This is a genomic window from Endozoicomonas sp., assembly GCF_965196975.1.
Classification (GTDB): domain Bacteria; phylum Pseudomonadota; class Gammaproteobacteria; order Pseudomonadales; family Endozoicomonadaceae; genus Endozoicomonas.
Genome location: NZ_OZ239981.1, coordinates 4,972,501 through 5,087,843, shown reverse-complemented (window position 1 = coordinate 5,087,843; position 115,343 = coordinate 4,972,501). Strand labels below are relative to the sequence as shown.

The following is a 115,343-nucleotide window of genomic DNA, read 5'->3' as shown; positions in this document are numbered from 1 at the left end:
GAACCGTATCGGTATTACCACCTTTGGCGACAGTTCCATTTGAAGCGCCATTCAATGTAACCGTAATGCCACTGCCATTAGAGCTGTAATTCAGGGTGTCACTGCCGCTGCCACCATCGATGGTGTCAGAACCACTGCTCGAGTTAATCGTATCGTTCAAGGCACCGCTAGTTATTTCGTTATCCTGATCATCACCAGTAATCGTGTCAGCGCCATCGGTCGCGATAATATTTTCGATATTGCGGATCGTATCGGTGAACGTCCCGTCATTAACGGTACCAGCACCACTGCCATTCAGAACAACTGTGATTCCAAGGTTTGCATGGCCACTATAGTCTGCGGTATCATCATCAGCACCGCCATCCAGAGTATCAGTACCCAGCCCACCGGTCAGCGTGTCATTCCCCGCCAGCCCCGTCAGATTGTTATTGGAGTTATCACCAGAAATGGTATCGCCATTGCTGGTACCAATGACGTTTTCAATATTTTTTACCGTATCAGTATCCGTACCGTGAGTAACTGAACCATTAGAGGATCCATTCAACGTGACCGTAATACCGTTACCTGAACCATTAAAGTGAGAGGCGTTGTAATCAAGAGTATCTGTATCACCGCCACCATCAATGGTATCGCTGCCATCGGTTGCATAAATGGTGTCATTACCGGTGCCCGCATTAATGGTATTATTTACGGTACTTCCGGTCAGCGTATCCGCTTGGTTACTGCCAGTAATGTTCTCAATGTTGCGAAGAGTATCGCTGCCCTGGTCAGTACTGCTACCGGTCTGGCCTGCAAGGTTAACCGTTACATTTCCGGTGGCATCACTGTAATCAACAGTATCCCCAAGACTGCTGTGGTCACCGCCTTCAAGAATATCGTCACCAGCGCCCCCTTTCAGGGTGTCATCACCATTACTGCCATCCAGGGTATTAGCGCCGCTGTCACCAATCAACGTATCGTTGGAGAAACTCCCAATAACATTTTCAAACTCATAAATAGAATCGTTACCCTCTCCGGTAGCGCTGTTGGTCGCTAGATTTACTGTAACCGCACTGGCATCCGCAAAGGTAATGGTATCGTTACCATCACCACCGTAGATGGTGTCATCACCACCATTACCTTCAATAGTATCTGCGCCACCATCACCGTAGAGGGTGTCATTACCATTACCACCAGCAATTCGGTCTCCGGAGCCACCACCTCTGATAATATTGGCAGCAGCATTACCGGTAATATTGTCAGCCAGACCACCACCGGTCACATTTTCAATGCGAGTTATTGTACTGTCTGAAGAACCGTAACCATCCTGAATGGCTTCACCATCGCCAAGGTCAAGGTTAATCGTGTGAGTGGCAGTGCTTAAATCCAGCAGGTCATTATCACCACTGCCACCATCTATGCTGTCATTGCCAGCACCACCATTGAGGATATCGTCGTTATCGCCACCATTAATGGTATCGTTCCCTGCGCCACCGTTAATGGTGTCATTACCAGCATTACCCGTCAGGGTATTGGCATCACCATTACCCGTCAGCTGGTCATCGCCACTTCCTGTGACCACACTTTCGATACCTGTGAGGCTGTCTGTCACAGCACCTACGGTCGCAGTCTGGGATACAGGAGCAAGATTTACCGTAACAGTGGCGGTTTCACTGGCGTAGTCAACGGTGTCATTGTCGTTAGCATTCTCACCACCATCAATGACATCAACACCCGCTCCACCAGTCAGATAGTCATTACCGGCACCACCTTCAAGATGGTCAGCGCCATCACCGCCTGAAAGCGTGTCATCCCCACCATTTCCTACCAGATGGTTTGCGTTATTATCACCGGTAAGAATGTCTACCTGTGCTCCCCCGCGGATATTCTCAATGTTGGTCAGTGTGTCATTGAAGCCTTCCCCATCTACAGCATTGGTGCCAACCGTATCACTAAGGTCTGCAATAACATTACTGGCAACACCACTGTAATCAGCCCAGTCTTGGGTACCGGTTCCACCATCAAGGGTATCATCACCCGCACCACCGACCAGAGTGTCATCCCCGGCACCACCATTGAGGGCATCATCTTCAGTACCCCCGGTCAGGGTATCGTTATTGTCACCGCCGTTGAGGGTGTCAGCGCCAGAACCACCTTCCAGCGTATCGTCACCAGCATCACCATTGAGTTCATCGTTGCCAGCATCGCCTCTCAGGGTATCAACACCAGCACCACCATGGAGGAAGTCTCCATCATCGCCACCTTCCAGGGTATCGTTATCATCACCACCTTCCAGAGTGTCAACACCAGCGCCCCCAAATAGCTGATCCTGACCGGCATCACCACGTAATGTGTCATTATTATCTTCGCCGTAAAGCAGGTCGTTCTCAGTTCCACCTTCGATGGTATCGTTACCGGTTCCGCCATAAATGGTATCCTGTCCGGCATCACCAAAGAGCTGATCATTATTATCATTACCCAGCAGGGTATCGTTCCCACCCCCACCATGGAACTCATCAGTACCGGTACTGCCTGTTAAGACGTTAACACCACTGGTACCAGTAACAACACCTCCGTTGCCACCCAGGGTCACGTTCTCAATAAAAGTGATGCTGCTGTCGCTGGTACCATAACCATCATTGGTTGCGGTACCCGCCTGAAGGTCAATATTGACGGCTTCTGTTGCACCAGTAAGAAGCAGGGTATCAATACCACCACCACCGTTAATGGAGTCATTACCGGCACCACCATCAATATTATCGTTATCACCCTCACCCCAGAGGGTGTCATCTTCTGTGCCACCCAGGAGGGTATCCTCACCAGAACCACCTTTGAGGAAGTCTTCCCCCTGACCACCGGTGAGGTTGTCGTTATCCGCATTCCCTTCAATGGTGTCATTGTCTGCACCACCGTCGATGGTATCTGCACCGCTGCCACCAAGCAGGGTATCAGCCCCCGCATTACCGTTCAGGGTATCCGAACCAGCACCACCCTCCAGACGGTTATCGCTGGTATTACCGGAAATGCTGTCGTTACCATTGGTTCCAATAACGTTTTCAACGTTTATCAGAGTATCCTGACCACCTTCACCATCATTACTGACCTGATTACTGCCCAGAGTCATATCGACAGTAATAGCTCCCTTACCGGAGTAATCCACGGTGTCACCATTGGCGTCATGAGAACCGCCATCAATGGTGTCATTCCCGGTACCACCATAGAGCGTGTCATCACCGGCATCACCATTCAGGGTATCAGCACCGGCATCACCATAGAGCGTATCGTTATTGTCTCCCCCGTTGATGGTGTCTCCATCTTCATTACCGTGAATGGTGTCATTGCCTGAACCACCACTGATATTGTCAGCGCCTGTACCACCATTGACAGTATCAGCCCCACCTCCAGCATTAATGGTATCAACACCACCATTACCATTAAGAACGTTGGCTGAATCATTCCCTGTCAGGCTGTCACCACCGGAAGTACCGTTAATGTTTTCTATCCCCTGCAGAGTATCAGTATCCGTGCCATCAGAAGCCGTGCCATTACCACCTGCCCCGAGAGTTGCAGTAATATTGCTACCATGGGTACTGTAATCCACAGTATCTCCGACACTGCCATGGGATCCGCCAATCAGGGTATCGGAACCAGCCTTTCCGTACAGGGTGTCGTCGCCTCCCTGACCATCAAGAATATTGACTTCAGCAGTACCAATCAGGGTGTCATTTCCAGAGCCGCCATTCGCCGATTCGAAGTTAGCGATGGTATCCGTCCCCCGCCCAGTATCGACAACGGTAGATGAACCAAGATCAATGGTAAGGCCTGCCGTAGTGTCAGAGTAATCAAGCGTGTCATTATCTCCAGGGCTTTCACCGCCATCGAGAATATCGCTACCGTCCCCACCCTGAATCGTATCATTACCCTCATCCCCATTAAGGGTGTCATTACCACCACGACCTTCCAGACGGTCATTACCAAGACCACCATCGTAGCGGTTATCATCAGCATCACCGATGATGACATCATCACCTTCACCCAGGACAAGGTCTTCAATACTGATAAGGGTATCCAGATTACCGTTCCCCAAATCCACCTGGAACGTATCACCGCCGGCAGAACGGTCAATCGTCAAAGAGCCGCTGAATGCACTGTAATCAACGCGGTCGTTACCGAGACCGCCATTGAGGGTATCTGCACCCAGGCCACCTTCAAGGAAGTCATCACCATCTTGGCCGAGCAGTTCATCGTCACCGTCGCCACCGATCAAGGTGTCATTTTCGTCACCACCTTCGATACGGTTTGCTTCATCATCTCCAGTGATGGTATCTGCGTTGGTAGAGCCAATCACATTTTCAATACCAATCAGATTGTCGTTAGCACCATCACCATCATCGCTGGCAGCATTACTGCTCAGGTCGACAGTTACCGCCCCAGCCGCATCGCTGTAGTCAACCGTATCGATACCAGTACCATCGGAGCCATCGGTACCACCAATAATGGTATCGACGCCTCCCGCACCGTAGAATGTGTCACTGCCATCACCACCGGTAAACCGGTTATTGGCGGAATCCCCTCGGATTGAGTCATTATGACTGGTACCAATGACTCGTTCGATATCGATGACCACATCACGGTTGCCATAACCATCATTGGTGGCTTCTTCATTGGCAAGATCGATAGTTACTGCATTATCAGCTCCGCTGAAGTCAACGATGTCATTCTGGCTGTTATCGTTGGTACTTGTGCCACCGTATAAAGTATCCGCACCATCGCCGCCTTTGATCGTATCTGCACCATTTCCGCCATAGACAACGTTAGCCAGGTCATTACCATTCAACGTATCGTTATTGCTGCTGCCGGTAAGGTTCTCAATGCCAACTAATGTATCAACATCACTGGTTCCTGCATCCGTCGCCGAACCACTGCCAGCGCCACCGTTGGTCAGCGTTACAGTAACTGCGCTGCCATGCCCGGTATAATCTGCGGTATCACCGGTACCACCGCCACCATCCAGAGTATCACTGCCAGCGCCACCGAGCAGGATATCATCATCCGCATCACCAAAGAGCTGATCAGCACCGCCGCTGCCACTGAGGGTATCGTTGCCTGCATTACCACGAATCACATTATCAACATTGTTACCAGACAGGGTGTCGGCGTTACTGCCACCAGACAGATTTTCAATATCGGAAAGCGTATCTCTACCACCCTGACCATCGTTGTTAACGGACTGGTTAAGAAGGTCAATGGTGACCGACTGGGTCTGATCACTGTAATCAGCAGTATCAGTACCGGCATCACCAAACAGGTTATCGTTACCTGACCCGCCTCGAAGGATGTCATCATCATTACCACCACGAAGGGTATCAATGAGATCACCACCGCTCAGTGTGTCATTACCATCCTGCCCCTCAAGAATATCAGTGCCTCCAAGCCCGCTGAGAACATCATTCTCCAAGCCTCCCTGGAGCGTATTACTGACGTTGTCGCCGGTTAGCGTATCGGCAAAGTCACCACCAATGACGTTTTCGATTGACTGAAGGGTATCCTGACCAAAGAGCGTATCATCGACCAGGGCACCACTGGAAAGGTCGACCGTCAGGCCGGAATCAGCACTACTGTAATCAACAGTATCAGAGCCATCATTACCATTCAGAGTATCGTCACCCCGACCACCGACAAGGATGTCATTCCCGTCACCACCATCAATATTATTGTCCTGGACAAAACCGGTCAGCGTATCGTTACCTGAACCACCAATAATATTTTCAACATCAACAAAGTTGTCCCTGCCTCCATGACCATCATTATTATTAGTGCTGTCGGCCATATTGATAATGAGATCGTTGGTCTGATACCCAAAATCGGCGGTATCCACACCATCACCACCGCGGAACCAGTCATTACCAGCCTCACCCACTAACCGATCATTACCGCTACCGCCGGAGAGGTCGTTATCCTCACTGTTACCGGTTATGTCATCATTACCAGCTGATCCAACAATATTTTCAATATCAATGAGCGTATCGGTGTCAGCTGCCCCGGTTGCTGCAGAACCAGTATCAACACCAGAGCCATTATCAAGATCAATGGTCATGTTGACGCCCAGAACACCGCGATAGTCCACAGTATCAACACCAATGCCACCGTTTATGGTGTCACTGCCAGACCCTTCTATGAAGGTGTCAGAACCATCATCACCAAACAGCTGGTCATCACCAGAACCACCGGTAATCGTGTCATTACCCTGACCACCTTCAATTCGGTTAACGCCTCCACTACCAACCAGGGTATCGTTATGGTTACCTGAAAGAATGTTTTCCACTTCATTGAATGAATCTGTCAGAACACCACCCTCACGGGCACGATTGGTCGTCAGGTTAACTTCAACATCACCAGTTGCATCCGTGTAATCAGCGGTATCGGTGCCAGAACCACCATCCAACAAGTCAGTACCTTCACCCCCTCTCAGAGTGTCGTTCTGATCACCACCATAAAGATTGTCATCACCAGCGGCCCCAACCAGCGTATCGGTACCCGAGTTACCGTAGAAATCGTTATTCTCACCGTCACCGGTGATCTGGTCATTACCCGCACCACCCCGGATAATTTCAATACCTGTCAAGGTATCTACACCATTCTGACCGTCATTATTGCTGGCCTGATTACCGAGATCGATGAGGATACTCTGAGAGCTGGTATTGGATGAGTAGTCTGCAGTATCCCGGTCGGTGTTATCACCACCGTTAAGAATGTCGTTACCAGCTCCACCGGTCAGGGTATCGTCGCCAAGCCCCCCAGTAAGCTCATTGACAGCCGCATTACCCGTCAAGGTATCGCCGAGGTTAGTTCCTATGATGTTCTCGATATTGCGAAGAATGTCAGTATCAACGCCTGATACAGCTGTGCCATCACCGCCAAGCACCAGAGTTGCCTGAACAGACTGAGTCAGGTTAATGTAATCAACAGTATCTATATCCGCACCACCATCAATGGTGTCACTTCCAAGCCACTCTATGAATGTGTCATTACCAGCACCACCATCCAGAGTATCATTACCTGCGGATCCAGTGATTCTATCGGCACCAGCATTACCAATCAGCGTATTGTTTCCAGAATCACCAATCAGAGTATCATCACCACTACCCGTGGTGACGGCTTCAAAGGCACTGATAGTATCCACATCACCAGTACCGGCATTCACTTGCGTAAGTTGAATATCTATCGTGAGATTATTGTTGTAATCGCTATAATCCAGTGTATCGAAGCCTGCACCACCATCCAGATTATCATTTCCTGCTCCACCACTGATGGTGTCATCATTATTCTGTCCGCTGATACTATCAGCGCCATCACCACCATAAATGATATCGTTCTGGTCTCCACCAAAGAGGGTATCATTACCACCTTCACCACGGATGGTATCAATACCATCCAGCCCCTCAATAGTATTTGCATTACCATCTCCGGTCAGCGTGTCATCGTGATTACTGCCGCGGATACTCTCAATTCCAGTCAGGGTATCATTCCCACTGGCACCGGAGGCACTACCTGTGGTCAGGTTAACAATCACATCGCCCAGAGCATCGTCGTAATCAGCCCGGTCAGTGGTTCCGGCATCATCCCCACCAATAAGAACATCATCACCGAGACCACCTTTCAGAACATCATTACCTTCACGACCTTCCAGTCGGTTCCCAAGATTATCCCCAATCAGAGTGTCTCCCTGGGTACCACCAATCAGGTTTTCAATATTCTCAAAGGTATCCTGGCCACCATTACCATCACTGGTCGCCTGATTGGCCAGCAGACTTGCAGTTACCGCGCCGGTAACCCCGCCGTAGTCAACCGTATCGTTACCGGCATCACCTTTCAGCGTGTCATTACCGCTGTTACCACGAAGAGTGTCATCATTATCGCCACCTTCAAGGGTGTCAGCACCATCACCACCGGTCAGATCATCATTCCCGGCTTCACCCAGCAACGTATCACCACCAGTCCCTCCATCCAGAATGTCATCACCGGTTCCCCCTTCGATGGTATCAATACCACCGCCACCGGAAATGGTATCAACACCACCTTGACCTTTCAGGGTATTGTTCTGGGTATCCCCTGTCAGCGTATCGTTGTTCTGGCTACCTGTAACATTCTCAATATCAATCAAGGTATCGGTACTGTTGTAGCCATCATTGGAGGCTTGGGGGGCAGCAGAGGACAGGTCAACGGTGATACCGAACAGGGCATCCGTGTAATCAGCAGTATCGGCACCACCACCACCATTGAGCGTATCGGTTCCAGCACCACCAATCAGGGTGTCATCGTTGTCCCCCCCCTCCAGGGTATCGTTACCGTTCATGCCATTCAGAGTGTCATTACCCACACCACCCTGCAGAACATTGACCTCACCATCACCCGTCAGGTTGTCGTTACTGGTACTACCAATAATGTTTTCAATATCGATCAACTGGTCTGAGCTGCCATCACCATCAATGGTGGCCTCAGAGTCGGTCAAATTGGCAACAACACCTCCGGCAGCATCACTATAATCCGCCGTATCAATATCGGAGCCACCGCCACCCACAAGTCGATCCTGACCACCTCTTCCGGCCAGTACGTCATTACCGTCGTTACCCGTAAGGACATTGGCTCCAGAGTCACCGGTCAATGTGTCTGCAGCACTACCACCAGTTATATTCTCAACATTAACCAGCGTATCCTGACCACCGCTGCCATCGTTGTTCAGGGCCTGATTCTGAAGGTTAATGATGACTGAGGTTGTGCGGGCACTGTAGTCTGCTGTATCACCACCAGTCTCACCACCACTGCCACCGTTCAACGTGTCGTTACCGTCACCTCCAATCAGGGTATCATCGCCACTTTCACCAAAGAGAAGGTCTACACCGCCATTGCCTCGCAGGGTATCTCCGGAAAGCCCACCGTAAAGATCATTATCGTTATTATCACCGGTCAGGGTATCGACATGATAACTACCACGGATATTTTCGATACTAATGAGAGTATCTGTAGCATCACCACTGACTACGGCCTGCGGAGTTCCGAGGGAAAGGTCAGCATTTACTGAGTCACCAGCAGAGCTGTAGTCTGCTGTATCACCATCGGCTTCGCCGGTTGTACCACCATTAAGGATGTCACTGCCAAGGCCACCAATCAGCGTGTCATCACCGCTACCACCCTGCAAATTATCAGCACCCGCATTACCATTGATGGTATCGTTGCCGTTCTGCCCTTCAATGACGTTATTGTTCAGATCACCCGTGAGCGTATCGCCAAGAGCACTGCCTTTGATATTCTCGATATCAATCAACGTATCGGTATCAGAAGTCCCATCAGTAGTCGTACCATTAATCAGGTCTACACTGACTACCCGGCCATGGGCTGAATAATCAACAGTATCCCCGTTAGTTTCAGCACCTTCGCCACCATTGATAACGTCACTGCCCGCACCGCCGATCAGGGTATCGTCGCCATCTTCACCCTGAAGCTCGTCATTGCCGGCATTACCAAAAAGTGTATCGTTCTGCGAATTACCACGAAGAATATTGATCCCATCATCACCGGTAATCACATCGGCATGAATACTGCCGGTAATGTTCTCAATGCTGATCAAAGTATCCGTGTCAGAGCCGATGGTTACCGTGTCTGTCACACCCGAAATATCCGCATTCAACCCACCGGACGCCAGACTGTAGTCAGCGGTATCATTGCCTCCAGCACCATCAAGGGTATCACTACCGATACCTCCATCGAGGGTATCATCACCACCGCCACCATCAAGTGAGTCGTTACCGGCATCCCCGAACAGAGTATCCTGGTTGCTTCCACCTTGCAGGATATCCCCAGCACCACCGCCTCTCAGCGTATCGTTACCATCACCACCCTGAAGCAGATTGACTTGATCATCACCGGTAATGTCATCAGCACCGGCACTACCCACGATATTTTCTATACTTTCCAGCGTATCCGTTGCACCTGAACCATCAATGGCATTGGGCGTACCTGCAGCCAGATCGACCGTAATGCTGTTGGCATCGTTGCTGTATACTGCCGTATCGGTGCCATCACCTCCTTTCAGCTGGTCCGCTCCGGAACCACCTTCAAGTCTGTCAGCATCATCTCCCCCCTCAAGAATGTCATCACCACTACCACCCATCAGGGTATCGTCACCTATATCTCCCCTTAGCGTGTCAGCCCCAAGCCCACCATCCAACGTATCCAGCCCTAGACCGCCTTCCAGAGTGTCATCTCCCCCCAAACCATTGAGGATATCATCGCTGTCATTTCCCATCAGAATGTTGGTGCCACCATCCCCAGTCAGTCTGTCGGCAAAGGCACTACCCCTGAGGTTTTCAATATCGATGAGAGTGTCAATGGCATCACCATCAACACTGGCGGTGTCCGTGGAGCCAGAGAGATTTGCAGTCACAAAGCCCAGAGCGTTGGTGTAGTCAGCGGTATCCCCTCCACTGCCTTCTGCTCCGCCATCCAGAGTATCTGCACCTGCACCACCGGCCAGAGTGTCATCTTCCAGACCACCTTCCAGTACATTTACTCCGGCATCGCCGGTCAGCGTATCCTTGAAGTTACTGCCAATGACATTTTCAACATTCGTGATAGTATCAATGGAACCACTGCCATCGGTGGCATGGTTGGAGGCAGCTGAAAGGTCAAGTACAACACCAATGCCATCATTATTGGCATCCAGGTCGGTTGAATAGTCAACGGTATCCGTACCAGATCCGGAACCACCATCGATAGTATCCGCTCCTTCACCACCAACCAGAGTGTCAGAACCATCACCACCTTCAAGGGTATCGGAGCCCTGGGCACCGTTCAGGCTGTCATTGCCGTTCATACCCTTCAAAGTATTGCTATTGTTATCACCGACCAGTGAATCATTAGAGCTACTACCAGTAATATTCTCTATCTCAATCAGGTCATCCTGACCCGAATCACCATCGTCAGTTGCCTTATTAATAGCCAGGTTGGCATTAACCCCGTTCGCGGCCAAAGTGTAATCGGCGGTATCCCCAACAGCGGTGTTGGTACCACCTTCAAGGCGGTCATTACCAGCGCGGCCTCTGAGGTTATCATCCCCTGCACCACCAAAGAGATCATTGGCGTTTCCGTCACCGGTAATCGCATCGTCATTACCACTACCGCGAATGTTATCAATATCAAAGAAGGTGTCCTGACCACCATCACCATCATCCGTGGCCATACCATCGGTCAGGTTTGCAGTTACTGATGCAGCAGCATTGGTATAGTCAACGGTGTTTTCTGAGCTGCCGTCGGAGCCTCCGCGGAAAATATCATTCCCCCCTCCGCCAGATAGCGTATCGCTACCCAGTCCACCAGACAGCTCATTATTCTGGTCATCTCCGGCCAGAGTATCGTCACCGTTACTACCAATAACGTTCTCAATGCCACTCAACGTATCTGAGAAACCAAAACCATCAGCCGAGGCCACTCCAGTATCCAGATTCACATTAACGAAGAGATTACTGGAGCTGTAATCCGCAGTATCAATATCATCACCACCGATCAGTTCGTCAGCGCCCTGACCGCCGACCAGTGTGTCATTGCCTGCACCACCATCCAGACGGTTTTCATTACCATCTCCCGTCAGCTGATCCGCACCCGAACCACCAGTAACGTTCTCAATACCGGTAAGGGTATCCGAGCCACCGGTACCATCCGTTGCCTGAGGCGCAGAGGCAGAAAGATCAACAGTGACATTACCCGTTTCATCACTGTAATCTGCGGTGTCTTCAAGGCCGGCACCACCATCCAGTGTGTCATTACCAGCACCACCCCGGAGGATATCATCACCAGCTTCCCCTTTAAGGACGTCATCCTGACCACCACCAATAAGGGTATCTCCTAGATCACCCCCCTGAAGCTGGTTGGCCAGATCATTACCGGTAATGGTGTCTGCGCCCTGACTACCAATAACATTCTCAATACTGATCAGAGAATCTGTTGTACCGAACCCGTCAGTTGCTGTGGCAGGTGTTGTTCCTACAACTTCTACGGAGAGGTCGACAGTAACGCCCGAAATACCGTCCTGGCTATAATCCGCCGTATCAATGCCGGTACCACCATCAAGCGTATCGGCACCACGACCTCCACGAAGGGTGTCGTTTTCACCACCCCCTTCCAGGGTATCTGCACCATCCTCACCAGAAAGGAAGTCATCTCCGAGGCCACCCTGTAACAAGTTAACGCTGCCATTACCGGTGATGGAGTCTCCCTGATTACTGCCAAGCACATTTTCAATATTGGTCAGGGTATCCTGATCACCACTGCCATCGGTGGAGATTCCATCCAGATCAATGTTCACCGAACCTGTATCAAGGCTATAGTCTGCGGTATCAACATCGTCGCCACCATCCAGAGTGTCAGCACCCGCACCACCCCGCAGGGTATCGTCACCAGCACCACCGGTCAGACTATTGGCAGAGTTGCTGCCTGTCAGTGTGTCATTCTGGGAACCACCAATAGCGTTCTCAATACTGCTCAGGGTTTCGGTAATCGCACCTTCCGTTGCCTGGTTGGTAGACAGGTTAACGGTAACAACTTCTGTCGTCTGATAGCTGTAATCAACCGTATCATTACCGCCACCTCCAGATATGGTGTCTTGACCAGCACCACCGGAAAGCGTGTCATCATTGGCTCCACCATTGAGGGTATCATCACCATCACGACCACTCAGTGTGTCCGAACCACTACCACCATTAAGGGTCTGCGCATTACTGTCGCCAAGGATGGAGTCATTACCGGAACCACCAATAATTTCCTCAATACCCGTTAGTGTGTCCCTACCGCCACGACCATCTTCATTAAGATTCTGGTTTTGGAGATCAATCGTGACGGTGGTTGTTTCAGCAGAATAATCAGCAATATCAACGCTGGCATCATCACCACCAATAATGATGTCATTACCAGCACCACCGGTAATTCTGTCACCACCATCACCACCTTCAAGACGGTTATCAGATGCATCACCGGTCAGTGTATCGCCGCGGGTTGAACCAATGACGTTCTCAATATCAACCAATGTATCAACATCGGCGGTTGCGTCGGTTGCCTGCCCACTGCTGAGATCAACAGTAATAGCCCGGAGATGGGTACTGTAGTCGACAGTATCTCCGTTGGTTTCAACTCCTTCACCACCACGAAGCGTATCGCTACCCTCTCCACCATTGAGGGTATCATCACCATCACCACCCTCAATCACATCATTACCATCATTACCTGATAATGTGTCAGAGCCAGAGCCACCCTGCAGAGTGTTAGCAGCACTACTGCCCGATAGAGCATCATTACCCGTACCACCAATCAGGTTTTCGATACTTTCCAGAGTATCGGTTGCGTCACCGACAACTGTGGCCTGAGGATTTGCAGCAGAAAGATCAGCGGTTACATCTCCAATAGCATCACTGTAATCAGCAGTATCAATATCCAGACCACCACGGAGAGTATCTGCGCCAAGACCACCTTTCAGGGTGTCATTGCCATCACCACCATCCAGAATGTCATCGCCCGCACCACCATCGAGATTGTCACTGCCTGCCAGGCCTTCAAGAGTATCCGTACCACCATTACCACTCAGATCATCGCTTAACTGACCACCACGCAGCAGGTTATCAAGGTTATTACCGGTGAGATCGTTACCTAAATTTCCACCCCAGATGTTTTCAATACCACTTAACGAATCTGGCGCAGCGCCACTGACCAGCGCAGTTGGAGAACCAACGGAAAGATCAATGGTGACCGCCCCCCCGGCACTGCTGTAATCAGCTGTATCGCCTCCGGAATCATTGTTGCCACCATTAAGCGTGTCCCCACCCGATCCCCCGCCAGCAAGAACATCATCACCATCTCCACCATTCAACACATTGGCGTTACTATCACCGGTCAGAGTGTCTCCAGCATCACCACCTGTTACATTTTCGATACTGTCGAGAACGTCAGTAATAACACCGCCTTCAGTTACTTTATTGCTGGCCAGCGAGAGGTTAACCGTGACAACATCGGTATTATTGCTGTAATCTGCGGTATCCGTTCCAGCTCCACCATTGAGCGTGTCAGAGCCTGCACCACCATCAAGAATGTCGTTATCATTGCCACCATTCAAGGTGTCATTCCCGTCATTCCCGCGAAGTGTATCAACACCGGCATTACCGGTAAGCACATTGGCCTGGTTATCACCAATCAGAGTGTCATCACTGTTGGTACCTGTTACGTTCTCAATGTCGATCAGCGTATCGGTAATCACACCGCCTTCCGAAACCTGATTGGAAGTAGCTGAGAGATCAACCTGAACAAAAGCAGTATTCAGGCTGTAGTCAGCTGTATCACCATTTGCACCATGGGCTCCGCCATTGAGGGTGTCACTTCCAGTTGATGATCCAACACCACCCGACAGGACATCATCACCGTCATTGCCGGTTAGAACGTTATTGCCATTATCACCGGTCAGGATGTCATTACCCGCACCTGCAGTGACATTCTCTATATTCTGAAGAGTATCTGTTGCACCAAACTGGTCTGTAGCCGTACTGCTGCTCAGATTAATGGTCAGATTCTGGCCAACCGTTGCAGCGCTGTAATCCGCTGTATCCCCGTTGGTTTCCGCACCACTCCCACCATTAAGCGTATCGTTACCATCACCGCCGATCAGGGTGTCATCACCTTCCATCCCCTGAAGAATATTGGCATTGGCATCACCGGTCAGTGAGTCACCATCGTTCGTTCCGGTCAGGTTTTCGATATTAAGAAGGGTATCTGTTCCGCCAAGGCTATCCGTAGCCGTTCCATCAGCCAGGTTCGCTGTGACACCGCTACTGCCTGTATCACTGAAGTCAACGGTGTCACCAAGGGTTTCGTTGGTTTCACCACCGTCCAGGATGTCATTTCCCCCCCCACCGGTCAGAGTGTCATCTCCATCTCCACCCGTCAGGGTATTGGCAGCACCATCAGCACCGATCAATTCATCATCGCCAGCACCACCAATCAGATTTTCGATATCAACAAAGGTATCAAGCCCACCCAGACCATCCTGGCCAGAGCCGGTACTTAAGTTAGCGGAAATATCTACGAGGCTATTGGAATAACTGGCCGTATCGGTATCAGCACCACCTTCAAAGCGGTCATTACCACTGCCACCGGTCAGCGTGTCATCACCGGCTCCACCTTGCAGGGTATCATCTCCACCTTCACCCCGAAGCGTATCGCCATCATCACCACCACTGAGAGTATTCGCGTTGTTATCACCAGTAATATCATCGCTGCGATTGGAGCCAATAACATTCTCAATATCAATCAGGGTATCAGTGGCACCCGTACTGTCAGTTGCTGAGTTTGTCCCAAGATTGACGGTAATAGAGCGCAGATGAGTGCTGTAGTCGGCAGTATCCCCATCGGCCTCCGCAAGATTACCACCATCCAGCGTATCACTGCCCTCTCCGCCGCGAAGGATGTCATCGCCATCTCCACCCTCGAGGGTGTCATCATCATCCAATCCAGAAAGCGTGTCATCACCAGCACCACCAACCAGAGTATTGGCCACACTGCTCCCGGTCAGGGCATCGTCAAACCCACTGCCAGTCAGATTTTCAATACTGTCCAGCATATCCGTGGCATCACCCGCAACACTGGCCTGGGGTGAGGCGGCTGACAGGTCCGCGGTCACAATGCCTGTAGCACTGCTGTAATCGGCGGTATCATTACCGGATCCACCAATCAGGCTATCAGCACCAAGCCCACCAATCAGGGTATCCTGACCGGCCCCCCCATCCAGAGTATCTTCACCCTCTCCACCATTGAGGGTGTCCCGACCACCGTCACCTTCTAGCGTATCATTACCCGCGTTTCCAGATAGATTATCGTCTGCGGTACCCCCTCTTAGCGTATTGGCAAAAGTATTTCCTGTCAGGGTATTGGCATGGCTGGTAGCACCGTCAATGTTTTCTATGTTGGCCAGAGTATCCGATGACTCACCCACAATCAGAGCCTGAGGAGATGCTACAGACAGGTCTACAGTAACGGCACCACTGGCATCGGTGTAATCAACGGTATCTCCTGCAGTATCATGGGAACCCCCATCCAGATTATCTGCGCCCAGGCCACCCTTCAGAATATCGTCACCGGCACCACCATCCAGTTGGTTGGCTGCGCTATCACCGGTCAGAGTATCGTTACCACTACCACCGGTAACGTTTTCAATGCTGGTCAGGGTGTCAGTTAAGGTACCGCCTTCATTGGCACGTACTGTTGCTGCAGACAGGTCGACGATAACGTCATCGGTATTGCTGCTGTAATTTGCAGTATCATTGCCGGCACCACCATTCAAAGTATCGGCTCCGGCACCACCATTCAGGGTATCGTTGTCATCGCCACCATTCAGGATATCAATACCGTCATTACCACTGAGCGTATCGTCACCTTCACCTCCCGTCAGAGTATTCGCGTCAGCATTACCAGTCAGAGTGTCATTACTTGTGGACCCAATGACATTCTCAATATTGATCAGAGTATCAGTCAGTACACCACCTTCCCGAACCTGATTGGTTGAGACTGACATATCCACGACCACACCACTGCTGTTCTGTTCGTAGCTTACAGTGTCTCCATTTGCTCCGTGGTCACCACCATCCAGAGTATCCGCACCGGTACTGGCTCCCACCCCGCCAATCAGGGTGTCATCACCATCGTTGCCAGTAAGCGTATTATCGTTGCCATCACCCGTCAGGATGTCATTACCCGCACCAGCAGTAACACTTTCAATATTGGTTAAGGTATCTGTATCACCAAACTGATCTGTCGCCGTACTGTTAGCAAGGTTTATTATCAGATTCTGCCCAGCTGTAGCAGCGCTGTAGTTAGCTGTATCACTGCCAGCACCACCATTCAGGGTGTCGTCTCCAGCACCACCAACCAACGTGTCATTGCCGCCATCACCATTAAGAACATTATCCGCACTGTTACCGGTTAATCTGTCACCAAATCCAGAGGTTCCTGTCAGGTTTTCAATATTTCGCAGGGTGTCGACATCCGTTCCGCCAGAGTAAGAAGCATCACTTGCGGTGCCATCACCACTATCAGCCAGCGTTGCAATAATGGCGCGCCCATAATCAACATAAGTGGCAGTATCGGTATTAGCACCACCATCGAGGATATCGTTACCCAGCCCTCCATACAGAAGATCATCTCCACCACCGCCGGAGAGTTCATTAACATCATCATTACCTGTCAGGTTATCGTTACCACTTCCCCCCAGCAGGTTCTCAATATTGGTAAAAGTATCCAGCCCACCAGTACCATCATTACCCTGGCCGTTCTGCAGATTCGCCACTACATCAAAACTGCTGCCATCGTAGCTGACCGTATCAACATCTGCGCCACCGTCGAAACTGTCGGTACCCGCACCACCGATCAGGGTGTCATCACCGGCATCACCGTTCAGCGTGTCGTTACCGCCTTCCCCTCTCAGGATGTCATTATCCGCGCCACCACTGAGCACGTTGGCATTCACATCACCCGTGATGTCATCGTTCTGGTTGGAGCCAATCACGTTTTCGATGCTGGTCAGGGTGTCGGTATCACTGGTGGTGTCCGTCGCTGTTCCGGCATCCAGGTCAACCGTGATGGAGCGCAGGTGGGTGCTGTAATCCACCGTATCGCCGTTGGTCTCATCGGCTGTACCACCATTCAGGGTGTCACTGCCCTCACCCCCCAGCAGTACGTCATCACCCGCACCGCCATCCAGGGTGTCGTCATCGCCAAGGCCAGACAGGGTGTCGTCACCGGCACCACCGGTCAGCACGTTGGCCACGCTGCTGCCCGTCAGGCTGTCTCCAGCACTGCCGCCGGTCAGGTTCTCGATGCTGTCCAGGGTGTCTGTGGCATCACCGGCCACGCTGGCCTGGGGTGAGGCGGCCGACAGGTCGGCGGTCACGACGGTGGTCGCGTCGCTGTAATCCGCGGTGTCGATCTCGGTACCACCACGCAGGGTGTCCGCTCCGGAGCCCCCCTTGAGGATGTCGTTACCAGCGCCACCGTCCAGCACATCCGCCTCGGTGCCACCGTCCAGCGTATCCGCCCCGGCACCCCCTTCCAGGGTATCGATGCCACCGTTACCGGTCAGGGTATCGTTCTGGTCACCACCGCGCAGGGTGTTGGCTGATGAGTTACCGGTCAGGGTATTGGCGTTCAGCGTGGAACCGTTGATGTTCTCTATGTCTTCCAGCGTGTCGGACGCTTCGGTGGAAATCACCGCCTGGGGTGAGGCTACCGACAGGTCGACGGTGACTGTACCGGAGGCAAAGGTATAGTCGGCGGTATCACCCACGGCAGTATTGCTGCCGCCGCGCAGGGTATCCGCACCCCGGCCACCGGTCAGCACGTCATCACCAGCACCACCGTTCAGTTCATTGGCGCCATTATCTCCGGTAAAGGTGTCATCACCATCACCACCCGTGACATTCTCGATCCCGGTCAGGGTATCCGTCAGAACACCGCCCTCTGTAGCCCGGATGGTACCTGCACCAAGGTCAACCACCACATCATTGGTGTTGTCGCTGTAGTCCGCGGTATCCACACCCGCACCACCATTCAGGGCATCTGCACCGGCACCACCATTCAGGATATCGTTATCATTACCGCCATTCAGGGTATCCGCCCCGTCACCGCCCCTCAGGGTGTCATCCCGGTCACCTCCAGTCAGAACATTGGCATCCGCGTTACCGGTCAGCGTGTCATCACTGCCGGTACCCACCACATTCTCGATATTGATCAGGGTGTCGGTCAGTACACCGCCTTCACGCACCTGGTTGCTGGCTGCGGACAGGTCCACCTCAACACCGCTGGTGTTCTGGCTGTAATCGACGGTATCGCCATTGGCCCCGTGTGCACCGCCATCCAGTACATCATTACCGGTGCTGATACCAACCCCGCCTCTTAACGTGTCATCACCGGCATTACCCGTCAGGGTGTTGTCATTAGCATCACCAATCAACGTGTCATTACCGGCTCCACCGGTCACACTCTCGATATTGCTCAGGGTATCGGTATTACCAAACTGGTCCGTGGCCGTGCTGTTGGCCAGGTTGATGTTCAGGCTCTGGCTCGACAGTGCAGCGCTGTAATCCGCAGTATCACTGCCCGCACCACCATCCAGGTCATCATTACCGGCGCCTCCTACCAGGATGTCATCACCACCATCGCCCTTCAGGGCATTCGCGTTGGCGTCTCCCGTCAGGCTGTCATTGCCGGTGGTTCCGGTCAGGTTCTCAATGTTCTGCAGGGTATCGCTGCCACCTTCACTGTCCGTGGCCGTACCATCCGCCAGGCTGGCAGTCACACCATTGGTGCCGTTGATGAAATCAACCGTATCGCCACCGGCGTTATTTGCCCCACCATCCAGCGTATCATCACCCGCACCACCGGCCAGGATGTCATCACCAGCCCCTCCCGTCAGCACGTTACCCACCGTCGTGCTGTTGCTGCCGGTCAGGGTGTCATCACCACCACCGCCAACGAGGTTTTCGATATTCGCGAACGTGTCCGAGCCACCGGTGCCATCACTGCCGATACCCGTCTGAAGGTTGGCCACCACATTGAAGTTGCTGCCATCGTAGCTGACCGTATCAACATCCGCACCACCGTCGAAACTGTCGGTACCCGCACCACCGATCAGGGTGTCATCACCGGCATCACCGTTCAGCGTGTCGTTACCGCCTTCCCCTCTCAGGATGTCATTATCCGCGCCACCACTGAGCACGTTGGCATTCACATCACCCGTGATGTCATCGTTCTGGTTGGAGCCAATCACGTTTTCGATGCTGGTCAGGGTGTCGGTATCACTGGTGGTGTCCGTCGCTGTTCCGGCATCCAGGTCAACCGTGATGGAGCGCAGGTGGGTGCTGTAATCCACCGTATCGCCGTTGGTCTCATCGGCTGTACCACCATTCAGGGTGTCACTGCCCTCACCCCCCAGCAGTACGTCATCACCCGCACCGCCATCCAGGGTGTCGTCATCGCCAAGGCCAGACAGGGTGTCGTCACCGGCACCACCGGTCAGCACGTTGGCCACGCTGCTGCCCGTCAGGCTGTCTCCAGCACTGCCGCCGGTCAGGTTCTCGATGCTGTCCAGGGTGTCTGTGGCATCACCGGCCACGCTGGCCTGGGGTGAGGCGGCCGACAGGTCGGCGGTCACGACGGTGGTCGCGTCGCTGTAATCCGCGGTGTCGATCTCGGTACCACCACGCAGGGTGTCCGCTCCGGAGCCCCCCTTGAGGATGTCGTTACCAGCGCCACCGTCCAGCACATCCGCCTCGGTGCCACCGTCCAGCGTATCCGCCCCGGCACCCCCTTCCAGGGTATCGATGCCACCGTTACCGGTCAGGGTATCGTTCTGGTCACCACCGCGCAGGGTGTTGGCTGATGAGTTACCGGTCAGGGTATTGGCGTTCAGCGTGGAACCGTTGATGTTCTCTATGTCTTCCAGCGTGTCGGACGCTTCGGTGGAAATCACCGCCTGGGGTGAGGCTACCGACAGGTCGACGGTGACTGTACCGGAGGCAAAGGTATAGTCGGCGGTATCACCCACGGCAGTATTGCTGCCGCCGCGCAGGGTATCCGCACCCCGGCCACCGGTCAGCACGTCATCACCAGCACCACCGTTCAGTTCATTGGCGCCATTATCTCCGGTAAAGGTGTCATCACCATCACCACCCGTGACATTCTCGATCCCGGTCAGGGTATCCGTCAGAACACCGCCCTCTGTAGCCCGGATGGTACCTGCACCAAGGTCAACCACCACATCATTGGTGTTGTCGCTGTAGTCCGCGGTATCCACACCCGCACCACCATTCAGGGCATCTGCACCGGCACCACCATTCAGGATATCGTTATCATTACCGCCATTCAGGGTATCCGCCCCGTCACCGCCCCTCAGGGTGTCATCCCGGTCACCTCCAGTCAGAACATTGGCATCCGCGTTACCGGTCAGCGTGTCATCACTGCCGGTACCCACCACATTCTCGATATTGATCAGGGTGTCGGTCAGTACACCGCCTTCACGCACCTGGTTGCTGGCTGCGGACAGGTCCACCTCAACACCGCTGGTGTTCTGGCTGTAATCGACGGTATCGCCATTGGCCCCGTGTGCACCGCCATCCAGTACATCATTACCGGTGCTGATACCAACCCCGCCTCTTAACGTGTCATCACCGGCATTACCCGTCAGGGTGTTGTCATTAGCATCACCAATCAACGTGTCATTACCGGCTCCACCGGTCACACTCTCGATATTGCTCAGGGTATCGGTATTACCAAACTGGTCCGTGGCCGTGCTGTTGGCCAGGTTGATGTTCAGGCTCTGGCTCGACAGTGCAGCGCTGTAATCCGCAGTATCACTGCCCGCACCACCATCCAGGTCATCATTACCGGCGCCTCCTACCAGGATGTCATCACCACCATCGCCCTTAAGGGCATTCGCGTTGGCGTCTCCCGTCAGGCTGTCATTGCCGGTGGTTCCGGTCAGGTTCTCAATGTTCTGCAGAGTATCGCTGCCACCTTCACTGTCCGTGGCCGTACCATCCGCCAGGCTGGCAGTCACACCATTGGTGCCGTTGATGAAATCAACCGTATCACCACCGGCGTTATTTGCCCCACCATCCAGCGTATCATCACCCGCACCACCGGCCAGGATGTCATCACCAGCCCCTCCCGTCAGCACGTTACCCACCGTCGTGCTGTTGCTGCCGGTCAGGGTGTCATCACCACCACCGCCAACGAGGTTTTCGATATTCGCGAACGTGTCTGAGCCACCGGTGCCATCACTGCCGATACCCGTCTGAAGGTTGGCCACCACATTGAAGTTGCTGCCATCGTAGCTGACCGTATCAACATCCGCACCACCGTCGAAACTGTCGGTACCCGCACCACCGATCAGGGTGTCATCACCGGCATCACCGTTCAGCGTGTCGTTACCGCCTTCCCCTCTCAGGATGTCATTATCCGCGCCACCACTGAGCACGTTGGCATTCACATCACCCGTGATGTCATCGTTCTGGTTGGAGCCAATCACGTTTTCGATGCTGGTCAGGGTGTCGGTATCACTGGTGGTGTCCGTCGCTGTTCCGGCATCCAGGTCAACCGTGATGGAGCGCAGGTGGGTGCTGTAATCCACCGTATCGCCGTTGGTCTCATCGGCTGTACCACCATTCAGGGTGTCACTGCCCTCACCCCCCAGCAGTACGTCATCACCCGCACCGCCATCCAGGGTGTCGTCATCGCCAAGGCCAGACAGGGTGTCGTCACCGGCACCACCGGTCAGCACGTTGGCCACGCTGCTGCCCGTCAGGCTGTCTCCAGCACTGCCGCCGGTCAGGTTCTCGATGCTGTCCAGGGTGTCTGTGGCATCACCGGCCACGCTGGCCTGGGGTGAGGCGGCCGACAGGTCGGCGGTCACGACGGTGGTCGCGTCGCTGTAATCCGCGGTGTCGATCTCGGTACCACCACGCAGGGTGTCCGCTCCGGAGCCCCCCTTGAGGATGTCGTTACCAGCGCCACCGTCCAGCACATCCGCCTCGGTGCCACCGTCCAGCGTATCCGCCCCGGCACCCCCTTCCAGGGTATCGATGCCACCGTTACCGGTCAGGGTATCGTTCTGGTCACCACCGCGCAGGGTGTTGGCTGATGAGTTACCGGTCAGGGTATTGGCGTTCAGCGTGGAACCGTTGATGTTCTCTATGTCTTCCAGCGTGTCGGACGCTTCGGTGGAAATCACCGCCTGGGGTGAGGCTACCGACAGGTCGACGGTGACTGTACCGGAGGCAAAGGTATAGTCGGCGGTATCACCCACGGCAGTATTGCTGCCGCCGCGCAGGGTATCCGCACCCCGGCCACCGGTCAGCACGTCATCACCAGCACCACCGTTCAGTTCATTGGCGCCATTATCTCCGGTAAAGGTGTCATCACCATCACCACCCGTGACATTCTCGATCCCGGTCAGGGTATCCGTCAGAACACCGCCCTCTGTAGCCCGGATGGTACCTGCACCAAGGTCAACCACCACATCATTGGTGTTGTCGCTGTAGTCCGCGGTATCCACACCCGCACCACCATTCAGGGCATCTGCACCGGCACCACCATTCAGGATATCGTTATCATTACCGCCATTCAGGGTATCCGCCCCGTCACCGCCCCTCAGGGTGTCATCCCGGTCACCTCCAGTCAGAACATTGGCATCCGCGTTACCGGTCAGCGTGTCATCACTGCCGGTACCCACCACATTCTCGATATTGATCAGGGTGTCGGTCAGTACACCGCCTTCACGCACCTGGTTGCTGGCTGCGGACAGGTCCACCTCAACACCGCTGGTGTTCTGGCTGTAATCGACGGTATCGCCATTGGCCCCGTGTGCACCGCCATCCAGTACATCATTACCGGTGCTGATACCAACCCCGCCTCTTAACGTGTCATCACCGGCATTACCCGTCAGGGTGTTGTCATTAGCATCACCAATCAACGTGTCATTACCGGCTCCACCGGTCACACTCTCGATATTGCTCAGGGTATCGGTATTACCAAACTGGTCCGTGGCCGTGCTGTTGGCCAGGTTGATGTTCAGGCTCTGGCTCGACAGTGCAGCGCTGTAATCCGCAGTATCACTGCCCGCACCACCATCCAGGTCATCATTACCGGCGCCTCCTACCAGGATGTCATCACCACCATCGCCCTTCAGGGCATTCGCGTTGGCGTCTCCCGTCAGGCTGTCATTGCCGGTGGTTCCGGTCAGGTTCTCAATGTTCTGCAGGGTATCGCTGCCACCTTCACTGTCCGTGGCCGTACCATCCGCCAGGCTGGCAGTCACACCATTGGTGCCGTTGATGAAATCAACCGTATCGCCACCGGCGTTATTTGCCCCACCATCCAGCGTATCATCACCCGCACCACCGGCCAGGATGTCATCACCAGCCCCTCCCGTCAGCACGTTACCCACCGTCGTGCTGTTGCTGCCGGTCAGGGTGTCATCACCACCACCGCCAACGAGGTTTTCGATATTCGCGAACGTGTCCGAGCCACCGGTGCCATCACTGCCGATACCCGTCTGAAGGTTGGCCACCACATTGAAGTTGCTGCCATCGTAGCTGACCGTATCAACATCCGCACCACCGTCGAAACTGTCGGTACCCGCACCACCGATCAGGGTGTCATCACCGGCATCACCGTTCAGCGTGTCGTTACCGCCTTCCCCTCTCAGGATGTCATTATCCGCGCCACCACTGAGCACGTTGGCATTCACATCACCCGTGATGTCATCGTTCTGGTTGGAGCCAATCACGTTTTCGATGCTGGTCAGGGTGTCGGTATCACTGGTGGTGTCCGTCGCTGTTCCGGCATCCAGGTCAACCGTGATGGAGCGCAGGTGGGTGCTGTAATCCACCGTATCGCCGTTGGTCTCATCGGCTGTACCACCATTCAGGGTGTCACTGCCCTCACCCCCCAGCAGTACGTCATCACCCGCACCGCCATCCAGGGTGTCGTCATCGCCAAGGCCAGACAGGGTGTCGTCACCGGCACCACCGGTCAGCACGTTGGCCACGCTGCTGCCCGTCAGGCTGTCTCCAGCACTGCCGCCGGTCAGGTTCTCGATGCTGTCCAGGGTGTCTGTGGCATCACCGGCCACGCTGGCCTGGGGTGAGGCGGCCGACAGGTCGGCGGTCACGACGGTGGTCGCGTCGCTGTAATCCGCGGTGTCGATCTCGGTACCACCACGCAGGGTGTCCGCTCCGGAGCCCCCCTTGAGGATGTCGTTACCAGCGCCACCGTCCAGCACATCCGCCTCGGTGCCACCGTCCAGCGTATCCGCCCCGGCACCCCCTTCCAGGGTATCGATGCCACCGTTACCGGTCAGGGTATCGTTCTGGTCACCACCGCGCAGGGTGTTGGCTGATGAGTTACCGGTCAGGGTATTGGCGTTCAGCGTGGAACCGTTGATGTTCTCTATGTCTTCCAGCGTGTCGGACGCTTCGGTGGAAATCACCGCCTGGGGTGAGGCTACCGACAGGTCGACGGTGACTGTACCGGAGGCAAAGGTATAGTCGGCGGTATCACCCACGGCAGTATTGCTGCCGCCGCGCAGGGTATCCGCACCCCGGCCACCGGTCAGCACGTCATCACCAGCACCACCGTTCAGTTCATTGGCGCCATTATCTCCGGTAAAGGTGTCATCACCATCACCACCCGTGACATTCTCGATCCCGGTCAGGGTATCCGTCAGAACACCGCCCTCTGTAGCCCGGATGGTACCTGCACCAAGGTCAACCACCACATCATTGGTGTTGTCGCTGTAGTCCGCGGTATCCACACCCGCACCACCATTCAGGGCATCTGCACCGGCACCACCATTCAGGATATCGTTATCATTACCGCCATTCAGGGTATCCGCCCCGTCACCGCCCCTCAGGGTGTCATCCCGGTCACCTCCAGTCAGAACATTGGCATCCGCGTTACCGGTCAGCGTGTCATCACTGCCGGTACCCACCACATTCTCGATATTGATCAGGGTGTCGGTCAGTACACCGCCTTCACGCACCTGGTTGCTGGCTGCGGACAGGTCCACCTCAACACCGCTGGTGTTCTGGCTGTAATCGACGGTATCGCCATTGGCCCCGTGTGCACCGCCATCCAGTACATCATTACCGGTGCTGATACCAACCCCGCCTCTTAACGTGTCATCACCGGCATTACCCGTCAGGGTGTTGTCATTAGCATCACCAATCAACGTGTCATTACCGGCTCCACCGGTCACACTCTCGATATTGCTCAGGGTATCGGTATTACCAAACTGGTCCGTGGCCGTGCTGTTGGCCAGGTTGATGTTCAGGCTCTGGCTCGACAGTGCAGCGCTGTAATCCGCAGTATCACTGCCCGCACCACCATCCAGGTCATCATTACCGGCGCCTCCTACCAGGATGTCATCACCACCATCGCCCTTCAGGGCATTCGCGTTGGCGTCTCCCGTCAGGCTGTCATTGCCGGTGGTTCCGGTCAGGTTCTCAATGTTCTGCAGGGTATCGCTGCCACCTTCACTGTCCGTGGCCGTACCATCCGCCAGGCTGGCAGTCACACCATTGGTGCCGTTGATGAAATCAACTGTATCGCCACCGGCGTTATTTGCCCCACCATCCAGCGTATCATCACCCGCACCACCGGCCAGGATGTCATCACCAGCCCCTCCCGTCAGCACGTTACCCACCGTCGTGCTGTTGCTGCCGGTCAGGGTGTCATCACCACCACCGCCAACGAGGTTTTCGATATTCGCGAACGTGTCCGAGCCACCGGTGCCATCACTGCCGATACCCGTCTGAAGGTTGGCCACCACATTGAAGTTGCTGCCATCGTAGCTGACCGTATCAACATCCGCGCCACCGTCGAAACTGTCGGTACCCGCACCACCGATCAGGGTGTCATCACCGGCATCACCGTTCAGCGTGTCGTTACCGCCTTCCCCTCTCAGGATGTCATTATCCGCGCCACCACTGAGCACGTTGGCATTCACATCACCCGTGATGTCATCGTTCTGGTTGGAGCCAACCACGTTTTCGATGCTGGTCAGGGTGTCGGTATCACTGGTGGTGTCCGTCGCTGTTCCGGCATCCAGGTCCACCGTGATGGAGCGCAGGTGGGTGCTGTAATCCACCGTGTCGCCGTTGGTCTCATCGGCTGTACCGCCGTTGAGGGTGTCACTGCCCTCTCCCCCCAGCAGCACGTCATCACCCGCACCGCCATCCAGGGTGTCGTCATCACCCAGTCCGGTCAGGGTGTCGTCACCGGCACCACCGGTCAGCACGTTGGCCACGCTGCTGCCCGTCAGGCTGTCTCCGGCGCTGCCGCCGGTCAGGTTCTCGATACTGTCCAAGGTATCCGTGGCATCACCGGCCACGCTGGCCTGGGGAGAGGCGGCCGACAGGTCGGCGGTCACGACGGTGGTCGCGTCGCTGTAATCCGCGGTGTCAATCTCGGTACCACCACGCAGGGTATCCGCTCCGGAGCCCCCCTTGAGGATGTCGTTACCGGCGCCACCGTCCAGCACATCCGCCTCGGTGCCACCGTCCAGCGTATCGGCCCCAGCCCCCCCTTCCAGGGTATCGATGCCACCGTTACCGGTCAGGGTATCGTTCTGGTCACCACCGCGCAGGGTGTTGGCCTGGTTGTTACCATTCAGGGTATTGGCATGGCTGGTAGCCCCATCGATATTCTCGATTTCGATCAGGGTGTCTGTGGCTTCTGTCGAGATGACGGCCTGGGGTGAGGCTGCGGACAGGTCGATAGTGACTGTTCCTGTCGCGCCGGTATAATCTGCCATATCACCAACCGCAGTATTGCCGCCACCGCGCAGGGTATCCGCTCCCAGCCCACCGGCCAGCACATCATCACCAGCACCGCCACTCAGTTCATTGGCAAGGTCATCCCCCGTCAGGGTGTCATTACCGCTACCGCCGGTCACATTCTCGATCCCGGTCAGGGTATCCGTGAGAACGCCACCTTCCGTAGCCCGATCCGTCGCACCGGACAAATCAACAATCACATCGCCAGTATTATCACTGTAATCCGCGGTATCCGTTCCAGCGCCACCGTTCAGGGTATCCGCACCGGCACCGCCATTGAGCACATCATCGTCATTGCCACCGTTCAGGGTATCCGCACCGGCATTACCGGTCAGCGTGTCATTCCGGTCACCACCGCTCAGGACATTGGCATCCGCGTTACCGGTCAGGGTGTCATCACTGCCAGTACCTACCACGTTCTCAATATCAATCAGGGTGTCGGTCAGTACACCTCCTTCACGCACCTGGTTGCTGGCTGCGGACAGGTCGACTTCTACACCGCTGCTGTTCTGGCTGTAATCGACGGTATCCCCCCCGGCACCATGGGTTCCCCCGTCCAGGGTATCCGCACCGGTATTACTGCCAATCCCCCCCATCAGGATGTCATCACCGGCATTACCGATCAGGGTGTTGTCGTTAGCATCCCCAGTCAGGGTGTCATCACCGGCACCCGCTGTAACGCTCTCAATGTTATTCAACGTGTCAGTATCACCAAACTGGTCTGTCGCTGTACTTCCAGCCAGATTGATGTTCAGGTTTTGACCTGCCAAGGCAGCGCTGTAATCCGCGGTATCGCTGTCAGCACCACCATCCAGAGTGTCATTACCTTCCCCCCCCACCAGGATGTCATCCCCTTGCATCCCGTTGAGAATGTTATTCTGGTTATCACCTGTCAGACGGTCGTCATCATCTGTACCTGTCAGGTTTTCAATGTTCTGCAATGTGTCGGTATTACCATTGGCATCTGTTGCTGAGCCACTGGCCAGACTTGCGATAACACCGTTTACACCACCATCACTGAAGTCAACGGTATCACCACCGGAGCTGTTAGTGCCCCCATCTAATATGTCGTCACCAGCACCACCCGTCAGTATGTCATCACCGGCTCCACCGGTCAGGGTATTCCCCACGGTGGTACTGTCAGTACCAACCAGGGTGTCATTGCCACTGCCACCCACCAGGTTTTCAACGTTAACGAAAGTATCTGAGCCACCGGTGCCATCACTGCCGATACCCGTCTGCAGGTTGGCTGTGACATTTTGAGAAACACCATCGTAGCTGACCGTATCAACATCCGCGCCACCGTCGAAACTGTCGGTGCCCGCACCGCCGATCAGGGTGTCATCACCGGCATCACCGTTCAGCGTGTCGTTACCGCCTTCCCCTCTCAGGATGTCATTATCCGCGCCACCACTGAGCACGTTGGCATTCACATCACCCGTGATGTCATCGTTCTGGTTGGAGCCAACCACGTTTTCGATGCTGGTCAGGGTGTCGGTATCACTGGTGGTGTCCGTCGCTGTTCCGGCATCCAGGTCCACCGTGATGGAGCGCAGGTGGGTGCTGTAATCCACCGTGTCGCCGTTGGTCTCATCGGCTGTACCGCCGTTGAGGGTGTCACTGCCCTCTCCCCCCAGCAGCACGTCATCACCCGCACCGCCATCCAGGGTGTCGTCATCATCCAGTCCGGTCAGGGTGTCGTCTCCGGCACCACCGGTCAGCACGTTGGCCACGCTGCTGCCCGTCAGGCTGTCTCCGGCGCTGCCGCCGGTCAGGTTCTCGATGCTGTCCAGGGTGTCTGTGGCATCACCGGCCACGCTGGCTTGGGGTGAGGCAGCCGACAGGTCGGCGGTCACGACGGTGGTCGCGTCGCTGTAATCCGCGGTGTCGATCTCGGTACCACCGCGCAGGGTATCCGCTCCAGAGCCCCCCTTGAGGATGTCGTTACCGGCGCCACCGTCCAGCACATCCGCCTCGGTGCCACCGTCCAGCGTATCGGCCCCGGCACCCCCTTCCAGGGTATCGATGCCACCGTTACCGGTCAGGGTATCGTTCTGGTCACCACCGCGCAGGGTGTTGGCCTGGTTGTTACCATTCAGGGTATTGGCATGGCTGGTAGCCCCATCGATATTCTCGATTTCGATCAGGGTGTCTGTGGCTTCTGTCGAGATGACGGCCTGGGGTGAGGCTGCGGACAGGTCGATAGTGACTGTTCCTGTCGCGCCGGTATAATCTGCCGTATCACCAACCGCAGTATTGCCGCCACCGCGCAGGGTATCCGCTCCCAGCCCACCGGCCAGCACATCATCACCAGCACCGCCACTCAGTTCATTGGCAAGGTCATCCCCCGTCAGGGTGTCATTACCGCTACCGCCGGTCACATTCTCGATCCCGGTCAGGGTATCCGTGAGAACGCCACCTTCCGTAGCCCGATCCGTCGCACCGGACAAATCAACAATCACATCGCCAGTATTATCACTGTAATCCGCGGTATCCGTTCCAGCGCCACCGTTCAGGGTATCCGCACCGGCACCGCCATTGAGCACATCATCGTCATTGCCACCGTTCAGGGTATCCGCACCGTCATTACCCTTCAGGGTGTCATCCTGATCACCACCGGTCAGAACGTTGGCATCCGCGTTACCGGTCAAAGTATCGCGGCTGGCAGTACCCACCACGTTCTCAATATCAATCAGGGTGTCGGTGTAGGTCGTTCCTTCCTTAACCTGGTTGGTGGTTGCCGACAGGTCGACTTCCACCCCAAAGCTGTTCTGGCTGTAATCGACGGTGTCCCCCCCGGCACCATGGGTTCCCCCGTCCAGGGTATCCGCACCGGTATTACTGCCAATCCCCCCCATCAGGATGTCATCACCGGCATTACCGGTCAGCACGTTATCGTCATCATCACCGGTCAGGGTGTCATCACCGGCACCGGCCGTCACATTTTCAATGTTCTGCAGGGTATCGATTGCACCAAACTGATCCGTAGCACTGCCCGTGGACAGGTTGATGATCAGGTCCTCTCCTGCCACCGCGGCACTGTAATCAACGGTATCGCCGCTGGTTTCACCGCCTTCTCCACCGTTCAGGGTATCGGCACCATCGCCACCCACCAGGGTGTCATCACCGGCTTCACCCAGCAGCTCATTGACACTGGCATCCCCGGTCAGGCTGTCATTACCGCTGGTACCGGTCAGGTTCTCGATGTTCTGAAGGATGTCACTGCCGCCTTCACTGTCCGTCGCGGTTCCAGCGGACAGGTCCGCGGTTACCCCATTGGAGCCATCAATGAAGTCAACCGTGTCACCACCGACCCCGTGGGTTCCCCCGTCCAGGGTGTCATTACCGAGACCACCGGTCAGGGTGTCGTCACCGGCACCACCAGTGAGTACGTTACCCACCGTGGTGCTGTTGCTGCCAACCAGGGTGTCATTACCACTGCCACCGGTCACATTCTCAATACTGGTGTATGTATCCAGGCCGCCCGCACCATCGTTGCCCTGACCCGTCTGCAGGTTGGCAGTCACATGATCCGTGACTCCGTCATAACTGACCGTATCCAGATCCGCGCCACCATCGAAGCTGTCGGTGCCCGCACCACCAAACAGGGTGTCATCACCGGCATCACCGTTCAGCGTGTCGTTACCACCTTCCCCTCTCAGGATGTCATTATCCGCGCCACCACTGAGTACGTTGGCATTCACATCACCCGTAATGTCATCGTTCTGGTTGGAGCCAATCACGTTCTCGATACCGGTCAAGGTATCAACATCACTGGTGCTATCGGTGGCAGTACCACTGCCAGACCCGGTATCCAGGTCCACCGTGATGGAGCGCAGGTGGGTGCTGTAGTCGGCAGTATCTCCAGCCGTGTCGTTGATACCCCCGTTCAGGGTGTCACTGCCCTCACCGCCCAGCAGCACGTCATCACCCGCACCACCTTCCAACGAGTCGTCATCGCCAAGGCCAGACAGGGTGTCATTTCCAGCGTTACCGGTCAGCACGTTGGCCACGCTGCTGCCCGTCAGGCTGTCTCCGGCGCTGCCGCCGGTCAGGTTCTCGATGCTGTCCAGGGTGTCTGTGGCATCACCGGCCACGCTGGCCTGGGGTGAGGCAGCAGACAGGTCGGCGGTCACGACGGTGGTCGCGTCACTGTAGTCGGCGGTATCGATCTCGGTACCACCGCGCAGGGTGTCCGCCCCGGTGCCCCCCTTGAGGATGTCGTTACCGGCGCCACCATCCAGCACATCCGCCTCGGTGCCACCGTCCAGTGTATCGGCCCCGGCGCCCCCTTCCAGGGTGTCGGTACCCGCATTACCGGTCAGGGTATCGTTCTGGTCACCACCGCGCAGGGTGTTGGCAAAGGTATTACCGGTGAGGGTATTGGCATGACTGGTAGCCCCATCAATGTTCTCGATGTCCACCAGTGAATCAGAAGCTTCACCGGAAATCAGGGCCTGTGGTGACCCCAGGGAAAGATCAACGGTCACCGCTCCGGTAGCACCGGTATAACTGGCCGTGTCTCCGACAGCGGTATTCGTACCACCACGCAGGGTATCGGCACCCAGGCCACCGGTCAGTACATCATCCCCGGCACCACCATCCAGGATATTACCCACCACGGTATCATCACTGCCGGTGAGGGTGTCGTCACCGCTACCACCGGTCACATTCTCGATCCCGGTCAGGGTGTCGGTCAGTACACCACCTTCACTGGCCCGGATCGGTGCCGTCGCAGAGAGGTCAACCACCACATCATTGGTGTTGTCACTGTAATCCGCGGTGTCATTACCGGCACCACCATTCAGGGTATCCGCACCGGCACCGCCGTTGAGCACGTCATCGGCATTGCCACCGTTCAGGGTATCCGCACCGTCATTACCCTTCAGGGTGTCATCCTGATCACCACCGGTCAGAACGTTGGCATCCGCGTTACCGGTCAAAGTATCGCGGCTGGCAGTACCCACCACGTTCTCAATATCAATCAGGGTGTCGGTGTAGGTCGTTCCTTCCTTAACCTGGTTGGTGGTTGCCGACAGGTCGACTTCCACCCCAAAGCTGTTCTGGCTGTAATCGACGGTGTCCCCCCCGGCACCATGGGTTCCCCCGTCCAGGGTATCCGCACCGGTATTACTGCCAATCCCCCCCATCAGGATGTCATCACCGGCATTACCGGTCAGCACGTTATCGTCATCATCACCGGTCAGGGTGTCATCACCGGCACCGGCCGTCACATTTTCAATGTTCTGCAGGGTATCGATTGCACCAAACTGATCCGTAGCACTGCCCGTGGACAGGTTGATGGTCAGGTCCTCTCCTGCCACCGCGGCACTGTAATCAACGGTATCACCGCTGGTTTCACCGCCTTCTCCACCGTTCAGGGTATCCGCACCATCGCCACCCACCAGGGTGTCATCACCGGCTTCACCCAGCAGCTCATTGACACTGGCATCACCGGTCAGGCTGTCATTACCGCTGGTACCGGTCAGGTTCTCGATGTTCTGAAGGATGTCACTGCCGCCTTCACTGTCCGTCGCGGTTCCAGCGGACAGGTCCGCGGTTACGCCATTGGTGCCATCAATGAAGTCAACCGTGTCACCACCGACCCCGTGGGTTCCCCCGTCCAGGGTGTCATTACCGAGACCACCGGTCAGGGTGTCGTCACCGGCACCACCAGTGAGGACGTTACCCACCGTGGTGCTGTTGCTGCCAACCAGGGTGTCATTACCACTGCCACCGGTCACATTCTCAATACTGGTGTATGTATCCAGGCCGCCCGCACCATCGTTGCCCTGACCCGTCTGCAGGTTGGCAGTCACATGATCCGTGACTCCGTCATAACTGACCGTATCCAGATCCGCGCCACCATCGAAGCTGTCGGTGCCCGCACCACCAAACAGGGTGTCATCACCGGCATCACCGTTCAGCGTGTCGTTACCACCTTCCCCTCTCAGGATGTCATTATCCGCGCCACCACTGAGTACGTTGGCATTCACATCACCCGTAATGTCATCGTTCTGGTTGGAGCCAATCACGTTCTCGATACCGGTCAAGGTATCAACATCACTGGTGCTATCGGTGGCAGTACCACTGCCAGACCCGGTATCCAGGTCCACCGTGATGGAGCGCAGGTGGGTGCTGTAGTCGGCAGTATCTCCAGCCGTGTCGTTGATACCCCCGTTCAGGGTGTCACTGCCCTCACCGCCCAGCAGCACGTCATCACCCGCACCACCTTCCAACGAGTCGTCATCGCCAAGGCCAGACAGGGTGTCATTTCCAGCGTTACCGGTCAGCACGTTGGCCACGCTGCTGCCCGTCAGGCTGTCTCCGGCGCTGCCGCCGGTCAGGTTCTCGATGCTGTCCAGGGTGTCTGTGGCATCACCGGCCACGCTGGCCTGGGGTGAGGCAGCAGACAGGTCGGCGGTCACGACGGTGGTCGCGTCACTGTAGTCGGCGGTATCGATCTCGGTACCACCGCGCAGGGTGTCCGCCCCGGTGCCCCCCTTGAGGATGTCGTTACCGGCGCCACCATCCAGCACATCCGCCTCGGTGCCACCGTCCAGTGTATCGGCCCCGGCGCCCCCTTCCAGGGTGTCGGTACCCGCATTACCGGTCAGGGTATCGTTCTGGTCACCACCACGCAGGGTGTTGGCAAAGGTATTACCGGTGAGGGTATTGGCATGACTGGTAGCCCCATCGATGTTCTCGATGTCCACCAGTGAATCAGAAGCTTCACCGGAAATCAGGGCCTGTGGTGACCCCAGGGAAAGATCAACGGTCACCGCTCCGGTAGCACCGGTATAACTGGCCGTGTCTCCGACAGCGGTATTCGTACCACCACGCAGGGTATCGGCACCCAGGCCACCGGTCAGTACATCATCCCCGGCACCACCATCCAGGATATTACCCACCACGGTATCATCACTGCCGGTGAGGGTGTCGTCACCGCTACCACCGGTCACATTCTCGATCCCGGTCAGGGTGTCGGTCAGTACACCACCTTCACTGGCCCGGATCGGTGCTGTCGCAGAGAGGTCAACCACTACATCATTGGTGTTGTCGCTGTAATCTGCAGTGTCATTACCGGCACCACCATTCAGGGTATCCGCACCGGCACCGCCGTTGAGCACGTCATCGTCATTGCCACCGTTCAGGGTATCCGCACCGTCATTACCCTTCAGGGTGTCATCCTGATCACCACCGGTCAGAACGTTGCCATCCGCGTTACCGGTCAAAGTATCGCGGCTGGCAGTACCCACCACGTTCTCAATATCAATCAGGGTGTCGGTGTAGGTCGTTCCTTCCTTAACCTGGTTGGTGGTTGCCGACAGGTCGACTTCCACCCCAAAGCTGTTCTGGCTGTAATCGACGGTATCCCCCCCGGCACCATGGGTTCCCCCGTCCAGGGTATCCGCACCGGTATTACTGCCAATCCCCCCCATCAGGATGTCATCGCCGGCATTACCGGTCAGCACGTTATCGTCATCATCACCGGTCAGGGTGTCATCACCGGCACCGGCCGTCACATTTTCAATGTTCTGCAGGGTATCGATTGCACCAAACTGATCCGTAGCACTGCCCGTGGACAGGTTGATGGTCAGGTCCTCTCCTGCCACCGCGGCACTGTAATCAACGGTATCACCGCTGGTCTCACCGCCTTCTCCACCGTTCAGGGTATCGGCACCATCGCCACCCACCAGGGTGTCATCACCGGCTTCACCCAGCAGCTCATTGACACTGGCATCCCCGGTCAGGCTGTCATTACCGCTGGTACCGGTCAGGTTCTCGATGTTCTGAAGGATGTCACTGCCGCCTTCACTGTCCGTCGCGGTTCCAGCGGACAGGTCCGCGGTTACCCCATTGGAGCCATCAATGAAGTCAACCGTGTCACCACCGACCCCGTGGGTTCCCCCGTCCAGGGTGTCATTACCGAGACCACCGGTCAGGGTGTCGTCACCGGCACCACCAGTGAGTACGTTACCCACCGTGGTGCTGTTGCTGCCAACCAGGGTGTCATTACCACTGCCACCGGTCACATTCTCAATACTGGTGTATGTATCCAGGCCGCCCGCACCATCGTTGCCCTGACCCGTCTGCAGGTTGGCAGTCACATGATCCGTGACTCCGTCATAACTGACCGTATCCAGATCCGCGCCACCATCGAAGCTGTCGGTGCCCGCACCACCAAACAGGGTGTCATCACCGGCATCACCGTTCAGCGTGTCGTTACCACCTTCCCCTCTCAGGATGTCATTATCCGCGCCACCACTGAGTACGTTGGCATTCACATCACCCGTAATGTCATCGTTCTGGTTGGAGCCAATCACGTTCTCGATACCGGTCAAGGTATCAACATCACTGGTGCTATCGGTGGCAGTACCACTGCCAGACCCGGTATCCAGGTCCACCGTGATGGAGCGCAGGTGGGTGCTGTAGTCGGCAGTATCTCCAGCCGTGTCGTTGATACCCCCGTTCAGGGTGTCACTGCCCTCACCGCCCAGCAGCACGTCATCACCCGCACCACCTTCCAACGAGTCGTCATCGCCAAGGCCAGACAGGGTGTCATTTCCAGCGTTACCGGTCAGCACGTTGGCCACGCTGCTGCCCGTCAGGCTGTCTCCGGCGCTGCCGCCGGTCAGGTTCTCGATGCTGTCCAGGGTGTCTGTGGCATCACCGGCCACGCTGGCCTGGGGTGAGGCAGCAGACAGGTCGGCGGTCACGACGGTGGTCGCGTCACTGTAGTCGGCGGTATCGATCTCGGTACCACCGCGCAGGGTGTCCGCCCCGGTGCCCCCCTTGAGGATGTCGTTACCGGCGCCACCATCCAGCACATCCGCCTCGGTGCCACCGTCCAGTGTATCGGCCCCGGCGCCCCCTTCCAGGGTGTCGGTACCCGCATTACCGGTCAGGGTATCGTTCTGGTCACCACCACGCAGGGTGTTGGCAAAGGTATTACCGGTGAGGGTATTGGCATGACTGGTAGCCCCATCGATGTTCTCGATGTCCACCAGTGAATCAGAAGCTTCACCGGAAATCAGGGCCTGTGGTGACCCCAGGGAAAGATCAACGGTCACCGCTCCGGTAGCACCGGTATAACTGGCCGTGTCTCCGACAGCGGTATTCGTACCACCACGCAGGGTATCGGCACCCAGGCCACCGGTCAGTACATCATCCCCGGCACCACCATCCAGGATATTACCCACCACGGTATCATCACTGCCGGTGAGGGTGTCGTCACCGCTACCGCCGGTCACATTCTCGATCCCGGTCAGGGTGTCGGTCAGTACACCACCTTCACTGGCCCGGATCGGTGCTGTCGCAGAGAGGTCAACCACCACATCATTGGTGTTGTCGCTATAATCTGCAGTGTCATTACCGGCACCACCATTCAGGGTATCCGCACCGGCACCGCCATTGAGCACGTCATCGTCATTGCCACCGTTCAGGGTATCCGCACCGTCATTACCCTTCAGGGTGTCATCCTGATCACCACCGGTCAGAACGTTGCCATCCGCGTTACCGGTCAAAGTATCCCGGCTGGCAGTACCCACCACGTTCTCAATATCAATCAGGGTGTCGGTGTAGGTCGTTCCTTCCTTAACCTGGTTGGTGGTTGCCGACAGGTCGACTTCCACCCCAAAGCTGTTCTGGCTGTAATCGACGGTATCCCCCCCGGCACCATGGGTTCCCCCGTCCAGGGTATCCGCACCGGTATTACTGCCAATCCCCCCCATCAGGATGTCATCACCGGCATTACCGGTCAGCACGTTATCGTCATCATCACCGGTCAGGGTGTCATCACCGGCACCGGCCGTCACATTTTCAATGTTCTGCAGGGTATCGATTGCACCAAACTGATCCGTAGCACTGCCCGTGGACAGGTTGATGATCAGGTCCTCTCCTGCCACCGCGGCACTGTAATCAACGGTATCGCCGCTGGTTTCACCGCCTTCTCCACCGTTCAGGGTATCGGCACCATCGCCACCCACCAGGGTGTCATCACCGGCTTCACCCAGCAGCTCATTGACACTGGCATCACCGGTCAGGCTGTCATTACCGCTGGTACCGGTCAGGTTCTCGATGTTCTGAAGGATGTCACTGCCGCCTTCACTGTCCGTCGCGGTTCCAGCGGACAGGTCCGCGGTTACCCCATTGGTGCCATCAATGAAGTCAACCGTGTCACCACCGACCCCGTGGGTTCCCCCGTCCAGGGTATCATTACCGAGACCACCGGTCAGGGTGTCGTCACCGGCACCACCAGTGAGGACGTTACCCTCCGTGGTGCTATCGGTTCCCGTTAACGTGTCATTCCCGCTGCCACCAATTGCATTCTCGATACTAATGAGCGAGTCATTACCACCACTGCCGTCACTCCCAGTGCCATTTTTCAGATTAACAATAACGTCAAGGGCGACTCCGTCATAAGTGACAGTGTCAACGTCAGCACCGCCGTTGATGGTATCGCTACCCGTTCCGCCAGCAAGGACATCATTGCCCGCATCCCCCTGGAGGTTGTCCGCTCCAGCACCACCACTCAGGGTGTCATTGCCTCCATCTCCAATGAGCACATTATCTGCGCTGTTCCCAGTTAGCGTGTCACCATACCCGGAAGTACCAGTCAGATTTTCAATATTGCGAAGAGTATCGGTTTCAGTCCCACCGGCATCCGTTGCGGTTCCATCTCCACCATCCACTAATGTGGCAATAACACCTCGGCCATAGCCTGCATAAGTTGCCGTATCGGTATTCGCTCCACCATCAAGAATGTCATCACCACCATCACCATAAAGCAGGTCATTTCCATCCCCACCTTCCAGTGTATTGGCATCTGCTGAACCACGAATATCATCACTACCCCGGCTACCAGTGACATTTTCAATGCCGGTCAGAGTATCTTCACCACCATCACCATCATCGGAAGCACGACCGGCAGCCAGATCCACCGTAATCGCGTTACTGGCATCACTGTAATCAGCATAATCACCAGTCCCAGCACCACCATCAAGGGAGTCATCTCCAGCCCTGCCGGCAAGAATGTCATTCCCCCCTTCGCCTCTGAGTACGTTGTCAAAAACATTACCGGTAATGTCATCATCACCACTACCACCAGTAATATTCTCAATGCCATAGAGGAAGTCACGATCACCAAAACCATCATCACTGGCCAACTGGCTCCCCAGGTCAACGGTTACATTGCCTGTGGCTTGAGAATATGTGACGGTATCACTGCCCTGGCTGGGAGGATTGGTGCCAGCAGACTCGGTTTCTCCATAGAACGTATCATCACCAGCACCACCACTGATCGTGTCATCACCGGTATTACCACTGAGAATATTGTTGTCTGCATTACCAACGAGAATATCGTTGTTACTACCGCCAGTAGCGTTTTCGATATCAATGAGGGTATCAATACCTGAATCAATACCATTTGTATTTGTCAGTGAGCCATCCAGTGCAACCGTAACAACACCTGTACTGCCGGAGTAGTCGACCGTGTCTCCCCGGGTTTCATTGCCTTCTCCACCATTGAGCGTGTTGCTTCCCCCAAGCCCACGAAGCGTATCGTCACCAGACCCACCCAGCAGCTGATTATCGGCACTGTTGCCATAGAGGGTGTCATTACCACTGCCTGCAGTGACATTCTCAATACTGGTTAATGTGTCACTGCCACTGAGCAGGCTGCTTGCTGTCCCTGCAGCAAGATCTGCTGTCAGATCTGTAGAGTCGGAACTATAAATGGCCGTGTCACCGTTGGTTTCGCCGGTAGTTCCGCCATTTAGAATATCGTTACCACTTCCCCCGGTCAGCTGGTCATCTCCTGATCCACCCAACAGTGAATCAGCGCCATCTGCACCAACGAGGACATCATTACCATCATTACCGGTCAGTGTATTGTTGTCAGCATTGCCCGTCAGCTGGTCGCCTGCAGAACCACCAACAACATTCTCGATTCCAGAAATCGTGTCCTGCGTACCAAAACCATCATTGGCGACATTACCGCTGGTCAGATCGACCTGCAGTGAAATGGATGCAGAGCTGTAATCTGCGGTATCACCATTGGTTTCATCACCTTCACCACCAAAAAGCTGGTCTGCTCCAGCACCACCAATGAGCGTGTCATCACCATCATCACCATACAGAGCATCAACACCGCCACCACCGGATAGCTGATCATCTCCAGCATTACCACGTAAAATATTGCCTTCTGAACCGGTATCCGCCGCAGTGATAACATCATCACCAGAGCCACCGGTTACATTCTCAATACTGGTCAACGTATCGGTGTTGTTAAAGCCATCATTTGTCGCTGTATCATTTTCCAAATCAACAGCTACAGCGCCGGAGGCTCCTGAATAATCGACCGTATCACTTTCAGACCCAGTGCCCCCGTTGATGGTGTCACTGCCATCACCACCAATGAATGTGTCGGTTCCATCTCCACCCTCGAGGGTATTATTTGAGGCGTTTCCGATAAGAATGTCATTTCCCGTCGAACCTGTTGCATGTTCCAGGTTCTGGAGACTATCTGTACCACCCTCACCATCTAACGCAGTATTGGCTCCAATACCATAGGAAGCCGTATAGTCTGTACTGGACAGGTTGACCCTGACATCAGAGGTAGCGTTGCTGTAATCAACCGTATCCCCAAATGCTCCATTGTTACCGCCATCCAGAGTGTCATTACCTGCACGGCCCTCCAGAATGTCATCACCATCCCCTCCACTGATGGCGTTATCTGCGGAAGTTCCCCGAAGTTCATCATCACCGAAACCGCCGGACACATTTTCAATGGAAATCAGTGTGTCCTGGCCAGTTGCTGTGATTACAGGGTTAGAGGTGTCATTGAGATCAACCGTGATATCTCCGGTTTCACCGGCATAGCTGACAGTATCACTGCCCGCACCACCATCCAGAGTATTTGTACCGCCTCCACCACCGAGGACATCATCACCATCAAGGCCGAAAATCTCGTTATCGGAAGCATCCCCAAGCAGCATATCCCCCTGGGCTGACAGATTTGTACCTTCCAGATTCTCGATCGAATCAATGGTGTCTGTGCCACCCTGACCGTCATTGGAAATACGGCCATCACTAAGGTCAACACTTACCGCATTACTTAATGCTGCAAAACTGACGGTATCGGTTCCGGCTCCCCCCTGAAGAACGTCATTACCAGCCCCACCATTCAGGGTGTCATCGCCCTCTCCGCCTTCAAGGGTATCGTTTCCGGCTCCACCAGCAAGCGTATCATTATCAGCACCACCTCGGAGGGTATCCTGACCTTCTCCTCCACTCAGGCTGTCATTACCACGACCACTGGTCAGTACATTATCGAAATCATTGCCGATCAGAGTGTCATTACCATGATCAGTGGTAACGTTCTCAAAACCTTTAACGTTGTCGGTGCCTGTTTCAATTCCACCGCCAAAGCTTTTGGAAACCGTGATATAGCCTTGAGCATCCGGTGTTTGAGATAAATCTACGGTGATATCATCAGGTGTATCATTAGGACTGGTAACTACCCCCACCATATCCAAAGTGTCAATGCCATCACCGCCATCGAGGGTGTCATTACCAAAGCCACCATGAATGGTGTCGTTATCTGCCCCTCCGTTAATAACATCATCACCCTGATTGCCATTAATGGTATCGTTACCAGCACCGCCATTGATGGTGTCAGCTCCATCTCCACCAAAGACGTCGTCATCCCCCCCCAAGCCGTTTAAGACATTAGCGCCGAGATCTCCAAAAATCTGGTCATCGCCCTCAGTTCCCGTGGCATTTTCGATGTTACTTAGAGTATCGACGTCGCCAGTACTTGTGGTGGCACTACCCGTGGTAAGGTTGAGAATGACAAAGCCGCTTTCGTCACTGTAATCAACGGTATCCGTATCCGCTCCACCATCAATGGTGTCTGAGCCAGCGCCGCCTTTCAGCGTATCTGTGCCTGCTCCACCTGATAATGTGTCCGCTTCATCACCACCATCCAGCAGATCATTCCCATCTCCGCCATTAAGTGTATCAAGGCCAATCCCACCAAAAAGTTGATCGTCACCACTTAAGCCACTGAGCGTGTCATCACCTGTTAAGCCGGTCAGCGTATTCGCACCATTATTACCGACATCGACATATTCACTGCCTGTGATGGTATCGTCATGGGAGGTACCAACCACATTCTCAAAATTGCTGATCGTGTCCGCTGTACCATAGCCATCATCGGCAACCTTACCCGCCCTGAGATCAACCGTAACCCCACTGTCAGGGCTGTAAGTGGTTCCTTGATATTCAAAGCTGTACTGGATTGTGTCTGAACCCGCTCCACCATCAAGCTGATCATTACCCGCCCCGCCAGATACGAAGTCATCTCCACCAGCGGCATCAACAATATCATCACCGACACCAGCATGAATGGTATCCCCCTGATCCCCGGTAATAATCTGATCATCGGTAGGGCTGGTATCAAGAACCAGTGGATTAAGTCCTGTTGAGGTCAGTACGAGTTCATCAGGAGTATCAGCATCCCTGCGAACAACGGGCATACCATAGTCATTTGAGGTTCCATCGTTGAAGACAACTTTAAAAGAAAGATCAACAATCTGGCTGTCAGATTGAGATGGAAAAGTGAGAACAAAATTAGTAAGGCTCGGTAGTAACCAGCTCCCTTCTCCCTGGTCAGCGCCACCAGCAACACTCCAGCCATTAGGGACATTTTCTACATAAATAGCTGCAATATCGGTAATATTTGCATCATTTTGCAGAACAAGTTCTTTGCTGTTTAAAGCGCTGCTAAAGAGAGTTGGGTCATCCCCATATATCTCTAGACCATTGTTTTTGTTAAGAGAGTTATCAGGATCTTCACCATTTTCACCCTCACCAGCTCCCCCAAAATACTCGGAGCCAAGGTGAACTTCCGGATCAGCCTGTGTCACCGAGGGACTATTACCACCACCGCCAACAACTAGCTGTCCTGCTACCTTTGAGCCTACATTAGTAACCGATACAGAAAATGAGATATCAATGTTAGAGTCAGCCAGAGAAGGTCCTACGTCGGTTTCATTTGAGGAGGCTGACGATGTACTGGTTGACACCTGAACTTGTTCCGCATCCCCCTCCCTGGGCTCTACCTCTTCTACAGGCTTTTGTTTGAACTCTTCCTCATTTTTCTTGATTTCTTTTGTCGACTTGGATTGCTTTTTAGCATCACCTTCACTGTATGATTGCTTTTGCTGCTGCGTTGAATCCTCCTCAGCTTCCTCTGATTCCCCTTCCTCACCTTTGAGCGTATTTACCGGAACCCCTTCTGACTCAGCAAAATTAGCCTTGGCAATGAAGTCATCACCAGTCACGATAGTCCCATCAGCAAATTTAAACTCAATAGCCTGCTCTGTTGCAGTCATCACACCAGCAAGCAAAAGAGTTACTTCAATTCCACCAGGAAAAACAAGAACAAAATCAGGACCCCTGACTTCCATTTGTATTTCATCAGGGTCCACATCAAGCAGGTACTGGGTATCACCCGAAGCAGTTTTAACTACCGATTTTGATAAGGCTTCATAACTAACTTTTTCAATTTTTTTGTTATTATTTTCAGTACTTTCCTCTGAACTTCCAGCGGCTTGCGACTGCTGATCACCACTGGCGCCATTATCTTCGGCCATGGCAACTTCCCTGTGTATTCTTTTTCATTAATTGCAAAGAAAAGGAACAACCAATTAATCTTGATTAACTATTAATTGTTTTTAAATTATCGATAATTCCCGCCGGCACTATTGAATAGATAATACTCCCTTAAACAACAGGCATCTTAATAAGGTATAGTTATTGAAAACCATTAATTCAATGAAAAAAACAAGTACACCTTGCAAAAATTGTTTCATAATTAAAATATATTTTTAATTATAAATAATTTTAAGAAATGACTAATAGAACTCCTTCCTGGGGAGAACCTGTTCCCTGGTTTCATGCCCACACCACCTATAACCCGCGATTTGCGTTTTCCAGTGTCGCCGGTCGTTTTGTTGGATTAATTCTTCTAGGTAATTGTGCGGCTCCACCTGCAAAAAAATTCATAAATGAAATTAAAAATTCAAATTTAATAACTAATGATGATAAATGTGTTCGATTTGCCTTGACTCTGAATAAGCAAGATCTGGAGAGCCCACTGGCACTCTCTGCATTTCCCAAACAACGTATCTTTTACGATGAAGATGGCAGTATAGCCAGAGAGTATGGGGCACTGGGTTACGACACAGAATCTCAGCAAGAGTCTTTCTATCCGTACTGGCTAATACTTGATCCAACTCTGCGAGTCTACGCTAAAGGCAGCATTGATCAACCAGCAGCCTTTATTAAAGCCATGCAAACCCTTCCTAACCCAGAGCACCATGTATCTCAGAATATTGAGCTCTGGGCCCCAGTACTATTGGTACCAAGAGTTCTTGAAACGGGACTGTGTGAAACTCTCATGCACTATTACCAGGAAGGACAACCTGAACCATCTGGCTTTATGCGCACAGTAGATGGAAAAACCCTGGAGCTTAGAGACAACAGTGTGAAACGCCGCACCGACGTCAATATTGATGATGAAACGCTACAGACGGCATTACGACAGAGAATAAAGTCTCGGCTGGTTCCGGAAATAGCCAGGGCATTCCAATTTCAGGCCACACGTATCGAGCGCTATATTGTTGCCTGCTATGACGAAAACGATGCCGGCTTCTTCAAAGAGCACAGGGATAACACCACGAAAGGTACTGCCCACCGCAGGTTTGCAATTAGCATCAACTTGAACAGTGACGATTACGATGGTGGGGAGCTCTGGTTTCCAGAATACGGAAACCGTAAATATAAGCCACCCACAGGAGGAGCCATTGTATTTTCCTGTTCATTAATGCATGCAGCAACCCCTGTCACCAGAGGAACCCGTTATGTCACCCTACCATTCCTCTATGATGATGCAGCAGCAAAGGTGCGGGAAGCCAACAACCGGTTTCTTGGGGATGGAGTAGAGCCTTACCAGTGTGATGATTAGGCACTCATTCTTAAGCGATGAATTAAACGACGGAAAAATATAACTAGAAATCTGTGAATACAAAAAAGCCCCAGGCTATGCTGAGGCTTTAATGTGCCTGATTTCTCAGGGCTTCGTATGGTGCCGGCACCAAGAGTCGAACTCGGGACCCACTGATTACAAGTTGAAAGCACTATAGTTCCACAAAATTCCATAAACCCCCAAAAAGCCTCTACAGACCTTGAATAAAAAGGGATTCAGGGTTATACCTTATTCTTTGCAATTCCGTAAAACACCTCTTAAGCCCGACCGAAAGTGGGCACAATAGTGGGCACAAATTTCTATAGCATACAGACTAATAAAAACAGGTAAGGCCAATGGCACAACTGTCCGCCCAGGGACTAATCAGTATCAAGAAAAAACTCAGTGAACGAGTGGGTGGACGTGGTGATGGGTCATTACTTTTCATCAAGCGTGAAAGCGGAACTGTAGAGGTATACTACCGCTATAAGCATCAGTGCAAAGAAGTCAAAATCAAGATAGGGCATTACAGAGCTACCAGAGATGGGCATGGATACACTCTGGCAGAATGTCGTGATAAAGCTCAAGATCTGGCACGTCTGCGCCGTGAGTGCCACGGGGACCTGAAAGCACACCTTGATAACCGGAATAAGCTGCAAGAACAAAAGAGGCTGGAAGAGCTGCAGCTACAAGAGATTGAAGCACGTAAAGGCTCATTTGCAGACCTGATGGAGTCCTATGTCAAAGATCAGGAAGCACAGGGCAAAGAAAGCGCTCACCAGTCTCGCCAGGCTTTCAGACTGAATGTGCTTGATGCCTATCCCATGATCTCAGCGAAAAAGGCCAAAGATGTAACACCTGACGACATCGTCACTATCCTGGCAGCAATCCACCAGCGCGGCTCTGAAGTAGAATCCGTTCGGGTTCGGGCGTTACTTCACGCCTGTTTCAACTTCGGCATCAAGGGCGACTACGATCCGACGCGGATTACCGAAAAGCGATTTTTTATCCAACATAACCCGGTGACAGCCACCAAGAAAAACACCAAGGCCTCCAAGCCCGGTAACAGGGTATTGAGCCATGAAGAGGTCCGGCTGCTCTGGCACAACATTGGCAACACCCATCGCGTTGGCTTTGTCCTGGCCTGTGCCATCCGCTTTATGCTTGCCACCGCAGGGCAGAGGCCCAAACAGTTACTCCGGGCAACCTGGCAGGACTACGACTTTCAACGAAACTGCGTTACCCTGATAGATCGAAAGGGACGGCAGGGAACGGAAAAGATACATGTGGTACCACTGACCAGAAGGGCAATGGCGATCCTGCGAGCTGTAAGGGAATTCTCTGGTTCATACCCGTGGCCGTTTTGCTCGGGAGTGAAAGGCCGTAGCGGAGCCAGTAAGGGCGAGCTGATGCCGCTTACTCTGGAGTCACTGAAAAACGGTTTTATCCGCTATAACAAAGCACTGGCTGAACAGGCCACCAGCGAGGACAAGCCAGTACCAGAGTCTTTCACGGCCAGAGACATTCGCCGCACGGTTAAGAACCTGATGATTGATGCCGGAGTTAATCGGGAGCAGAGAAACCTGCTTCAGTCTCACGCCCAGAACGGTGTGGATGTGAAGCATTACGATCGGCATGAGCATCTGCCAGAGAAGCGGGAAAGCATCCGCCGATACGATGCCCTGCTGGATAAAATCCTGAAAGGGGAAGAGACCACCCTGGTGGATATGGATACCTATCGCCAGCAAAAAGAACTCAGCTTTTCATAATCAACTAAAGGGAACACTGCCATGAAACCAGACAGCAGCCCCCAGTACATCACCGACGATCAGGGCAACCGGGTATCCGTCGTTTTACCAGTGGATGACTACCAGGAACTACTGGACGACCTTGAAGACCTGGCCGCCGTTGCCGAGCGCCGGGATGAAGAGTCCGTTTCACACGACGACGTAATCAAGAGCCTGAAGGCCAGCGGCAAGCTATGAGCCGTTATACGCTGTGCTGGAAACGTTCTGCCCTGAAGGAGCTGGAGAAGATGCCTAAGACCACAATCGCCAAGCTAGTGGCTCTGGCGGAGTCTCTGGTGGATGAGCCTCATCCGGATGGTTGTCGCAAGCTGGCAGGTACCGATCACACCTGGCGGGTCAGGACAGGCAACTACCGTCTGGTGTATCAGATAGACAACGGGCAGTTAATTATCGAAGTGATCAAAGTAGGTCACCGTAAGGCGGTTTACCGCTAATTCTTGCTTTGGCCAGTATAGGGTTGTACCCGAAAAGACAGGTTTCCCTGCTGTTTTGACTGGTTAATTAAATCGGGAATCAATCAGGATCAAATAAGAATGAGTGAATGTCTAAAACACTGGTTGCTCACTGATAACTACACCGTAGATGAAGCCGCATTACTATTGGCTGGCATTGAACCTTATGAAGTAGGCAGAGATGTAAAATTAGCACTTAAAGAAAAAAAGCCCAGAGCTGGCAAAGCTGCTATTTACCGTATGGTGCTTAATAAAGAAACTGCTGATGGCGGAACCATTCCCCGAATACATTTTACGGAAAGGCCTGATCCTGCCACCGCTGAATCATTCACAATTACACAATATTGGCGTTATTGGTTCTTGTCGAGAGAATCCATTTTAGATTTCGCTTCCAGAAGAGGCTTGGACTTTCCTTACGGCTGCCCAATTGACTCCTGTAATAGCAATTATAAAGATCAAAATCAGAGCCTTGTAATTGAGCCATCTGAAAATAGTAAGAATACTTACCTTTCAATCATCGGTGCATTAGTTACTGTGCTTGCTGAATTTGACGAATCCAACGAGCGACCTTTAAAAAACAGGAAGATGGTTCGCTCTGACGGCATTTCCGCTAAGGCTGTAGCGGACATCATTAGTGAACGCTTTGAAGGCACAGAGCTGCCACTAAAACGCTCCAATACCATAGTAAAAGAGGCTTTGAGGCTAATCGAAAAAGCTGAAATACCTTGCGCGGTAACTATTCAGCACCCAGCAAAGGCGTATTGTTGTAATTTCGAACCGCTTTAAGAAGCGCCTGAAATATGTTCAACCCCTGCTTTTTAGCAGATGATAAATAGCTTCGGATTCGGGTAAACATGGTACCTCCGTCTTCGCTTCTGAAGCAGCCTGAGATCTTCTGCTTAAGTTTGGCCATCCTGGCATCACGTTCACTGCCATTGTTATCGAAGGGAATTGAAAAGTCCGACATGAAGCGCAACGTTTCAACCTTAAACTCAATAAGCCTTTTGAACAGGTTGTAGGCCTTGGTATTCCTGACCTTCTTACGTCCAAGCACCTGTCGTTGTTTTTCCATATAAGCGGTTTCCTTCGTGAGAGCCCTTTGAAGGATTTGGTCGTATATCGTCTCAATGCGAAGCTGTATTGCACCAGGCATTTGAGTCAGACCGGCTGCTTTGTATTTCTTGCAGAAGTGCCAGGAGAGCGTAAGCAATTTCATCAGCCGCAGAGCCAGCTTATTCGCATCCCTATCGACAACTCCCTGAAGCTCTCTCAGATGATGGGCATTACAAAGCACATGCACTGCCGCATAGGCAAAGTAGGACTTCCAATGATCGTGAACCAGAATGCCTGCAAAAGTCAGCAGGATGCCCATTGCATCCATTGCTTCACAACCTCGCCTTTCTGAGAGGTAGTAAAGCGTCCATTGGTCATCTCGCATAATGTGTAACCACCACAGTGAACCGTCAACCCGCATGCCAGTTTCATCCGCTCCTGCAACCGGACTTTCTTGTAAAGCATCGCGGATACTCTGCTCAGTAGAGGCCAGGTTCTCATGGGTATAGGCAACAAAATTGGCAACAGAGCCTGCGCTGACACTCATGCAATAAATAGTATTGAAATACTCAGACACCCGGTGATATGGGATGAAGTGATACTGGTTTAAATGAACAGCCATTGCCTGAGTCACTTCTCCGTATTGAGCAGCGGCTTTCACTCCTTGGGGAAACTCAGCGGTGTTCCGTTTACCACAAGGACATACTTTAACGTCTGCCCAGTACGCGGTAACTTCAAATTCTCCGGGTCTACCTGGATCAAAAACCTGTCGCTCAATGTATTTGGTGGGTTTAATATCGATAAGCGAAGACTGGCAACAGCAACATTTTTCAACCTTCAGATGCCTGACATAATCGGGTAAGGCGACACGTCTCAAACAAGAGCCTTGATGACCTTTCTGGCCACCTGGTTTATTGCCTGAAGATGGTCTAAGGCTTTTGGGGTTCGGTGTTTCCTGTGAGGAGCAGGGGGCTTCTTTGGAAGATGTATCACCTTTATCACTCCCTTTTTTACTGGGCTTTTGATAACCATCTGACGATGGTGGCTTACTACTGTTTTGACTGTTTTTATTAACCCTTTCTTCCAGTTCGCTGCAACGTTCCCGTAAAAGCGCATTCTCGGTCCGAAGCTCTTCATTCTCTTTAAGGAGAGCTTCGGTAAACGGAGTAGCTGGGAAGTCTGGTTCCATACTGGAGATTTGTTAGAAAAATTGAGTATAAGATGATGGTCGAAAAATCAGAAAATTCCAGATTTATATGAAGGGTGCTGAATAGTTACCTGAAATTAAGAAAGGCTATACACAATTTGCAGATGGCGATATTGCTATTGCCAAAATCACACCTTGCTTTGAAAACAGTAAAGCTGCTGTTTTTTCTGGTTTAACGAATGGTGTAGGGGCGGGTACTACAGAGCTTCATGTTGCACGATCTTTCGGAAATACCGTCAATCGGTTGTATATCCTTCTATACCTGAAAGCACCGCAGTTTCTAAAAGTTGGTGAAACAAAAATGACAGGCTCTGCCGGTCAGAAACGGGTACCAAAAGACTTTTTTGCTGGAAACCCACTTCCGTTACCACCTTTGGAAGAACAACACCGCATCGTCGCCAAAGTCGATGAACTGATGGCTCTGTGCGACCAGATTGAGCAGCAGACCGAAGCCAGCCTGTCCGCCCATACGACACTGGTAGAAAACCTGCTGGCAACCCTCACCACCAGCGCCAATGCCGAAGAGCTGAAGCAGAACTGGCAGCGCATCGCCAGCCACTTCACCACCCTGTTCACCACCGAAGCCTGCATCGACATCCTTGAAAGGAATATTCTTGAGCTGGCGGGCTCTGGTAAATTTTCAAGTACTGCTCCTCACTCAATAAATAATAAGGTAAGCCTTTTAAGAGAAGCCTCTGAAGACAAGGTGTCTTTACTTGAAAAAGGACATGTTAGAGTTGAAAGCATCAAGCCAATAGATATTCCTGTCCCCTACAGTTCAATCCCTGAAGGCTGGGTTCTATGCCAATTGAATGATGTTACCTGCTGCCTAGACCATAGAAGAAAACCTATCAAAAAGTCAGATCGTTCGGAGGGTCAAGTTCCATATTATGGAGCCAACGGGCCTGTAGGCTTTATTGGGGAGCATCTTTTTGATGAGGAGCTAGTTCTTGTGGTTGAGGATGAGACTTTTATAGGTCGAACTAAGCCGTTTTCGTATCGAATTAGCGGCCCTTCCTGGGTTAATAATCATGCTCATGTACTGAAGTGCACTTCGGTTATACTGCCTGACTTTTTGAATATTTTGCTCTCTTACTATCCATTTATACCACTTACATCAGGGACGACAGGCCGCAAGAAGTTAACAAAGAATACTCTTCTACAAATTCCTATCATCGTACCTTCGGTTGATGAACAACGCTTCATTATAGAGAAGGTGCAGTCTCTAATGGCTATATGCAACCAAATCAAAGCCCACCTGCAACACAAGCAGCAAACCCACCTGCATCTGGCCGATGCCTTGGTAGAGAATGCACTCGCTTAACTAAATACATTTGTCCCTGATCGTTACTGACTGGAGCAATTTTCGACGTATGGAGAAAGACATAATGAAAACAGGGTGGATGATACGAGCCGGTGAAGGTGGTCGCTTTGCTGATGAGTTCAAGGAACATAACGCTGTAGCTATTGGCTGGAATGAACTCGGCGATCTGCGTACTTACCAGACAACTGAAGCCATTAGAGACGCTTACATCAATTTGTGGGGCAATGCCAAGCCAGCCAGAACCAGTAATGCTGTAGCAATGATTCGTAAATTCCGAGACAGCATTAAAAAAGGCCAGATGGTGATTACCTATAACCCGGAGCTACGGGTTTACCATGTTGGTGAAGATGTTGGCAGCTACCAGTTTCAAACATCAGACAGCAATATCGTGGGAGAGTACGTCCACACTCGCCCGGTAAAGTGGCTGGGGGATGTATCAAGAGATACCCTAAGCCAAGCCTCCCGAAATAGTCTTGGATCAACACTGACTCTGTTTTCACTACCGGAACCGGTGATAACTGAACTGAATGCCAGGCTGCATGGTGAAGTTCCAGACTCTACCTCTGAACCATCAGATAGTGAAGACGAAGCTTTCGTTCAACTAAAAGACCAAACCATTGAGCAAAGCCACGAGCTGATCAAAGACAAAATACAGGCTCTGCTCCCAGATGAAATGGAGCAACTTGTTGCTGCACTGCTTCGTGGTATGGGTTATAGAACACGAGTATCGCCAAAAGGCCCTGATAGAGGCGTAGACGTATTTGCTTCTCCCGATGGGCTGGGGCTGACGCAACCACGCATCAAGGCCGAGGTAAAGCATCGCTCTGGCAGCATGGGTTCTCAGGCCATACGAAGCTTTCTGGGCGCTCTGCGGGATGGAGACAGTGGACTATTCATCAGCACAGGGGGCTTCAGCAAAGAAGCCAGATATGAAGCAGAACGTGCCACCGTACCACTAACGCTGATCGACATTGATGACCTGGCCAACCTGATTGTCACTCACTACGAACAGTTTGATGTTGAGGGCAGAACCCTGCTACCACTGGTAAAAATCTACTGGCCTGCGGACTAAGCTGCAGGCATCCCGCTTACTACCTGCTGTTTTCCAAAAGCCAAATGCTGAATTTTCACCAACTATGGGCACTGGCAGAACAGGATTATCAATAGGCTATTTGCTTGGAAGAATTCATCGCTGCATAGGTTGAAACTGAACCACTAAAAAAAGGGGAGATCAGGTTCAGCATTCCCTCTCAAAATCAAAGAGCAGTTAAAAAACGTACTGATCAGAAATAAACGAGTGTGGATATGAGCTTGAAATAGATTCAGATGATGATTTAGAAAGTGGGCACAATAGTGGGCTCAAATCTGCAGATACGAAAAAGCCCGTAGTGCTTACTATCACTACGGGCTTCTCGTTATATGGTGCCGGCACCAAGAGTCGAACTCGGGACCCACTGATTACAAGTCAGTTGCTCTACCAACTGAGCTATACCGGCAAGGAACGAGGTGAATAATATTTATGCCGGGTGTATTTGTCAACTTCCATCTGCACCCTGATGCTTATTTTATGCTTGATCGCTTCCAAACCGACTGGACTCATTTATTGAGCATAGTTCCCTGCTGCTGCACTCACCCCAAAAGGGTATCATGCATATTGTTATTGCTCTTGCTCTAGGGTCAGGGCTGCAGCTGCCTCCGCTCAATGCCGAGCATCCCAAGCAACTGATTTGCGGCCTTCTCCAGACTGGCAACAAATACCTGGCCTTTTTCATTATCTTTCTGCCAGCTTACGGTCACTCTCAGGTCATGTTCTGTGGGATAGTAGGCAATTCCCAGCCCGTCATTTTCGACAGGCCCAAAGACAAAACGGCTGATACTTTCGTTTGCAACACATGACGTGGACAAAGTACTCTTTTTAACTAAATCCTGATAAACGGGGTCAGTAAATAGCGCTGGTTTATCAGCAACTTCGTTTGGGTGAAGCTCCTCCCATTTTTTTTCAAGGGCAAACAGGTGGCGACAGATACCCTCCCCCGCCTTACAGTCTTTAATTTTTTGCTTGTGCGCATCGAGGGCATTTCTTAACAACTCAGCTTTTGCATCATCCGATACATCGCCACGATCAAGAGCAGCCAGGAATTTCATCACTTCAGGAGAGTAACTGCGCAAATCATCTGTTCGACCATGCTTAAATTGCCTCATTGAAACTGACTCATAAGTTGGAGGATGGTCATAGCCGGCATGATAGGCTGCCAGCTGAAACACTAGCTGATAAAAAGCATCAGGGCTGATTTTCATGCCTTTCAATACGGCTTGACTGATGTTGTGGACATTAACCTCTTTCAACTCAACCTGAGAGAGATCACTTTTAAAGTGATCTGAGGCACTTGCCAGTCTGGACCTCATTTTGTCATCTATTTCTGGAGCAAGTCGCTCTTCATTAGACGCAAGCTCTCCATCCCAATGCTCAGCACTATTCAATAACTTAATTGCTCGGTTGGCCATAGGAAGCCAAGCACCGGCATCTGCCGCACTATGTTCAATAGTGACACCCACTTCGCCTTTATCCATACAAATAAATTGAAGCGACTTGTCAAAGCACCGGTTACTGCCGATACCTGCCAGCAGCTGTTTTCCACTATAGTCTCCACCACCAGAGTCATCCATACAAACACAGCAGAATGCATCTTCAACCTGTTGCCACACGTTGCGGTTGGCTTCACTGAATTCGACAAAGTCCTTTTGAAGCTCAGCGCATTCGTTTCGATTACCTGATGTCATTGGTGTTAAATCAACGGCATCGTCCTGCTTTGGCTTACGGCTAATCTCGGTGAGGGTATTAGCAAGGTTATGCACACTGATTTTCTTTCCAGATTCATCAGATACTTGTACTCGATAAAGCTGTCCCTTTGAAAGCACAATGATGTGTTGCGCTTTTCCCTGAGGACAAGGAATAAGCTCATCCTTATCTTCGCAGGCTTTACGGTGACCGAACAGTTTCTCAGGTTGACTCATACAAAGGGCCTTACCCCTTTCCTGGTCAACGGCCAACCTTTTTTCCTGAATCATTTTCAGGTGCTCATGAGCACCAAGAATCGCACCGGACACAGTATAAAAAGAATGGGTCTCCTCCGAAGAGGTTCCAGTATCAACTTCTGGCAGATTTAATTTCAAAGCAAAACTGACATTAATGGGGGTGGCCAATCTCAGCTTGAAGTACATATCATCCCAATAACGACCAAACCATCCAGCCTTAGTTAAAGCATCATTTTCAAGGGCTTTTTGCAGGTCAGTCGCATCACTCGAATTAAAGTCACCAAGCTTTTTCATAAAATTTGCAACGTCGCTCTCAACCCACCTTCCATCCATCTTCGCAGGTAGAGATCTTAGTTTGTTAAAGGTGGATTGCCACTGAGGCAAAGGTATGGGATCAACTTTCCCTGCAGGAGTAGTAGTAAATGCAGCCAGAGGCTGAGTAAGAAATGGACATGCTGAGTCACTCGTTGCTGTTTTAGTTTTAGCTTTTACTTCCTGTACCAGGACTCCAGAAGGCATCTTACCTGGCACAGAGTGAATGCCCGAATGAGTCAAGCTTGTGCCTTGCGCCACACAACCTGCAACATCTTTACCAGAAACAGAATCCACATTTATACCTTTATCACCTTAATAAACTCGTGTTTAGACCCTTATCAAATAGACAAGTTCGGAAGGCGGTAAAGCTGTATCAAGAGAGTAGATTTAGTGAGCAACGGTCATCAGAACGATGGAGCTTCCCCACTTATTTATGCCTGGAAATAGTACTCCAAGGTGGCAAGCAGGCTATGCATCCCGAAAGTTACGAGAGTTCAGCCCATAAAACAATGCATCACCTGCGACACTACTGGTGAAGATATTAATAGGACTTTCGCATTGACAGGCAGCTGTAAAAATTGCTAGATCAGCAAAAAATAGCGGATGTCGTCGTGCGTAGAAAGATAACAAGACCTACAACAGCTGGGTGTGATTTGCCGAAATATACAGGGTTTCTATTGTGTGAGCCGAAATCAGCAACCTGTACTCGCCTTAGTGAGATCGGAGATATGTCACACCACAGCGTTAACCGTTTTCTACAACGTGAAGACTTTGCTCCCAATGACCTTTTCATGGAAGTAGCCGCAAGGCTGATTCTTGATGGGGGCACGCTATCGGTTGATGATACGGTGCTGGATAAGCCGTACAGTAACTACACGGCATTCATCGGCTATCATTACTCGGGCAAGCATCATAAAGCCGTCAAGGGCATTAATCTCATAACGCTCTATTACACCGATATCAAAGGCTATAGCCTTCCTGTCAATTTCCGTATCTATGACTCTGCGGACGGAAAGTCCAAAAATGATTATTTTCTCGAGATGCTGAAAGAAGTACTTGTATGGGGCTTACGACCTGCATTTGTTACGGGGGATTCCTGGTATAGCAGTGCCGCAAACCTGAAGACTGTGAAAAACAACGGTCTGGGTTTTATGTTTGCCGTTAAAAGCAACCGTACTGTTTCTATCCAAAAGGGTGACTACCAACAAGTGCAGAGCCTGGAGATTCCTGAAGAGGGAATAACCGTTTGGCTACGTAATTTTGGTTCTGTGCGTTTGTACCGGACGCGGCTAAAAAACGAGCTGCGCCATTACGTCGTCTACACACCCCATGCTGGATCAGAGGTATCACCACAGGTAGGCTTTAATGAACTTCACCTGCACCATTGGGCGATCGAAGAGTATCACCGGGCGCTGAAACAACTCTGCAGTATTGAGCGCTTTCAGGTGAGAGGAAAGCAGCAGGTCAGGAACCATATTTTTGCCTCTATCTTTGGGTATGCCTGCCTTCAGGCCAAGAAAGTATCTGAATCTCTCAGTAGCATCTATCGCGTTAAGAATGATGCGCTCAAGGATGCTATTTGGGACTTCATTAAGAGCTTCTCTGATGGTAAAGACTGGCTGAGACCATCTTTTATCAGAGCTGTCAATGCGTAAGTTCTAATTAAGAAGAATCACAAGAATATTGACATAATTATCAACCATTCCAGTGTCAGCAAGCACTTGCTGTAATGCTTCGATTTCCAAGGCAACAAGATCTGCAATAATCGCTTCTTTTGAAATCACAATATCCAGCGATACAACCGCTCCAAAGAGAATAAGCGTTCCACTGGTTATGATGTAATGCCACCTTCGACTGGCTTTAGAAAGTGTCGTCAGTAGCAGCAGTAAAAGTACGGAGTAGCCTATAAAGCCAAAAGCGGGAAACCATCGATAGATTTCGAAGTACAAGGAAAACATTCCAAGGGCAAAAAACAGGAAGACAGAGCCCAACCAAAAGCACAAAAAGCGACGATTCAGAACCGATGACATATCCAAGCTCTCTAATCTGAGAAATTTTTGTGATATATCGGCAGCTTCCTGAGGAAGGTTAAAAGCAGTATGGAGTGCACTGGAGTTATTTGGGGAAGAATGAAAAAATTATTAACTCAACCGATTACGGTCCGCCCGTATTAAAAAGTTCCTGAATGAAGTGTGCTTCAGTGAGGGCTCCCACAAACAAAAACAGATCCTTCCTGGATCTGTTTTTCTCCCTATGGACTCCTGTCCAATTGGTTAGGCATCCTGCCTGATAAAATCCCTGCTTACTCTGACCGTCATCCTGAAGATCTGGACATCCTGTCCACTGGCTCCCTGCCAAAGTACTTCCCTGATTTGTCAGCCGTTTACCTTCCTGGCTAAGTAGACTTCCTGTCACAGCTGACGGTTACTATAGTGCGGTTTTTACGTATGCTTTACAGTCAGGAAATCACCATAACCTGTGTGAGACATTTGCTATAGATGACAATAGTCTTTTACCTGACCTGCGCTTTACCTGCCAAAGTAGCAAAAAAGATCTGAGATAAAGAGAGAAGAAAAAGCAATACATACAAAAAAGCCAGACTGAAAGTCTGGCTTTTTTGAGAGAATTGGTGCCCAGGAGAAGACTCGAACTTCCACGCCCTTTCGGACACTAGCACCTGAAGCTAGCGCGTCTACCAATTCCGCCACCTGGGCATAGCTGAAAGCGTTGTTGATTGTGATGACAAGGCAGAAATCATTTGATTTGGTGCCCAGGAGAAGACTCGAACTTCCACGCCCTTTCGGACACTAGCACCTGAAGCTAGCGCGTCTACCAATTCCGCCACCTGGGCCTTGTCACCGCCGTTCAACATCTCAGCGATGCGGCGCATATTAGAGATCGCTGGTTAGACTGTCAACCACTTAAAATAAGATTGATAAAAGATTATGGAAGGTACGGATACTGACTTCGGTGATTGGCATGTCATCGGGGAGGGAGAAATTCTGTACTCCTGTCCATCGTCGTCAGAAACAGGAGTGAAAGATTGGATTTCAGAGGCTCTCAGAGATCGACTCTCAATGCTCGGGAGATAATTATTACCCTTTCATGGCACTGGTCATGGTTTGAAACCACATCATTTTACTGAGATCTCCAGTAGCAACGATATTCTGCTCCTGAACACCACGCATAAACGCTTCCTGGGCATTTTTTGCTGTCAGAATCTCAAACCCTTTTGCGGCACTGGAGAAAGAGAGTTCAAATGTTGGCTCAGTCGTTGCTCCAGAGACAGGGTAAACCTGCTGGTCTTTCACAATATAATGGCGGGCTACCCCATCCTTACTGCTGAGCTGAAATGTCAGATCCTGACCTTCCAGTGTTTTTTGAAATGAGGGGTTTTTACGACTGGCACGTTTCATCATGAAACCGAGTGCCCACAACAACAATTTGAATTTCACTATTTCAGTCCCGAACTCTGCAGATAAGAATGACTGCCTGCCAGCACCCGGCACATAAAAAGAAAACACTTTCCCATGGAGCAACTTGAAAAAGCTGGCAATGGAAAAATGCTTTCTGAGTGGTTATGCAAACAGTATTCATGAAGATGGCAAAACCAATATCAGGCTTACCATGCTATGGTCACCTGCAAAACGCCATCAAAGTCGTCGACTGCAACTGACCAGATAGAAATCTATCAGTTTACGGCGTCTTTCAGCGCTTTACCTGGCTTGAAAGCAACCGTCTTGCTTGCCTTAATCTGGATGGTTTCACCGGTTTGAGGATTTTTACCGGTACGGGCTGCACGGCTGCGCTGTTCGAAAGTACCAAAACCAACCAGGTTTACAGAATCTGCTGATTTCATGGCACTCGTGATGGCTTCAAGAACGGCATTAAGGGCCAGAGAAGCCTTGTCCTTGCTGATATCGGCTTCGTCAGCGATGACATTTACCAGATCTGGTTTACGCATAGGGAATACACTCCGTTTTGTTTTTCTTGTTTCTTCCCTTGAATCAAGGGTTTCTCGCTTCCTGAGCAAGGACAGCACGAGCTCTTGACTACAGGTGTATGGCTCAAAGACAAAAACAGACTAAAACACCGCCGCCCTCAGGGCAATAGTCTGGACCAACTGTTTGCAGGATTTTTGTCAGAAATCCACGTTTTTCTGTCTATCAACTGACTTCCATCATCTCAAAGTCAGCTTTGCCTGTTCCACAGTCCGGACAGAGCCAATCCTCTGGGACATCTTCCCAGGCTGTTCCGGCGGGTATGCCATCTTCAGGCCATCCGGCAGACTCATCATAAACAAAACCACAGATAATACACTGCCATTTTTTCATCATTCTCTCCGGCTCATACCTTCTGAAAACTGTTTATTTCTGGTATGTCTTGTGCTCAAAAAGATGTCTCAGGAGTTCAACAGGTAAGCATACAAACAAAGATTCACACCAAAGACTGCCAGCATAAGTCTTTTTTGGGTAGTAAAAAACCGTGATCTTCTGGCAAAATGCCCACCCTGAGTTTTGCATCATTGGCTTTCCAGTAGCATTTCAGCTCTTAACGAGAAAAGAGCGCTGCATACGGGGGATTAGACTATGCAAGCAGTAAGATCCAGCAGCATTATGTTTAGCAAAAATAACAAAAAAAGCGCTGTATTGAGCAGACTCCAGTGATGAATGGAATCATCAAGAAGAATAAAGATAAGTCATCAGAGATTATAATGCCCGCAAGTCATGAGCCAGAATCCAGCCGGTCACTCCGCCTGGAAAGCACAGGCGCTGTTTTTGAAAACAGCAGAAGTGACAACCACTTCTACCGCATTCGCTGTGAAGGAATCACCAAAGTCTATCCGGGTGTTGTTGCCAATGATCAGGTAAGCCTTGCCATCCAGCCCGGCGAAATCCATGCCCTGCTGGGTGAAAATGGTGCAGGAAAAAGCACCCTGATGAAAATCCTCTACGGTGTGACCCAGCCAGACAGTGGACATATCTGGTTTGATGGCCAGCCACAGACCCTTAAATCTCCAGCCCATGCCAGGCGCCTTGGAATCGGCATGGTGTTCCAGCACTTTTCACTGTTTGAAACATTAACCGTGGTAGAAAACATCGCCCTGTCCATGGACAAAAGGGAAGCAGGCCAACTCAAGGATCTTGCCCGGCGAATCGAGGAAATCTCCAGCCATTACGGTATGCCTATTGACCCTCACCGTCACGTGCACAGCTTATCTACTGGAGAACGCCAGAGGGTTGAGATCATTCGCTGCCTGGTACAAGACATCAGCCTTTTGATTCTGGATGAGCCCACCTCTGTGCTGACACCGCAGGAAGTCAGCAGCTTGTTTTCAACACTAAGAAAGCTAGCAGCAGAAGGTTGCAGCCTGCTGTTTATCAGTCATAAGCTTCAGGAAGTGAAAGCCCTGTGTGATAGAGCCACTGTACTGAGACACGGAAAGATTGCTGGAACCTGTGATCCTAAAACCACCAGCACTGAGGACATGGCCAGTATGATGGTGGGCAGTCAAACGACACTGGGGCAGCGCTACAGCTTTTCATCGAATAAAGAGGAAGATAAACGTCTTGCCGTCCAAGGGCTGACGGAAGCCGCACTGGGTGACTTTGGCACAGCATTGCAAGACATCCGTTTTTCCGTAAAGCCTGGGGAAATTCTTGGCATCGCGGGTGTTGCCGGAAATGGCCAGAAAGAATTGATTCAACTGCTCAGTGGAGAAAGGCTGGCTACCTCACCGGATTTTATCACTCTGGATGACCAGGCCATTGGAAAGTTAACGCCCGGCAAACGGAGGCGTCTGGGAATGGCTGTGGTGCCAGAAGAGCGCCTTGGTCGGGGAGCCGTGCCGGATATGTCGCTTTCCGAAAATGGCCTTCTCACCGGCTTTTTACAAAACCTGGTATTCAGAGGGTTCTTAAGACAGCGACGAATTCACGGATTTGCCAACGACGTAATCAGCAACTTTCGGGTAAAAGCTCACGGGAACTCAGCTGATGCCAAAAGCCTTTCCGGTGGTAATCTGCAAAAGTTCATCATTGGCCGTGAAATACTGCAAAACCCCAAATTGCTGATCTGTGCCAGCCCAACATGGGGCGTTGATGTTGGGGCTGCGAACCTTATCCATCAATCTCTGATTGACCTCCGAGACAAAGGTACCGCCATCGTCGTGCTTTCTGAAGATCTGGACGAACTTTTCCAGGTTTCTGATCGTATTGGCGCTCTCTGCCACGGCAAACTGTCACCAGTAAAGCCGGTAACAGAAACATCCATTAATGAAGTGGGTCAGTGGATGGCAGGTGTGTTTACTGATCCGGAATCGGAAGCGTCAGAACAAGCCTCTGCTCTCCCAAGAGGAGTCGAACTGGAAATGGAACAAAACATACAGGAAAAGGAGTTTACCCCCTGATGAAGATTTCCATTGAGCGAAGGCCTCAAGACTCAAATTTGATGAAATACCTGTCACCCCTGCTGGCAGTATTGCTCACACTGATCGCAGGAGGTGTGATTTTTACCTTGCAGGGACAGGATCCATGGACAGGCCTGTATACGTTCTTCATTCTGCCCATCAGCGATAGCTATGGCCTTTCCGAGCTGGGTGTCAAAGCAGCCCCTATACTGCTCTGTGCCATGGGGCTGGCAGTGTGCTTTAGAGCCAATATCTGGAATATTGGAGCAGAAGGGCAGCTACTGATGGGGGCACTGGTGGGCAGCTGGGCAGCCCTGAGCTGGATGGACTCGGAGGGTATCTGGGTACTCCCCGCGGTACTGATGACTGGCGCTATCGCCGGTTTACTCTGGGCCTTGATCCCTGCATTACTGAGGAATCATTTCAATACCAATGAAATCCTCACTACCATCATGTTGAACTATATCGCTCTGAACCTTCTGCTTTATGCGGTGCATGGTCCCCTGAAAGATCCCCATGGCTTTAACTTTCCGGAATCTGCGCTGTTTACGGAGGCTGTCACGCTGCCCCTGTTGCTGGAAGGAACCCGACTTCATATTGGCCTGGCATTCGGACTCTTTGCCGGGGTGTGCATCTGGGTCTTGATGACAAAAACCTTTCTGGGTTTTCAACTGAAGGTTATTGGTCTGGATGTCAGTGCAGGACACTTTGCCGGTTTCCGTGAGCGACGTCTGGTGTATTTCAGCCTGCTGCTGTGCGGTGCCCTGGCTGGGCTTGCAGGCATCTCGGAGGTCAGCGGCCCCATTGGCCAGCTGGTACCGTCTGTCTCCCCCGGTTACGGTTATGCTGCCATTATTGTTGCCTTTCTTGGCCGCCTGCACCCAATCGGTATTTTACTGGCCAGCCTGCTGATGGCGCTGGTTTATATGGGTGGCGAGATGGGCCAGATTGATCTCGGCCTGCCGCTGGCAATGGGCAGTCTGTTCCAGGGCATGTTGCTGTTCTTCCTGCTGGCCTGTGATTTTTTGATCAGTTACCGCTTCCGAGTTAGGACAATGTCCAATCAACCCCCAGCTCATGGACGTAATGTGGGAGTCAACTGCTAATGGATATGGACCTGATCACCAACATTCTTTTTGCCATGGTTCGAACCGGCACCCCACTGCTGCTAGTTGCCCTCGGGGAACTGGCCTGTGAAAAAAGTGGCGTGCTTAACCTGGGACAGGAAGGCATGATGCTTATGGGCGCTGTAATAGGCTTTATTGCAGCAATCACCACAGGAAGCCTGATATTCGGGGTAATAATGAGCCTGATGGTTGGTATGGCCATGGCGCTTCTGTTTGGCCTGCTGGCTATCCAGCTGCGGGCTAACCAGGTCGCCACAGGTCTGGCTCTGACCATTTTTGGTGCGGGTCTGAGTGCCTATGTAGGCACTGACTACATTGGTCAGGCACTGGCAGGATTTCAGCCCGTTTTGATTCCGCTTTTATCAGACATACCGGTTCTGGGCAAAGCCCTGTTCAGTCAGGATGTTCTGGTTTACTGCTCGCTGGGTATCGCACTGGCTATCTGGCTGTTCTTCCGCTTCAGCCGCCCCGGTCTTGTAGTGAAAGCCATCGGGGAAAGCCCTCACTCTGCCACAGCCGTAGGCTTACCGGTCATACTGACGCGCTGGCTGGCGCTACTGTTTGGTGGTGCCATGGCTGGCCTCGGGGGAGCTTATCTGTCATTGGCTTATACGCCGCTGTGGGCAGAAGGCATGACCGCAGGACGCGGTTGGATTGCACTGGCACTTGTCGTATTTGCCAGCTGGAAAGTAGAACGGGTATTACTGGGAGCCTGGTTGTTTGGTTTGGCAAGCATTATGCATCTGGTACTTCAGGGCATGGGAGCCTCCATCTCCTCCAACCTGCTGGCAACCTTGCCCTACGTGGCAACGATTATTGTTCTGGTCCTTCTATCAAGTAACCAGTCCAGAAGTCGGCTGCTGGCCCCCATGTCTCTTGGCAAACCCTACCATCCGGCGGGGTAGTCTCTATTAACGGTTCCACTCTGGCTTGATACGGAATTCAGGCCATTATTCTAATGATAAAACAGACCTCTAAGGAGCTGATCATCCCATGAAATCCCTTATCAAAAAGGCCATCGTCTCCGTGGCAACGGCAGGACTGATGACCCTGTCCACACTCTCTTCGGCTGTAGAAAAGCCTCTAAAGGTTGGCTTTGTCTATGTGGGCCCTGTCGGTGATGCCGGCTGGACCTATGGCCATGATGAAGGCCGACTGGAGATGGTTGAGAAGCTGGGCAAGAATATCGAAACCACGTATGTTGAGAGTGTTTCTGAAGGTGCGGATGCAGAGCGAGTCATCCGTAAACTGGCACAGCAGGGACACGACCTGATATTCACCACTTCATTTGGTTACATGAACCCAACGCTGAAAGTAGCCAAGCAGTTTCCCAACGTTAAATTCCAGCACGCGACTGGTTACAAACGTGGGAAGAATGTTGGCACCTACTCTGCCCGTTTCTATGAAGGTCGCTACCTGACTGGCGTTATCGCCGGACACATGACCAAGAATAATGTGATTGGCTATGTTGGCTCATTCCCGATTCCTGAAGTGGTCCAGGGAATCAATGCCTTTACGCTTGGCCTTCGCAGTGTAAACCCTGACGCAACGGTGAAAGTGGTCTGGATCAATAGCTGGTACGACCCAGCCAAAGAGCGTGAAGCGGCTGAGTCACTGATTGCCCAGGGTGCCGACATCATCAACCAGCACACCGATTCACCTGCTCCGGTGCAGGCTGCCCAGGACAAGGGCGTGTACGCCTTTGGCTATGACACGGACATGACCCGCTTTGGCCCTGATGCCCACCTGACCGGTAGCATGGTTCACTGGGGTGGCTTCTATACCGATACGGCCAAAGCGGTACTGGATAAGCAGTGGAAGCCAGAAGATGTATGGGGTGGTTTCTCGGCAGGCATGGTTGAAATGGCACCTTATAACAAAGCCATACCCGAAAAAGTCATTGCTCAGGTCGAAACCTTCAAGGAACAGATTGCAGATGGAACATTTACTATTTTTGAAGGTCCCATCAAAGCGCAGGATGGTTCCATCAAAGTTTCAGAGGGTACAAAGCTGAACGATGGTGATATTCTTTCCATGAACTGGTATGTGGAGGGTGTTGAAGGCTCATTGCCTAATTAATCCCCACTTGATTGACAGATCCTGGAGTCGTTGGTTCGACTTCAGGCAGGATGTACTGCTGATGCCCCTTGCTGATTTTGCTGATATGAACTGGCAACCCGCTCAAGAAGCCAAAACGATTCCTGATGCTCTTCGTGAAATGATTCTGGATCAGCACTCGCTTACCCGGCGGCTGAAGCAAGTACACAACAATGAATTTTTTGTCCGAGTCATCTCCCATGACTGGCAGGAACCTGATGCATCAGAGAAGGCCTTTCTTCATTGTGATGATCAACGTGCCAGTATAAGAGAAGTCCTGCTTTTTGGCTCAGGTCAACCAGTTGTTTTTGCCCGCAGTGTTTTGCCTGAGTCAAGCCTGTCTGGTGAGAATAAAGTACTGTTGGAACTGGGAGACAAGCCATTAGGTGAATACATTTTCAGTCAGCCCGGCCTGCGTCGAGGACCGATAGAAGTTACCGATATGAAAGCCAGTCAATTTAACTCACAACTCGATTTCGATTTTGAAACAGAAATCGCCTGGGCCAGGCGATCCCTGTTTTACCTGAGAGAAAAACCTATCTCGGTTTGTGAGGTTTTTCTACCTGAGCGTGAGCAACGCTAAGCGTTACTCTCATCGATAGTCTCGGCTTCATGAGCAGCCCCCTGCTGCTCTTCAGCTGTAACTCTGTCTATTTGTTCTTCAAGACCATCCCAAAATCGTAACCGAGATGAGATGGCCGTTTTAGCTTTATCAACTGCAGCCTGCTCTGCAGTTTTGTCTCCATTGATACACTGTTTCAGCAGACTCTCTGCAGCTGGGCCATGCTCATTTCCATCAAGGTCGATGTGCCTCTCCAGATAGTAAGTCATGGAAGGAACTGACTTCGGAGGGATTTCCCAATGATTCAACAAAGAAGAAAACATCTCCGGAATGGCATCTTCACGCCCAAAAAGAAAATAGCTGGCCACCTCTGGTAATGAACCATGTTGGGCTACCTTCAGCGTATCCGAAACAAATGCCTGAATATATTCTGGCACATCAGCAACCACCAGGGCCTGCTGCCAGGGAACACCAGTCTTAATGCTATAAATGACCTGCTCAATTTTGCTGGTGTCTGCTGATACTTCACGCATGGCTGCGAGATACATTTCCAGATGGCTCATTGGTGTACCATGCCGATCCTTATCCGTCTCTTCATAGAGAATAATTTCATTAATGAAGCGGGCAGACCGGGCATCCGGAACAGGCACCCAGGGTAGCTGCATGGAAGTAAACTCAAGCTGCAATCTTTTCGCCAGCGACATAAAATCCCATACAGCAAATACATGAGCTTCCATGAAGACCGACAACTTTTCCACACTATCAATTTTCTGGTAAAGGGAGTGATTGAAAAGTTGTTCTCGAAGAGGGCGTAAGTCTTTTGTAAACATGATAGTCTCCTGCTGTAAGCGATTGGCTCTGGCAGGCCGACAAAACAAAGACTACATAGACATTGGATACATGGCAGCCTGGCTGCTCACCTATGTTTATCGGCACAACATTTATCGGCTGGAAGGCCCTGACTATTTTCAAAACACAGGTTTTTACGGGCGCAGATGAAACTCATACAATCAATAACAGGCTCTAATAAATGTGCAGAGCTGCTTGATCAGCATCTGCCACGCTGGAAAGACTTTATTCAACTGGCTCGCCTAGATCGTCCTATTGGTATCTATCTATTGTTATGGCCAACACTATGGGCGCTTTGGCTTGCTGCTGATGGTACTCCCACTGTACACAATCTTGTGGTTTTCATTCTGGGCGTCATTTTGACTCGCAGTGCTGGCTGCGTTGTTAATGACTATGCTGACCGGCATTTTGATGGTCATGTAAAACGAACTCATCAGCGCCCATTAGTGACGGGAAAAATAACGCCCAAAGAAGCCCTTATATATGCCGCCAGTCTATTTTTAATCGCCTTTGCACTGGTACTGACCACCAATATTTTAACCATCTACCTTTCCTTTGCCGCCCTGCTACTGGCGTCTGCCTACCCTTTTGCCAAGCGACACACTTACCTACCTCAAGTGGTACTGGGAGCAGCATTTGGTTGGTCAATCCCCATGGCGTATGCAGCTGAAGCCGGTACATTGACAACTCAGGCATGGCTTTTGTTTACAGCTAACCTACTATGGACCGTTGCCTACGATACCCAGTATGCCATGGTGGACAGAGACGATGATTTGAAAATTGGTATTAAATCCACAGCCATTTTATTTGGTGAAATGGATAACCTGATTATCGGCTGCTTTCAGGCTTTTACTCTGGTAGCGATGGCCATGCTGGGGCTGCAGCTTGAATTGGCCTGGCCCTTCTATTTAAGTCTTGTTGCCGCGGCTGCTGGCTTTACTCATCAGCAATGGTCAACCCGTAACCGTGAAAGGGATCCTTGCTTCAAAGCCTTTCTTTCTAACCATTGGGTTGGAGCAGTTATTTTTCTTGGCATTCTCTGCTCACAATAAGCATCTGCAGGTCACCGTACTTACGGTGACCCTGACAAATTTCATACTACGTCATTTTTCTGTAACATTTTGCCGTTGTAATACCTGAAACATAGATAATTAGTTGTTGAATAAATCTGCATTCAATCTCGGGGTATTCTCATGTCTGGCAAAACAATTTTAATTGTGGATGATGAAACACCCATCAGGGAAATGGTCGCTATGGCTTTGGAAATGGCGGGATACCAGTGTCTGGAAGCCGCTGATGCAAAACAGGCTCATTCACTGGTGGTTGATAGCAGGCCAGACTTGATACTGCTGGATTGGATGCTTCCCGATATTTCTGGTATTGAGCTGGCCAGACGACTAAAGCGTGACCAGATGACGGCAGAAATTCCAATCATTATGCTGACAGCTAAAGGTGAAGAGGATCATAAAATCCAGGGGTTGGAAACCGGGACAGATGATTACATCACGAAACCTTTCTCCCCCCGTGAACTGGCTGCTCGACTCAAGGCGGTACTTCGCAGAACCCAAGGTATGGACGAACAATCACCTATTGTCGTTAAAGGGCTGGCACTCGACCCTGTCAGTCATCGCGTCAGTATTGACGGTAACCCCGCAGAGATGGGACCAACTGAATACCGACTGCTGCAGTTCTTTCTGACTCATCAGGAACGTGCCTACTCCCGTGGCCAATTGCTTGACCAAGTCTGGGGTGGCAATGTGTATGTTGAAGAGAGAACGGTTGATGTACATATCCGTCGTCTTAGAAAAGCTCTGGGCAGTGACTATGAAAATTACATTCAGACTGTCAGAGGTACTGGTTACCGCTTCTCTACCAAGGCATAAAACCTGATTCGGGATTTTACCTGGATAACATAAACAGGATGTCAGAATATTTTTCGTCGACATCAGCAGGTGACAGTAGGATCATGAGCAGGCTCAATAGCCATAGGCTAAACAAACTCCGGTATTACATGTGACAAGCTCTCTCCGATCCTGGTTTATTGGTCGAATGGTGTCCGTTCTTGCAATCGGGCTGCTTGCAGGCTGGTTAGTTGACCAGATTTTTCTAGGACTTTTTATTACTACCTTGTCGTATTTAGTCTGGAATCATCATCAGCTACATCGTCTGCTTAGATGGCTTGATGAAGCCGCTCATAAAGAGCTGGATCCTCCTGAAAGCAAAGGAATCTGGGGCGAGATTTTTGATGGCATTTATCGAATACAACGTAGACATAGTCGTTCAAAGCAGCGACTTGCTAACGTAATTGAGCGCATACAGGAATCAACTGCCGCCCTAAACGACGGGATAATCATGGCAGACCAAAATGGTTGCCTTGAGTGGTGGAACCGTGCTGCAGGCGAACTGCTTGGCCTGCAAATGCCCGATGATCAGGGGCAACCTCTGACGAACCTTGTTAGAAATCCCAAATTCGCCAGCTATATGGAAAATAGCCGAGGCAAAGAACCAATTAAGATTGACTCCCCTGCCCACGAAAACCGACAACTGCAAATAGCAATTACCGTTTATGGTCAGGGCAATCGACTGCTTTTAGTAAGAGATGTCAGTCGTTTACATCAGCTTGAGATAATGAGAACAGACTTTGTTGCCAATGTTTCTCATGAACTGAGGACGCCCCTGACGGTCATTTCTGGCTATCTTGAGACAATGAGCGACGGAATGGAAATGAATCCTGATACGCCGCCTATGTTCAAGCGAGCTCTTAGCCAGATGCAGGAACAGGCATCAAGAATGCAGCGCCTGATCGAAGACCTTTTATTGCTTTCACGTCTTGAAGCGACTGAACCGGAAAGAATAAGCCAGACAGTAAAACTGAAGCCACTGCTTTTGGGAATAATAAATGACGCTAAAGCACTGAGTGGTGAAAACCAGCACCAGTTACAACTGGAATGTGCAGAAGATGCCTCAGTCACTGGTGACGCCATGGAGTTACGCAGTGCATTTTCCAATCTGGTTTATAATGCCATCCGCTATACACCTTCGGGTGGAAAGGTTCATGTGAAGTGGTGGCAGGATCCAGAGGGTGGTCACCTTATGATTCAGGACAATGGTGTAGGCATAGACCCTGTTCATATTCCAAGACTGACCGAGCGATTTTATCGTGTGGATAAAAGCCGAAGCCACGCAACAGGTGGTACGGGTTTAGGGCTGGCGATTGTAAAACATGTTTTGTTAAGGCACGAAGGTCGTATCAGTATCAGTAGTCATCCGGGCAAAGGCAGTCGGTTTATCTGTCATTTCCCATTATCAAGAATCAACTCGACCAAAGTGATCCAAGCTAAAGAGCCAGATATTTGAGGTTAAACACAGCCTATTAAATAAAAAAGGGCCTTTCTGGCCCTTTTTTACGAAAGATCAAACAGTATTTACTCTTCGATCTGTTCCAAAGCGCAGTCCAGACGCTTCTTACCAGTGCGCTCCAGGTAAGCTTGAAAATCACGTGGCAGACGGCCAGTGGTAGCACCTTCCCACTTGATGCGCTCACCTGATTCATTCTCATATTCAAAAGTGTACTTTTGAATATTTCTGCGACGCTTTGGTGCAGCTTCATCCAGTTCCAGGTTACCCAGACCCAGGTCATTCATGGAAACACCACGGTCAGCCATAATCTGCTTGATCGCTTCAATGCTTTCCTGCTTCTTCTTACGCTTTTCTTCGTCTTTAACGCGAGCTTCCTGCTTCTCAGTCAGAACATCGTTCAGACGAGAAATGATACGCTCCAGATCTTCAGCGTGTACATCTTTAAACAGAGAACGAATACGGGTTTTGCTGCTTAAACGATGCAGAACTTCTTCAAAAATATTCATTTACTTTACGACTCCTTGGTCTTGATAGAACTTCCTACTTAGGAATAAAGATGTTCAATTCGATGATCTTTATACAGCAAGATTTTTTTAGATGGAAGTACCATTATATAAATATTAAAAATAATGTGAATCGATGATAGTAAAAACTGACAAATTATTAATCCATAGTTGAACAACAGATTACATCATTCGGATGTATTTTTGATCAAACTATTAATAGCTATAAAAGAAATAAGTTGTATAAATCATAGAGATAGTTCAAATGCAGTATTTGACTAAAGACATGCAGTTCTTACCGGTGAGTTGTGACTGGCGAACACCTTTCAAGTACTGCGCTCGATGATGATAAAAAACAGCACTTTCAGGAATCGTCCTGTGTGTTTTAGATGCGTACTGGCAGTAACTTATGTGCCCCTACCACTAGGTCATATAAATACGAATAGATTTCTATTTCCTCTTACTATTTTCACTGCATTGCCAGCTTTGAGTTACTGCACCATTTTCGAATGATTCAATCTCGACATCAAATTGCCAAATCCGGTGAATATGCTTCAGAAGTTCATCTGTCTCTTTCCCCAGAGGCCGACCTTGATGCTGATAATGACGAAGAGTCAGCATTCGATCACCTCGAACATTCACATTATAAACCTGAATGTTTGGCTCTCTATTGCCAAGATTATACTGAGCCGCCAGTGACTCACGTATTTCTTTATACCCCATTTCATCGTGAATACTATCCACTTCAAGATAAGAACGGGACTCATCATCCAGAATTGAAAACAATCTTAAATCTCGCATTACCTTGGGTGACAGGAACTGAAGGATAAAGCTTTCATCCTTAAAGTTTTTCATAGCAAAGTGGACGGTATCCAGCCAGTCACTTCCAGCAATATCTGGAAACCACTCTCGATCTTCATCCGTAGGGTTTTCACATATACGGCGAATATCCATAAACATATTAAAGCCAAGAGTATATGGGTTGATACCACTGTAATGCGGGCTATCAAAAGCCGGCTGGTAGATAACGCTGGAATGAGAATGAAGAAACTCCAGCATAAAACCATCGGTTACCTTTCCTTCATTGTACAGCTCATGAAGAAGGTGGTAATGCCAGAAGCAGGCCCATCCTTCATTCATCACCTGGGTCTGTTTCTGGGGATAGTAGTATTGGGCAATTTTTCTGGCAATTCGTAATATCTCTCTCTGCCAGGTTTCCAACAGTGGGGCATTCTTTTCAAGGAAATAGAGCAGGTTCTCTTCTGGGTCTTTAGGGAATCGCTCTACCTGTTCCTGCTCTTCTTTCTCAACTTTGGGAATCGTTGTCCATATATCGTTTAATGTTCGCTGAATATATTCCGCTCTCTCTTCCTGTCTGGCCTGCTCCTGTTCAGCCGATAAGGGTCTGGGTCTTTTATATCTATTAACCCCCTGATTCATTAAGGCATGGCAAGCATCCAGTATTTCTTCAACCGCCTCGATACCATATTTCTCTTCACACTCAGCAATATAATTTTTGGCAAATAGCAGGTAATCAATAATAGACTCAGCATCTGTCCAGGTTTGAAACAGATAATTCCCTTTAAAGAAGGAGTTATGTCCATAGCTGGCATGGGCTAATACCAGAGCCTGCATGGTCATCGTATTCTCTTCCATCAAGTACGCAATGCATGGATTTGAGTTGATCACTATTTCGTAGGCCAACCCCATCCGACCACGTTGATAGTTCTGCTGAGTATGAAGAAAGTGCTTACCAAAACTCCAGTGGCTATACATTAATGGCATACCGGTTGAGGCATAGGCATCCATCATCTGTTCGGAACTGATGATCTCAATCTGATTCGGATAGGTATCCAGTCTGAATCGATCAGCAATACGAGCAAGCTCTTTGTCATATTGTTGAACCAATTCAAAGGTCCACTCCGGACCAGTAGAGATCAACTTGCTGCTCATGCATTTTCCTTTTTTTCAAATAGTTTGCGGAAAACCGGGTAAATATCACTGGGCGATTTAATCTGCTGCATGGCAAAGTGATCTTTAAACTTTTCAGCTACACTCTGATACTCACGCCATAAGTTCTGATGAGCACGATCTGTGATTTCTACATAACAGTAATACTGAACCTTTTGCATAATCTGTTCGGTCAGAATTTTGGTGCAAACACTGGAGTCACCCTCCCAGTTATCCCCATCCGATGCCTGAGCAACATAGATATTCCAGTCAGCGGGGCTGTAACGTTTATTGATAACATCCCGAGTCATCTCAAGTGCACTGGAGACTATAGTTCCGCCAGTTTCTCTTGAATAGAAAAAGTCATCTTCATCCACCTCTTTTGCCGCTGTATGATGACGGATGAAAACCACTTCAATCTCTTTGTAATTACGCTGTAGAAACAGATAGAGCAGAATAAAGAACCGCTTAGCCATGTCTTTGATATCCTGGGTCATCGATCCAGACACATCCATCACACAGAACATAACGGCCTTATTACTGGGAGAAGGTACTTTGACCATGTTGTTGTATTTCAGGTCAAAATCATCAATAAATGGTAGCTTTTTCAGTTTGGCATTAAGCTCTTTTATACGTTCTCTTAACTCAATGGCTCTTTGCTGATCTGTTTCATCAGGGCTTACTTCCATCTCCCTGAGTTCTTTTTTCAGTGCGCGTATTTCACGTCGATCACCGCCGGATAATGCAATACGGCGAGCATGCGCTGAACGCAGGGAACGCACTACATTCAAGCGATCTGGAGAGCCTGCGGTCGTATACCCTGCCTGCCGGATCTTAAACTCCGTCATATCCTCAAGCTGCTTTCGAACCAGGTTCGGGAGCTCCAGGTTATCAAACATATATTCCAGAAACTCATCGTGATTTATCTGGAAACTGAACTCATCCATTCCGTCGCCGCTATTACCGGCCTTTCCTTTTCCACTGCCAGAACCACTGCCACCAGATGGGCGCTTAATACGATCACCACTGACAAACTCTTTGTTACCAGGATGTACTTGCTTATAACGCCCCCCCTGACCGTGGCGAAACACCGGCTCAGAAAGATCTTTTTTGGGAATAGTGACTTCACTGCCAGATACGACATCAGTAATGGAGCGTTTATTCACAGCATCGGACACTGCTTTCTTGATATGCCTTTTGTATCTCTCAAGAAACCGCTGGCGATTGACGGTACTTTTGTTTTTTCCATTCAACCGTCGATCGATAATAATACTCATGATCACGCTCCTTGTGTAAAACAGGGTAGAGTGGCAAACAAGGCGAGAATCCGTTCGCCCTGCTAAGTTGCCACTCTACCTGGACTGCAGTTACTGCGACTTGCGCACCCTGATATACCATTCAGCAAGCAACCTGACCTGCTTCTCGGTATACCCTCTTTCTACCATGCGCTTAACAAACTCATTATGCTTCCTCTGGTCTTCCTGACTGCCTTTGGCATTAAATGAAATAACCGGGAGAAGATCTTCAGTATTAGAGAACATTTTCTTCTCAATCACTGTGCGCATCTTTTCGTAGCTGAGCCAACTCGGGTTTTGCCCGTTGTGATTAGCCCTGGCCCTGAGCACGAAATTGACTACCTCGTTACGGAAATCTTTTGGATTTGCGATACTGGCAGCTTTCTCGATTTTCTCCAGCTCATCATTGATTGCCGAGCGGTCCAGAATATCGCCGGTTTCAGGGTCACGGTACTCCTGATCCTGAATCCAGAAGTCAGCATAAGTTATGTATCGGTCAAAAATGTTCTGTCCATACTCTGAGTATGACTCAAGATAGGCGGTCTGTATCTCTTTACCCAGAGACTCAATGTACTTGGGAGCCAGGAACTCTTTCACATAGCGCAAATAACGCTCGTGCACCTCTTTTGGATACTGCTGCTGCTCAATCTGCTGCTCCAATACGTAAAGCATGTGGACCGGGTTAGCTGCAATTTCCGTTGGGTCAAAGTTGAATACCTTTGAGAGAATCTTGAAAGCAAAACGGGTAGACAAGCCTTCCATACCCTCATCAACACCCGCTGAATCTTTATACTCCTGCAGTGGCTTGGCATTGGGGTCCGTATCTTTCAGGTTTTCACCATCATAAATCCGCATCTTGGAATAGACATTGGAATTTTCGGGTTCCTTGATTCGTGACAAGACTGTGAACTTTGCCAGCATCTTTAATGTATCTGGCGCACAAGGGGAATCTTTCAGAGAACTGTTAGCAAGAAGCTTCTCATAGATATGAATTTCTTCGGTCACCCGGGTGCAGTAGGGCACTTTGACGATATTTACCCGGTCAATAAAGGCTTCATTGGTCTTATTATTCTTGAACGACTGCCACTCCGATTCATTCGAGTGGGCAAGAATGATTCCGTTATAAGGAATGGCCCCCATACCTTCAGTACTGTTGTAGTTACCTTCCTGGGTAGCGGTCAGCAGTGGGTGGAGAACCTTGATTGGTGCCTTGAACATTTCCACAAACTCCATCATGCCCTGGTTAGCACGGCAGAGTGCCCCGGAGAAGCTATAGGCATCAGGGTCGTCCTGTGAATATTCTTCAAGCTGGCGTATATCAACCTTACCGACCAGGCTGGATATATCCTGGTTGTTCTCATCGCCAGGTTCAGTCTTGGCAATGGCCACCTGATTAAGAATACTCGGATGCAGCTTCACCACCTTAAATTTGGTGATATCACCGCCAAATTCATTTAACCGCTTAACCGCCCAGGGTGACATGATTCCACCAAGGTAACGATTGGGGATACCATACTCTTTCTCAAGAATGTCGGCATCTTCACCAGGATTGAAAAGATTCAGAGGGGACTCAAAAACAGGTGAACCTTTTATTGCATAGAACGGGACTTTTTCCATTAATGCTTTCAGCCTTTCTGCAAGAGAAGACTTACCACCACCGACGGGCCCTAGCAGGTAAAGTATTTGCTTCTTCTCTTCCAGCCCTTGAGCTGCATGCATAAAATAGGAAACGATCTGCTCAATCGCTTCTTCCATCCCATAAAATTCACGGAATGCTGGATAGCGTTTAATCAGTTTATTGGAGAAAATACGACTGAGCCTAGAATCCCTCGAGGTATCAACCATCTCAGGCTCACCAATGGCCATAAGCATACGCTCAGCCGCATTGGCATAAGCAGAAGGATCTTTCCTGCACAGTGCCAGATACTCTTCGATGGTCAGCTCTTCCTGCTGGGTTGATTGAAATCTCTGCTGATAATTATTGAAGATGTCCATGCCTTCACCCGCCTCTGTCTGCTTTTGTTACCAGGAACGTTTGACCGATAGCTAATCTGGAAGCCCACCCTTCTCAAGTACGCTATCGGCAGAGTCAGAACTTTGACCACATTTTTTTATAACTTTTATCGAGCAGCTCTGAATGCCAGAAAGCAGTTCATACTGATCAAAAATGCTATAGAAAAAGGTGACATATAACGCCCGTCAGACAAACCAGAGAACTCTGTGTCATGACCGGCAAAAGCGGGATACGAAAATTCAGTCTAAAAAATCTGGCCTACATTGATGCACTTTTTATAACAACTGGCTTCCTTGCAGCATGCTGGCAGAGATATTATCCTTCATCGCTCGCAACTTCTGATGGTCTCGCACTTAGCCTTTTCGTCCTGGAAAAGCTGCCCGACAAGCATGGCACTATCAAAACATCCCTTGTTTGATAGCGCATTTTTTCTTGCCCCAGATTTTATAATGTGGATTTTTGACTACTTCTGCAACTGTTGAATCATTGCATAGAGGAAACGTGTTGCTTCACCACCCGTTGCTGCGCGGTGATCAAACGACAGTGACAAAGGCAAAGTACGGTGGCTCTCAGGCTTACCATCAACGCTGACTATTTCTTCTCTCAGCCTGCCAACACCGATAATACAAACGGTTGGAGGCACAACTACCGGCGTAGCATATTTCCCGGCAAAGACACCAAAATTACTCAACGTGATAGTTGCACCCTGAAGCTCTGAGTTTGGCAGACTTCTGTCTTTCACTCCTTCTCTAAGCTTATTAATACTTTCACGTACATCCCCTTTCTTCATTCTTGCGACGTCGCGTAAAACTGGAACAAACAACCCTTCCTCACTGTCAACTGCCAGTCCCAGGTCAACAGAATCATGAAGCTGCCTGCTCATTGAAGCACCATCAAACCAGGCATTAAGCGCAGGCTCGACTTCACTGGCACTGGCAATCGCCTGAATCAGGCGAACAGTGATGTCTTCTTGATCTTCCCAGTGATCAATATCCGCGTCATCAAACAACGTGACCTGGACGACTGAAGCATGAGACTCTGCCATGGTGCGGGCCATATGCTTACGGACACCTTTCAATGGCTCTGGATTTTCCAGGGGATAGGAAATTGTATTTTGTACAGCGTTTCTACGGTTTGTTACAGCACCAAGATCTACCTGAAACTGCTCAGCCAGTGATTTAAGTCCACTTTGTGCAATATGAGATGAAGACGTTTGCTGAGCCTGTCCATCTGCTGGTGAGCCAATAATAAAAGAATCATCTCTATTGGTGCTGGAATCATCACTGGCCAGTTTACCAACTACAGTACCGCTATCTTCCTCATCGGTTACAAATTCAACCAAAGGAGCTCCTGTGAGAATAGTGTCTCCAGGCTGACCACAAAGACGGGCAATCACTCCTGTGCAGGGTGCAGGAACTTCAACAATGGCTTTAGCTGTCTCGACAGAGACCATGGGCTGATCTTCCTTGATGCTATCACCTTCTCCCACATGCCATTCGACAATGTCTGCTTCAGGAATACCTTCCCCTAAATCTGGTAAATTGAAAAAGCGCATGACTGTACCCTTTTATTATAAAAATACTGTCTGTTTTCAGTTCTGCAGTTCTGACAGCATTTGCCGCTCAGGGCTATTTAAATAATGATGCCGGTATTAGCAATAATCTGCATGACTAGTGTCTGGCAAGGCTCTTGATTGATGCTCTGACAATATCATCTACCTGTGGTAGATAATGATCCTCCATTCGGTAGTAGGGCATTGTCGTATCAAAACCAGTGACACGCTCAACGGGGGCCTTCAGATCATCAAACGCCCTTTCCATGAGACCGGCAGCAATCTCAGCTCCTACCCCAAAACTCCGGCAAGCTTCATGAACGATGACACAGCGCCCTGTCTTCCTGACTGAAGTCAAAATAGTCTCCATATCGAGGGGCTTGATGGTAGCGACATCAATCACTTCTGCAGCAATGCCATGACTCTCCAAAACGTCGGCTGCCTCCATGGTTTCCCGAACTGACGCTCCCCAGCTTACCAAAGTCACATCCTGACCCACTTTTAAAGTGAAACAGGTATCCAGTGGCAGAGGATCACTGGAAACATCAACCACCTGTTTGCTTGCCCGGTATATACGCTTTGGCTCCAGGAAGATCACCGGATCAGGTTCATTAATAGCAGCACGAAGCAAACCATAGGCTCTAACGGGTGACGATGGGATTACCACTCTTAACCCCGGAATATGGGCAAACAGCGCTTCAGTGCTTTCCGAATGATGCTCCGGGGCATGGATACCTCCACCAAAGGGAGCCCGCAGCACCAGAGGACACGCCAACCGTCCCCGGGTTCTGTTTCTCATGCGTGCTGCATGGCAGATTAACTGTTCCATTGCAGGAAAGATGAACCCCATGAACTGTATTTCCGCCACTGGTTTCATCCCCTGGGCAGCCATACCCACACTGATACCCGCAATAAGGGTTTCAGCCAATGGTGTATCCATAACCCGCTTCAGACCATACTTATCCCGCAATCCCTGAGTTGCCCGAAAGACACCACCATTGACCCCAATATCTTCACCAAGCAACACAACATCCGGATCAATGTCCATAGCATGATCAAGCGCCAGATTGACGGCCTCAACCATGGTCAGTTTGTTATCCATTGAGATGACCTCCGGCTGAATTCATGCTTCCCTGACGCAACTTTTCTCTGGCAAGCGCATCGTTTTTCTGTTGCTCCAACTGAGCTGGCATATTCGCATAGTGATAATCAAACAGGTCTTCAATAGCAGGAAGCGGTGTGTTCAGGTAGGTTTCCACTGCTCTCTCAATGATACGATCAGCCTCTTCTTTTAAAGCCTGCTCTTTTCTCTCATCCCACAAACCTCGGTGATGCAGGAAGTTACGAAGCCGCTTGATGGGTTCTTTATGCCAGGCATCCTTGAGTTCTTCACTACCCCGGTAACGGCTGGCGTCATCAGCAGTGGTGTGATCGCAAAGCCGATAGCTGATAGCTTCTATCACGGTAGCCCCCTTACCCTGTCGGGCACGATCAATAGCGGCACTCACCACTTCATGAAGTGCGATAACATCATTGCCGTCAACCTGATAAGAAGGTAAACCAGCGGCCAGCCCTTTCTGTGCCAGCGTCGGCGCACCTGACTGAATTTTTCTGGGGACCGAAATAGCCCACTGATTGTTGTTAATGATATAAACCACTGGTAGCTGCCAGGCACCTGCCAGATTCAACGCTTCACCAAAATCCCCTTTAGACGTAGCACCATCGCCCAGTGCACATAATGCGACTTTCAAAGGATCACCGGCCTCGTGCCGAATCTTAATGGCTGTGGCAATACCTGCCGCGTGCCCAGCCTGAGTAGCAATGGGTACACAATTGGGTAAATCCTGGCCCCAGGCTGAGCTGGCACTCCCTCGCTCATCACCGCCCCAATAGAGCATGACATCACTGAGAGGGATGCCTCTTCTCATCAATCCCGGAAGATCTCGATAATAAGGAATCAAAACATCTTCTTTTTCCAACAGGGCAGCGCAAACCGTACTGATAGCTTCCTGTCCAAGACAGGAAGGGTAAGTGCCCATCTTACCAGTCCGCTGCAACGCTACTGCTTTATGATCCCCCTGTCGGGCTATCACCATGGTTCGATAGTAATCAATGAGAATCTCTTCATTACCGACCCAGGCCGGCAGCTTTTTTATGACTTCGCCTTCAGCATCCAGAAACTGCTCCATGGAAAGCGACGTGTTTCCTGCTAAATCCATTATTGCTCCCCCCTATGCCGTCAACTGTGAAGAGTTTTCACCATAAACAATGGCTTCTGCCATTTGATCAGCGATGACACTGGCGGGTAACCCAGCCTGGTTCTGTCGGCTGAAAATCTGTAACAGGGTGTCGTGAATGCCACGAAGGCGCCGGTGCATATCACTCTGACTGCTTTGCAGGTAAGTCATGGCGACAAAAATCAGTCCACCAGAATTAATCAGGTAGTCCGGTGCAAAGAGAATGTCACGATCGAAGAGAGCGATACCGTCTTCCTCAGTCAGCAGTTGGTTGTTCGCTGACCCAGCAACGGCAGCACACTGTAACTGACCAATGGTGTCGCTATTAAGAATGCCTCCAAGGCCGCATGGGCTAAACAGATCGCAAGGCACCGAATGAATCTCATCCGGTGCGACCGCTTTGGCGCCAAACTCTCGGACACACTGATCTACTCGCTGCTGATTGATATCAGCAACAATCAGCTGTGCTCCATCATTAAAAAGTCGTTCACAAAGGGTATAACCCACATTGCCCAGCCCCTGAACGGCGACTCTCAGGCCTTTGAGGTTATCTGGTAATGAAGGATGGGCTTTAAGGCAGGCAAGCACCCCATAATAAACGCCTTCCGCAGTAAACGGTGCCGGACTTCCACAAGACGATGTGCAGGTCACATGAGGGGACTGGGTAGCAATGGTGTCCATATCCGCTACTGTTGTACCGCTATCCATAGCGGTAGCGTAACGACCTCCAAGCTCGTTGAGAAAGCGTCCGAAAGCTTCAAAAAGCGCTTTCCGGTCATAGTCACCTTCCGGTTCCATGATGACTGCTTTCCCTCCCCCGAGGTCAAGGCCAGCAAGCGCTGATTTGTAGCTCATACCACGGGCAAGACGAATGGCATCAGTAATAGCTTCGTCAGAAGAAGAGTAAGGAATGATTCGACAGCCACCGAGGGCTGGCCCTCTGCGGGTACTGTGAATAGCGATGACGGATTTGAGGCCAGATTCTTCATCAAATTTACAATGAAGATCATTGATACGCGCCTCGGTAATCTGTCTGAACATGACGGGATCCCTCCGTATGTTGCAGAGCAGCAGGCTCTGGTGTAATGCCATAACTATCGGCACGCCCAGGGTTAGGACAAGCTAACAATAATGGCTATTTATTTTTATTTTAAACGGCAAAACTTTAATAACGGTCAGCTTTTAAAGCTCTACCAACTACCAGGCTTTTTGATAACGCCTTATTCGATTACAGAGGAAGTTCAGTGCTGTTGTCAACAGCCAAGAAGTTATAAAAAACTTTATTCATTCTCCCCATTGGCCGCTATTTAACTCAAGTATTTGACTAAAGCGTTACCACTCCAACCACTTGGTTTCATCACGACGATGAACTCACAAAGTCATGTAAAAGATGCATTTTGAAAACAAAAGGTGGTAACTTAGTCCTTCCTTCCCTCTAATGCATGGAGGCCAAAATGTCGCAAATACAACAAGAAAAGCGTCGATTTCCAAGAAAAACACTGGAAAAAACCGCAGAAGTTCTCGATAACGACACCGGTCTGTCTATTGGTATTCTTGAAGATGTCTCAAAGGGAGGCTTTAGCATTCTGACAGACCAGGGCGTGAGGCCATCCGAAACCAGAAATGTCACTCTGGTCCTTCCAGGACCACAGGATAGCGCTTATCGGGTTTCATTAACCGCGGAGTGTGTATGGTGCCAGACCGTCAGTGAACAGGCAGATTTTGCTGCAGGCTTTGTACTTCGGAACATTGAAGATCAGGATGAAGTCGCATTGAACTACTACATCAGAGATTATCAGGTAGCGGGTGAGCTTCAGGAGGGATAAATACCTTTCTGAAGCATCCTCTAAACGCATAGCACCGCTTATACAAACACATCAGGCCGCTAATATCCCCAAAAAATCAGGCCAGACTAATCGGCAATTGGAAGACTGAGTGTTTCCTTGAGCTCTTCCATCACGATATAGCTCTTCGACTCTCTCACGCCCGGCAGCTTCAAAAGAATATCCCCTAACAACTCACGGTAAGAAGCCATCTCTGAAATTCGCGCCTTAACCAGATAGTCAAAATGACCAGAAACCAGGTGGCATTCCAGCACATTTGGCAGCTTGATCACGGCCTTACGGAAGTCGTCAAAAATATCAGCTGACTTGGTATAGAGGCTGATCTCAACAAACACAAGAAGCCCTGCCTGAAGGTATTTCGGATTCAAGCGCGCAGAATAGCCCTGAATAATGCCTTCCCTTTCCAGGCGTTTAACTCGTTCCATACAGGGCGTCGTACTTAACCCGACCTTGTCCGCCAGCTCTACATACGATATACGCCCCTGCTCCTGCAGGGTACGGAGAATATTGCGATCGATACGATCCAACTGGCGGACAACTTCTTTTCGGCTTCTCATGATTTCAGTCGTTTTTTGACAATGCGTATTCAGGCACTAATAAAAGTGGAACACGATAGCATAAGGGGTTAGTGAGGTTTGTATTCATCTTCTTTAAGACACGCCCTGATTAAGACAACGGTTCTTCTAATATCAAAGGGCAAATCACCTCCGGCTGAGGCAGGTTAGGGTACGAATGATGAATCTGCAAGTGAGCATTACTAATATCTTCCATCAGGGTTTATCGCAAAATTATTTTCAATCTTTGCATTTTTATGGACAATGCGCGGGCTTTTCACTTCCTTGAGGGTTTGAAGGCTCTTTTCATAAGCTCAAAACACATTATCGTTACATGCGATCCGGTGTTTCTGACGATAAACTTATGTCAGCAGAGCCTATTAAAGCACACTCACCGGGTTCTACCCTGTTCTTTATATTCCGGGCTGGAGAAAATTTTAGATGAGTACAGCATCTGTCTCCCCGAAACATTCCCCAACGCCGTCGACACCACCGATAAAGGGTCGCTCAGGCAATGAGATACTGGTCAAAATCGATCAGGTTACCAAAAAGTTCGATGACGTTATCGCCGTTGATAATGTCAGCCTGAACATAAAAAAGGGTGAGATTTTTGCGCTACTGGGTGGCTCGGGGTCTGGAAAATCCACATTATTAAGGATGCTGGCAGGTTTCGAAACACCTTCTGAGGGCAATATTTACCTGGATGGGCAGAATATTACCAACTTGCCACCATATCTGCGCCCCATCAACATGATGTTTCAGTCTTACGCTCTCTTCCCTCATATGACGGTGGAGCAAAATGTTGCGTTTGGACTAAAACAGGATCGTCTGCCAAAAGACATCATTGCTCAGCGTGTCGAGGAAATGTTGAAACTGGTGCATATGGAAAAGTATGCCCGACGTAAGCCACATCAGCTCTCTGGCGGCCAGCGCCAACGCGTGGCGCTGGCGAGAAGCCTGGCAAAACGCCCCAAACTGCTGCTATTGGACGAGCCCATGGGTGCGCTCGATAAGAAGCTGCGCAGCCGCATGCAGCTTGAGGTTGTGGATATCATCGAAGAAGTAGGGGTAACCTGCATTATGGTGACCCATGACCAGGAAGAAGCGATGACCATGGCTGAACGCATCGGCATCATGGACGCTGGCTGGATTGTCCAGGTGGGTACACCTATCGATATCTACGAAAACCCGAACAGCCGTATGACGGCCGAATTCATTGGTTCCGTCAATATGTTTGAAGGTGAAATCACCGAAGAAGAAGCGGGTTACGTCATCATTCAATCGCACCAGGTTCAACAGCCTATCTACATCGGCCACGGCATCATGGCGCCACTGGAAGACCGTAAGGTCTGGATTGCAGTTCGTCCTGAAAAAACCATGGTGACGCGAGAACAGCCCGAAGGGAACTACAACTGGAGCAAAGGCGTGGTTCACGACATTGCCTATCTGGGAGGTCACTCGGTTTATCACATTCGGCTTCCATCAGGCATGATGGTGCAGTCCAACATGGCTAACGTGATACGTACTGCCGATAACCCGACCTGGGGCGATGAAGTCTATATCAGCTGGGATGATGACAGTGGTGTTGTCCTGAATAGCTGATCAATCACCGCTAATCTTATTCAGTATATTTTACGCGATGTGCGACTTTGTCTGAAACTATCTCAAATTACTAGCCCGGATATTTCATAAACTGCCCCGAATCTCGGGCAGGACTTTGTCGCCCTAAGGGATTTTGTGAGGGAGTGCCGTACCGGGGAGTACGGTCGACCGAGCAAAACTCCCTTAGGGCGGCAAAGGACAAGCGAGAACGGGAGCACGTTTATGAAATATCCGGGCTAGCATGATGGTAAGTCCAAGTTGTATCTTCAAAATCACGCAATTATTTGCTTTCCGTTTTTTAATCTTCGGAAATAAGGTTCTCAAACTGTATTGCAGGACGACCAGCAATTATATTCAGATAAGAACCAATATTATGTGCCAGTAACTTCCGAGCGATACGTGATGTCATATGCCATCTATCTCGACAATGGCACTTTTCTATTTCAAAGCGCTCTGTCAATTGACCTATCACTGTTTCTATTCTCCGTCGTACCCGTAATACCAGCTTTACAAACGACTTCGGACGTTCATCTTGCATGTTTTTTCTCAGTGGCGTCTGAAGATCAATACCTAATTCCTGACAATCAGCTTTAAACTCAGGCCTTATATAGCCCTTATCGCCAAGCAAGAGGCCAGAAATGGTCTCGAGCATGTCATAGGCTGCATCACGCTCATCTACGTTCGCTGCGGTCAGAGTAAAACCCACAGGAATCCCTCGTGCTTCAACCAGCAAATGCCCCTGAAAGCCATAGAACTTCTTGTCCTTGGAAGCGCAGTAACCATAACCAGCCTCAGCTTTAAAGATACGGCTCTGTGGTGCACGGGTTCTGACGACAACATCAATCGGAAAACCATCGATTAAATGGATATCTGCATTATCTGCATGCATCATCTGGACTATACGAATTTGCAGTCGTTGTTTCACATGCCATAAGTTGGCGGCCTGTTTGACAAATGCCGAGCGTGAAGGAATGTCAGGAAACAGGTGTCGCCAGTGTCGGGTAAAATACTTCCAAATCTCAGTGTCCTTATGATGCCCAAGCCATTCACCGACAACTTCCATGGTGATCGCTTCACTATCAGTGAGCTTTGGTGGAAACCCTCGAAGTCGCAGTGGTACAGGAAAAAGCTCTTTTACCAAATCGTCGATCAAGCAGTAGACTGTAGTGATAAACTCTTCAACGGGCATGACTGAAACCTTCTTTGCTTTCTACTGCTTTTAATAGCAGAAAGCAGGATCAGTCATGTCTCCTTATGCAAACCTAAAAGTCGCACATGGCGTTATATTTTGTGTTTGAGAACAGTCTGAAGGCACTTCTGAGCTGAAGGCTTTCTATTTCGTAAACTATTCAGGCTTACCACCGTTTAATGTAAGTCACTGGTAACGGATATTTTGTGGAATCTGTCATGTCCAACCTGTTAACAAAAGGCGCCTCCGCGACAGCGTGGGGACCAGAGAGGGTAAACGCCTTAAGGGAGCTGTGGGGACGTCGCCTCGTTCTTGGCGTCCCCTATCTCTGGCTGCTGTTATTCTTTCTTGTCCCTTTCCTGATTGTGGTCAAGATCAGCTTTTCATCGGCAGAAATTGCCATTCCGCCCTATTCAGCCATCGTTGAGTACTTCGATGAAGTATTGACGTTCAATTTAAATCTGGGCAATTACCTGTTCCTAGCCGACGATGAGATGTACCTGCAAGCCTATCTGACCTCGATCAGGCTGGCTCTGGTTGCGACCTTCTTCTGCCTTCTGCTGGGCTATCCAATGGCCTACGCCATGGCTCAGGCACCCGGAAGAAAACAAAGTTTCCTGCTCATGCTGGTACTGCTGCCATCATGGACCTCTTTCCTGATCCGCATATACGCCTGGATGGGAATACTGAAAAATAACGGGTTACTGAACAACCTGTTGATGTGGTGTGGCATTATTGACCAACCCCTGCAGATCTTGAACACCAATATCGCCGTTTACATAGGCATCGTTTATGCCTATCTGCCATTTATGGTGCTCCCTATCTATGCCAACCTGACCCAACTGGATAAATCACTACTGGAAGCAGCCAATGACCTGGGCTGCCGTCCATGGGAGACCTTTTTCAGGGTTACCCTGCCTCTGTCCAAGGGTGGCATTATCGCAGGCTGTATGCTGGTCTTTATCCCTGCTGTAGGAGAATACGTGATTCCTGAGCTGCTGGGAGGACCTGAAAGCCTGATGATCGGTAAAGTGCTCTGGCAGGAGTTCTTCAACAACCGTGACTGGCCATTAGCCAGTTCCCTGGCCATGATCATGCTGCTGATCCTCTGCCTGCCTATTGCCTTCTTTAATCGCCAGCAGGCGAAGCAACTGGAGGCCAGCCTGTAATGACTACTGCAACTGAGCGCGCCAACAGCTTTGGGCGAATCAAAAAGCCGGGCTTTTCCACCATCATGCTGATACTTGGGCTGATTTTTCTCTATCTGCCCATGTTCATCCTCGTGATTTATTCCTTCAATGCTTCACGGCTGGTAACCGTCTGGGCAGGTTTCTCAACCAAATGGTATGTAGAGCTGTTTCAGGATGAGCAACTGATGGGCGCCGTATGGACCAGCTTGAGAATTGCTTTCTATAGCGCCTCCATGGCCGTGATTCTGGGCACGGTCTCTGCCTTTGCTATTGACCGTTTTGGCAAATTCCGTGGCAGAACCGCCTTTAACAGCATGTTAACAGCTCCACTGGTGATGCCGGACGTGATCACTGGCCTGTCGCTGCTTCTGCTGTTTGTCACCATGGCTGACCTGATCGGCTGGCCCATGGAGCGGGGCATGCTGACCATCTGGATCGCCCACGTCACCTTCTCCACCGCCTATGTGGCGGTTGTGGTTGGAGCAAGATTGCGGGAAGTGGATCGCTCCATCGAAGAGGCCGCGATGGATCTGGGAGCCACTCCATTCAGAACGTTCTTTCTGATCACAATCCCAACCATTGCCCCATCGCTGGCAGCCGGCTGGTTGCTGGCATTCACCCTGTCTCTGGATGATCTGGTCATTGCCAGTTTTGTCTCCGGCCCGGGCTCAACCACTCTGCCAATGGTGGTATTCTCATCCGTGCGTCTGGGGATCTCACCCAAGATTAACGCCATGGCAACACTGATCATTCTGGTCGTGTCTCTGGCTGCCCTGTTTGGATGGTGGTTTATGCGCCGTTCAGAAAGGGAAAGAAGAGCCAGCCTGGAAAGGTTTGGCACCAGTTAAAAAAACCGGGCATTGCCCGGTTTTTTTTATGGACTGAACTGCTTCTCAAGCACTGACCGCTTCTGCTGTTTCAGTCATCACTATGCTTGTCTCATGGTACTCAACTGGCACCCTGTTCAAATTACACAACAGCTGATAGGGAATGGTATTTGAACATTCTGCGACCTCAGCAACGGATAGATCATTACCCCAGAGAATCGCACGATCCCCGATTTTCACATTGGGCAAATCGGTTAAATCCACAGTCAACATATCCATCGATACTCTGCCCACCAGCGGAACCCGGTGACCATTAATAACTACCGGTGTTCCATTGGCCGCATGACGGGGATAACCATCCGCATAACCTATAGCAACCACTCCGATTCGCGTTGGTCTTTCGGCGATCCAACGACTTCCATAGCCAACAGAGCTTCCGGTCGGAATCTCTTTAATGCTGATAATGGCAGAACTCAGCTCCATAACAGGCGTTATTTTCTGCTCAATACCATGAGTTTCTGGAAATGGAGAGACGCCATAAAGCAGCAGGCCAGGACGATTCCAGCCTCCCCGGGCTTCTTTCAGAGCAACGAGTCCTGCTGAATTACAAAAACTGCGTTCACCAGGCAGGTCATGGGTATGATTATTGAAGGTTGTCAGCTGCTGTTGAGCATGATCACTGTCTGACTCATCTGCACAGGCAAAATGACTCATCAACACAATGTCTTTAACAAAGGAGAGATCATTGAGTTGTTTCCAGACCTTACGGTACTCATCAGGGGCAAAGCCAACCCGTCCCATACCGGAATCCATCTTCAACCACAGCCTTACCGGATGGTCGAGAGGATGGGCGACTAGTGCATCAATCTGATACTGATGATGGATCACCGTATCCAGACGGTACTGGTCAATCATCTCCAGCTCTGAAGGTTCAAAAAAGCCCTCCAGCAGCAGTATGGGCTGTTTGATCCCAGCAGCACGAAGTTCCAGGGCTTCCTCAATACAGGCAACCGCAAACCCACTGGCAATATCGGCAAGCGCGGTCGCACAGGCAGTCGCACCGTGGCTATAGGCGTCCGCCTTTACCACAGCCATCACCTGACCACTACCAGACAGTTGTTGGGCAATACGATAGTTATGACGCAGCGCATCAAGGCTTATCGTTGCTGTTGCTGGTCGACCCATGCCTTTTGAGATTCCCCCGGAAATGCCAGTTAAAGGCAGCATCCTATCAATTAATAACTATCAGCTCTTTATGTGTTTATAGAAATCGTTATATTGAATAAATAATACCCTTTAGCCGTATTTATCCATAGTATTGATTGCTTTTTATTCTTAATTAAACCGGAGGAGCCCACCTGAAAAAGTCAGCTTCTCAGTGAAAATGCACGTGTCAGTAGAAATAGAGATTAGGGAGCAACCTACAGCTGCAGGAGCTCCTTTACTGAGACAGGGACAAGAAGATTATTCCGCTTTCTTTTTGGAGTCAGTTGTATTCCGAAACCGGGCTTCCATGGAAGAGAGGATACTTTTGGCTAAACGACCAATACCGGGTTTCTGATCATCAGCGAAAGGAATTGGACGACAGAGCGCCATGGCCCTGAGCCCAATGCGGGCAGAATAGATGCCTACGCCAACCCCGCTGGCAGCCTGGGAGCTCACTACGCTCAACAATTGGTTGGACGTAAAATCTGCCAACTGATCAGACAGCAGTTCTGTAGCACCCGCCAGCGCCATCTGCTCCAGAACCATTTTTAATAGATGGGTACGAGCAGGCAATGAAGGCCTAACACCATAGACCTGACAGATCTCATCGAGCATCTGAATACTGCGCCAGACAGACAGCAGCATATCGACAGCAGCAAATGGGCTGAGTGCCACCATCAAAGCGACTTGCTGGCTATGTTGTGAAATAAGGGTAAGTGCGTGCTGATCCAGTTTCTGGAAAAAATGGCTATCCAGGTAAGACAATAGCTCGCTGTCATCAGCGTAATCAGGCATCTCAGATAACACTTGTTCCAGCAGCACCTGCTGAGGCTTGCCCTGATAGAGTTTTCTCAACCGCCCAAGCCAGTGTTTTTTTAATACTGTTGTTCTCTGGTTTCGAAACTGTGCAGCCTGCTCCTGCAGTTCGGTGATATGTTTGAAGTCGCGTTGATACAGGAAAAACTCTACAACGGCTTTAACGACAATGACAGCCAGGGCCAGAAAAAGTACAGAAAACAGTAAGGCTAATGACCAGTGCAGTTGATAGAGAAAAAAGCCCAGTTCGACCGTTTGCCAAAGTGCCAATATCATCAGCAGAGTCAGCAGTCCATAAAATGCTGACTTCAGAAAGCGAACTGGTTTGGCTGCCAGCTCAGGTCCTGTCAACACCCGACCCTGAAAACCATCACTGATGGAGTCCGGTGTATCAAGGGATTGCTCTGATTCCAGAGGGATAAAGTATGGGTCGTGATGTCTGCTCATGAAAAACGGTCTCCCAGCAGATCATTAAGAATACTATCCAGACGGATATGGGGTAATCGTCCACCAGCGGTCAGCTGAAGTCCCTCTGGCGGCATCAGTCGGCGCAGCTGCCACTGGCCCAGAGCCTGCCAGTCATCCATCACCGGAATCTGTTCGGGAATATCCGGGTGCAGCAGCACTCCCGGGCCCTGTTCTGTCATCCCCTGCAGAGCCTGACGCCCCCGATAGTCTACATAAGTCGTTGAGCGAACGGCTGCAACCGCTTCACAGCGGACATCAATAGCATTGAACGCCGCTCTGCGCCTTGCATCCTGAACCAGGTTTGCCGTCAGCCCTCTGACCGCTTCATGCTGATCAGGCAGTACCTGGTCAATTTTACTGGCGGCGAACACAACCCGATCGATTCGTGGCTGAATTAATCTTCTGAGCAGACTGTTGCGCCCATAATCAAAACTTTGAAGTACCTGAGTCAAAGAGAAGCGAAGGTCATCAAATGCTTTCTGGCCACTGTTCAACGACTTGAGAACATCAACCAGCACCAGCTGTCGGTCGACCTTCTGAAAAGTATGTCGATAAAAGGGTTTGACTCGAGTTTCCAGATAGTGCTGATAATGCCTTTCACACACTTTGAATAAAGAGCTTTCTGTAGCCCCTCCAAGCTTATCTTCTGGAAGACCAGTAATCGAAAGCAGAGGAATAAATGGAAGTTTACTCTCATCACCTGAAGGTTCGGCATGAAGCCAGCGTCCGGGCTGAATCATGGTCAGACCAGCCTGCTGGCAAGCCTTGAGAAAGGTCAGTTGCTCCTGCCATAGCACCTGCAGTTCCAGCTCAGAAATGGTTTCCAGAGGATCAATGGACTTCAGCTTTTCTATATAGCTCCGACCGATAGACAGGCGCATTGCACTGTTGAAAAGGGCATGACATTGAGTACACCAGGCACGGTAATCCATATCCAGCAACGGCAGATCCAGTAACCACTCTCCAGGATAGTCACGAATCTCCAGATAAAGACGACTGATCCCCGGTTTTCCCCGGCGAAATAGCCCAGGCTGATTACGAAACTTGATCTCCAGCAGGCAGCCAGATTCATTCCTTGTCGCTTCCGGCCAACGACCTCTCGATAACGCCTCAATGCCTCGCTGATAAGGAAACAGTGCAACGCCATCCAGAGCAGACAGCTTTACTCCCAACAAACGATCCTGCAAAACCGGTGGAAAAGCAGCCAGAAGCGCTCCTGGATAATGCTGTAACTGATGCATAAGGCTGGTGATCAGAGTGGTCTTACCACTGCCGCTGAAGCCAGTTACCCCGAGTGTAATACGTCGGTTAAGCAGCCGGTCGACGCCATTTTCCAATGAACTGGCCGCAGATCTGGCAAGATCCACCGCTTTGTCCTGCCCACTCTGAAAAGACTGCTTAACCTTATGCTTTATCGGTTTCATCGCAATATCCGGGTTAAAGGCATTGGGCAGTAAATACCAATGGCGGATTAACCAGTTTATCCTGGGCTTCAATCAGCTGAAGCTCATTACTCCCTGTCTGGCAGGCATGTTCAAACAAACCAAACATGACTCCCGCCGTATATTCAAGGGCAAGTTTCAGGTCTTTAACGGTCAGATATCTGGCCAGAAAAACGGCGGTTGCCACATCACCTGAGCCACCAATGGCACCAGGCTTTTCAAAAAATGGCGTCTGCACATACCAGGCATCCCGCTCAGTGACCACCATCATCCCAACCTTACTGTTATCGGAATCGTCAGGCATAACACTGGTCACCAGAACAATCTCTGGACCAAGAGCAGCCAGTGCCTGGCCAGCCATTTTTACACTATCCAGTGTTGAAGCCCTGAGCCCAGTCAGCAGCTCAAGCTCAAACTGGTTTGGAGTGACAATATCTGCCATGGGTATCAGAGAGTTAAGGAACAATGATGTCAACGCTTTATCAACATAGACTCTGCCATCATCACCCATAACGGGATCACAGCAATAAAGCAGTTCCGGGTTCTGCTGTTTGAAACGCTTTACCGCATCACCCAGTACTTCTGCTGTTTCCGGTTCCCCCAGGTAACCGGACAGTATTCCATCACATTGCCCTACTACTCCTTGTGCATCAATACCCTCCAATACGGCCTCCACCGTTTTTGCTGACACAGTGGAACCTTTCCGGTTTGGCCCGGAATGAGAGAAAAGCACCGTATAGACTGGCCAGACATTTACCCCCATACGCTGAAGCGGAAATACCGCTGAAGCATTACCTGCATGCCCTAGGGAAACATGGGACTGTATTGACAATATATTCATAGCTTCATCCAGACCAACCACTTTTCTGGTCAGTACATCATCTCAACTGCCACTTCTCTGACGATGCCAGAAAGCCATTGGCATAGACCGTCGTCTCTATCTGAAGATTTCGTCCATTAATGACCAGATGGCGAACCACTTCGTTCAGTATTCCGCCCGGGCTGTACTCAATCTCTTCTTCCGGTATATCTTTTGTGGGCCTCGAAATACGCTTTCGATCGTCCCCCGGACGGATACGCTGCACAGGCTGTGTGATAACTTCATCCACTGGCTGAATCGATGGCAATGGCTGGATAGGCAGTATTGGCAACGGTTGAATAATGGCTGGGGGTTCCGGCTTCTCTTCTTCTGGTTTGGCTGGCTCAACCTTTCTGACAAAATAGCGCTGCAGATAGATCAGTTCGTTGGCACCAATATACATAACCTCAATATCACCATCAGACCCGCGACTGTCCATACGGAGGAAGCCGTCGACCTGATAGAGGCTGAATTTTTCTGAGTAGCGGCTCTTTCTTTCAGGGTTATAAATCTCGGAGCGGAACGTCATGCCTCTACGGTAGTCACCGTCAACATCCATATTAAGGCTAGTCCTTCGCTTAATCTGACGGGCATTATTCTCACTGCCAACACAGGTCACACGACGAGCATCTCCCTGCCACCTGCGATCAACCTTTTTCAGGAATACCCGGAGGTTTCTCTGCTCCGTTGCAGATAATGGCTCCGATTTTTTGCAATCAAAAATGTTTTCTCCCGCTATCACCGAAGGAGAGGGTTCATAACAGACGACCGCTTTAGCGGATGAAGGAGTGATCATAAGCCAGGCAAAGACAGCCATCAGAAAGTTCGGCACATAGACTCTGCCACAAAACAACTTGCTCACAAGAACTCCCCCAGAAAGGCATCAGCCTGGATTCACATAATAAAAACAGCTAACGAACTGTACTTTCCAGTCAGCCCGCGAGCAAGCGTGAAAGGGAGAACACCATCGCATAGACATTAACGATAGGAGAATGACTGTTTCTAGTACGTATTGTCCAACGTGCACATTATATGTACAGTCAGTCAACATTTTTCATGCCAACCCTATATACAGAGATGTTCTATGGGCTTCCTGCGTAAATCTACTCTTGCTGCAGCAATCATCACTGCAGGCTTCTCTACTACTGCCAGTGCTGACTATCAGTACGGTTTTGGTAACGTCAGCATCAACTACCTTGACTGGTCCAGCGGCACTGAAAGTCGTGCTAAAAAGAAAGACTTCATGTTTCTGGAGCTGGAAGGTGGTGCAGGATTCAGTTGGGGTGAAGTATACGGCTTTTTCGATCTGGAAAACCCACACAAGAACAACGAAGAATCCGATGGCAACGGCCGTCGCACAGCTATGAAAGGCACCATGCGTTATTACCTGGGAAATACCGGTTTTAACCTCTATGGCCACATCTATGATGTTGACACAGCCGATTTCAGCGAACAAAACCGTCTGGTTGGTGTTGGGTTTAATTATCAGAATGCTAACTTCTTCTGGAAGCCATTCTTAGCGATCAACAACACCAACAAAACTGGCAACTTTGGTCATTTCAGTGGCTACAATGGTCTGGTTGCAGGCTGGGTCATGGGTTACGGCTTCAAGCTGGCAGGCCAGGACTTCATGTTCAGCAACTGGCATGAGTATGAGTTTGATCGTGACAAGCAGTACCATGATGGCAAGAAGGATGGCAACAACGGTGCAGCTGCTCTGTGGTGGAATGCCAATGAGAAAATCACCGCAGGCATTCAGTACCGTTATGCCGACGACAAGCTGGGTTCCAATAGCTACCAGAACGGTCTGGTCTACACGCTGAAGTACAACTTCTAAGCACCTAATCGGCCTCTTTGGAGGCCGATTCTATATGCGCTTTACTTCTCAATTTTTGATATCTTTGAGCCTTCCAGAGTCAGGTTATACATCAAACCTTTATTATCCAGAATAAACCCAATAATGGGCGCTTTTGCTGTTTCAGTCGTTATTGTGCCACCAGCGCCAAACTCAGCAATAGCCACACTTCCATCGACTCCAGCTTCCCAGCCATCGCTATTCTGGAAATTCTTCAGTGCAGTACTGGTCATAAACATGATCACCTGAGATCGTGCCTGAGCCCCAAGCTGGAAGCCAATGGATGCAGATATTGTCCGGTAATAAGACTGTATACGGTTGTTAACCAGAAGGGCGCCATCACCAAACTCCCCCCCAATGCCTATCCCACCCTTCACAACAGTAGGAAATACCAGTATACCTTTGGCTTTTCTACTCAACTCTTTTGCTGCAGGTCGCTCTTGATACAATTTCTTCAACGTAGCTTTGACTTCGGCATTCAACTCTTCTTTCGATGCAGCATGAGCACTCATAAAGGGCAGTGCCAGAGTGATAACCAGAAAAGATGCCAGCAAAGAACTTAACTTATATTTCATCATGGGTTCTTTTTCTGAAAGGAAAGACGCAGAGCATTAAACGCTTCTTAATTGGATTTATCAATCTTGAGAGGGCATTTATAGCGGCAATGCTGTCGTATACTTCATTTGTTCCATAGCAAAACTGGAAGTAACGTCAGTAAGACCATCCACTCTATTGACCAGCTCTTTGTAAAACCGGTCAAACGACTGGATATCTTTCACCACCACTCTCAGCAGGTAATCGTACTCCCCACTCATTCGATAGCATTCAGCTATCTCCGGATAGCTGCTAATCACCTTCCCAAAGGAGTCCAGCCACTCGCTGTTGTGACGACGGGTTTTGATATGGACAAAAACAGAAACGCCCAAGCCAACCTTCTCAGGATTCACAAGCGCTACCCGCCTTGTTATGTAACCTTCAGCCTCGAGTCGTTTAATCCGCTTCCAGCAGGGAGTCGGAGAAAGATTCACCTTCTCAGACAAATCAGCCAGTGATAGTGTCGTATCTTTTTGCAACTCTCGGAGTATATTCCGGTCTGTCTTATCCATTAAGTTCCCATTGATATGCATTCAAATGGCTGCAGAGGCGGATTAATATGAGTGCTGCGGTGTCGATACGCAATCACTAAATAACACTTACAACCAAGAATGAATACAACACATGAAGTCAATAATTGCTCTTTTTACCATTATATTATCAGCTGGCATCTTCCAAACAGCTCTGGCTCAGCCTCTTACCGCCGAAGAGAAAAAAGGTATCCAGAGAACAATCGTCAACAATATAAAGATCAAGACAAAAGCCAGAGTGCTGGATAACAGCGCGATAAAAAAGACCTTCTCTGCAAAATTTTATGATGTAACGATTACACAACATGATATTGAGGAAGTTTCTTCTTCATCTCAAAATAGAACATTAGTAAAGCAGGGAAATAAATTCATTTATCTTGAATCACCCACCACAAATGAGCCCCTTCCAAAACTCTTTAGTATGCTAAATAAGCAATTTATGCTGAGAACTCATAAGGACGCGCAGGTTCTTGAAGAGGCGCTGGATACTCTCTACCCCATCAGCACATCCTTTGGCACAAAAGATCTTGATAAAAAAGAGATCAGGCAGGAAGGCAATCAATGGTTTTTTATCAGAGGGGAATTCTTTGACAACCTTATGGGGTTTGTATTTAACACTGACGCAAGTGGTCAAATCCAATCAGTATCCTATTCACTAAGCATTGGTAGATAAGTTAGTGCACTTAGTGATGGCAAATGGATGAACAGACATAAAAGAGCCTGGGTATAGCTCAACCTATACCCAGATAAGCCACACTCAAACACTGTCAATAGTCAACAGCCCTACCACGTTCTGGTCACGGTCTTTCACCACCAGTGTATGAATACCCTGCTCTTTCATTAAAAGTCGAGCTTCCTCAGCACTGATATTTTCCTGAACACAGATTGGTGTACCGTTCATAATATTTCTTGCGTGAATCCCCTGAAGGCTCTCTGCCCCGGCCAGATTTCGGCGCAAGTCACCATCCGTGATTATGCCGCACAGCAAGTCCCCTTCCATGACAAGACACAGGTTAGTCCGATGACTGGTCATGGTCTGCATCACTTTACGAAGGCTGCAATCCGGCGAAACCACTGCAAGATCTCCCCGCTGGACAACATCCCGTACCCACACCATTTTCTGGTCACTTTGCTGTGCTTCGGGAGAGCTGAACATCCGTCGGCGAATCAGGGTTTCAGCCAACAGGTCACCAATCGCCAGCAAAACTGTGGTATAGGTCGTAGGCGCCTGTTCTCGATCTTCGCGACTCTCTACCACACTGGCATCCAGCACTATATCTGCCTGCTCAGCAACCGGCCCGGCAGGATCACCGGTAATGGCAATCACTTTATTACCCATTTGCCGGATTGCTGGATAAAGACGAAGCAACTCCTCAGTCCTGCCACTGTATGAGAGCATGATAATGACGTCTCCGGGACCAATCATACTCAGATTATCTTCCCAGGTTTCGGCAGCATTCAGTATATGGGTGGATAAGCCTGTGGCATACAGCGTGGCGGCGATTTTCTGTCCCACCAGGCCGGATTGCTTCATTCCAAACATAATGGCCCGGCCACGACACTCGGCCAATAGCTCCAATGCCGCACTGAAGCTCCCGTTGATCCTGGCCTCCAATGCATGCAGCGCTTCAATCTGCCCCGCAACACTGTTACGCATCACATCAGAAACCAGCTGGTTTTGATCCAGATTCATAGTCCATCTCGTCTAATCATTTACATTCAAGTCTGTCACAGCAGAACTATTAGAGAATTGATCAGGGGCATAAAACGGTTAAATCCTCCAAGTTTGAAGCGTTTAGAAGCAAAATATAAAAACATAATCTTCAATAATTATCATATAGTTATAAAAAGTAAGAACTTTTCAGGAAGTTATGAAGCTTTTTCATGACTAAACTGTATATAAAACCAATCAGACATCAGGAAGATTGAACAGTAACGTTTGAGCAAAAAACATTACTGTCTGATTTCAAAGGGAATTATAAATTTATGGGTATTATGGATAATGCTTTTTCCCTGAGTCAGCTCCAAGTATTTACTGAATCTAACCGTAAATCATCTGACTTAGTAAGACTGCATAAAGGTAAAATCACCACTGGCAAGCCCGGCAACTGGCTTGGAAGAATAGTTTTTGCGTTAAAAAAGCATATTTTTCGTCAAATCCCTTCAAATCTCACCTGGGAACAAAACTGCCAGAATATTGCCCGGGCAGAAATGTTAAATCTTGCTGCAGCGACTCCAACTCCTATTCGAAATCGTATCGTACGCCAGCTTGAAAACAACCATGACGTCACTATCCAGTTTTTAACGTCCTGTATTTCTGAGGCTCAACGATTAACTCCCTATTTAGGCAGTCCATTACAGGGGTGCTCTCTCTGAATGATTGAAACAATAGTGCTCTATTTTCACAGCTACTATGGGAACACCACTCATAATAGTTAACTGTCATGCCCGCTTCTGTTATTTCCAGCTCTACCAAAAGCATCGTTTTGCAAATTGAAGTTTCTATAGATTCAGGCAACATGCTGAATCTTGAAGATAGTTTACAGCGTGCACTCAATGAAGCCGGGCAGCTTGGAACAAAAGAGTTATTGGGGCTATTTGAATCACCCAATAAAGAACCTATCGTCGTTAATCAGCAGAAGTGGAACTACAAAGGAAAGGTTCTTAAGCACTATGAAACCTTATACGGTCGTATACCTTTGGAGCGCTCCGTATATCAGGGTGTCAGAGGTGGCAGTACTCTGGCAGCACTTGATCTTCGTGCCGGTATTATTGGTTCAGCTACCCCCAAATTTGCCAAGTCTATCGCCTGGAAATACAGCCAGATGCCAGCGCCTGCGGTAAAAGAAGATTTTGAGACCAACCATCAAAGGACGCTTTCAAATTCTTATATCAAGCATTTATCGGACAGAGTAGGTGCATTAATTGAAGACCAGCAAGACACTCACTACCACCTTCCTCCACTAAAAGAGCCTGTTGAAACAATAGCCATTGGTCTGGATGGAACCTGCATGCTGCTTTGTGAAGAAGGCTGGAGGGAAGCCATGTGTGGGACATTGAGCCTATATTCTGCAGATGGAGACAGGCTCCACACGATATATACAGCCAGTTCGCCAGAGTATGGTAAACAAAGCTTTATGAGCAAGCTCGACGAGGAGATTGCAGATCTAAAACGACTCTACCCAAATGCCACATACATCGGGGTAGCTGACGGGGCTAGAGAAAACTGGAGTTATTTGAAACAACATACCTCTGGGCAGATACTCGATTTTTATCATGCATCTGAATATTTAGCTGGAGCAGCGGAAGCACTGTTTCCAACCAGTAAGGCGAAGCGACACCAGTGGCTTGAAGACAGGCTACATAGTTTGAAAAACAAGCGTGGAGCAGCCAAAAAAATCCTTCAGGAAATTGAATCAGCCGAGCTCCCGAAAAAGACAATCGCACTGACAGAGAAGCGCTACAAAGCTGTGAGCTATTTTACAAACAATCACCAGTTAATGAATTATCATCAGGCGCTTAAACGCCATTGGCCAATAGGTTCAGGAGTTACTGAAGCGGCTTGTAAGACTCTGGTAAAGCAACGATTATGTGGTTCTGGAATGAGGTGGAAAGCAACAGGAGCGGAAGTGCTTTTGACAACAAGAGCACTGATCCAGAGTAAGGGGCGCTGGGAACAACTTTGGTCTGAGTTCATGACTGGAAAGGTTGAAGCTAACCTATGAGTCAGTTATCAAATTGAGAGAGCACCCATTACAGGCTAAGCAAATTATAAGAGACCAAATCGTTTCAGGTGATATTAAAAACATACAGCAACTTGAAAGATTAACTCACGAGATCCTTCATGAAATAAGAGGATCCCTGGTTGAGCCAAGCATTGATTATGAAGATGGATGGTGCGAAGTCGTCAATTTAAAAGACAAAAGAGTAAGTAAAAAACCAGGCCAATTTTTTGATGACTTAACACTAAGAGGAGTGACCATAAACTCAGAAAAAGAGATTGATGACGGGTGGGTGGATGTCATACCGGACACAACTGAGGAAATGCATCTAAAGCTATTGAATCAACAGATTCCAGATATCTATAAAGAGTATTTAAATGAGCTGCGTACTATTACGTTGGCACAGCAGATGTATTCATGTGTTCGCTCTTTAACAGTCACTTCTGAAGCAGATATTGAAGCGATCTGTAATCAGCTGCAAACCTTGTGCACTTGTGGTTCAGTAATTAACACTGACCTAAACCTCCCAATGTTGGACTTTGAAGTCAAAAAAGATGCGCTTGCTGACATTCAGAGGTATGGAAACAGCGAGCGGGCAAAAGCCGCTATACATGAAGTCGCCATCATGCTGCATAAACAAGCTGATACTGATTTACTGCCCTACCTTGAAGATCCAGAGTCTGCCAGAGCTCTTATGCTGGATGAAATAGTGACTGGAAAAATTACAAATCCGGAACAAATTTCAATACTTCAAAAGCGAATATCTCAGGCATTCAGTGGACAGCAGGAATTAATCTCAAAATACAATGCTGTATTCGACAACCTGCGTTGGGCGTTGCAAATAGTGGGTAAAAGAGCAGAAGGGTTAACGCATCAACTTACAATGAATGAGTTACGCCTCATTAAACTGTCACAGAGCATGTATGCATGTGTTCGCACATCAAAAGCTACAACTGAAGCAAATATTGAAGCTATTTGTAGTCAGCTAAAAACAGTGTGTGCCAGTAATAGTTCAGTATCAGAAGCTTATTTCAACCGACATCTCTCTATGCTGGACTTTGAAGGCAAAGAAGAAAAGCTTGCCGACATCATAAGCCACGGAAACAGTGAGTTGGCAAAAGCAGCTATCGGTGAAGTCACCACCATGCTTTATAACCAAGCTGATACTGACCTAATGCCCTACCTAGAAGGCCCTGAGTCCGCCAGAGCTATTTTACTGGATGAAATAATTACAGGAAAATTCACAACCCCAGAACAAATTTTAGCACTTCATGAGCGTGTGTATCATGCACTTGATGAGGAAGAGGAATTAACCTCAAGGTATGATTTTGTGTTTGATAGTCTTTATTGGACTATGCAATTAATGAATAAAAGAACCGATGGGTTTGCCAATCGACTCACAATTAATAAAGCCATCTTTGATCTTTATCAAAAATGTGGTTTAGAAGAGCACGCAGCTCCTGTCGATGTAGAATTTAGTCCTGACATTAATCGTCTGAAGTTTGATTTGCACGATGAGGATATTGAGACACTCAAGCGACTCAATCGATCTGGTTTGACGTTAAGAGCGATCGGTGACGGGTGCTCTCTCAATTTGATAACTGACTCATAGGTTAGCTTCAACCTTTCCAGTCATGAACTCAGACCAAAGTTGTTCCCAGCGCCCCTTACTCTGGATCAGTGCTCTTGTTGTCAAAAGCACTTCCGCTCCTGTTGCTTTCCACCTCATTCCAGAACCACATAATCGTTGCTTTACCAGAGTCTTACAAGCCGCTTCAGTAACTCCTGAACCTATTGGCCAATGGCGTTTAAGCGCCTGATGATAATTCATTAACTGGTGATTGTTTGTAAAATAGCTCACAGCTTTGTAGCGCTTCTCTGTCAGTGCGATTGTCTTTTTCGGGAGCTCGGCTGATTCAATTTCCTGAAGGATTTTTTTGGCTGCTCCACGCTTGTTTTTCAAACTATGTAGCCTGTCTTCAAGCCACTGGTGTCGCTTCGCCTTACTGGTTGGAAACAGTGCTTCCGCTGCTCCAGCTAAATATTCAGATGCATGATAAAAATCGAGTATCTGCCCAGAGGTATGTTGTTTCAAATAACTCCAGTTTTCTCTAGCCCCGTCAGCTACCCCGATGTATGTGGCATTTGGGTAGAGTCGTTTTAGATCTGCAATCTCCTCGTCGAGCTTGCTCATAAAGCTTTGTTTACCATACTCTGGCGAACTGGCTGTATATATCGTGTGGAGCCTGTCTCCATCTGCAGAATATAGGCTCAATGTCCCACACATGGCTTCCCTCCAGCCTTCTTCACAAAGCAGCATGCAGGTTCCATCCAGACCAATGGCTATTGTTTCAACAGGCTCTTTTAGTGGAGGAAGGTGGTAGTGAGTGTCTTGCTGGTCTTCAATTAATGCACCTACTCTGTCCGATAAATGCTTGATATAAGAATTTGAAAGCGTCCTTTGATGGTTGGTCTCAAAATCTTCTTTTACCGCAGGCGCTGGCATCTGGCTGTATTTCCAGGCGATAGACTTGGCAAATTTGGGGGTAGCTGAACCAATAATACCGGCACGAAGATCAAGTGCTGCCAGAGTACTGCCACCTCTGACACCCTGATATACGGAGCGCTCCAAAGGTATACGACCGTATAAGGTTTCATAGTGCTTAAGAACCTTTCCTTTGTAGTTCCACTTCTGCTGATTAACGACGATAGGTTCTTTATTGGGTGATTCAAATAGCCCCAATAACTCTTTTGTTCCAAGCTGCCCGGCTTCATTGAGTGCACGCTGTAAACTATCTTCAAGATTCAGCATGTTGCCTGAATCTATAGAAACTTCAATTTGCAAAACGATGCTTTTGGTAGAGCTGGAAATAACAGAAGCGGGCATGACAGTTAACTATTATGAGTGGTGTTCCCATAGTAGCTGTGAAAATAGAGCACTATTGTTTCAATCATTCAGAGAGAGCACCCTCGGTGACCTGACATATATACTCCATCAAGCTGACATCGGAACTCCCATCCAGTTGATTTTGGCAAAGGTTACCCATCGACAGACGTTAAGGCCAACTGATCAGGAAGCGGAAATAATCTGTGCTCAATTAAAGTACGTTTTTACAGTACATGACTTAAGCTCTGCTTTACCCAAAGGCTTAGACTTTACAGCAGATGAGTTGGAAGAAATAAAGAGGGTCAAGCACTGGGGACTTTCAAAAGACGTTGTTAATGCCATTGCCGTAAAGTTACACAACTATATCGGCAGTGACCTGTCACCCTGCCTTGAGAGTCCAGAAAAGGCAAAAGAAAAATTACTAAAGGACTTTATTTCTGGCGAAATTCAAGGCTTTGACGAGATGAATGAAGTGCACGAAAGAGTCCTGCGAGTCTTACATGATCAGGATGAACGGCTTCCAGAATATGATGAAATGTTTGACAGCCTGTCATTAACTATTGATCTATTCAATAAAGTTAAATGGCCTATCGACGCTTCATCAGCTCAGGCAACGCTCAGAGAACTATATAGCTGCTGCGGTTTAGATAATGAGCTCTCCCCCCTGCAGGAAGAGCCCGGTTCTCAAGATAGGAGCCAATCTAGGATTGTACTTGGGACTGACGATATTCACAGGCTTGAAAGGCATAAAGAATCAGGCGTTACCTTAACAGCCCTCAACGACCTTACCGTTGTGCTTCATCAATTTGTGAACCAGCACAAACCTGAAAATTCATCAGTAATTGATGCAGAGCCGGATAGTGGTATCTTTGATGACTAAAAGCAGCGCTGATGGGGCCAGAGGTATGTTAGCTCATACTTTGGCCGCTCACACGATATAAACAACACCATTTCGAACTTCACACTCTAGTGCGCTGAGTTTATCTCCAGGACAAGGCCCTGCTATACATTCGCCGGTTTCGATCAAAAATTGTGCGCCGTGGGTAGCACACTGGATTAAGCGCTTTTCTGAATCCAGAAACTGGTCCGGCTGCCACTCTAAGTTAATACCAAAATGTGGACAGCTGTTTTCATAGACGTATACCTGATCACCTTTACGCACTGCGAAGATGTGCCCACGTTCGTTATGGAAACCTTTACTGCCTGGGTCCTGGAGCTCTTCGATAGCGCATAAACGAATCATTTTTTCCTCATGAAATTTACGGGTTTAACTGATAAGTCGATAACGGATAATAACATCCATGACTCCAAATACTCGATGCAATTTCTTGAACTCCTTACCAGCAAGCAAGTTAACAAGATCATTCATCAGATTGATGCGCTCTCCAGTCACTGGGAACAACGCAACATGGACCTCCCATTCTTTACACTGGGGGCAGCCAGCTACCTCGACAGTTCCAGAGTGAGTAACAAGCGATATTACAATAAGCTTGAGCGCTTGAACCCTATTCTTTGGGCTAACTTTGAGTGGCTTTATGACTTAGTACTGGGTGGTTTGAAGCAAATCACGGGTAAGGAGTGTCAGCTTGCTGATGGTCAGGCCTTGCCTGGCTTTCATATCTTTCTGGCTCACCAGCAGTTTCTTGAACCAGTTGCCAGCATGCATATCGATCTTCAGCACCAGACGCTGCTATGGCCGGAGGGTCAACAAATCGATCTGAAACAAAATACACTCTCATTCACACTGGCCTTGGCGTTACCAGAAAGCGGAGCAGGGCTGAATACCTGGCCTGAGAGCCATAAAGACCTCATGGCCATGCCTTTCTGGTCCACATTACTGGGCTCTGCTGAAATCCAGAGTAAATGCAGATATATTGAGTATCAGCCAGGTCAGATGGTCATTCATTCAGGTCAGCTATTACACCAGATAGCACCATTAAGAGAGTACAACCCTCTTGATCGTCGTATTACGCTTCAAGGTCATGCCGTACTCTGTGATAAAAATACCTATTTAATCTATTGGTAAGAGTCAAACGTCACTCTTTAACGGACTCTTCCGGCAAACGCACATCAAAAGGCATGCCTTTATGAAGGATAATCTGACTGAAATAGAGATTAATCGCCTGAGACGTCGTCAATCCAAGCTGACGTAGAATCTCTTCTGCTTCTTGTTTTAGTGCTTCATCGATTCTTGCACGAACCGTAGTTTCTTTTGCCACAACGACGACCTCACTTAATATTATTTTAAAATACGCCTATATATTAAAATAATATATAGGCGTATTTTAAAGAACGACCTTCCAGCAACCCCTCGCCCCACAAAAGACCAGAGCTTTTCACCATAAATAAAGCTGCACCCGCACATTAATCTGCCGATTGACTGGTATCAAACGACAAAATATAACAATGTATAGAAAACTGTCATGACCTTCATGAAAGTCGGTTGTCTTAGTTGGCAGCAGTAATTTTGCAAACGCATTAGAGAGTAAAACAGGACGTTTTACGCAGTCACTAACAGGGACCCCCGGAGATAGAAGCGTTTTATTATGTTTAACAATCTATTTCATAGCTTTATCGGCTTTTCGCTTGCCACATCCCTTCTGCTACCACAGCCTAGTCTGGCAAATGACTCCAGTCGACAGCAAATGCTCTTCACCCATGTAGAAAAAGCACTCAAGAAAGGAAACTTTCAGCTTTATCAAAAATACAGAACAGAGCTGAATGACTACCCTCTGACCCCTTATCTGGAATATCTCAGTCTGTCTGGCAACTTAAAAAATCTGGACCAGAGAGACATTGATCGATTTACGACAAAATATCCGGAACTTCCCCAGGCAGACCAGCTTCAGTACCAGTGGCTCCGTTACCTGGCCAGCAACAAGAACTGGAACGCTTACCTTAACGCCTACCAACAGGATGATGGTGGTCGCTTACAGTGCCTGAAAGGGATTGCTCTACAAAAACTGGGGCATACCGAGCGAGCTTGGCAGGAAGCAAAAACGCTATGGTTACAAGGCAAGTCTCAGAACAAAGCTTGTGACCCCCTCTTTATGAGTTGGAAAACAGCCGGAGGCTTAACCCAAAGCCTGATAGTCTCACGCTTTTGGATGGCAGCTGAGCAAAATAACATTTCTCTGGCACGTTATCTGGATAAATCCATTAAAGATTCTGCCTATAAAGCATCGACCAGGCATTTCTGGGAGATCCATAAAAACCCCAAACAACTGAATTCGGTCCACTTTAATGGCCAGTTGGAGCACCAGCGGGTCATTATGATTCACGGCATCAAGAAACTGATATCCAGAGACCTGAATCTTGCTGTCAGTACCTGGTTACAAATGCGGAAGAACCACCCTTTCTCTCTGGAGCAGCGTTCAGCCGTCGACCAGCGGATTGCGATGAAAGCGGCAAAAAACTTTGTCGGAAATGCTGAAGAGATCATATCCAGTATCGATCCTGACTTTGATTATCACAAAGTTACTGAATGGCGCATCAGGCTGGCGCTCTCCGAACAGGACTGGGAAAAAGTACTGACTCTGATTGAGCGCCTTCCTACGACCATACAGAATCAGAGTCGCTGGCGTTACTGGGGAGAAGTGGCCCTTCTCAAGTACCAGGAGGAAAGCCACCTTTCGCTCGGTATTCCATTTGCAAAAAAGCCCACACTGTTGAAAACCCCAACCCTCCGGGCGCTTAGTCAGGAGCGAAACTTTTATGCCTTTCTGGTGGCAGACCTTAAAGGACAACCCTTTCAGCTCAACCACCAGCAGAAAGCCATCCGCCAGCAGGATCTGCAGAAGCTCAAACAATATTATCCCGGCTTCAAGCGTATTCGTGAATGGATTCATCATAAGCGCTTTTATAACGCACAACTTGAGCTCAACAGGATTACACCAAGCCTGAGCGATCCCCAGAAGAAGTTAATTCCCTATCTGGCCCAGCAATGGGAATGGCATCATCAAGCCATTATGGCAGCGGCTCGTGCAACCCTCTGGGACGACCTTGATCTTCGCTTCCCGGCACCAGAGGCCGAACTTTTCAGTGAACATGCAGAAAAACGTGAACTGGATTATCCATGGGTTCTGGCCATTGCCCGTCAGGAAAGTGCCTTCCACCCCAGAGCACGCTCTCACTCCGGAGCCATGGGTTTAATGCAGCTGATGCCAGCCACGGCCAAACAGGCAGCCAAACAGGCTGGAATACCGTACCGCAAGAAGTCAGAACTCTATAAGCCAGAAATCAATATTGCGCTGGGAACAACGCATCTGGCATGGCTATCCAAACGGTTCGAAGACAGCCGGATTATGGCCACCGCGGCCTACAATGCCGGAAGTACCCCGGTAAAACGCTGGCTGAAACAGAGAGGCCATTTACCTCTGGATATCTGGATTGAAACTATCCCCTACGATGAAACACGCAAGTATGTCCAGAATGTCATGGCGTTCCGTGTTATCTACAGCCTGTTGGAAAACCAGCCTGCACGTATGTTCTCACCACAGGAAGTAGCCTCTCTGAGTCTTAATCAGCAGGAACCCCCAGTAATTGCACAGAGTGACCAGCGAAAACCATGATAGAATCCTTCGGTTTATCGCTCAGGACAAATCATCAGGTTCTGATAAACTGATGGGTTCGAATTCTTATTACTTGGAGAACAACGTTTATGGACAGGCGTCATAAAACCCATGCTGTTCAGGTTGGACACGTCACCATTGGCGGTGATGCTCCCGTAGTAGTTCAGTCAATGACAGACACTGATACTGCTGATGTCCAGAGAACCATTGATCAGATTCGCCTGCTGGCGGATGCAGGCTCTGAAATCGTTCGTGTAACGGTGAATACTGAGGAAGCAGCGGCCGCTATTCCTGCAATTTATGAAGGTCTCGCCAAGCACAACTGTAATGTACCTATCGTTGGGGACTTCCATTACAACGGCCACCTGTTGCTGACGAAATATGATGAAACAGCAAGACTGCTGCATAAATACCGGATTAACCCAGGCAATGTTGGCTTCGGCAATAAAAAGGATGACCGTTTTAATGCAATGATTGACGTTGCCATTAAATACGATAAACCGGTTCGCATCGGTGTTAACTGGGGTAGCCTCGACAAAGAACTCTCTACCCAGCTGATGGATGAAAATGCCAAATCCGCAAATCCGAGACCTTCCCAGGAAATACTCCATGAAGCACTGGTACTGTCTTCTCTGACCAGCGCAGATGCTGCGGTAGAGCGAGGCCTGGCAGCCAACAAGATCATCATCTCCTGCAAGGTTTCCCGGGTACAGGACCTGATCAGCGTCTATCAAATGCTCGCAGATCGCTGTGAATACGCCCTTCACCTTGGTCTGACCGAAGCAGGTATGGGCAGCAAGGGTATCGTGGCATCCAGTGTCGCTATGGGTATTCTTCTACAGCAGGGTATTGGTAATACTATCCGGACTTCCCTGACGCCAGAGCCCGGTGCCTCCCGAGATAAGGAAGTCATTGTTTCCCAACAGATCCTGCAGGCTCTCGATGTTCGCAGCTTTGCTCCTGAAGTCACTGCCTGTCCTGGCTGTGGTCGTACCACCAGCACATTCTTCAGGGTTCTGACCGATGAAGTGGATGGCTTCCTGCGCAGTAAAATGGTGAACTGGCGTCACCAGTATGTAGGCGTGGAGAATATGAAAGTTGCCGTGATGGGCTGTATCGTTAACGGTCCAGGTGAAAGCAAGCATGCCAATATTGGTATCAGTCTGCCCGGCACGGGTGAGGCACCTTCTGCGCCGGTATTTGTTGATGGCGAGAAGTTCACCACATTAAAAGGTGAGAACATCGCTGAAGACTATAAAAAGCTGATCGAAGAGTATGTTCAAAAAACGTATGCTCCTCGGGAAAAGCTGATCGCCAGCCATTGAGTAAATCAAAGCCGCTCATAAGTAGCGGCTTCATTATCACTATTATCTGCATAGCTTAATTTTCCAACCCGTAGAAAATTATTGGTGAAAGATGGATAGCTCCCAGCTTGGTAATGATCATTTAGTGCGTGAAATCATTGATCTGACCTCGCAGTTAGTGGGTATACCTGCCCAGACGGATATTGATTCAGAAAAGGCAATTGCTGAATTTACCCACAAGTGGCTCACCACTCATGGCCTTCCTTCACAAATCATCAGTCCCGAACAACACCCTTCAATACTGTGTGTTGTAAAAAAAGGGAATGGGCCAGTACTCTGGCTGGAAAGCCCCTTGGATACGGTACCTGCAGGTGATCCAGCCAATTGGCAAACAGCGTCTCCCTTTAAAACTGAAATAGTTGATGGTCGAATGATTGGTCGGGGCGTCGCTGATGCCAGACTGGCCATTGCGATGTTTTCGATTCTCGCCAGAGAAATATCTCAGGACAGTGCCTTCAAGGGAACGCTCGTTCTCGCATTTGATGCCGATGAACAGTCAGGCCGATTTACCGGCATTCAGCAAATCATCCAAAAAGCACCTAGACCTGATGGTATTATCCTCGGTTATCAGGGCGCTGGCGAAATATCCATTGGAGCCCGTGGCATCCTAAGGCTCTGGGTACATATTCAGGGAAAATCAGCACATCCTGGCTCCCGCAGCCGTAAAGGGGTGAATGCCATTAATCGGATGGCACAGGTGTTATCCGCACTGAGTGAAACCTCCCTTACCAGCCATACCGAACCCTACTTCCCATTTGGCAGTCAGCTTCAGCCTACTCTGATCAACGGCGGGGATGCACTCAACAAAGTGCCTGACCAATGCTCAGCCTTTATTGATATCCGGCTTCTACCATCCATGGAGAAAACTCAAGTTCTTAATCAAATAGCAGCGATTATTGATGATATTCATGACGGTCATTATGAACTGGAAGAAGTTCAACATTACCGAGGATTTCTAACCCGTCCTGACTCCAGACTGGTTCAGATCGTACAGGAGGAAGCAGAGCAGGCTTGCGGCAAACAGCTCCCACTGGTAGCCAGCGGCCCCACCAGCGTGGGCTGTGTTCTGGCCGATCAAGCTCCCGTGATTAACTGTTTTGGGGTTGAGTCAGGCAATGTTCATGCAGACAATGAGTGGATGCTGCCAGCCGACATTCCTGCCGTTTACCAGACGTGGTATCAAACGGTTATCCGATTCTGCTCTGTATAACTGACCCGATACACCATTTTTCCCCCTGCAAAATTGACAAAGTAGACAACCCATCTAATTTCAAAGCTGGCAGGGCTTTTGTTTCTCCAGCCAATGCACATTCAGCTCCATGAAATAAGAAAAACACAGGTTGTTCTATGAATTTAACACTTCGCCTGAGAGTGGTGACCACTCTCAGTGCGACCCTCGAGTTTTATGACTTTACCCTGCTGATTTTTCTGGCAAGTACCATTTCACTGAACTTTTTCCCGGCTGCATCCGGCATAGGAAATATCATGCCGGTGTTAATGATCTTTTTTGCCGGTTATCTCGCCCGATTTATCGGTGGGCTTATCTATAGCCATGGTGGTGATAAGCATGGACGCAAACCTTATTACATGAATTCAATGATTCTTATGTCATTGAGTACCTTGGGCATTGCTCTGATTCCCGGACACGACACCATTGGCAACATGGCTCCGTTACTGCTGCTTTTCTTCCGGCTTCTTCAGGGTGCTTCTCTCGGTGGAGAAGTGCCCGGTTCCGTTGTCTATGCATCTGAGTACTCAAGGGAAAATAAACGAGGACTGGTAACCGGGCTGATTGTCAGTGGCCTGACTTTCGGGAATATACTGGCCAGTGGTGCAGTCTGGTTCATTCATGCCTGGTTTGGGGAGCAAGCGGTTAACGAGTGGGCATGGCGCATTCCTTTTGCCTTGGGGTCAGTCATTGGATTAATCAGCCTCTGGCTCCGACATTCTCTGGCGGAAACGCCAGTCTTTGAATCCTTTGATCATTCCAGACGTGAAACCATTCCTGTTATATCCCTGATGAAAGGCTACAGGAGTCAATTACTGAGGGGGGTCAGCCTTGCTGCAGCACCAGCAGTCACAATATCTGTGCTTTTTTTCATGCCCAGATTTCAACAGGAGTACCTTCATCAACCTCCCTCCCGGTTTATGGGAAGCTTTGTATTCTTCACCATATTAGCCTCTCTGAGTTTCATTTTTGCAGTATTGTCTGACCGTATTGGCAGACTCCCCCTGATCCGATATGGCTCCATCATGATCATTGCCACAGTACCCGCTTCAATCTTCTTTTTACTGCACGGTATTCTCAATCCAGTGATCGCTATGCTTCCCCTGCTGATCGCGCAGGGCATGATCAATGGGGTCTATGAAGCTTCTATGGTTGAGCTATTTCCTACCGGGGCCCGCTATAGCGGGGTGGCATTCTGCCATAACCTGGCATTCTGCATTTTTGGAGGAGCCACTCCCATGTTGCTGGAGTGGCTATGCAACCATGGTTGGTTATTATCACCAGGGTTGTGGCCAGCGCTGGTCAGCTTTGTTCTGATGATTCTTTCACTTCAGTGGAAAGATCGTTATCAGGACAAACTTACAGAAATCTAAGGATTAATGGTTAAGGTGTACTTGGTTTCACCCGGCAAGAATGGGCTTGCTTTTCCTTCTACCCAGTCCATATAACCGGCTGTAAAGAAAGGAGAGAGAGGATGACCACTCTGACCGCCCGACATATGAAAGATTGCTTCATCTTCACGCCCGGGAGAAACCACCATCCGTTCAGACACACCTTGATCTGAACGCTGAGCCTTGGGCATCCAGATATCTCCTGAGAGAGGAACGGCGGGCATGTCCAGTAGTTTGCCAAAGACAGGAATAGCACCACTCAATGGATGACGAATGTCAGCCATGTTTCGCTGCCCCCAGGTGGCACTGGACAGCTGATCTACACCGCCCAGATCATTCACTACTTGATCCACGGTTTCGACCAGAAGCTCATCCCAGCTCTCATACTGTGGACTCAGCCAGTTCATTGGCCGCTCTTCCAGAAGACGCCAAACCATCTCACTTTCATGGTTCAACTTCTGCATAAAGCCATCTTCAACATCATCTCTGGCCTCTGGAGAAAGCGAGAGAAAATAGCGTCCCAGTGAAGACATCATCTTCAGTTTAAGGGCATCTTTGTACTCACGAACCAGACGGTAACCCACGTCATCAGCCGTCGCCTTACCAGACCAGTTTTTCACAAAATGATGAAATTGCTGGCGGGAAGGGCTGCCGTCTATCACCTCTTCTGTGAGTGTATTCAGAATCAAACGGCGCCAGTTATCCATATAAATAGCGCGATGATCCAGAGCGACGTCCAGCAAGGCCAGTTCATCCGCTCTTTCCAGTGCCATTAACGCATCACGGATCTGTATCTGACGAGGTCCAAGCGCATACCCCCCATTCCCCATTTTGTCGTAATCATCTCCACTCACAATACGCGCATTGGCAGTCCAGACCCTTTGGTTAACAGGATTATAAACACGGGGATAATCAACACCAGAAAGCCAACCATCCCAGTTTTTATCAGCTTGTTGCCAAGGTAATGGGTAAGTGGAATCAATACCTGACCGGTTTGGAATCTGTCCAGCAACGGTCCAGCCAATATTTCCTTCCTGATCACCCACCGTAAAGTTCTGTGGTGGAATTCCACTGCGATTGGCAATGGCCATTCCCTGCTCAGCATTACGGGCAGCTTCCAGATAAACCAGATTAACATTGGTCGCTTCCGGTCGGTGTGCAGTCCAACGCAGAGCATATTGGGTATTGTCGTAGGCCGAATCAACAACTGGCCCCCAGTGAGTTCCTGAATACTCAACGCTGACCGGTTCCTGACCTTTGATATTGATAATTTCAGTCCAGCGTTCAAGAGGTCTTGGGCCGTCAGTGGTCATGTACTGGCCATCCGAAATATCCAACTCCACCAGATCCACCCAGTCACCACCAGTGTTGGTAAAGCCCCAGGCTATGTGAGTGTTGCTGCCAACCACAATAAATGGCGTGCCCGGTAACGTGACCCCGGTAATACTGACCATATCCTTTGGTTGATCAGGGTGTGGATAACTCAAAGACGCTCGATACCAGATAGTGGGCACACGATGGCTTAAATGCATATCATCCTGAATGATGGCCCCGCCATGATCCGTTAACTCCCCGGATACGGCCCAGTTGTTACTTCCGATAAGGCTGTCTTCCAGAGTTGTTCCACCCAGATTGGCATAGAGTTCAACACCTTTACTGCGCAGATCAACCAGCTCTACCCCGGGGGTTGGAACATCAGGTAATTCGCCAGGCTGCATCGGTGAGTCCCAACGGGTTTTCAGAGGAGAAAGAAAATCAATAACCGCAGGTACCGTCACACGTCTGAGAAAGCCTTTCAGGTTATCCAGTTTGACTTCATCATCATTAAGATCCATGTACATACTGAAGATCGACAGATAGGAATCCTCATTTTTCCAGGGCTGAGGTTCTACACCGAGCAACAGGTATTCAAAAGGTTTCCGTCCTAGATCTTCCAGCCCCTGATTGACACCATTCGTATAGGCATTCAAAAGAGCCTGATGCTCAGAGGTCATAATCTCAACCGCCTGCTGAGCAACCTTGCGAAAACGATGTTTTCTCTGGCGTTTATCATGATCCAGCGCCAGCTCACCCACCAGTTCAGACAGTTCACCCGCAGAGTTTCGCCGATTCAAATCCATCTGAAAAAATCGCTCCTGGGCATGAAGATACCCGGTAGCAAAGGCAACATCCTTACGGTCACTGCCAGAGATCAAGGGAACACCCAGAACATCCCGTTCAATCGTAACCGAATTATTCAATGAGGGAGCCTTCACTTCACCTTCCAGAACGGGAAGGCTCTGACGAAGAAGGACAAAAACTGTAAGAATGATAAGCAGGGATATTGATACAAGGAGAAAAAAGCCTCTCCTTAACCAGATCAGCATTGATACTACTCCATTGTTCTTATTATATGAGGCTGGAAAAATAACACAGTTTTACAAAGCTGCCCATTGAATCGTAAAACCAGTACTGGAAAGACTCTAGGCATATGCACTCATCTCTCATTTTCAGTCCTCATCAAAATAGCATCATACTCTTGCAAAAATTATCACTTTGTCCAACGTTGTAAATCCCGATAGAATACTGCCCATTTTAAATGACGCTAACACACTAATCACTAAGTGTTGCGCCTGAGTTCCCTCACCTCAGCTAAAAAGGACTTGCCATGCAAACCAGCAATCGCGGCCTGAACATTCTGCTTTTATTATCGATATTTCATATCGTTACCATTACTGCCAGTAACTACCTGGTACAAATACCGTTTCAATTTTTTGGCATGCATACCACGTGGGGGGCATTCACCTTCCCGTTTATTTTCTTGGCTACTGACCTGACCGTAAGGATCTATGGATCCCAGCAGGCCAGGAAAATTATCTTCTCCGCCATGTTCCCGGCCCTACTGATCTCCTATCTCGTATCAGTACTTTTCGTCGATGGAACCTTTCAGGGGTTAGAAAGCCTCTCCAGCTTTAATGTCTTTGTTGCCAGAATTGCGGTTGCCAGCTTTGCGGCATACCTGATTGGTCAAATAATGGATATCACCGTTTTCAACCGTTTACGTCAAAATGCAATGTGGTGGGTAGCACCAGCCTGTTCAACCATTGCTGGTAACCTGATTGATACCCTGAGCTTCTTCAGCCTTGCCTTTGCAGGCTCATCAGACCCATTCATGGCAGCACACTGGATGGAAATCGCCTTCGTGGACTATGGCTACAAAATGATAATCAGCATGCTGTTCTTCTTGCCTATGTATGGTGTATTACTGAACTTCCTGGTGAACAAGTTGAATGTACCCATTCAAATGAGTTCTCAACAAGCGGCATAAAACCTCTGCATAAAAAAGCCCCGTTAAACGGGGCTTTTTTATCTGTTCACTATGAAATACGTCCGATCTTCAGCAGTAGCCACTTCAAAACACTCTCCACTGACCTGATACAACTCCTCAGAGAAGTTACTGTTCAGCTCGATAAAACCATCCCGGCAATAGCCCGTCATCGCAATCTTATTATCGAGCATGGTATAGATCAGATGATCAATATCATTCCACGGTGCCTTCCAGCCCTTTCCCTCCAATTGATATGCATTGGTGAGCTCCGGCGATGGATAAACGGTATAGTCGAATAACTTTGTACCATCATCTGTAATACGGGTTATGAACGTTGCTGACTCTTCTGAAGAGCCACCGCCAAAACTGGCACAGCCCCCCAATAAAGTAGCCAATGCAATCAACGCAAAGCATTTCTGTATTACCATTTCATCCATCCCTTGACTGTCCAGTCTGTTATTCTTAATTCTGGATATACTGACTTATGTATTACTTCAGTGGGCTAGTCTTTGGAGCAATATAACCATCCGTTCTCTCCAAAGCATCCCAAAACAATGACACAATCGTCTCAAATTGTAATTCCCATTTTCTCAGCCCCCTCCATAAATCGTATGCAGGATAGGCTGATTAGCTGAAACTAATTAATCAATGAGTATCTCAGTATTAGCAACCCGCCTGACCCAAGGCACCGACCTGAAAATAGCAGTACAGGAACTTGTTAATAAGCACCGAGTTTCCGCAGGCTCATTGGTTTCCTGTGTTGGCTGTTTGTCCAAAATAAATCTGCGCCTTGCAGGTGCTGAAACGACGTTAGTTACTGAGGGCTCTTTTGAAATCGTCTCTATCATGGGAACGCTGACACCAAGTCATCAGCATATCCACATTGCTGTGGCTGATAGAAAAGGGCATGTTATGGGTGGACACCTGTTAGAAGGAAATATCGTTGATAGCACCGCAGAGGTGATTATTCACAGTTATCCACAGCTGAACTTCTCAAGGACTTTTGATTCATCCACAGGCTACACCGAACTGGTCATTGATAAGTGCTAGTTTTTGATCAGACGTATCATCTGAAGGCTTTCAAACATTTTCTTTTTATCGTTTTCGGACAAGTGGGTTGTATTAACCGTCCTGACAAAGTCTTTCTGCATTTTATTATCAAATGTCCCCCCATCCTTAAGGTATTCACTGATTTGTATCACGATCTGATCACCGAGCTCCAAAAGCTTGGGTCTGACCTCAGATGCCAGGTCACGGTACTTTTTATTTTCAGGACTGGCAGACAACCACTCCGCCATATATCGGTACTGAATAGCCTTGGCCGCATCCATCTGAGCCTGAAAGAAATCAGCGATGGAATCTGGTTGTAAACCTGCCTGCTGAGCATCAACCAATGCCTTCTCAAGCACCTGTTGCTCTCTGATCAGATCTTCAACAGCACTATGATTCCTGGCCTTAAATAAGGCCACATCCTGCATATAAGTAAGCCGCTGGTTGATTAACTCAAAGATTCCATTCGACATTGTATCTGCAACCGTCAAGGTAGAGAGTGTCAAACAGAGCAATCCAGTTACAACAAGCTTCATGGTTTCCTCAATAATTCTCTGAGCTTAGAACCAGTTTCATTCCATTGATTCCGCCGTGACACCCTGATTATATTTTGTCCAACAACTATTAGAGTATCTGCCAGAATCACCAGCACTGAAGAAAAGCTAAGCCTGTCTTGAAAATGCCAAAAAATAAAAATAGTTCAGTACCGGTAATTACAAGTTGAAAGAGTTTAGCAGCTACAGGAACAGTGAATGGATTTTCTGATTAGAGGAAGAGCCAAGAGAGCCAAGCAGAAAGGCACCTGCTGAAAGTGTATTTAGCTAACCTGTCTGAAGTGGATTTATTTTTTACCACCCACAGCAAAAACCCCGACAGATTGCTCTATCGGGGTTCTCTAATTGGTGCCTGGCGATGACCTACTCTCACATGGGGATGCCCCACACTACCATCGGCGATCGGTCATTTCACTGCTGAGTTCGGGATGGGATCAGGTGGTTCTAACCTTCTATGGTCGCCAGGCTTAACTGGTTGAACTCAAAGCCTCAGGCTCTCAGTTCTGGAATCCGGTAATTAAGCTGATTCTTGCTTCACACTCTTGCGTATGGCTCTGCATGTCTGCAGATCGCTTTGGCGTTATATGGTCAAGCCGCACGAGTCATTAGTATTGGTTAGCTCAACGCCTCACAGCGCTTACACACCCAACCTATCAACGTCATAGTCTTTAACGGCTCTTCAGGGGTATCTAGTACCCAGGGAAGTCTCATCTTGAAGGGGGCTTCCCGCTTAGATGCTTTCAGCGGTTATCCCGTCCGAACATAGCTACCGGGCAATGCGTCTGGCGACACAACCCGAACACCAGTGGTCCGTCTACTCCGGTCCTCTCGTACTAGGAGCAGCTCTTCTCAAACTTCCAACGTCCACGGCAGATAGGGACCGAACTGTCTCACGACGTTCTAAACCCAGCTCGCGTACCACTTTAAATGGCGAACAGCCATACCCTTGGGACCGGCTTCAGCCCCAGGATGTGATGAGCCGACATCGAGGTGCCAAACACCGCCGTCGATGTGAACTCTTGGGCGGTATCAGCCTGTTATCCCCGGAGTACCTTTTATCCGTTGAGCGATGGCCCTTCCATTCAGAACCACCGGATCACTATGACCTACTTTCGTACCTGCTCGAGATGTACCTCTCGCAGTCAAGCTGGCTTGTGCCATTACACTAACCGTACGATGTCCGACCGTACTTAGCCAACCTTCGTGCTCCTCCGTTACTCTTTGGGAGGAGACCGCCCCAGTCAAACTACCCACCACACAATGTCCCCGATCCCGTTTCAGGACCTGGGTTAGAACCTCAATATTGCCAGGGTGGTATTTCAAGGATGGCTCCACGCAAACTGGCGTTCACGCTTCAAAGCCTCCCACCTATCCTACACAAGCAACATCAAGATCCACTGTGAAGCTGTAGTAAAGGTTCACGGGGTCTTTCCGTCTAGCCGCGGATACGCTGCATCTTAACAGCGATTTCAATTTCACTGAGTCTCGGGTGGAGACAGCGTGGCCATCGTTACGCCATTCGTGCAGGTCGGAACTTACCCGACAAGGAATTTCGCTACCTTAGGACCGTTATAGTTACGGCCGCCGTTTACCGGGGCTTCGATCAAGAGCTTCTCCGAAGATAACCCCATCAATTAACCTTCCGGCACCGGGCAGGCGTCACACCGTATACGTCCACTTTCGTGTTTGCACAGTGCTGTGTTTTTAATAAACAGTCGCAGCCACCTGGTATCTTCGACCAGCCTCAGCTTACGGAGCAAGTCCGATCACCAAAGCCGGCGCACCTTCTCCCGAAGTTACGGTGCCATTTTGCCTAGTTCCTTCACCCGAGTTCTCTCAAGCGCCTTGGTATTCTCTACCTGACCACCTGTGTCGGTTTGGGGTACGGTCCCTTCTGACCTGAAGCTTAGAAGTTTTTCCTGGAAGCATGGCATCAATCACTTCGGCTCCGTAGAGCCTCGTCATCAATTCTCGGCCTTGAGGATCCGGATTTGCCTGGATCCCCAGCCTACGATCTTAAACGCAGACAACCAACGCTGCGCTGACCTAGCCTTCTCCGTCACTCCATCGCAGTCAAAAGGGGTACAGGAATATTGACCTGTTTCCCATCGATTACGTCTTTCGACCTCACCTTAGGGGCCGACTCACCCTGCGCCGATTAACGTTGCGCAGGAACCCTTGGTCTTCCGGCGGGGGAGCTTCTCACTCCCCTTGTCGTTACTCATGTCAGCATTCGCACTTCTGATACCTCCAGCATACCTCCCGATACACCTTCAACGGCTTACAGAACGCTCCTCTACCGCACTTAACAAAGTTAAGTACCCGTAGCTTCGGTGAACAGTTTGAGCCCCGTTAAATCTTCCGCGCGAGCCGACTCGACCAGTGAGCTATTACGCTTTCTTTAAAGGGTGGCTGCTTCTAAGCCAACCTCCTGGCTGTCTGGGCCTTCTCACATCGTTTCCCACTTAACTGTTACTTTGGGACCTTAGCTGACGGTCTGGGTTGTTTCCCTTTCCACGACGGACGTTAGCACCCGCCGTGTGTCTCCCGTGATTGAACTCATCGGTATTCGGAGTTTGCATGGGGTTGGTAAGTCGGGATGACCCCCTAGCCCAAACAGTGCTCTACCCCCGATGGTTAGACACGAGGCGCTACCTAAATAGCTTTCGAGGAGAACCAGCTATCTCCGGGCTTGATTAGCCTTTCACTC

The 115,343-nt window shown here is 49.9% G+C and carries 66 protein-coding genes, 3 tRNA genes and 2 rRNA genes (2 of these 71 only partly in view); 34 read left to right on the top strand and 37 right to left on the bottom strand.

Translation table 11 applies throughout. The features are described from left to right. Nucleotides 1-43,060 carry the 5' portion of a hypothetical protein gene (locus tag ACOCLE_RS22670; protein WP_419534356.1) on the bottom strand. It extends 1,691 nt beyond the left edge of the window, so 43,060 of the gene's 44,751 nt are visible here — the first part of the coding sequence; it begins with the start codon at nucleotides 43,058-43,060; the stop codon falls past the left edge of the window. 470 nt (nucleotides 43,061-43,530) lie between these two features. Here ACOCLE_RS22670 and ACOCLE_RS22665 point away from each other — a divergent pair, with 470 nt between their 5' ends. The 5 genes from ACOCLE_RS22665 to ACOCLE_RS22645 all read left to right on the top strand — a co-directional run bounded on the left by ACOCLE_RS22665 (nucleotide 43,531) and on the right by ACOCLE_RS22645 (nucleotide 47,479). Further along, nucleotides 43,531-44,433 (top strand): 2OG-Fe(II) oxygenase, encoded by a 903-nt coding sequence (locus ACOCLE_RS22665; RefSeq protein ID WP_419534355.1) that lies wholly within the window; start codon nucleotides 43,531-43,533, stop codon nucleotides 44,431-44,433. A 356-nt stretch (nucleotides 44,434-44,789) separates the two neighbouring features. Further along, the gene (locus tag ACOCLE_RS22660) at nucleotides 44,790-46,202 is read left to right on the top strand and encodes a tyrosine-type recombinase/integrase (RefSeq protein ID WP_419534354.1); all 1,413 of its coding nucleotides are present in this window, start codon (nucleotides 44,790-44,792) and stop codon (nucleotides 46,200-46,202) included. Between the two features lie 21 nt (nucleotides 46,203-46,223). Beyond that, nucleotides 46,224-46,418 (top strand): hypothetical protein, encoded by a 195-nt coding sequence (locus ACOCLE_RS22655; protein ID WP_419534353.1) that lies wholly within the window; start codon nucleotides 46,224-46,226, stop codon nucleotides 46,416-46,418. Continuing rightward, entirely contained in the window at nucleotides 46,415-46,675 is a 261-nt protein-coding gene (locus ACOCLE_RS22650; RefSeq protein WP_419534352.1) for a type II toxin-antitoxin system RelE family toxin, read from the top strand. Before ACOCLE_RS22655 ends, ACOCLE_RS22650 begins: the two co-directional genes overlap by 4 nt. Nucleotides 46,676-46,774: 99 nt before the next feature. Further along, nucleotides 46,775-47,479, top strand: a complete 705-nt coding sequence (locus tag ACOCLE_RS22645; RefSeq protein WP_419534351.1) for a hypothetical protein — start codon at nucleotides 46,775-46,777, stop codon at nucleotides 47,477-47,479. On the opposite strand, the gene tnpC is transcribed toward ACOCLE_RS22645, so the two are convergent. After that, complete coding sequence (gene tnpC, locus ACOCLE_RS22640; protein ID WP_419532963.1) at nucleotides 47,430-48,935, bottom strand: IS66 family transposase; 1,506 nt, start codon at nucleotides 48,933-48,935, stop codon at nucleotides 47,430-47,432. The two genes, ACOCLE_RS22645 and tnpC, sit on opposite strands and share 50 nt — an antisense overlap. Nucleotides 48,936-49,197: 262 nt before the next feature. Here tnpC and ACOCLE_RS22635 point away from each other — a divergent pair, with 262 nt between their 5' ends. Together ACOCLE_RS22635 and ACOCLE_RS22630 are read left to right on the top strand one after the other, a co-directional pair. Beyond that, complete coding sequence (locus ACOCLE_RS22635) at nucleotides 49,198-50,277, top strand: restriction endonuclease subunit S (protein WP_419534350.1); 1,080 nt, start codon at nucleotides 49,198-49,200, stop codon at nucleotides 50,275-50,277. 64 nt (nucleotides 50,278-50,341) lie between these two features. Next, nucleotides 50,342-51,349 carry a restriction endonuclease gene (locus tag ACOCLE_RS22630; RefSeq protein WP_419534349.1) on the top strand — a complete coding sequence of 336 codons (1,008 nt, stop codon included), beginning with the start codon at nucleotides 50,342-50,344 and terminating at the stop codon, nucleotides 51,347-51,349. A gap of 348 nt (nucleotides 51,350-51,697) precedes the next feature. Here the strand turns inward: ACOCLE_RS22630 and ACOCLE_RS22625 are convergent. Both ACOCLE_RS22625 and ACOCLE_RS22620 read right to left on the bottom strand, forming a co-directional pair. Next, a tRNA-Thr gene (locus ACOCLE_RS22625) sits at nucleotides 51,698-51,773 on the bottom strand. A 181-nt stretch (nucleotides 51,774-51,954) separates the two neighbouring features. Beyond that, nucleotides 51,955-53,922, bottom strand: a complete 1,968-nt coding sequence (locus ACOCLE_RS22620) for a choline/carnitine O-acyltransferase (RefSeq protein ID WP_419534348.1) — start codon at nucleotides 53,920-53,922, stop codon at nucleotides 51,955-51,957. Between the two features lie 317 nt (nucleotides 53,923-54,239). Between ACOCLE_RS22620 and ACOCLE_RS22615 the strand changes: the two genes are divergently transcribed. Beyond that, entirely contained in the window at nucleotides 54,240-55,283 is a 1,044-nt protein-coding gene (locus tag ACOCLE_RS22615; RefSeq protein WP_419533005.1) for a transposase, read from the top strand. Between the two features lie 3 nt (nucleotides 55,284-55,286). On the opposite strand, the gene ACOCLE_RS22610 is transcribed toward ACOCLE_RS22615, so the two are convergent. The 6 genes from ACOCLE_RS22610 to ACOCLE_RS22585 form a co-directional block, all read right to left on the bottom strand. Next, on the bottom strand, nucleotides 55,287-55,658 hold the full coding sequence (locus ACOCLE_RS22610) for a hypothetical protein (RefSeq protein ID WP_419534347.1): 372 nt from the start codon (nucleotides 55,656-55,658) through the stop codon (nucleotides 55,287-55,289). A gap of 597 nt (nucleotides 55,659-56,255) precedes the next feature. Further along, nucleotides 56,256-56,342: transfer RNA gene (locus tag ACOCLE_RS22605), tRNA-Leu, on the bottom strand. 50 nt (nucleotides 56,343-56,392) lie between these two features. Further along, nucleotides 56,393-56,479, bottom strand: a tRNA-Leu gene (locus ACOCLE_RS22600). A gap of 244 nt (nucleotides 56,480-56,723) precedes the next feature. Then, on the bottom strand, nucleotides 56,724-57,047 hold the full coding sequence (locus ACOCLE_RS22595) for a helicase (RefSeq protein ID WP_419534346.1): 324 nt from the start codon (nucleotides 57,045-57,047) through the stop codon (nucleotides 56,724-56,726). Nucleotides 57,048-57,319: 272 nt separating this feature from the next. Then, complete coding sequence (locus ACOCLE_RS22590; RefSeq protein ID WP_419534345.1) at nucleotides 57,320-57,592, bottom strand: HU family DNA-binding protein; 273 nt, start codon at nucleotides 57,590-57,592, stop codon at nucleotides 57,320-57,322. A gap of 202 nt (nucleotides 57,593-57,794) precedes the next feature. After that, on the bottom strand, nucleotides 57,795-57,962 hold the full coding sequence (locus ACOCLE_RS22585; protein ID WP_066015243.1) for a rubredoxin: 168 nt from the start codon (nucleotides 57,960-57,962) through the stop codon (nucleotides 57,795-57,797). 380 nt (nucleotides 57,963-58,342) lie between these two features. Between ACOCLE_RS22585 and ACOCLE_RS22580 the strand changes: the two genes are divergently transcribed. The 5 genes from ACOCLE_RS22580 (at nucleotide 58,343) to ACOCLE_RS22560 (ending at nucleotide 63,844) form a co-directional block, all read left to right on the top strand. Then, nucleotides 58,343-60,037 (top strand): ABC transporter ATP-binding protein, encoded by a 1,695-nt coding sequence (locus ACOCLE_RS22580; RefSeq protein WP_419534344.1) that lies wholly within the window; start codon nucleotides 58,343-58,345, stop codon nucleotides 60,035-60,037. Continuing rightward, nucleotides 60,037-61,143 (top strand): ABC transporter permease, encoded by a 1,107-nt coding sequence (locus tag ACOCLE_RS22575; protein WP_419534343.1) that lies wholly within the window; start codon nucleotides 60,037-60,039, stop codon nucleotides 61,141-61,143. The genes ACOCLE_RS22580 and ACOCLE_RS22575 overlap by 1 nt, the downstream gene beginning before the upstream one ends. Then, a complete protein-coding gene (locus ACOCLE_RS22570; RefSeq protein WP_419534342.1) occupies nucleotides 61,143-62,069 on the top strand; it encodes an ABC transporter permease in 927 nt (308 codons plus the stop codon). Before ACOCLE_RS22575 ends, ACOCLE_RS22570 begins: the two co-directional genes overlap by 1 nt. A gap of 88 nt (nucleotides 62,070-62,157) precedes the next feature. Beyond that, the gene (locus tag ACOCLE_RS22565) at nucleotides 62,158-63,243 is read left to right on the top strand and encodes a BMP family ABC transporter substrate-binding protein (RefSeq protein ID WP_083232560.1); all 1,086 of its coding nucleotides are present in this window, start codon (nucleotides 62,158-62,160) and stop codon (nucleotides 63,241-63,243) included. Nucleotides 63,244-63,304: 61 nt separating this feature from the next. Continuing rightward, nucleotides 63,305-63,844, top strand: coding sequence for a chorismate--pyruvate lyase family protein (locus ACOCLE_RS22560; protein WP_419534341.1), 540 nt, complete (start codon nucleotides 63,305-63,307; stop codon nucleotides 63,842-63,844). On the opposite strand, the gene ACOCLE_RS22555 is transcribed toward ACOCLE_RS22560, so the two are convergent. Continuing rightward, entirely contained in the window at nucleotides 63,841-64,653 is an 813-nt protein-coding gene (locus tag ACOCLE_RS22555) for a DUF3050 domain-containing protein (protein WP_419534340.1), read from the bottom strand. The genes ACOCLE_RS22560 and ACOCLE_RS22555 overlap by 4 nt on opposite strands. Nucleotides 64,654-64,818: 165 nt before the next feature. Here ACOCLE_RS22555 and ubiA point away from each other — a divergent pair, with 165 nt between their 5' ends. From ubiA to phoR, 3 genes are all read left to right on the top strand, one after another. Further along, nucleotides 64,819-65,724, top strand: a complete 906-nt coding sequence (gene ubiA / locus ACOCLE_RS22550) for a 4-hydroxybenzoate octaprenyltransferase (protein ID WP_419534339.1) — start codon at nucleotides 64,819-64,821, stop codon at nucleotides 65,722-65,724. A 141-nt stretch (nucleotides 65,725-65,865) separates the two neighbouring features. Continuing rightward, on the top strand, nucleotides 65,866-66,555 hold the full coding sequence (phoB, locus tag ACOCLE_RS22545) for a phosphate regulon transcriptional regulator PhoB (protein ID WP_419534338.1): 690 nt from the start codon (nucleotides 65,866-65,868) through the stop codon (nucleotides 66,553-66,555). 130 nt (nucleotides 66,556-66,685) lie between these two features. Further along, nucleotides 66,686-68,029, top strand: coding sequence for a phosphate regulon sensor histidine kinase PhoR (gene phoR / locus ACOCLE_RS22540; protein ID WP_419534337.1), 1,344 nt, complete (start codon nucleotides 66,686-66,688; stop codon nucleotides 68,027-68,029). Between the two features lie 68 nt (nucleotides 68,030-68,097). On the opposite strand, the gene ACOCLE_RS22535 is transcribed toward phoR, so the two are convergent. The 4 genes from ACOCLE_RS22535 to ACOCLE_RS22520 form a co-directional block, all read right to left on the bottom strand. Further along, nucleotides 68,098-68,538 carry a hypothetical protein gene (locus ACOCLE_RS22535; RefSeq protein ID WP_419534336.1) on the bottom strand — a complete coding sequence of 147 codons (441 nt, stop codon included), beginning with the start codon at nucleotides 68,536-68,538 and terminating at the stop codon, nucleotides 68,098-68,100. A gap of 447 nt (nucleotides 68,539-68,985) precedes the next feature. After that, nucleotides 68,986-70,488 carry a SpoVR family protein gene (locus tag ACOCLE_RS22530; RefSeq protein WP_419534335.1) on the bottom strand — a complete coding sequence of 501 codons (1,503 nt, stop codon included), beginning with the start codon at nucleotides 70,486-70,488 and terminating at the stop codon, nucleotides 68,986-68,988. Continuing rightward, on the bottom strand, nucleotides 70,485-71,762 hold the full coding sequence (locus tag ACOCLE_RS22525; protein WP_419534334.1) for a YeaH/YhbH family protein: 1,278 nt from the start codon (nucleotides 71,760-71,762) through the stop codon (nucleotides 70,485-70,487). Before ACOCLE_RS22525 ends, ACOCLE_RS22530 begins: the two co-directional genes overlap by 4 nt. A gap of 90 nt (nucleotides 71,763-71,852) precedes the next feature. Then, nucleotides 71,853-73,775: a PrkA family serine protein kinase gene (locus ACOCLE_RS22520; RefSeq protein WP_419534333.1), complete on the bottom strand. Its 1,923-nt coding sequence runs from the start codon at nucleotides 73,773-73,775 to the stop codon at nucleotides 71,853-71,855. A gap of 230 nt (nucleotides 73,776-74,005) precedes the next feature. On the opposite strand from ACOCLE_RS22520, the gene ACOCLE_RS22515 reads away from it, so the two are divergent. Continuing rightward, a complete protein-coding gene (locus tag ACOCLE_RS22515) occupies nucleotides 74,006-74,212 on the top strand; it encodes a hypothetical protein (RefSeq protein ID WP_419534332.1) in 207 nt (68 codons plus the stop codon). Between the two features lie 45 nt (nucleotides 74,213-74,257). On the opposite strand, the gene ACOCLE_RS22510 is transcribed toward ACOCLE_RS22515, so the two are convergent. The 4 genes from ACOCLE_RS22510 to ACOCLE_RS22495 form a co-directional block, all read right to left on the bottom strand. Then, nucleotides 74,258-75,349 (bottom strand): dihydrolipoamide acetyltransferase family protein, encoded by a 1,092-nt coding sequence (locus tag ACOCLE_RS22510; protein ID WP_419534331.1) that lies wholly within the window; start codon nucleotides 75,347-75,349, stop codon nucleotides 74,258-74,260. Between the two features lie 115 nt (nucleotides 75,350-75,464). Beyond that, entirely contained in the window at nucleotides 75,465-76,448 is a 984-nt protein-coding gene (locus tag ACOCLE_RS22505) for an alpha-ketoacid dehydrogenase subunit beta (protein ID WP_419534330.1), read from the bottom strand. Further along, nucleotides 76,441-77,565: a pyruvate dehydrogenase (acetyl-transferring) E1 component subunit alpha gene (gene pdhA, locus ACOCLE_RS22500; RefSeq protein WP_419534329.1), complete on the bottom strand. Its 1,125-nt coding sequence runs from the start codon at nucleotides 77,563-77,565 to the stop codon at nucleotides 76,441-76,443. Before pdhA ends, ACOCLE_RS22505 begins: the two co-directional genes overlap by 8 nt. 12 nt (nucleotides 77,566-77,577) lie before the next feature. Next, complete coding sequence (locus ACOCLE_RS22495; RefSeq protein ID WP_419534328.1) at nucleotides 77,578-78,624, bottom strand: Leu/Phe/Val dehydrogenase; 1,047 nt, start codon at nucleotides 78,622-78,624, stop codon at nucleotides 77,578-77,580. Nucleotides 78,625-79,037: 413 nt separating this feature from the next. Here ACOCLE_RS22495 and ACOCLE_RS22490 point away from each other — a divergent pair, with 413 nt between their 5' ends. Next, nucleotides 79,038-79,409 (top strand): PilZ domain-containing protein, encoded by a 372-nt coding sequence (locus ACOCLE_RS22490; RefSeq protein ID WP_419534327.1) that lies wholly within the window; start codon nucleotides 79,038-79,040, stop codon nucleotides 79,407-79,409. Between the two features lie 86 nt (nucleotides 79,410-79,495). Here the strand turns inward: ACOCLE_RS22490 and lrp are convergent, their stop codons facing one another. Further along, nucleotides 79,496-79,984: a leucine-responsive transcriptional regulator Lrp gene (gene lrp, locus ACOCLE_RS22485; RefSeq protein WP_020582577.1), complete on the bottom strand. Its 489-nt coding sequence runs from the start codon at nucleotides 79,982-79,984 to the stop codon at nucleotides 79,496-79,498. Between the two features lie 438 nt (nucleotides 79,985-80,422). Here lrp and potA point away from each other — a divergent pair, with 438 nt between their 5' ends. Beyond that, the gene (gene potA / locus ACOCLE_RS22480; RefSeq protein WP_419534326.1) at nucleotides 80,423-81,583 is read left to right on the top strand and encodes a polyamine ABC transporter ATP-binding protein; all 1,161 of its coding nucleotides are present in this window, start codon (nucleotides 80,423-80,425) and stop codon (nucleotides 81,581-81,583) included. A gap of 298 nt (nucleotides 81,584-81,881) precedes the next feature. On the opposite strand, the gene ACOCLE_RS22475 is transcribed toward potA, so the two are convergent. Further along, nucleotides 81,882-82,772, bottom strand: a complete 891-nt coding sequence (locus ACOCLE_RS22475; protein ID WP_419533099.1) for an IS982 family transposase — start codon at nucleotides 82,770-82,772, stop codon at nucleotides 81,882-81,884. Between the two features lie 218 nt (nucleotides 82,773-82,990). On the opposite strand from ACOCLE_RS22475, the gene ACOCLE_RS22470 reads away from it, so the two are divergent. Continuing rightward, the gene (locus tag ACOCLE_RS22470) at nucleotides 82,991-83,941 is read left to right on the top strand and encodes an ABC transporter permease subunit (protein ID WP_419534325.1); all 951 of its coding nucleotides are present in this window, start codon (nucleotides 82,991-82,993) and stop codon (nucleotides 83,939-83,941) included. A gap of 65 nt (nucleotides 83,942-84,006) precedes the next feature. Continuing rightward, complete coding sequence (locus ACOCLE_RS22465) at nucleotides 84,007-84,810, top strand: ABC transporter permease subunit (protein WP_083232413.1); 804 nt, start codon at nucleotides 84,007-84,009, stop codon at nucleotides 84,808-84,810. Nucleotides 84,811-84,855: 45 nt separating this feature from the next. Here ACOCLE_RS22465 and alr read toward each other — a convergent pair whose 3' ends face one another. The 5 genes from alr to ACOCLE_RS22440 form a co-directional block, all read right to left on the bottom strand. Beyond that, a complete protein-coding gene (alr, locus tag ACOCLE_RS22460; RefSeq protein ID WP_419534324.1) occupies nucleotides 84,856-86,016 on the bottom strand; it encodes an alanine racemase in 1,161 nt (386 codons plus the stop codon). 237 nt (nucleotides 86,017-86,253) lie between these two features. Further along, nucleotides 86,254-87,258 (bottom strand): TIGR01620 family protein, encoded by a 1,005-nt coding sequence (locus tag ACOCLE_RS22455; protein WP_419534323.1) that lies wholly within the window; start codon nucleotides 87,256-87,258, stop codon nucleotides 86,254-86,256. Beyond that, on the bottom strand, nucleotides 87,255-88,703 hold the full coding sequence (locus ACOCLE_RS22450; RefSeq protein WP_419534322.1) for a YcjX family protein: 1,449 nt from the start codon (nucleotides 88,701-88,703) through the stop codon (nucleotides 87,255-87,257). The genes ACOCLE_RS22455 and ACOCLE_RS22450 overlap by 4 nt, the downstream gene beginning before the upstream one ends. Before the next feature lie 13 nt (nucleotides 88,704-88,716). After that, complete coding sequence (pdxY, locus tag ACOCLE_RS22445; protein WP_419534321.1) at nucleotides 88,717-89,562, bottom strand: pyridoxal kinase PdxY; 846 nt, start codon at nucleotides 89,560-89,562, stop codon at nucleotides 88,717-88,719. Nucleotides 89,563-89,599: 37 nt separating this feature from the next. After that, entirely contained in the window at nucleotides 89,600-90,442 is an 843-nt protein-coding gene (locus tag ACOCLE_RS22440) for a hypothetical protein (RefSeq protein ID WP_419534320.1), read from the bottom strand. A 222-nt stretch (nucleotides 90,443-90,664) separates the two neighbouring features. Here ACOCLE_RS22440 and ACOCLE_RS22435 point away from each other — a divergent pair, with 222 nt between their 5' ends. Next, nucleotides 90,665-91,417, top strand: a complete 753-nt coding sequence (locus ACOCLE_RS22435) for an outer membrane protein OmpK (RefSeq protein WP_419534319.1) — start codon at nucleotides 90,665-90,667, stop codon at nucleotides 91,415-91,417. Nucleotides 91,418-91,458: 41 nt separating this feature from the next. Here the strand turns inward: ACOCLE_RS22435 and ACOCLE_RS22430 are convergent, their stop codons facing one another. Both ACOCLE_RS22430 and ACOCLE_RS22425 read right to left on the bottom strand, forming a co-directional pair. Next, nucleotides 91,459-92,013: a YSC84-related protein gene (locus tag ACOCLE_RS22430; RefSeq protein ID WP_419534318.1), complete on the bottom strand. Its 555-nt coding sequence runs from the start codon at nucleotides 92,011-92,013 to the stop codon at nucleotides 91,459-91,461. Between the two features lie 75 nt (nucleotides 92,014-92,088). Continuing rightward, nucleotides 92,089-92,541: an Lrp/AsnC family transcriptional regulator gene (locus ACOCLE_RS22425; protein WP_419534317.1), complete on the bottom strand. Its 453-nt coding sequence runs from the start codon at nucleotides 92,539-92,541 to the stop codon at nucleotides 92,089-92,091. Between the two features lie 112 nt (nucleotides 92,542-92,653). Between ACOCLE_RS22425 and ACOCLE_RS22420 the strand changes: the two genes are divergently transcribed. Then, complete coding sequence (locus tag ACOCLE_RS22420) at nucleotides 92,654-93,232, top strand: hypothetical protein (RefSeq protein ID WP_419534316.1); 579 nt, start codon at nucleotides 92,654-92,656, stop codon at nucleotides 93,230-93,232. 84 nt (nucleotides 93,233-93,316) lie between these two features. On the opposite strand, the gene ACOCLE_RS22415 is transcribed toward ACOCLE_RS22420, so the two are convergent. Further along, on the bottom strand, nucleotides 93,317-94,252 hold the full coding sequence (locus ACOCLE_RS22415) for an SIS domain-containing protein (protein WP_419534315.1): 936 nt from the start codon (nucleotides 94,250-94,252) through the stop codon (nucleotides 93,317-93,319). 293 nt (nucleotides 94,253-94,545) lie between these two features. On the opposite strand from ACOCLE_RS22415, the gene ACOCLE_RS22410 reads away from it, so the two are divergent. The 3 genes from ACOCLE_RS22410 (at nucleotide 94,546) to ACOCLE_RS22400 (ending at nucleotide 97,893) form a co-directional block, all read left to right on the top strand. After that, the gene (locus tag ACOCLE_RS22410; RefSeq protein ID WP_419534314.1) at nucleotides 94,546-94,935 is read left to right on the top strand and encodes a hypothetical protein; all 390 of its coding nucleotides are present in this window, start codon (nucleotides 94,546-94,548) and stop codon (nucleotides 94,933-94,935) included. Between the two features lie 68 nt (nucleotides 94,936-95,003). Further along, complete coding sequence (locus ACOCLE_RS22405; RefSeq protein ID WP_419532972.1) at nucleotides 95,004-96,284, top strand: ISKra4 family transposase; 1,281 nt, start codon at nucleotides 95,004-95,006, stop codon at nucleotides 96,282-96,284. After that, the gene (locus tag ACOCLE_RS22400; protein ID WP_419534313.1) at nucleotides 96,268-97,893 is read left to right on the top strand and encodes a hypothetical protein; all 1,626 of its coding nucleotides are present in this window, start codon (nucleotides 96,268-96,270) and stop codon (nucleotides 97,891-97,893) included. The genes ACOCLE_RS22405 and ACOCLE_RS22400 overlap by 17 nt, the downstream gene beginning before the upstream one ends. On the opposite strand, the gene ACOCLE_RS22395 is transcribed toward ACOCLE_RS22400, so the two are convergent. Continuing rightward, entirely contained in the window at nucleotides 97,888-99,168 is a 1,281-nt protein-coding gene (locus ACOCLE_RS22395) for an ISKra4 family transposase (protein WP_419532972.1), read from the bottom strand. The genes ACOCLE_RS22400 and ACOCLE_RS22395 overlap by 6 nt on opposite strands. Here ACOCLE_RS22395 and ACOCLE_RS22390 point away from each other — a divergent pair. Further along, entirely contained in the window at nucleotides 99,167-100,048 is an 882-nt protein-coding gene (locus ACOCLE_RS22390; protein WP_419534312.1) for a hypothetical protein, read from the top strand. The two genes, ACOCLE_RS22395 and ACOCLE_RS22390, sit on opposite strands and share 2 nt — an antisense overlap. 48 nt (nucleotides 100,049-100,096) lie before the next feature. On the opposite strand, the gene ACOCLE_RS22385 is transcribed toward ACOCLE_RS22390, so the two are convergent. Next, entirely contained in the window at nucleotides 100,097-100,411 is a 315-nt protein-coding gene (locus ACOCLE_RS22385) for a Rieske (2Fe-2S) protein (protein WP_419534311.1), read from the bottom strand. 9 nt (nucleotides 100,412-100,420) lie between these two features. Here ACOCLE_RS22385 and ACOCLE_RS22380 point away from each other — a divergent pair, with 9 nt between their 5' ends. Beyond that, nucleotides 100,421-101,194: a hypothetical protein gene (locus ACOCLE_RS22380; protein WP_419534310.1), complete on the top strand. Its 774-nt coding sequence runs from the start codon at nucleotides 100,421-100,423 to the stop codon at nucleotides 101,192-101,194. A gap of 10 nt (nucleotides 101,195-101,204) precedes the next feature. Here ACOCLE_RS22380 and ACOCLE_RS22375 read toward each other — a convergent pair whose 3' ends face one another. Continuing rightward, on the bottom strand, nucleotides 101,205-101,387 hold the full coding sequence (locus tag ACOCLE_RS22375) for a type II toxin-antitoxin system RelB/DinJ family antitoxin (RefSeq protein WP_419534309.1): 183 nt from the start codon (nucleotides 101,385-101,387) through the stop codon (nucleotides 101,205-101,207). 426 nt (nucleotides 101,388-101,813) lie between these two features. Between ACOCLE_RS22375 and ACOCLE_RS22370 the strand changes: the two genes are divergently transcribed. The 4 genes from ACOCLE_RS22370 (at nucleotide 101,814) to ACOCLE_RS22355 (ending at nucleotide 107,704) form a co-directional block, all read left to right on the top strand. Further along, a complete protein-coding gene (locus ACOCLE_RS22370) occupies nucleotides 101,814-103,739 on the top strand; it encodes a transglycosylase SLT domain-containing protein (RefSeq protein ID WP_419534308.1) in 1,926 nt (641 codons plus the stop codon). Nucleotides 103,740-103,828: 89 nt separating this feature from the next. Next, nucleotides 103,829-105,064 (top strand): flavodoxin-dependent (E)-4-hydroxy-3-methylbut-2-enyl-diphosphate synthase, encoded by a 1,236-nt coding sequence (gene ispG, locus ACOCLE_RS22365; RefSeq protein ID WP_419534307.1) that lies wholly within the window; start codon nucleotides 103,829-103,831, stop codon nucleotides 105,062-105,064. Nucleotides 105,065-105,155: 91 nt separating this feature from the next. Continuing rightward, complete coding sequence (locus ACOCLE_RS22360; RefSeq protein ID WP_419534306.1) at nucleotides 105,156-106,313, top strand: M20 family metallopeptidase; 1,158 nt, start codon at nucleotides 105,156-105,158, stop codon at nucleotides 106,311-106,313. Nucleotides 106,314-106,450: 137 nt separating this feature from the next. Then, the gene (locus tag ACOCLE_RS22355; RefSeq protein ID WP_419534305.1) at nucleotides 106,451-107,704 is read left to right on the top strand and encodes an MFS transporter; all 1,254 of its coding nucleotides are present in this window, start codon (nucleotides 106,451-106,453) and stop codon (nucleotides 107,702-107,704) included. Here the strand turns inward: ACOCLE_RS22355 and ACOCLE_RS22350 are convergent. Next, nucleotides 107,701-109,962, bottom strand: a complete 2,262-nt coding sequence (locus ACOCLE_RS22350; RefSeq protein ID WP_419534304.1) for a penicillin acylase family protein — start codon at nucleotides 109,960-109,962, stop codon at nucleotides 107,701-107,703. The genes ACOCLE_RS22355 and ACOCLE_RS22350 overlap by 4 nt on opposite strands. A 407-nt stretch (nucleotides 109,963-110,369) precedes the next feature. On the opposite strand from ACOCLE_RS22350, the gene ACOCLE_RS22345 reads away from it, so the two are divergent. Continuing rightward, nucleotides 110,370-111,029, top strand: a complete 660-nt coding sequence (locus ACOCLE_RS22345) for a 7-cyano-7-deazaguanine/7-aminomethyl-7-deazaguanine transporter (protein ID WP_419534303.1) — start codon at nucleotides 110,370-110,372, stop codon at nucleotides 111,027-111,029. A gap of 38 nt (nucleotides 111,030-111,067) precedes the next feature. Here ACOCLE_RS22345 and ACOCLE_RS22340 read toward each other — a convergent pair whose 3' ends face one another. After that, nucleotides 111,068-111,466: a hypothetical protein gene (locus tag ACOCLE_RS22340; RefSeq protein WP_419534302.1), complete on the bottom strand. Its 399-nt coding sequence runs from the start codon at nucleotides 111,464-111,466 to the stop codon at nucleotides 111,068-111,070. 211 nt (nucleotides 111,467-111,677) lie between these two features. On the opposite strand from ACOCLE_RS22340, the gene ACOCLE_RS22335 reads away from it, so the two are divergent. Then, a complete protein-coding gene (locus ACOCLE_RS22335) occupies nucleotides 111,678-112,079 on the top strand; it encodes a PPC domain-containing DNA-binding protein (RefSeq protein ID WP_419534301.1) in 402 nt (133 codons plus the stop codon). Here the strand turns inward: ACOCLE_RS22335 and ACOCLE_RS22330 are convergent. From ACOCLE_RS22330 to ACOCLE_RS22320, 3 genes are all read right to left on the bottom strand, one after another. After that, nucleotides 112,076-112,615, bottom strand: a complete 540-nt coding sequence (locus ACOCLE_RS22330; protein WP_419534300.1) for a chorismate mutase — start codon at nucleotides 112,613-112,615, stop codon at nucleotides 112,076-112,078. The genes ACOCLE_RS22335 and ACOCLE_RS22330 overlap by 4 nt on opposite strands. 368 nt (nucleotides 112,616-112,983) lie before the next feature. After that, a 5S ribosomal RNA gene (rrf, locus tag ACOCLE_RS22325) occupies nucleotides 112,984-113,099 on the bottom strand. A 118-nt stretch (nucleotides 113,100-113,217) separates the two neighbouring features. After that, nucleotides 113,218-115,343, bottom strand: a 23S ribosomal RNA gene (locus ACOCLE_RS22320) (it continues 765 nt past the right edge of the window).

Excerpts from the sequence above, each read along its gene's own strand:
- ACOCLE_RS22660 (WP_419534354.1), top strand. The coding sequence starts at position 44,790 with ATGGCACAACTGTCCGCCCAGGGACTAATCAGTATCAAGAAAAAACTC.
- ACOCLE_RS22655 (WP_419534353.1), top strand. The coding sequence starts at position 46,224 with ATGAAACCAGACAGCAGCCCCCAGTACATCACCGACGATCAGGGCAAC.
- ACOCLE_RS22650 (WP_419534352.1), top strand. The coding sequence starts at position 46,415 with ATGAGCCGTTATACGCTGTGCTGGAAACGTTCTGCCCTGAAGGAGCTG.
- ACOCLE_RS22645 (WP_419534351.1), top strand. The coding sequence starts at position 46,775 with ATGAGTGAATGTCTAAAACACTGGTTGCTCACTGATAACTACACCGTA.
- tnpC (WP_419532963.1), bottom strand. The coding sequence starts at position 48,935 with ATGGAACCAGACTTCCCAGCTACTCCGTTTACCGAAGCTCTCCTTAAA.
- ACOCLE_RS22630 (WP_419534349.1), top strand. The coding sequence starts at position 50,342 with ATGAAAACAGGGTGGATGATACGAGCCGGTGAAGGTGGTCGCTTTGCT.
- ACOCLE_RS22610 (WP_419534347.1), bottom strand. The coding sequence starts at position 55,658 with ATGTCATCGGTTCTGAATCGTCGCTTTTTGTGCTTTTGGTTGGGCTCT.
- ACOCLE_RS22595 (WP_419534346.1), bottom strand. The coding sequence starts at position 57,047 with ATGATGAAACGTGCCAGTCGTAAAAACCCCTCATTTCAAAAAACACTG.
- ACOCLE_RS22590 (WP_419534345.1), bottom strand. The coding sequence starts at position 57,592 with ATGCGTAAACCAGATCTGGTAAATGTCATCGCTGACGAAGCCGATATC.
- ACOCLE_RS22585 (WP_066015243.1), bottom strand. The coding sequence starts at position 57,962 with ATGAAAAAATGGCAGTGTATTATCTGTGGTTTTGTTTATGATGAGTCT.
- ACOCLE_RS22580 (WP_419534344.1), top strand. The coding sequence starts at position 58,343 with ATGCCCGCAAGTCATGAGCCAGAATCCAGCCGGTCACTCCGCCTGGAA.
- ACOCLE_RS22575 (WP_419534343.1), top strand. The coding sequence starts at position 60,037 with ATGAAGATTTCCATTGAGCGAAGGCCTCAAGACTCAAATTTGATGAAA.
- ACOCLE_RS22570 (WP_419534342.1), top strand. The coding sequence starts at position 61,143 with ATGGATATGGACCTGATCACCAACATTCTTTTTGCCATGGTTCGAACC.
- ACOCLE_RS22565 (WP_083232560.1), top strand. The coding sequence starts at position 62,158 with ATGAAATCCCTTATCAAAAAGGCCATCGTCTCCGTGGCAACGGCAGGA.
- ACOCLE_RS22560 (WP_419534341.1), top strand. The coding sequence starts at position 63,305 with ATGCCCCTTGCTGATTTTGCTGATATGAACTGGCAACCCGCTCAAGAA.
- ACOCLE_RS22555 (WP_419534340.1), bottom strand. The coding sequence starts at position 64,653 with ATGTTTACAAAAGACTTACGCCCTCTTCGAGAACAACTTTTCAATCAC.
- ubiA (WP_419534339.1), top strand. The coding sequence starts at position 64,819 with ATGAAACTCATACAATCAATAACAGGCTCTAATAAATGTGCAGAGCTG.
- phoB (WP_419534338.1), top strand. The coding sequence starts at position 65,866 with ATGTCTGGCAAAACAATTTTAATTGTGGATGATGAAACACCCATCAGG.
- ACOCLE_RS22535 (WP_419534336.1), bottom strand. The coding sequence starts at position 68,538 with ATGAATATTTTTGAAGAAGTTCTGCATCGTTTAAGCAGCAAAACCCGT.
- ACOCLE_RS22530 (WP_419534335.1), bottom strand. The coding sequence starts at position 70,488 with ATGAGCAGCAAGTTGATCTCTACTGGTCCGGAGTGGACCTTTGAATTG.
- ACOCLE_RS22525 (WP_419534334.1), bottom strand. The coding sequence starts at position 71,762 with ATGAGTATTATTATCGATCGACGGTTGAATGGAAAAAACAAAAGTACC.
- ACOCLE_RS22520 (WP_419534333.1), bottom strand. The coding sequence starts at position 73,775 with ATGGACATCTTCAATAATTATCAGCAGAGATTTCAATCAACCCAGCAG.
- ACOCLE_RS22515 (WP_419534332.1), top strand. The coding sequence starts at position 74,006 with ATGACCGGCAAAAGCGGGATACGAAAATTCAGTCTAAAAAATCTGGCC.
- ACOCLE_RS22510 (WP_419534331.1), bottom strand. The coding sequence starts at position 75,349 with ATGCGCTTTTTCAATTTACCAGATTTAGGGGAAGGTATTCCTGAAGCA.
- ACOCLE_RS22505 (WP_419534330.1), bottom strand. The coding sequence starts at position 76,448 with ATGGATAACAAACTGACCATGGTTGAGGCCGTCAATCTGGCGCTTGAT.
- pdhA (WP_419534329.1), bottom strand. The coding sequence starts at position 77,565 with ATGGATTTAGCAGGAAACACGTCGCTTTCCATGGAGCAGTTTCTGGAT.
- ACOCLE_RS22495 (WP_419534328.1), bottom strand. The coding sequence starts at position 78,624 with ATGTTCAGACAGATTACCGAGGCGCGTATCAATGATCTTCATTGTAAA.
- ACOCLE_RS22490 (WP_419534327.1), top strand. The coding sequence starts at position 79,038 with ATGTCGCAAATACAACAAGAAAAGCGTCGATTTCCAAGAAAAACACTG.
- lrp (WP_020582577.1), bottom strand. The coding sequence starts at position 79,984 with ATGAGAAGCCGAAAAGAAGTTGTCCGCCAGTTGGATCGTATCGATCGC.
- potA (WP_419534326.1), top strand. The coding sequence starts at position 80,423 with ATGAGTACAGCATCTGTCTCCCCGAAACATTCCCCAACGCCGTCGACA.
- ACOCLE_RS22475 (WP_419533099.1), bottom strand. The coding sequence starts at position 82,772 with ATGCCCGTTGAAGAGTTTATCACTACAGTCTACTGCTTGATCGACGAT.
- ACOCLE_RS22470 (WP_419534325.1), top strand. The coding sequence starts at position 82,991 with ATGTCCAACCTGTTAACAAAAGGCGCCTCCGCGACAGCGTGGGGACCA.
- ACOCLE_RS22465 (WP_083232413.1), top strand. The coding sequence starts at position 84,007 with ATGCTGATACTTGGGCTGATTTTTCTCTATCTGCCCATGTTCATCCTC.
- alr (WP_419534324.1), bottom strand. The coding sequence starts at position 86,016 with ATGCTGCCTTTAACTGGCATTTCCGGGGGAATCTCAAAAGGCATGGGT.
- ACOCLE_RS22455 (WP_419534323.1), bottom strand. The coding sequence starts at position 87,258 with ATGAGCAGACATCACGACCCATACTTTATCCCTCTGGAATCAGAGCAA.
- ACOCLE_RS22450 (WP_419534322.1), bottom strand. The coding sequence starts at position 88,703 with ATGAAACCGATAAAGCATAAGGTTAAGCAGTCTTTTCAGAGTGGGCAG.
- pdxY (WP_419534321.1), bottom strand. The coding sequence starts at position 89,562 with ATGAATATATTGTCAATACAGTCCCATGTTTCCCTAGGGCATGCAGGT.
- ACOCLE_RS22435 (WP_419534319.1), top strand. The coding sequence starts at position 90,665 with ATGGGCTTCCTGCGTAAATCTACTCTTGCTGCAGCAATCATCACTGCA.
- ACOCLE_RS22430 (WP_419534318.1), bottom strand. The coding sequence starts at position 92,013 with ATGATGAAATATAAGTTAAGTTCTTTGCTGGCATCTTTTCTGGTTATC.
- ACOCLE_RS22425 (WP_419534317.1), bottom strand. The coding sequence starts at position 92,541 with ATGGATAAGACAGACCGGAATATACTCCGAGAGTTGCAAAAAGATACG.
- ACOCLE_RS22420 (WP_419534316.1), top strand. The coding sequence starts at position 92,654 with ATGAAGTCAATAATTGCTCTTTTTACCATTATATTATCAGCTGGCATC.
- ACOCLE_RS22415 (WP_419534315.1), bottom strand. The coding sequence starts at position 94,252 with ATGAATCTGGATCAAAACCAGCTGGTTTCTGATGTGATGCGTAACAGT.
- ACOCLE_RS22410 (WP_419534314.1), top strand. The coding sequence starts at position 94,546 with ATGGGTATTATGGATAATGCTTTTTCCCTGAGTCAGCTCCAAGTATTT.
- ACOCLE_RS22405 (WP_419532972.1), top strand. The coding sequence starts at position 95,004 with ATGCCCGCTTCTGTTATTTCCAGCTCTACCAAAAGCATCGTTTTGCAA.
- ACOCLE_RS22390 (WP_419534312.1), top strand. The coding sequence starts at position 99,167 with ATGACAGTTAACTATTATGAGTGGTGTTCCCATAGTAGCTGTGAAAAT.
- ACOCLE_RS22395 (WP_419532972.1), bottom strand. The coding sequence starts at position 99,168 with ATGCCCGCTTCTGTTATTTCCAGCTCTACCAAAAGCATCGTTTTGCAA.
- ACOCLE_RS22385 (WP_419534311.1), bottom strand. The coding sequence starts at position 100,411 with ATGATTCGTTTATGCGCTATCGAAGAGCTCCAGGACCCAGGCAGTAAA.
- ACOCLE_RS22380 (WP_419534310.1), top strand. The coding sequence starts at position 100,421 with ATGAAATTTACGGGTTTAACTGATAAGTCGATAACGGATAATAACATC.
- ACOCLE_RS22370 (WP_419534308.1), top strand. The coding sequence starts at position 101,814 with ATGCTCTTCACCCATGTAGAAAAAGCACTCAAGAAAGGAAACTTTCAG.
- ispG (WP_419534307.1), top strand. The coding sequence starts at position 103,829 with ATGGACAGGCGTCATAAAACCCATGCTGTTCAGGTTGGACACGTCACC.
- ACOCLE_RS22360 (WP_419534306.1), top strand. The coding sequence starts at position 105,156 with ATGGATAGCTCCCAGCTTGGTAATGATCATTTAGTGCGTGAAATCATT.
- ACOCLE_RS22355 (WP_419534305.1), top strand. The coding sequence starts at position 106,451 with ATGAATTTAACACTTCGCCTGAGAGTGGTGACCACTCTCAGTGCGACC.
- ACOCLE_RS22345 (WP_419534303.1), top strand. The coding sequence starts at position 110,370 with ATGCAAACCAGCAATCGCGGCCTGAACATTCTGCTTTTATTATCGATA.
- ACOCLE_RS22340 (WP_419534302.1), bottom strand. The coding sequence starts at position 111,466 with ATGGATGAAATGGTAATACAGAAATGCTTTGCGTTGATTGCATTGGCT.
- ACOCLE_RS22335 (WP_419534301.1), top strand. The coding sequence starts at position 111,678 with ATGAGTATCTCAGTATTAGCAACCCGCCTGACCCAAGGCACCGACCTG.
- ACOCLE_RS22330 (WP_419534300.1), bottom strand. The coding sequence starts at position 112,615 with ATGAAGCTTGTTGTAACTGGATTGCTCTGTTTGACACTCTCTACCTTG.